This is a genomic window from Thalassoglobus sp. JC818 (assembly GCF_040717535.1).
GTDB lineage: Bacteria > Planctomycetota > Planctomycetia > Planctomycetales > Planctomycetaceae > Thalassoglobus.
This window is the reverse complement of sequence record NZ_JBFEFI010000004.1, coordinates 173,014-288,356: the sequence shown is the minus strand read 5'-3', so window position 1 is coordinate 288,356 and position 115,343 is coordinate 173,014. Positions and strand designations below refer to the sequence as shown.

The 115,343-nt window shown below is 52.4% G+C and carries 85 protein-coding genes and 2 tRNA genes (2 of these 87 only partly in view); 60 read left to right on the top strand and 27 right to left on the bottom strand.

What is annotated here, in order from left to right:
* Both AB1L42_RS12200 and AB1L42_RS12195 read left to right on the top strand, forming a co-directional pair.
* A protein-coding gene (locus tag AB1L42_RS12200) for a glycosyltransferase family 39 protein (protein ID WP_367055475.1) crosses the window boundary here: on the top strand, window positions 1-229 show its final stretch. Its footprint begins 1,043 nt before the window's first position; the window shows 229 of its 1,272 coding nt (coding positions 1,044-1,272); its start codon lies beyond the left edge, outside the window; the stop codon is at window positions 227-229.
* Window positions 230-233: 4 nt separating this feature from the next.
* Window positions 234-3,551, top strand: coding sequence for a hypothetical protein (locus AB1L42_RS12195; protein ID WP_367055473.1), 3,318 nt, complete (start codon window positions 234-236; stop codon window positions 3,549-3,551).
* Window positions 3,552-3,589: 38 nt separating this feature from the next.
* Here AB1L42_RS12195 and AB1L42_RS12190 read toward each other — a convergent pair whose 3' ends face one another.
* From AB1L42_RS12190 to AB1L42_RS12175, 4 genes are all read right to left on the bottom strand, one after another.
* Window positions 3,590-4,636, bottom strand: coding sequence for a dihydrodipicolinate synthase family protein (locus AB1L42_RS12190; RefSeq protein ID WP_367055470.1), 1,047 nt, complete (start codon window positions 4,634-4,636; stop codon window positions 3,590-3,592).
* Window positions 4,637-4,692: 56 nt separating this feature from the next.
* Window positions 4,693-5,733, bottom strand: coding sequence for an NAD(P)-dependent oxidoreductase (locus AB1L42_RS12185; protein ID WP_367055468.1), 1,041 nt, complete (start codon window positions 5,731-5,733; stop codon window positions 4,693-4,695).
* An 86-nt stretch (window positions 5,734-5,819) separates the two neighbouring features.
* The gene (locus AB1L42_RS12180) at window positions 5,820-7,142 is read right to left on the bottom strand and encodes an Nramp family divalent metal transporter (protein WP_367055466.1); all 1,323 of its coding nucleotides are present in this window, start codon (window positions 7,140-7,142) and stop codon (window positions 5,820-5,822) included.
* Window positions 7,143-7,432: 290 nt separating this feature from the next.
* The gene (locus AB1L42_RS12175; protein WP_367055464.1) at window positions 7,433-8,812 is read right to left on the bottom strand and encodes a hypothetical protein; all 1,380 of its coding nucleotides are present in this window, start codon (window positions 8,810-8,812) and stop codon (window positions 7,433-7,435) included.
* Between the two features lie 397 nt (window positions 8,813-9,209).
* Between AB1L42_RS12175 and AB1L42_RS12170 the strand changes: the two genes are divergently transcribed.
* The 5 genes from AB1L42_RS12170 to AB1L42_RS12150 all read left to right on the top strand — a co-directional run bounded on the left by AB1L42_RS12170 (window position 9,210) and on the right by AB1L42_RS12150 (window position 12,663).
* Window positions 9,210-9,713 carry a hypothetical protein gene (locus AB1L42_RS12170; protein WP_367055461.1) on the top strand — a complete coding sequence of 168 codons (504 nt, stop codon included), beginning with the start codon at window positions 9,210-9,212 and terminating at the stop codon, window positions 9,711-9,713.
* 162 nt (window positions 9,714-9,875) lie between these two features.
* Window positions 9,876-10,100 carry a hypothetical protein gene (locus AB1L42_RS12165; protein ID WP_367055458.1) on the top strand — a complete coding sequence of 75 codons (225 nt, stop codon included), beginning with the start codon at window positions 9,876-9,878 and terminating at the stop codon, window positions 10,098-10,100.
* Between the two features lie 6 nt (window positions 10,101-10,106).
* A complete protein-coding gene (gene rnpA, locus AB1L42_RS12160) occupies window positions 10,107-10,523 on the top strand; it encodes a ribonuclease P protein component (RefSeq protein WP_367055455.1) in 417 nt (138 codons plus the stop codon).
* Between the two features lie 404 nt (window positions 10,524-10,927).
* Complete coding sequence (locus AB1L42_RS12155) at window positions 10,928-11,182, top strand: hypothetical protein (protein ID WP_367055452.1); 255 nt, start codon at window positions 10,928-10,930, stop codon at window positions 11,180-11,182.
* A 230-nt stretch (window positions 11,183-11,412) separates the two neighbouring features.
* Window positions 11,413-12,663, top strand: a complete 1,251-nt coding sequence (locus tag AB1L42_RS12150) for a PQQ-binding-like beta-propeller repeat protein (RefSeq protein ID WP_367055449.1) — start codon at window positions 11,413-11,415, stop codon at window positions 12,661-12,663.
* A gap of 504 nt (window positions 12,664-13,167) precedes the next feature.
* Here AB1L42_RS12150 and AB1L42_RS12145 read toward each other — a convergent pair.
* Complete coding sequence (locus AB1L42_RS12145) at window positions 13,168-13,599, bottom strand: hypothetical protein (protein WP_367055446.1); 432 nt, start codon at window positions 13,597-13,599, stop codon at window positions 13,168-13,170.
* Between the two features lie 53 nt (window positions 13,600-13,652).
* Between AB1L42_RS12145 and AB1L42_RS12140 the strand changes: the two genes are divergently transcribed.
* From AB1L42_RS12140 to AB1L42_RS12130, 3 genes are all read left to right on the top strand, one after another.
* A complete protein-coding gene (locus tag AB1L42_RS12140) occupies window positions 13,653-15,371 on the top strand; it encodes a sigma-70 family RNA polymerase sigma factor (protein WP_367055443.1) in 1,719 nt (572 codons plus the stop codon).
* A 782-nt stretch (window positions 15,372-16,153) separates the two neighbouring features.
* The gene (gene tsf, locus AB1L42_RS12135; RefSeq protein WP_367055440.1) at window positions 16,154-16,987 is read left to right on the top strand and encodes a translation elongation factor Ts; all 834 of its coding nucleotides are present in this window, start codon (window positions 16,154-16,156) and stop codon (window positions 16,985-16,987) included.
* Between the two features lie 227 nt (window positions 16,988-17,214).
* On the top strand, window positions 17,215-17,568 hold the full coding sequence (locus AB1L42_RS12130) for a Rieske 2Fe-2S domain-containing protein (RefSeq protein WP_367055436.1): 354 nt from the start codon (window positions 17,215-17,217) through the stop codon (window positions 17,566-17,568).
* A 26-nt stretch (window positions 17,569-17,594) separates the two neighbouring features.
* On the opposite strand, the gene AB1L42_RS12125 is transcribed toward AB1L42_RS12130, so the two are convergent.
* Complete coding sequence (locus AB1L42_RS12125) at window positions 17,595-17,966, bottom strand: STAS domain-containing protein (RefSeq protein WP_367055433.1); 372 nt, start codon at window positions 17,964-17,966, stop codon at window positions 17,595-17,597.
* A gap of 356 nt (window positions 17,967-18,322) precedes the next feature.
* Window positions 18,323-18,396: transfer RNA gene (locus AB1L42_RS12120), tRNA-His, on the bottom strand.
* A 71-nt stretch (window positions 18,397-18,467) separates the two neighbouring features.
* Here AB1L42_RS12120 and AB1L42_RS12115 point away from each other — a divergent pair.
* The 4 genes from AB1L42_RS12115 to ftsH all read left to right on the top strand — a co-directional run bounded on the left by AB1L42_RS12115 (window position 18,468) and on the right by ftsH (window position 25,211).
* Complete coding sequence (locus AB1L42_RS12115; protein ID WP_367055430.1) at window positions 18,468-19,160, top strand: RNA methyltransferase; 693 nt, start codon at window positions 18,468-18,470, stop codon at window positions 19,158-19,160.
* A 161-nt stretch (window positions 19,161-19,321) separates the two neighbouring features.
* The gene (locus AB1L42_RS12110) at window positions 19,322-19,786 is read left to right on the top strand and encodes an Rrf2 family transcriptional regulator (RefSeq protein ID WP_367055427.1); all 465 of its coding nucleotides are present in this window, start codon (window positions 19,322-19,324) and stop codon (window positions 19,784-19,786) included.
* A 127-nt stretch (window positions 19,787-19,913) separates the two neighbouring features.
* Window positions 19,914-22,775: a c-type cytochrome domain-containing protein gene (locus AB1L42_RS12105; RefSeq protein WP_367055424.1), complete on the top strand. Its 2,862-nt coding sequence runs from the start codon at window positions 19,914-19,916 to the stop codon at window positions 22,773-22,775.
* A 315-nt stretch (window positions 22,776-23,090) separates the two neighbouring features.
* Window positions 23,091-25,211: an ATP-dependent zinc metalloprotease FtsH gene (ftsH, locus tag AB1L42_RS12100; protein ID WP_367055420.1), complete on the top strand. Its 2,121-nt coding sequence runs from the start codon at window positions 23,091-23,093 to the stop codon at window positions 25,209-25,211.
* Between the two features lie 38 nt (window positions 25,212-25,249).
* Here the strand turns inward: ftsH and truA are convergent, their stop codons facing one another.
* A complete protein-coding gene (truA, locus tag AB1L42_RS12095) occupies window positions 25,250-26,116 on the bottom strand; it encodes a tRNA pseudouridine(38-40) synthase TruA (RefSeq protein ID WP_367055417.1) in 867 nt (288 codons plus the stop codon).
* 231 nt (window positions 26,117-26,347) lie between these two features.
* Here truA and AB1L42_RS12090 point away from each other — a divergent pair, with 231 nt between their 5' ends.
* From AB1L42_RS12090 to AB1L42_RS12075, 4 genes are all read left to right on the top strand, one after another.
* Window positions 26,348-26,827 (top strand): MarR family transcriptional regulator, encoded by a 480-nt coding sequence (locus tag AB1L42_RS12090; RefSeq protein WP_367056644.1) that lies wholly within the window; start codon window positions 26,348-26,350, stop codon window positions 26,825-26,827.
* Between the two features lie 165 nt (window positions 26,828-26,992).
* On the top strand, window positions 26,993-27,748 hold the full coding sequence (locus AB1L42_RS12085) for a glucose 1-dehydrogenase (protein ID WP_367055414.1): 756 nt from the start codon (window positions 26,993-26,995) through the stop codon (window positions 27,746-27,748).
* Between the two features lie 123 nt (window positions 27,749-27,871).
* Window positions 27,872-28,570, top strand: coding sequence for a pirin family protein (locus AB1L42_RS12080; RefSeq protein ID WP_367055411.1), 699 nt, complete (start codon window positions 27,872-27,874; stop codon window positions 28,568-28,570).
* A 37-nt stretch (window positions 28,571-28,607) separates the two neighbouring features.
* Window positions 28,608-29,708: an alkene reductase gene (locus AB1L42_RS12075; protein WP_367055408.1), complete on the top strand. Its 1,101-nt coding sequence runs from the start codon at window positions 28,608-28,610 to the stop codon at window positions 29,706-29,708.
* An 87-nt stretch (window positions 29,709-29,795) separates the two neighbouring features.
* Here AB1L42_RS12075 and AB1L42_RS12070 read toward each other — a convergent pair whose 3' ends face one another.
* Together AB1L42_RS12070 and AB1L42_RS12065 are read right to left on the bottom strand one after the other, a co-directional pair.
* Entirely contained in the window at window positions 29,796-31,148 is a 1,353-nt protein-coding gene (locus tag AB1L42_RS12070; RefSeq protein ID WP_367055405.1) for a sulfatase-like hydrolase/transferase, read from the bottom strand.
* Between the two features lie 57 nt (window positions 31,149-31,205).
* Window positions 31,206-31,895 (bottom strand): phospholipase D-like domain-containing protein, encoded by a 690-nt coding sequence (locus AB1L42_RS12065; RefSeq protein ID WP_367055402.1) that lies wholly within the window; start codon window positions 31,893-31,895, stop codon window positions 31,206-31,208.
* Between the two features lie 182 nt (window positions 31,896-32,077).
* Here AB1L42_RS12065 and AB1L42_RS12060 point away from each other — a divergent pair, with 182 nt between their 5' ends.
* Window positions 32,078-33,601, top strand: a complete 1,524-nt coding sequence (locus AB1L42_RS12060) for an arylsulfatase (RefSeq protein ID WP_367055399.1) — start codon at window positions 32,078-32,080, stop codon at window positions 33,599-33,601.
* A gap of 82 nt (window positions 33,602-33,683) precedes the next feature.
* On the opposite strand, the gene AB1L42_RS12055 is transcribed toward AB1L42_RS12060, so the two are convergent.
* Complete coding sequence (locus tag AB1L42_RS12055; protein ID WP_367055396.1) at window positions 33,684-34,511, bottom strand: sulfotransferase; 828 nt, start codon at window positions 34,509-34,511, stop codon at window positions 33,684-33,686.
* A gap of 468 nt (window positions 34,512-34,979) precedes the next feature.
* Here AB1L42_RS12055 and AB1L42_RS12050 point away from each other — a divergent pair, with 468 nt between their 5' ends.
* Window positions 34,980-35,582: a sulfotransferase family protein gene (locus AB1L42_RS12050; protein ID WP_367055393.1), complete on the top strand. Its 603-nt coding sequence runs from the start codon at window positions 34,980-34,982 to the stop codon at window positions 35,580-35,582.
* A gap of 132 nt (window positions 35,583-35,714) precedes the next feature.
* Here AB1L42_RS12050 and AB1L42_RS12045 read toward each other — a convergent pair whose 3' ends face one another.
* Window positions 35,715-36,968 (bottom strand): serine/threonine-protein kinase, encoded by a 1,254-nt coding sequence (locus tag AB1L42_RS12045; protein ID WP_367055390.1) that lies wholly within the window; start codon window positions 36,966-36,968, stop codon window positions 35,715-35,717.
* Window positions 36,969-37,055: 87 nt separating this feature from the next.
* Entirely contained in the window at window positions 37,056-37,706 is a 651-nt protein-coding gene (locus tag AB1L42_RS12040) for a sigma-70 family RNA polymerase sigma factor (RefSeq protein ID WP_367055387.1), read from the bottom strand.
* Between the two features lie 184 nt (window positions 37,707-37,890).
* On the opposite strand from AB1L42_RS12040, the gene AB1L42_RS12035 reads away from it, so the two are divergent.
* Window positions 37,891-39,408 carry an arylsulfatase gene (locus AB1L42_RS12035; RefSeq protein WP_367055384.1) on the top strand — a complete coding sequence of 506 codons (1,518 nt, stop codon included), beginning with the start codon at window positions 37,891-37,893 and terminating at the stop codon, window positions 39,406-39,408.
* 117 nt (window positions 39,409-39,525) lie between these two features.
* On the opposite strand, the gene AB1L42_RS12030 is transcribed toward AB1L42_RS12035, so the two are convergent.
* The 4 genes from AB1L42_RS12030 to AB1L42_RS12015 all read right to left on the bottom strand — a co-directional run bounded on the left by AB1L42_RS12030 (window position 39,526) and on the right by AB1L42_RS12015 (window position 42,393).
* On the bottom strand, window positions 39,526-39,999 hold the full coding sequence (locus tag AB1L42_RS12030) for a 3-hydroxyacyl-ACP dehydratase FabZ family protein (protein WP_367055381.1): 474 nt from the start codon (window positions 39,997-39,999) through the stop codon (window positions 39,526-39,528).
* A gap of 237 nt (window positions 40,000-40,236) precedes the next feature.
* A complete protein-coding gene (locus tag AB1L42_RS12025; RefSeq protein WP_367055378.1) occupies window positions 40,237-40,626 on the bottom strand; it encodes an acyl carrier protein in 390 nt (129 codons plus the stop codon).
* Between the two features lie 288 nt (window positions 40,627-40,914).
* Window positions 40,915-41,670 (bottom strand): 3-oxoacyl-[acyl-carrier-protein] reductase, encoded by a 756-nt coding sequence (gene fabG / locus AB1L42_RS12020; protein WP_367055375.1) that lies wholly within the window; start codon window positions 41,668-41,670, stop codon window positions 40,915-40,917.
* 222 nt (window positions 41,671-41,892) lie between these two features.
* Entirely contained in the window at window positions 41,893-42,393 is a 501-nt protein-coding gene (locus tag AB1L42_RS12015; protein ID WP_367055372.1) for a 3-hydroxyacyl-ACP dehydratase FabZ family protein, read from the bottom strand.
* A 450-nt stretch (window positions 42,394-42,843) separates the two neighbouring features.
* On the opposite strand from AB1L42_RS12015, the gene AB1L42_RS12010 reads away from it, so the two are divergent.
* The 7 genes from AB1L42_RS12010 to AB1L42_RS11980 all read left to right on the top strand — a co-directional run bounded on the left by AB1L42_RS12010 (window position 42,844) and on the right by AB1L42_RS11980 (window position 52,295).
* A tRNA-Arg gene (locus AB1L42_RS12010) sits at window positions 42,844-42,917 on the top strand.
* Between the two features lie 431 nt (window positions 42,918-43,348).
* On the top strand, window positions 43,349-44,377 hold the full coding sequence (locus tag AB1L42_RS12005; RefSeq protein ID WP_367055369.1) for an aldo/keto reductase: 1,029 nt from the start codon (window positions 43,349-43,351) through the stop codon (window positions 44,375-44,377).
* 57 nt (window positions 44,378-44,434) lie between these two features.
* A complete protein-coding gene (locus AB1L42_RS12000; RefSeq protein WP_367055366.1) occupies window positions 44,435-45,847 on the top strand; it encodes a sulfatase-like hydrolase/transferase in 1,413 nt (470 codons plus the stop codon).
* A 127-nt stretch (window positions 45,848-45,974) separates the two neighbouring features.
* A complete protein-coding gene (locus tag AB1L42_RS11995; protein ID WP_367055363.1) occupies window positions 45,975-48,095 on the top strand; it encodes an arylsulfatase in 2,121 nt (706 codons plus the stop codon).
* A 187-nt stretch (window positions 48,096-48,282) separates the two neighbouring features.
* The gene (locus AB1L42_RS11990) at window positions 48,283-49,734 is read left to right on the top strand and encodes a sulfatase (RefSeq protein WP_367056641.1); all 1,452 of its coding nucleotides are present in this window, start codon (window positions 48,283-48,285) and stop codon (window positions 49,732-49,734) included.
* A gap of 105 nt (window positions 49,735-49,839) precedes the next feature.
* On the top strand, window positions 49,840-51,201 hold the full coding sequence (locus AB1L42_RS11985; protein WP_367055360.1) for a sulfatase: 1,362 nt from the start codon (window positions 49,840-49,842) through the stop codon (window positions 51,199-51,201).
* 158 nt (window positions 51,202-51,359) lie between these two features.
* Complete coding sequence (locus tag AB1L42_RS11980) at window positions 51,360-52,295, top strand: hypothetical protein (protein WP_367055357.1); 936 nt, start codon at window positions 51,360-51,362, stop codon at window positions 52,293-52,295.
* Window positions 52,296-52,349: 54 nt separating this feature from the next.
* Here the strand turns inward: AB1L42_RS11980 and AB1L42_RS11975 are convergent, their stop codons facing one another.
* Window positions 52,350-53,597: a threonine synthase gene (locus AB1L42_RS11975; RefSeq protein ID WP_367055354.1), complete on the bottom strand. Its 1,248-nt coding sequence runs from the start codon at window positions 53,595-53,597 to the stop codon at window positions 52,350-52,352.
* Between the two features lie 259 nt (window positions 53,598-53,856).
* Here AB1L42_RS11975 and AB1L42_RS11970 point away from each other — a divergent pair, with 259 nt between their 5' ends.
* From AB1L42_RS11970 to AB1L42_RS11915, 12 genes are all read left to right on the top strand, one after another.
* Window positions 53,857-56,640 carry a PSD1 and planctomycete cytochrome C domain-containing protein gene (locus AB1L42_RS11970; protein WP_367055351.1) on the top strand — a complete coding sequence of 928 codons (2,784 nt, stop codon included), beginning with the start codon at window positions 53,857-53,859 and terminating at the stop codon, window positions 56,638-56,640.
* A gap of 280 nt (window positions 56,641-56,920) precedes the next feature.
* Window positions 56,921-58,345 carry a sigma 54-interacting transcriptional regulator gene (locus AB1L42_RS11965; RefSeq protein ID WP_367055348.1) on the top strand — a complete coding sequence of 475 codons (1,425 nt, stop codon included), beginning with the start codon at window positions 56,921-56,923 and terminating at the stop codon, window positions 58,343-58,345.
* Window positions 58,346-58,720: 375 nt separating this feature from the next.
* A complete protein-coding gene (locus tag AB1L42_RS11960) occupies window positions 58,721-59,917 on the top strand; it encodes a BtaA family protein (RefSeq protein WP_367056638.1) in 1,197 nt (398 codons plus the stop codon).
* 46 nt (window positions 59,918-59,963) lie between these two features.
* Window positions 59,964-60,734 (top strand): class I SAM-dependent methyltransferase, encoded by a 771-nt coding sequence (locus AB1L42_RS11955; protein ID WP_367055345.1) that lies wholly within the window; start codon window positions 59,964-59,966, stop codon window positions 60,732-60,734.
* A gap of 192 nt (window positions 60,735-60,926) precedes the next feature.
* Window positions 60,927-61,931: a PstS family phosphate ABC transporter substrate-binding protein gene (locus AB1L42_RS11950; protein WP_367055342.1), complete on the top strand. Its 1,005-nt coding sequence runs from the start codon at window positions 60,927-60,929 to the stop codon at window positions 61,929-61,931.
* A gap of 236 nt (window positions 61,932-62,167) precedes the next feature.
* Window positions 62,168-63,523, top strand: a complete 1,356-nt coding sequence (locus tag AB1L42_RS11945; RefSeq protein WP_367055339.1) for a YbaY family lipoprotein — start codon at window positions 62,168-62,170, stop codon at window positions 63,521-63,523.
* Window positions 63,524-63,907: 384 nt separating this feature from the next.
* Window positions 63,908-65,425 (top strand): transcription termination factor NusA, encoded by a 1,518-nt coding sequence (gene nusA / locus AB1L42_RS11940; RefSeq protein WP_367055336.1) that lies wholly within the window; start codon window positions 63,908-63,910, stop codon window positions 65,423-65,425.
* A gap of 127 nt (window positions 65,426-65,552) precedes the next feature.
* Window positions 65,553-68,519 carry a translation initiation factor IF-2 gene (gene infB / locus AB1L42_RS11935; protein WP_367055332.1) on the top strand — a complete coding sequence of 989 codons (2,967 nt, stop codon included), beginning with the start codon at window positions 65,553-65,555 and terminating at the stop codon, window positions 68,517-68,519.
* A 51-nt stretch (window positions 68,520-68,570) separates the two neighbouring features.
* Window positions 68,571-69,026: a 30S ribosome-binding factor RbfA gene (gene rbfA, locus AB1L42_RS11930; RefSeq protein WP_367055329.1), complete on the top strand. Its 456-nt coding sequence runs from the start codon at window positions 68,571-68,573 to the stop codon at window positions 69,024-69,026.
* Between the two features lie 126 nt (window positions 69,027-69,152).
* Entirely contained in the window at window positions 69,153-70,040 is an 888-nt protein-coding gene (locus AB1L42_RS11925; protein WP_367055326.1) for a hypothetical protein, read from the top strand.
* Window positions 70,041-70,762: 722 nt separating this feature from the next.
* Window positions 70,763-76,060 carry a hypothetical protein gene (locus AB1L42_RS11920; RefSeq protein WP_367055323.1) on the top strand — a complete coding sequence of 1,766 codons (5,298 nt, stop codon included), beginning with the start codon at window positions 70,763-70,765 and terminating at the stop codon, window positions 76,058-76,060.
* Between the two features lie 91 nt (window positions 76,061-76,151).
* Entirely contained in the window at window positions 76,152-81,485 is a 5,334-nt protein-coding gene (locus tag AB1L42_RS11915; protein ID WP_367055320.1) for a protein kinase, read from the top strand.
* Between the two features lie 37 nt (window positions 81,486-81,522).
* Here AB1L42_RS11915 and AB1L42_RS11910 read toward each other — a convergent pair whose 3' ends face one another.
* The gene (locus tag AB1L42_RS11910; protein ID WP_367055317.1) at window positions 81,523-83,709 is read right to left on the bottom strand and encodes an alpha-amylase/4-alpha-glucanotransferase domain-containing protein; all 2,187 of its coding nucleotides are present in this window, start codon (window positions 83,707-83,709) and stop codon (window positions 81,523-81,525) included.
* A 367-nt stretch (window positions 83,710-84,076) separates the two neighbouring features.
* Between AB1L42_RS11910 and AB1L42_RS11905 the strand changes: the two genes are divergently transcribed.
* A complete protein-coding gene (locus AB1L42_RS11905) occupies window positions 84,077-84,832 on the top strand; it encodes a DUF2071 domain-containing protein (protein WP_367055314.1) in 756 nt (251 codons plus the stop codon).
* 42 nt (window positions 84,833-84,874) lie between these two features.
* Here the strand turns inward: AB1L42_RS11905 and AB1L42_RS11900 are convergent, their stop codons facing one another.
* The 4 genes from AB1L42_RS11900 to AB1L42_RS11885 all read right to left on the bottom strand — a co-directional run bounded on the left by AB1L42_RS11900 (window position 84,875) and on the right by AB1L42_RS11885 (window position 89,633).
* Entirely contained in the window at window positions 84,875-85,942 is a 1,068-nt protein-coding gene (locus tag AB1L42_RS11900) for a DUF1559 domain-containing protein (RefSeq protein ID WP_367055311.1), read from the bottom strand.
* Between the two features lie 320 nt (window positions 85,943-86,262).
* The gene (locus AB1L42_RS11895) at window positions 86,263-87,327 is read right to left on the bottom strand and encodes a DUF1559 domain-containing protein (protein WP_367055308.1); all 1,065 of its coding nucleotides are present in this window, start codon (window positions 87,325-87,327) and stop codon (window positions 86,263-86,265) included.
* A gap of 454 nt (window positions 87,328-87,781) precedes the next feature.
* Window positions 87,782-88,222: a carboxypeptidase-like regulatory domain-containing protein gene (locus tag AB1L42_RS11890; RefSeq protein ID WP_367055305.1), complete on the bottom strand. Its 441-nt coding sequence runs from the start codon at window positions 88,220-88,222 to the stop codon at window positions 87,782-87,784.
* Window positions 88,223-88,562: 340 nt separating this feature from the next.
* Entirely contained in the window at window positions 88,563-89,633 is a 1,071-nt protein-coding gene (locus tag AB1L42_RS11885; RefSeq protein WP_367055302.1) for a DUF1559 domain-containing protein, read from the bottom strand.
* 286 nt (window positions 89,634-89,919) lie between these two features.
* On the opposite strand from AB1L42_RS11885, the gene AB1L42_RS11880 reads away from it, so the two are divergent.
* On the top strand, window positions 89,920-90,411 hold the full coding sequence (locus AB1L42_RS11880) for a hypothetical protein (protein WP_367055299.1): 492 nt from the start codon (window positions 89,920-89,922) through the stop codon (window positions 90,409-90,411).
* Window positions 90,412-90,484: 73 nt separating this feature from the next.
* On the opposite strand, the gene AB1L42_RS11875 is transcribed toward AB1L42_RS11880, so the two are convergent.
* Entirely contained in the window at window positions 90,485-91,573 is a 1,089-nt protein-coding gene (locus tag AB1L42_RS11875; RefSeq protein WP_367055296.1) for a Gfo/Idh/MocA family oxidoreductase, read from the bottom strand.
* A 54-nt stretch (window positions 91,574-91,627) separates the two neighbouring features.
* Complete coding sequence (locus AB1L42_RS11870; protein WP_367055292.1) at window positions 91,628-92,530, bottom strand: sugar phosphate isomerase/epimerase family protein; 903 nt, start codon at window positions 92,528-92,530, stop codon at window positions 91,628-91,630.
* 233 nt (window positions 92,531-92,763) lie between these two features.
* Here AB1L42_RS11870 and AB1L42_RS11865 point away from each other — a divergent pair, with 233 nt between their 5' ends.
* From AB1L42_RS11865 to AB1L42_RS11825, 9 genes are all read left to right on the top strand, one after another.
* Window positions 92,764-95,064 carry a sulfatase-like hydrolase/transferase gene (locus AB1L42_RS11865; RefSeq protein WP_367056635.1) on the top strand — a complete coding sequence of 767 codons (2,301 nt, stop codon included), beginning with the start codon at window positions 92,764-92,766 and terminating at the stop codon, window positions 95,062-95,064.
* A 150-nt stretch (window positions 95,065-95,214) separates the two neighbouring features.
* Complete coding sequence (locus AB1L42_RS11860; RefSeq protein ID WP_367055289.1) at window positions 95,215-96,213, top strand: sodium:calcium antiporter; 999 nt, start codon at window positions 95,215-95,217, stop codon at window positions 96,211-96,213.
* Between the two features lie 397 nt (window positions 96,214-96,610).
* On the top strand, window positions 96,611-97,912 hold the full coding sequence (locus tag AB1L42_RS11855; protein ID WP_367055286.1) for an O-acetylhomoserine aminocarboxypropyltransferase/cysteine synthase family protein: 1,302 nt from the start codon (window positions 96,611-96,613) through the stop codon (window positions 97,910-97,912).
* Window positions 97,913-98,033: 121 nt separating this feature from the next.
* The gene (locus tag AB1L42_RS11850; protein ID WP_367055283.1) at window positions 98,034-98,984 is read left to right on the top strand and encodes a PstS family phosphate ABC transporter substrate-binding protein; all 951 of its coding nucleotides are present in this window, start codon (window positions 98,034-98,036) and stop codon (window positions 98,982-98,984) included.
* 257 nt (window positions 98,985-99,241) lie between these two features.
* Window positions 99,242-100,177 carry a phosphate ABC transporter permease subunit PstC gene (pstC, locus tag AB1L42_RS11845; protein WP_367055280.1) on the top strand — a complete coding sequence of 312 codons (936 nt, stop codon included), beginning with the start codon at window positions 99,242-99,244 and terminating at the stop codon, window positions 100,175-100,177.
* Window positions 100,174-101,208, top strand: coding sequence for a phosphate ABC transporter permease PstA (gene pstA, locus AB1L42_RS11840; protein WP_367055277.1), 1,035 nt, complete (start codon window positions 100,174-100,176; stop codon window positions 101,206-101,208). Before pstC ends, pstA begins: the two co-directional genes overlap by 4 nt.
* A gap of 105 nt (window positions 101,209-101,313) precedes the next feature.
* Window positions 101,314-102,060 carry a phosphate ABC transporter ATP-binding protein PstB gene (pstB, locus tag AB1L42_RS11835; protein ID WP_367056632.1) on the top strand — a complete coding sequence of 249 codons (747 nt, stop codon included), beginning with the start codon at window positions 101,314-101,316 and terminating at the stop codon, window positions 102,058-102,060.
* Window positions 102,061-102,173: 113 nt separating this feature from the next.
* Window positions 102,174-102,857 (top strand): phosphate signaling complex protein PhoU, encoded by a 684-nt coding sequence (gene phoU / locus AB1L42_RS11830; protein WP_367055274.1) that lies wholly within the window; start codon window positions 102,174-102,176, stop codon window positions 102,855-102,857.
* Window positions 102,854-103,546, top strand: coding sequence for a response regulator transcription factor (locus AB1L42_RS11825; RefSeq protein WP_367055271.1), 693 nt, complete (start codon window positions 102,854-102,856; stop codon window positions 103,544-103,546). The genes phoU and AB1L42_RS11825 overlap by 4 nt, the downstream gene beginning before the upstream one ends.
* A gap of 216 nt (window positions 103,547-103,762) precedes the next feature.
* On the opposite strand, the gene AB1L42_RS11820 is transcribed toward AB1L42_RS11825, so the two are convergent.
* Window positions 103,763-104,224: a RidA family protein gene (locus AB1L42_RS11820; RefSeq protein ID WP_367055266.1), complete on the bottom strand. Its 462-nt coding sequence runs from the start codon at window positions 104,222-104,224 to the stop codon at window positions 103,763-103,765.
* Window positions 104,225-104,637: 413 nt separating this feature from the next.
* Between AB1L42_RS11820 and AB1L42_RS11815 the strand changes: the two genes are divergently transcribed.
* The gene (locus AB1L42_RS11815) at window positions 104,638-105,783 is read left to right on the top strand and encodes an ATP-grasp domain-containing protein (protein WP_367055261.1); all 1,146 of its coding nucleotides are present in this window, start codon (window positions 104,638-104,640) and stop codon (window positions 105,781-105,783) included.
* 218 nt (window positions 105,784-106,001) lie between these two features.
* Window positions 106,002-107,276 carry a Gfo/Idh/MocA family oxidoreductase gene (locus tag AB1L42_RS11810; protein WP_367055257.1) on the top strand — a complete coding sequence of 425 codons (1,275 nt, stop codon included), beginning with the start codon at window positions 106,002-106,004 and terminating at the stop codon, window positions 107,274-107,276.
* 13 nt (window positions 107,277-107,289) lie between these two features.
* Here the strand turns inward: AB1L42_RS11810 and AB1L42_RS11805 are convergent, their stop codons facing one another.
* Window positions 107,290-108,009 carry a Swt1 family HEPN domain-containing protein gene (locus tag AB1L42_RS11805; protein WP_367055254.1) on the bottom strand — a complete coding sequence of 240 codons (720 nt, stop codon included), beginning with the start codon at window positions 108,007-108,009 and terminating at the stop codon, window positions 107,290-107,292.
* Between the two features lie 247 nt (window positions 108,010-108,256).
* Here AB1L42_RS11805 and AB1L42_RS11800 point away from each other — a divergent pair, with 247 nt between their 5' ends.
* The 7 genes from AB1L42_RS11800 to AB1L42_RS11770 all read left to right on the top strand — a co-directional run.
* Window positions 108,257-110,629 (top strand): BatA domain-containing protein, encoded by a 2,373-nt coding sequence (locus AB1L42_RS11800; protein ID WP_367055249.1) that lies wholly within the window; start codon window positions 108,257-108,259, stop codon window positions 110,627-110,629.
* Between the two features lie 228 nt (window positions 110,630-110,857).
* Entirely contained in the window at window positions 110,858-112,252 is a 1,395-nt protein-coding gene (locus AB1L42_RS11795; RefSeq protein ID WP_367055244.1) for a hypothetical protein, read from the top strand.
* 282 nt (window positions 112,253-112,534) lie between these two features.
* Window positions 112,535-112,990, top strand: coding sequence for a response regulator (locus AB1L42_RS11790; protein ID WP_367055240.1), 456 nt, complete (start codon window positions 112,535-112,537; stop codon window positions 112,988-112,990).
* Window positions 112,991-113,348: 358 nt separating this feature from the next.
* Window positions 113,349-113,465, top strand: coding sequence for a 50S ribosomal protein L36 (gene rpmJ, locus AB1L42_RS11785; protein WP_146509053.1), 117 nt, complete (start codon window positions 113,349-113,351; stop codon window positions 113,463-113,465).
* A gap of 396 nt (window positions 113,466-113,861) precedes the next feature.
* Entirely contained in the window at window positions 113,862-114,248 is a 387-nt protein-coding gene (gene rpsM / locus AB1L42_RS11780; RefSeq protein ID WP_367055235.1) for a 30S ribosomal protein S13, read from the top strand.
* A gap of 215 nt (window positions 114,249-114,463) precedes the next feature.
* Window positions 114,464-114,847: a 30S ribosomal protein S11 gene (rpsK, locus tag AB1L42_RS11775; RefSeq protein ID WP_146509050.1), complete on the top strand. Its 384-nt coding sequence runs from the start codon at window positions 114,464-114,466 to the stop codon at window positions 114,845-114,847.
* A gap of 109 nt (window positions 114,848-114,956) precedes the next feature.
* Window positions 114,957-115,343, top strand: partial view of a DNA-directed RNA polymerase subunit alpha gene (locus tag AB1L42_RS11770; protein ID WP_367055228.1) — the 5' end (the start) only. It continues 624 nt past the right edge of the window; 387 of the gene's 1,011 nt are visible here — the first part of the coding sequence; its start codon is at window positions 114,957-114,959; its stop codon lies beyond the right edge, outside the window.

Sequence of the window (115,343 nt, the reverse complement as noted above, 5' to 3'; positions counted from 1 at the left end):
TACATTGTCGCTCTACGGTGCGTGGGTTCATCGGGGCCAATACTGGTCTATGGTCATTTGCCTCGGCCCGGTACTCTACTTCATGTTGATTCACCTGGTCTTTGTCAGTTCTCTGCGATATCGCCTGCCTGGGGAATACCCGATGCTTGTCATGACAGCTTTGGGGATCGAGGCGGTTTTATTCAGGTCCGGACAATCTCGACCGAAATTGGAGAATAACTCGGACTAGAATTGTGAGCTGGAACGGAATCCGCGAAACGCTGCAATGGATGCTGTTTCTGCTGTTGATCGGTGTGGTCGCAGCGGGGTACGGAGCGGCCCACTTTTGGTCGATGAAAGACGACCTGATCCGCACCACTGTGGACGGCGTCCTTTCTCGGATGTTCCCGACCTGCAATGTTTCTTTCAAAGCTGCGGAACTCGCTTCCGATTCTGGCGTCGTCATTTCCGAGTTGACGCTGCAGTCCAAAGTGACCGGCGCTCGTCTTGTTTCAATTCCGCGAGTCAATATTCAAATCGACTCGACCGCGCTTCAGGATTCTCATTCGATCGTCGTCCGGGCTGTCGAACTCGAATCGCCTGTGCTCGAAGTAATGAGAAGTGCTGAGGGGATGTGGTCCTGGACGGGATTCACAACCTCGAGCCCGGAGCAAACGTACTCACCTGAGATTCGCATTCGAAACGGCCAGATTCGATTGGGAATCGAACAGATCTCCGGCGGGATCATTCATCAAATTGATGGACGTGTGGTCGAGGCCAATCTTGTTCCGACTGCCTGGAAAGCCTTCGACATCACCGGGGCGCTGGCTGTTGAATCGCTGGGGACGCTGCAACTGGCGGGGAATCTTGACCTGAGAACACTGAAGTGGAACCTTCAGGGTGACTTGGGGGATGTTCGCGTTGATGGTCCGTTGATCGAAAAGGCCGCACAGTTAATCCCGGATGTCGGACGGCGTCTGGCTGAACTGCAAAGTCAGTCACCCGTGATGAAAGACCGGATGAATCCGCAAGGACGGGATTCCCAGTTTGCGCTCGTTGGCGAAACGGTCGAGCAGGCGAGTCGGCGTGCACTCTTCAGAGCAGACTTGAACCTCCACTTCGAGATTGGCCAACTCTCGGCGGATCATCCGCTGGACTACGAGTTGACCTCCGATTTCCGCAACGGGCAAATTTCTGAATTGCTGTTGCCTGTTCCGTTGTACGATGTCAGTGGGCACTTCGAACTGACTCCCGACAAGATTGTCGTCCGTCGTTTCGAAGGCAGAAATAATAGTGCCGCGCTCTCAGTTGACGGATTCGCATCGCGTCTCGGCGATGACTGGAGCAAAGACTTTTCGATCAAAGCTCAGAATCTGCAGATCGACGAGCGGCTCGAAACGGTCTTACCGGAGTCGATGGCCGGTTTGTATCACTTGATTCATCCGCGAGGAGTTTTCGATCTCGACTTCGACGCCAGGTTACAAGCTGGGGAAAACTGGGCGTTCAAGCTGCGCAAATTCACAGCACGCGATTGCCAGGTCAAACACGAATACTTCCAGTATCCCATCGATCAGATTCAGGGTGAAGTGACTCATGATCAGGGACTGTTCCATTTCAACCTTCGGGGAATGGCGGGAGATCGGCCGGTCACTCTGAACGGGACCAAAAGCGATGCAACAGGTCCCGGAGGAAGCGAATTCGTCATTCGCGCGGAACGTGTTCCCATCGACGACCGGTTGTTGAATTCGTTGCAGATGAAGAATCAGCAGGCCGCCCGAGAAGCAATTGAGTCGATGCAACTCGAAGGGGTGCTCGACGTCACCGCCAAGTTCGTCCAGGCTGCGACTCCCGGCGCGAAGTTCATGATGCAGCTGAATGCAGAGGTCAAACAGGCGTCTGCCAACTACAAAGGGTTTCCGTATCAGCTGGAAGACTTTTCGGGGACGATCGAATACGACGCCGTCGAAACCCCGGTCTGGCGATTCGACAACCTGAAAGCCAGACACGGACATGCTCATCTCAGCGGGCGAGGGTTACTCGACCTCACACTCTCACCACCGGTGTTTGCTCTCGAATTCAATTGTGTTCGCGTTCCGATCGATGCTGATCTCGAGAAAGCATCCCGTGTCAGTGCTCCTCATCTGGAGCAGCTCTGGAAAGACATTGACCTGAAAGGCACGGTCGATGTGGATCGCGTGCGAGTCGGATGGCGTCTCGGCGACTCTCCAGAAATCACCTTGCAGGGCATCCAATGGCGAGACGGAGCTTTCAAGCCGGCCGATCTTCCGTATCGCTGGGAGAATGTCGTCGGAGCACTTGAGTACGATGGCAATCGCTTGCGGATTCACTCACTGAATGGTTGGCACGGAGAGACCTATCTGCACGTTGATGGATCAAAACCGGAATCCCCTGCGTTCGTCGATGTCCCGGAGAACTCTGCAGTCGCCTGGCATATTCATATGGGTGATCTGCACTTGATGAAGTTGAAGGTCGACACGGAATTACTCAAAGCTCTCCCGTCTGAACTCGCGATTTCGCTCGCGAGTCTCGATCTGCGCGGGCCGGTCGATTTGCACATTCAAGCTGATCTCAAGGGGTGGACATCACTGCCGGATGTGGTCACGGCGGACTGGGAACTCTTTGCATCGCTCGACAACAACGACATTTACGCGGGTATTCCGATGACCGGGGTCACCGGACGTGCGAAAGTACAGCGTGGTGTCTGGGACGGTCGTCATCTCTACATGGAAGGCTATCTTGAACTTGATTCCGTCACCGCGCTCGGAATGACATTCAAAGATGTGACGAGTCCAATGATTATCACCGACGAACGAGCAATTGTCGGTCGGGCTGTCTCGAATCAGAAACAGCACGTCCACGCTGAATCAAATCCCTATCGAGATTCTTCGCTCAAGGGGAGCATTTATCGAGGGCAGGTCGGACTCGATTCCGAAGTGATCTTTGCTGCCCGGCCGGAACTGATTCAGTACCGCGGTGAAGTGAGCATCAAAGATGTTGAGCTTGCCGACTGGGCTGCCGATCAGTTTCAAACAGCCCAAAGACTTAAAGGAATGGTCAACGGGTGGATGGAATTTCGAGGGATTGGCCCGTCAATGACCGCCACGAAAGGCAAGGGTTGGGTGAACATTTCCCCCGCTGCGATTTATGAACTTCCGGCCTTCGCACAGGTCTTCGCACTCCTGAACTTTCGACCAGTCGGGAACACTGCCTTCGACTACGCCTACGCGGAATTCGACATCAACAACGGAAAGTATGACTTCTCCTATATCGAATTAAACGGAGATGCATTAGGGCTGACCGGACGTGGATCTGTTGGCTACGCAGCCGGTTCTGCTTCACTCGTTAACTTGCAGTTTGCTTCGAAGCTGAATAATCAAGTTCCGATTCTCAGAAACATCATTCAGCCGCTCGGAAACAAATGGATTCGTGTGCAGGTCAACGGAACTGTTGCGAAACCTGTGGCCACAACTCAACCCGGCATCGGACCACTCGATGACCTGATCCGCCAATTCGGAAACGCGATCGACCCAGGAAGAATGCGACGGCCGTAATCTAAACTTTTCAGTGATTCACGCTCGCTTGTGCTGATTTAATCTAACCATTCATCGCGATGTGCTTGAACAAATTCGTCGTCGATGAGATGCGGATAGGCGGCGCAGATTCGGTCGATTTCTGCAGCTTGTCCCTTGCTCATCGTTTCTGCTTCATCCAGACACCAGCAGCCGGGAACGAGTCCCTGCCGACGGAGAACTTCCAGGATACCGGGTATGCACCCGTGAAAACCGTTGGCAGCATCGAAGATGACTGCGTTCATGTCCGTGACCTGATTCGCGATTTTCAGGTAGCGAGACGGAATCGTTTCCTCCCTCTTGATGGATTTAATTTCGCTTAACAGGTCGACAGCGGACTTGGTCCAGACAGCCCAGTGCCCGAGCAGTCCTCCGGAGAACTGAAGAGGTTTGGCTTCGGAAGCGTTTGAGAATTCGTACGAGGTCATTAAGTCGGTGACGATGGTGTCATCGTTGCCGGTATAAAGTGCGATGTCTTCACGGCCAGATTCTGCAAGTGCACGCACGACATCGATCGTTTGATAACGATTGAATGCTGCAATTTTAATCGCGACGACGTTTTCGATCTCGACGAATTTTTTCCAGAAAGAGTAGGAGAGAGAAATTCCGCCGATGCCTTCCTGAAGATAAAAGCCGAACACGGGAAGTACATCTGCGACAGCGCGGCAATGTGAGAGTATTTCTGCCTCGCTGCTGCCCTGAAGTGCAGAGAGGCTGAGGAGTCCGCAGTGATAGCCGAGTTCGCGTGCGATGGACGCTTCTTTCGTGGCTTGTTGTGTTTTGCCGACAATCCCCGCAACTCGCACGGTCTCAGTCATTCCACTTCGGCTGATCTCTTCGGCAGCGAGTTCGAGAACAGGTTTGTAGAGCCCGACTTTTTCGTCGTGAATCGCAAACTGCGTCGTGTGTACGCCGACCGCTAAACCACCGGCTCCGGCTGCGAGGTAATAGCGGCTGAGAGCTCGTTGATATCTTTCGTCCAGTTGACGTTTCGAATTCAGGGCGAGCGGATGAGCAGGGATTACAAGCCCGCTGAGGAGTTGTTGGCGAAGGGAGGAGATTTGCATGACAAGAGCTTAATTAGTGGCTGCGTGGAACGGATCTGGAATCGAGAACGAATCGCTCAGAATTTTCCGTCTCGAACTTCAAAATGCGTCGGCTTGGAATGAGTTGGAAGATCTCGTTTTAGCCAATTTGCGGTCCATTGAATCAACGTATCGAGGGAGACTTCCGGTTCCCCGTACTTCTGATGAGCCAGCGACCCATTGTTTAAGAGTGCGGTCGGTTGTGCTTCTCCGGCAGGTGTCCAGCTTTGACCGAATGCTTCCGCAAATCTCTGACAGACCTGATGAGTTGAGAAGATTGATGAACCGGCAATATTAAGAATGGTCGCTGGTGATTCTGCCTCGGCCATTGCTTGCAAGAACAGGGCGTTGGCATCGCCTTGCCAGATGACGTTTGCGTATCCCATCGTCAGTTCGGAGGGATGTTGTTCCAGAACTTGTTTGGCGAGATCAACGAGGACGCCATACCTCATTTCAACGGCGTAGTTGAGTCGTGCAATGAGAGTTGGAGATTGATTGCGGCGAGAAAAGTATTCGAACATCCGTTCACGACCAAGTGCCGACATCCCGTATTCGCCGACCGGATTCACGTCATCGGTTTCGACCGAACCACCTGAGTTCACGGGGACAAGCGGATAGACGTTGCCGGTCGAGAACGCTCCGATTCTGCTGTTGGGGAATCGCTGGCAAACAACTGACGGCAGCCAGACGTTCATCGCCCATGTGCGAGACGCATCGCCGGATGTCCCGAATTTTGCTCCTGTCATGAAGATGACGTTGGGAGTCTCCGGAAGGCCGGCGATAAAGTTCTCGTCCAACAAGTCTCCGGAGATTGTTTCGATTCCCCAGCTGTGAAGCTGTTCTGGAAGAGATTGATCGGAAAACCTGCTGACGGCGATGATGCGACGTGGCGATCCGACGTCCTGGGTTGCTCGTCGCAACATTCGAGTCAGCGAGGGGCCCATCTTTCCCCCGGCTCCAAGCACCAGAACATCCCCGGGAGTCGATTCCCATCGATTGATGACGCCTTGTGTTGGTCTGCTTAAGAGTACTTCAAGTTGTTCAAGATCTGCAATCTCATCGGGCAGAGATTCATTCATGTGGATACCTGTCTTCGAGGACCTATGAGCAGTCTGTCGCTGATGATTGCGCTTCATCAATCACTGTGGGCGTGTGCGCAAGCTGCTCATTCGTCGTCTTCATCGATGGCTTCAGCTTCGGCATTCGCTGCGGATGCTTCTTCAGCGGCTTCTGAAGTGGAGGCAACGTAGTTTCGGTATTTGTCGGGAATCTTGACGAACGCGGTGTATCCGGCGATGCCTAGCAGGAGGATCAGTCCCAGTGCCGCTCCCAAATTGGTGGCAGGAGAGTTGACGTGTTTCCCCATGATGTCTTTGCGAGACGTCAACCAGAATAAGATGGCTGCAATGAGTGGGGCTCCAATCACTGTGACTGCCTGGGCCATAATGAGCGAAGGAGTCAGATCGAAACCGAACAAAATGGCGGCGATTCCGAAAGTCATGCCCGTCAGCAATCCGGCTGCTGTGAAGAGTCGGGGCCATTTCTGATCGGGACTTGCTCCAAGTCCGAGGCCATCTGAGAGGATGAAGCCACCGATCATTGAATTGACGAGAAACGATGAATAGGCAGCTGAGAAGACGCCGAAGCAAAAGATCACTTTGCCGTTGGTTCCAAACGTTGCTTCAAGAGCTCGCGCAATGTCAACGGGAGATTTTAGTACGACCGGTTCTCCGGTATATAACCCCGCCGCTGCGGTCGACATCAGCATGATCGTCAGGACTCCCATGATGACCGATCCGATTCGGGCATCCATCAGGCCGTTTTGAAGTTCCGACTCACCCCAGCCTTTTTGTCGAACAAGATAAACTTGATAGAAGGCAGCTGTCGTGACGAACGTCGTTCCGAGAAGCCCCAGCAAGTCGAGTTCGATCATCCCAACGGATGGAACAAAGCCTGCTGCCATCTCTCCCAGATCGGGCTCCAGTCGGACGAGATTGATCGCGAAGCAAATCAGCATCAGTCCGACGAACGCCATCATCAGGCGTTCGAGCATTTTATAGAGATCTTTAAATGCGAACAGAAACATCAACGCGATGGCATTAAATGCCACAATCAGACCGACGATGACTTCCTGCGAGTCCGAGAATGCTTCGAATGCGGAAGCGACACCGAAGTTGTTTCCTGACTGGTAAGCTGCCGAGATGAAGAAGACGCAACAGCCGACCAGGATCGCCAGCCATGACCCAGCATGCTGACGAATTAAATCGCCAGCGGAACGATCAGCGACCACACCGAGTTTCGCCCCGAGAGTCATGTAAAGCATCATGAATGCAACGGAAACGACAACAATCCAAAGCATTGAATAGCCGTTGTTGGCACCGACCGAGGAACTGGTCGTGATACTGCCAGGACCGATAACAACGCATGCTGTGATCAGTCCCGGGCCAATGCGGTAGTACCAAGGATTCGACGAAGGAGTGGAATTCATAGGGCTCAGTTCAATGGAAGTGTGCGTGGATGCGAGGCGAAGCAGGAGAGTGGATGAGTCGCTTGTGCTGTGCGTCGGGGGGGAATGATTTGAGGTGTTTCAAAGGTCAGGAGAATCGATCGATGGACTGAGTCATCAATCGATTCTCCCGTTGAACTCATTGAACTCATTGAACTAGAGCAAGTTGCTCTTTCTTGTGCACTCGCTTGCTCGGTTTCATGAGTTATAAGGCTGTATTTGCTCGTGCGAGATCGTGCACACAAAATCAGAAAATGCTCTACGAGGGAAATCTATTTCAGGTCTGAGGCATCAATCTGTTCTGCGAAGCGGAATCCTTCCCGCCACTTGGGTTGATCCAATTCTGCGGTTCCGACCAGGTCTGTTTCTCCGAGGAGAAGAGTTGGTGCGTTTTGAATCTTCCCATGTTGGTCTCGGTAAACCTTCACGATGAATTTTCCAGGCGTGAACGGATCGGGCGATGTTGTTCCTGTTGCCGATTCTCGCGGGGCGATAACTAGTAGAGTTCCGTTGACCATGTGGCGGGGTGTGACAGTTCCCTGGGTGAATGCGACCGGTTCATCACTTGCGGCTTGATTCTCTTCGTCCCAGGTGTGAACGAAAATCTGAACGGTCTCCCCAACTGGCCAGGACTCTGGGATACTTGTCAGTCGAACGACTTGTTGAGTCCCGATCCACAGGTCTTCCGGAAGGTCAGAAACTGTTTTGTAGTTTCCATGAACCGCTTGAGAATAGTCATCGATCCACTTGATGATGGCTTTGTAGGTTTGGTCGTTCGGATGGAGTTTTAAGCCGCCGTAGTGGCTGACTGGATCTGACGATGACGGCGGACCGAGTTCATTCTCGCCGACTTTTGCGGGGAGCTTCGACATCGGTTTGAGGACGAGAAGACTCTTCGTCGGATCTTCAAGGTTGAGCATCGGGTAGTCGCCCGGCTCGGTCTCCCGGCTCCGGCGAACCAGTTCGTCGATCGTCTCTTCGGGCGTTCGTTGAAAGAGATCAAGGCGATCAACGAGTTCCGGATGTTTCTCAGCGAACTCCTGCTGTTTCTTGATCGCGGCTTGATGGCGCGGGTCGGAATCGTCCATCTCGTGCGGGGTATGACAGGGGAAGCATCGCATGCGGTGCGTCCAGACGGTCTTCGCGAATGACTCGGCGAGGCTACTGCGTCGAGTATGGCGAATGACTTCGTCAGGCTTCGCGGGTTTGGCAAGTTGGCTCGGAGAGAGTGGAGATCGATTGACCAGTTCCGCGTCCGCACAAGCAGCTTCAATCCATTTGGAGAATGCATCGAACTCTTGCTGACGCATCTTCTCGTGAATGAGTTTGGCACCCTCGTCGAGATCTTTCTGACCCATTTGAATGAGTTTCAGGATCTTCGAGTTCGTTGGATTCTCGACGTCAATCAATCCCTGATCGCGAAGAGAAAGAAACGTGTTTTCGTGAGAGGGGAGAATGTATTCCTTCAAGTCGACCGAAGAGAGATGGCACTGGATGCAGCTTGATGGTTCAGCGGATCGGAAGATGGGCATGATCCGTCTGTTGAAGAGATCCTCCGCGTTCTCGGAGTCGACCTCGTTTGCGAGAATGGACGTCTCGCAGAAAATCACGACGACACAAGCAAATCGTACAGCGGTCAGAAACGCTCTCATCGTCCGTCTCCTCGAATCATGAAATGACTTTGATCAGCGATGGAACACATTGAAGGTAAGATTAGCGGTTTCGAGGTGTGATTCCAAAGGTGAGTTGAAAGCAATTTTCTGAAATGGTCTTCGTGAACTCGCACGAACACGCAGGGTGAGTGCTCGACGATTCAACGTGACTTCAATTGAATCGTGTGGAAGAGTGAGAGGTCTCTGCGTTTCAAAAGTATTCACTTGCTTGAAGATCACGGCGGTCGCCGGTCGACGTTTTCTTGCTGAGTGACGAATCGCGGAGAACTCGTCATGATGGAAGGCACAGCTTGTTTCTGATGCAAGTACGGATTGAGACTCGAAAGTAGTAGGACCGTACTGAATCAGTCACCATCGATTAGAAGTTGGGAAGTCTATGTCTGCAAATCTCATAAGTATCGAAGCACTGAGGACGTTTCGGGCGTCGTTGATTCAATTCATCGAAGACGCTTCGTCAGCACTTCAATCCATGGGAATGGAATTGCAGAAGTCGAACGAGTGGATCGAACATGACCGACCACAATATTGGACGATTCAAACCCGGCGTGCATTCGATTTAGTCAGCCAGACGAGAACAGCTTACGAAACGTGTCGGATGAGAACGGTCGCTGGCCATCGGCCCTCGTGTCTGGAGGAGAAGCAAGCCTACAACGCTGCTCAGCGAAGAGTTCGCACTTGCCAGGAGCAAATGGAGCATGTGAAACGCTGGGCGAACAAGCTTCAACATGAGACCGATGAATTCAGAGGTCGATTCGCGCGGCTGCAAATGATGCTTGAAACCGAACTCCCGAAGGCAGTGACTCGTCTCGACAGACTCGCCACGATTCTGGAGTCGTACGCCGAGATGGATGGGCCGCCACCGAAGTCCGATAAATCGTGATTCGAGATCATTTGGTCACGGAATTTAAGAAACTTTCTGCAATGAAATTTGCTCAGTGAGAATCGGCTTCGGTAGCTGGTGATTCTGATTGCAATTCAGTTGGCGATCAGTCGAAGTCGTCGAAACCAGAAGACAGTGGACAAAAAGAATTGGAGAAACACGATGAGACCCGGAAACATTCAATCGGGGGCAGGGCAATTGAAAGATGCAACCGAGAAGCTCTCGCTCGCTTGGCAATCTGTTCGTGAAGTCTGGAAAGACAAACAGGCAGTCGAGTTTGAGGAAGAAGTGGTTGTTCCCGTGCTGGAGGAAGTCGCCAATCTACTTCCAGCGATTAATGAAATCTCATCCGTCATGGGAGCGGCGGTGCGATCGTGCGAGGAATAGACAGCAATGTCGAATGAGACTTCCAGTGAGACAGAACCTGCGATCCCCCCATCAGAGGATGGAGTCGGGCAGAGTCGAACGTTTTCCCGAGAGCAGCGACTGAGAAGCGGCCGCGACTTCGAGCGGGTTTACGCGCGGAAACTTCGTGCGGGCAATGAACATCTTCTGATTTTTGCGGACAGAAGCCCGACTGGGGTAACGCGTATCGGGCTGAGCGTGTCGCGGAAGAACGGAAACTCAGTCGTTCGACATCGCATTCGACGGCTTCTCAAGGAAGCGTTTCGACTCTCTCAAAGCGACCTTCCCGATGGAATCGATTTGATCCTCATTCCGCGTCCCGGTTCAAATTCAACCGTACAGGATTATCAGCGGGCATTGGTTAGTCTCTCATCCAAGCTGGCTCGAAGGATCACTGCGAGCTAAACAAGTTAGCACGATTCTCTCTTGCAAGCTCTTTTGCGTCTTCGCTTGGTTCAACCTGATTCATCAGAACCAAGGTTTTGACTCCGACGTCGTGCAAGTTGAGCAGTAGTGTGTCGACGGTCGGATGTTCCGCAATTGACGATTAGAGTCTGCCAACGGGGTCTGCAGCCTAAGTAGAGTCGATCGACCAGGGAAACTACTCACTTCCGTGCGGAGTCTTTCTAGGGAGAGTCCCTTATCGGGTGAGAAACATCTTGCAGAAGGCTCAACGACGCGCAAAATCGAGTGTTTTCGGTAAGAGTGAAATTGTCTTGCTGTGATCTCATCTGGCGAAGGCACTCGACTTTCAGCTGGATAAACTCGTGCAAAACCGACTTGAAGATGCTTTGGGTGTGTAATTGGCAATGATTCGATCTGCATTTCTCACTGTTGGTCTCTACATGCTGCTCTGTGGCGTGGTGCTCTGCGTAGTTGAAGAAGTCGTATTCAACGCCAAAATCTCCGAAACACCCGCTCCAGTTGTCGAGTTGCTGACCCGCGTCGCTGACAATGGACTCCGCACTTTTCACCCTCCGGAGTGGATGGCATTCACGTTCGTCGGAGTTGGGGCAGTGACCATGATGTACGCGATCGCGTTGCCCCGAAAAGCTTCGCACTGACGCGCACTCGTTCTCCTTCAGATGTCCAAATCGCTCCAAAGTTGGCGTGATGAAATCTCCGTCACCACTGTCGATCCGCTGCTGCGTGCTATCGCATTCGGCTTGGAGATGTGAATTCCGCCTGTGTACCATCCACATCTAATCAGGTGAGTCCCGCAGGAATTGTTTCGGATTGATCAAATCCGGAAGTTGTTGACAGCGGATGAAGCGAACAGATCAGGAGGAATGGAATGGTACGTTTGGGGACGTTGTGTTGGGGAGTCATCTTCACTCTGCTGGGGCTCGGTAGTTCCGCATTGGCTGGTGACTGGCCGCAGATTCTGGGACCGAACCGTAACGGCATCGCTTCAGCCGACGAAAAACTGGCTGATGAATGGCCATCTGGTGGACCACCAGTGATTTGGGAGAAAAACGTCGGGAGTGGTTATGCTGGCGTTGCTGTTGAGGGTGACGATGTCATCCTGTTTCATCGAGTGAAGCGAAACGAAGTTGTCGAATTGCTTTCCGCAGAAACGGGCGAATCGAAGTGGAAAGTCGAGTGGCCGACCGACTTTTACCCGCAAGTGGGTGGCGGAGATGGTCCGCTTTGCGTGCCTGTCATTGCGGGGAATCGAATTGTTGCCTTTGGGGCTGAGGGCGTCCTGACATGTATTGATCGGATTTCGGGCAAACAGCTTTGGCAGGTCGATACTCAGTCGGAATTCGGAGCCCGGGAAGGTTACTTCGGGTTTGGCAGCACACCTCTTGTTATTGGCGAACGGGTGATCGTCAATGTAGGAGGTTCAAAAGAGAATGCGGGTGTCGTTGGTTTTGATCTGGAATCGGGAGAGGTTCTGTGGAGCAGAACCGAGGAACCGGCCAGCTACTCCGCTCCAGTTGAGTGTTCCATCTCCGGCATGCCGCATGTCATGATTATCACTCGCTACAAGTGCATGCTGATGGATCCGGAAAACGGATATCTTCGATTTCAGTTCCCATTCGGTCAACGGGGACCGACCGTCAACGGAGCAAGTCCCGTTGTTCTCGGCGATCACGTTCTCGTGACTTCCAGCTACGGAATTGGTTCAAAATACGTGAAGTTTGACTTCTTCGGTTCTAAGGAAGTCTGGGAAACGGAACGGACGATGGCGTCTCAGTACTGCACGCCGATCGTGATCGACGAAAAAATTTACGTGATTGACGGACGAGACGACGTTCCGCCTGCCGACTTGAAGTGCCTCGAGCTGAAAACGGGAAAACTTGTCTGGTCAGAGCCAAATTTCGGATACGGAACCCTCATTCACGCTGATGGGAAGTTTCTGGCGTGCCTTGTTTCCGGTGAAGTTCTGCTGGGCAGGATGGAGGACACACGCATGAAAGTGCTGTCTCGGGCGAGGCTCTTTCGCTCGACGATGAGGGCTCTTCCAGCTCTCTCAAATGGGAGACTGTACCTCAGAGATCAATCAACTCTGAAGTGTTACAGCGTTGCACCCGGTTTATAAGTCGCAATCGCGACGGTCTGTCGCTGAGACCTGACGAATTTACTGAAATTGTTACATGTCGGTGAGCGAATTCACGATAGTTGCATTTTGATGGCAGACGCTCCGGATTGATTGCCAGATCGACTCCGATTTCCGAGATAATGACTGCCGAAGTTTTGACGGAAATCAAGTTGACCAAACGAGATTTGACGCATAAGAATAGGTGGGGAAACCAACTTTAATGAATTTTGAAGAAATCGTTTGTTCCCCAAAATTTTGCGTGGACGAGGGGGAAGGGTGTGTTACGATGGCGCCTCAGTTGAGGACAAAATTGACAACTGAGAGTGGCTGGTCGAATCGAACACACTTATTTGTTGACAAGATGTTACGGAAATTTGTGGTCCTCAGGATTCGACGACGGCCCCCCAAATGGGAGCGAGTAAGGATGCTGAAGACCCCCTATCGATTGGACTGTCGATTGCAACGGTTCTGCCCTCCTCTTTTTTTACTCAGACCTCCTATGTGCTACGGGTCTCCACCACGTTCAGGTTGATTGTCAATCATTGGCAGATTCGCCGAATCGTGTGAGTTAAAACGTGGTAAGCTTGGAATCAACCCGGTTGGATAGGGTTGTCCACTAAAACGGTTTGTGGGGTGACGGCACACCTGATGACCAATAGCAGGTTGTTCTGGAAATGCAGACCCTTCCCCGTGAAAACCGAGTCGGTTTTCTGTTGCTGGAAACCGTAATTTTGGTGAGTCCAGGGGGATTTCAATCAGGTACTCAAAGCCGATTGCTTCCAGAATCATCCGGAAAGTCTGATTTTCTGACTTGTGTTCTGTCTGATTCGCTGGATGGTGGGTCAGTAAGCAACGTTCGGTCATTTTCTTCTTAGATGAAATTCTGTTGCTGCGTCCTTGCGTTCCTGGAGTGATGTGAAGATTTCGCGAACTCATCAGAGCGGCAGCTGTTGTTTATTTTGAAATTGCATGTTGGATTGGAGTGAACTGTGCATCGGCTAGATTCTGGATTGAAATCGTTGATGGACCGCGCACAAGCGCGAGGATTCTTGACATACCAGGCGGTTGATGAATTCCTCCCGGATGAGGGTGGCGATCCTGTGATGATGGATCGAATCATCCAGGCGCTTGAGGAATTGGACCTCCCACTGATCAACGACCCCGATGCTCCTCGGACGGTCGCTGAAAAGACGCGCATGGAGCAGCAGCAAACCACGGAACCGGAAGTGACCGAAATGGCGGTCGCTCGCGGACTCATCGAGCCTGAAACGCCGATGTCGTCCCGTGACCCGATCCGTATGTATCTCAGCCAGATGGGAAACATCCCGCTGCTGACACGCGAAGATGAGATCTTCCTCGCCAAGCAAATTGAAATCACACGAAAGCGATACCGTCGGACGTTGATGGAATCGGATTTCGCACTCAACACAGCTGTTGAGATTCTTGATCAGGTGCATTCGGGAGAACTCCCGTTCGAGCGTACGCTTCGAACATCTGACACTGAGAACACCAAGAAAGAACAGATTCTGGGGCGTATGCCGATCAATCTGCCAACGCTGAAGCAGCTGCTGGCAGAGAACGAAGCTGACTTCGAGCTGATGCGAGCAGAGGGAACTTCCGCTGAGGAAATCGCCGAAGCACGCGAGCGAATGGTGATTCGCCGCCGAAAAATGTGTTCACTGGCCGAAGAGCTTTCTGTGCGAACCCATCGACTGCAACCGGTCTACAAGCGGATGCAGCAGATCGGTGATCGCATGAACGAACTGGTCCGCGACATCAAGATGCTTCGTCGTCGTCCATCGGCGGCCAGCGAAGTCGAGATGATGCAGCGTGAACTTGCTGAGTTCGTCGAAATGACTCGCGAAACGCCAGCTGAATTCAAAGCTCGGCTTGGAAAGATCAAGCATCGCTTCGATGCCTGGACACACGCCAAGCAGCAGCTCTCCGGTGGAAACCTGCGACTGGTTGTCTCCATCGCCAAGAAATATCGTAACCGTGGTTTGAGCTTCCTGGATTTGATCCAGGAAGGTAACGCCGGTTTGATGCGTGGTGTTGAAAAGTACGAATACCGCCGCGGTTATAAGTTCTCGACTTACGCGACATGGTGGATTCGACAGGCGATCACACGAGCTGTCGCCGATCACGCTCGTACAATTCGAATTCCTGTCCACATGTTCCAGAGTATTTCGACTCTGAAGGCGAAGAGCGAACAGATCCGTCAGGAAACTGGTCGTGAGCCGACGACCGAAGAGCTTGCAGAAGCTGTTGGTCTTTCCGTTGAGGAAACGGAACGGATCATGAAGACCTGGAAGCACCCGATCAGTCTCGATACTCCAGTCGGGGAAAGCGAAGACTCCAGCTACGGTGATTTCCTTCAGGATGGTAGTGAAAACACTCCTGCCGATTCAGCAATGCACCAGATGCTGCGGGACAAAATCAACCATGTGTTGAAAAGTCTGACCTATCGTGAGCGGGAAATCATTAAGCTCCGCTACGGTCTCGGCGATGGTTACAGCTACACACTCGAAGAAACCGGTCGAATCTTCAAAGTGACCCGCGAGAGAATTCGACAGATCGAATCGAAAGCATTGCGGAAGCTGCAGCATCAAACTCGTGCCGAGCACCTGCGTGGGTTCGTCGAGTCGCTCTACAACGGCGAAAGCGATGAATTGCCAGCGGTTGAGTCGGAAGAGTCGGTTCCAGTGTAAGTGGCTGATTCGCGACTTCGGCTGAGGTGATCAGAACCGAGTTTCACATTGTCCGGCGATCCGCTGGAGTGGCACTCATTCACTTGTGATCGTTGTCGAAGTGTGAGCGAAATCTGAAACGGGGCAATGAATTCGTCCCGGAATCAGGTTTCCTCTCCGGCCGAAAATCGCGTTCGTGAACACCCTAAACCCGCCGAATAGCCTCGGCGGGTTTTTTATGGGAAATTCATTCAAAGCACATTTGCCGGAGCTGCGGACGAATCGAGTCACAAACTGTTGTGGTTCAATGCCGGTTTCGCAACAATACCGGCTTCTCTGGGAGTGCCTCATTTGATTCCCGGGGGAATTCCGCGTCTTCTCTCTGGTTTCTCTGTGTCTTCGGGGTGAAGCTTCTTTCGAACGAATCGTGCAACGTTGGTTGTAGTTCGCGAGGCGGAAGGATGGAGTTGATTGCTGATGCCTGGGAGTCTCGCACACTCGTTCGCTACGTAGTTTGTTTTCTCTGCGTAGAGAGTTGAATCAAAGGCGTCGATCGATTGAGGGAGACGGAGTTCGAAGTCATCGGTCGATTGTTTTGGCGAAATGGGTGCGATTTTCCGAAAGCAATCGAGAACGTTTCCCTGAGAAACTGACTCGGAAATCAATCAAATTGCGGGAGAGCTACGGGCTCCTGAAGGAACCAATTGACGATGGCGTGTGGCCATCGATTGAATTCGTAGAAAACCCGAACGGGTTGCATACACAAACTATTGAATGTCCACGGATCGAGGAGGATTTCGGAGATGGCCGAAGTCACAGCTGCTGCAGTCAAAGCACTGCGGGAAAAAACTGACCTGCCAATGATGGATTGCAAAAAGGCTCTCGTGGAGGCCGGAGGCGATGAAGATAAGGCAATCGCGATCCTCCGAGAGCAATTCGAGAAGGTCATGGTCAAGCGGGCGGACAACGAAACCGCCGAAGGTCGTATCTTTACTCTCGTCAGCGAAGATGGCTCACAGGCTGTCGCTGTTGCCATGCTTTGCGAATCAGCACCAGTTGCTGGCAGCGAAGGACTGGCTGAAATCGGAAACGCAGCTGCAGCTCAGTTGATGAACGGGCCAGGTGCGGACTCGGGAGAAGCACTGCTCGAGCAGGACAACCCTGCCGGCGGAACTCTTAAAGAACTGTACGAAACAACGATCAACAAGATCCGCGAAAAAATCGTCGTCGGTCAGGTCGCCCGCGTTCCTGGACCAGTTGGTGTTTACGTTCACCACGACGGAAAGACCGCCGTTCTGTTTCAGGCAGAAGGCGAAGCAAAAGATCCTGCCGTTCTGCGTGACATCGCTATGCACATCGCAGCGATGCGGCCCGTCGTCACACTGGTCGAAGAACTCGATCCAGCCGTGGTCGAAGTGGAACGTGCTCGCCTGACAGAAGAAGCCAAGGCTTCCGGAAAACCTGAAAACATCATCGAGAAAATCGTTGATGGTCGAATGAAGGTCTTCTACCGCGACGAAGCAGGTGTTCTGACCGAACAGCCTTTCGCGAAAGACGACAGCAAGTCTGTCGGTCAAATCCTGGCGGAAAACGGTTTGAAAGCCAAGGGTTTCACTCTGATTGCAATCGGTTCCTAGTGAGCTGAAGTCCGGCTGGCACAATCGCTCAGCAGGTATTGAAAAGCCGAAAAGAACGTCTGGTTTTTGTCAGCATAAACCAGACGTTCTTTCATTTGATCGTTGGCTTTTCAATCAAGCGAACTCTGAAAAGAAAATCTGAGTGAGCGCATCGGAACGCTGAAAATGGGCTGAAGTTGTTGATGAGTTCGATTGCGTTCGAACAATGTTCGAAAAGGAGAGGTTGGATGGACGAGTTTGTTGCAGTCGCGAAGACTGGTGAGATTCCTGATGGGGAAGGGCGGACCTATCCGGTGAATGGAAAGCTGATCGCGATCTTCAATGTGAGCGGAGAATACCTCGCGATCAACGATCTTTGTCCTCACATGGGTGCATCGCTTTCAGCGGGCTACGTCGAAGATGGTCAGGTGAGTTGCCCGTGGCATGCCTGGCGATTTCGCCTTGAAGATGGGAAATGGATGGACAATCCAAAGTCCGACATCAAGACAGACTGCTACGAAGTGAAGGTCGAAGAGGCCGACATTCTCGTTCGTGTTCCGATCAAGGAAGCACCTTCAGAAGAGAGTGACCCAGTCCGCTGAAGTGGCGAACGAGTTCGCAAGAGAGTTTATGACTCGGCCCGGCTGTCGTTGAAAGAGGCGACTGCTGTATCAACGTCGGGGTAAATGGGCCAAACGGAGGTCAGGTTGGTGACCTGCAGAACCTCGAGGCAATAGGGGCGAAGCCCACTCAGTGCAAATCGTCCACCGTCGACTGCTTTGATTCGATTCCACATGCGAAACAGCGTTTCGATGAAGGACGACCCGAAGAAGTCGATATGCTGCATATCGACGACCACTTGCGGGGGAATGCTGACTGTGTAATCGAGGAGCTTCTGGCTGATTTCTTCGAGTGCATCCTCGGAGATGCTGACATCGTCAATTCCAATGACGAGCACCTGAACTCCGTCAATGTCACGATGGGTCACCGGGATGGACATGGTAATTGATCCGACAGAGCTGAAGAGGTTGGCACCGCAGAACTCACAAGGGAGTTCTCAATTGCATGTTAATGCGCGGGAGCAGGTTGTCAAAGTCTCGGCATTCCAATAGCTTCCGAGAATTGCAGGGCGGATTGGGATTTCGCAAGGAGATTGTGCCGGTCCCTTCCATCAGTTTCGTGAATCCAATGTGGCGATGAGTCGCCGCTGAGAAGCACTGCGCCCGACATTGAAGTGCCTCGTCGACAAGTGAGCGAGTTGATGTTGTCAGTCAGACTGCTCGCAATGCCGCTGCCTGGGTGCGAAACAACTGAAGAAAACGTGCAAGTTCAGAATACTTGCATAAGAAAAGAGAGGGTGAGCAACGGGATTTGAACCCGCGACCTCCTGAACCACAATCAGGCGCTCTAACCAACTGAGCTATGCCCACCACATGGTCAACCAGTAACTGGTTGGGAGACACGCAGGTTATCCAAGAGTTCGTTTCGAAACAAGAGTCCGATGCCAGAATACGAAGCAGCCTTTCAGGAGTTTTTAAATGAGTTTCTAACTCCTCATCGCAGACAGCGGATTGCAGAGGTTCTCGATCAACGGATCGCATCGATTGCATTGATGTTGTTTGATGTCTATCAGAGTCACAATGCGAGTGCCGTGTTGCGAAGCTGCGATGCGTTCGGGATTCAGGATGTCTTTGTCGTGGAGCAGGAAAAGGAGTTCTCTCCAAATCGAGATATCGCACGGGGATCCGATCGTTGGTTGACGATCCAACGCGATTCGGGACCAGGAGCATTGGATCGATCGCTGGAATGTCTCGATCAAAAGGGCTTTCAGGTGGTCGCGATGGTTCCGGAATCGGCCGGAAGTCAAACTGTCGCTTCACTTCCAGTGGAAGAGAATCTCGTGCTCGCATTCGGAACCGAGAAGACCGGGCTCCCGGATGAGGTGATCGAAGGGGCGGCGTATCGGGCTCATCTGCCGATGTATGGCTTTGTTGAAAGCTACAACGTGTCGGTGGCAGCAGCACTGGCAATGCAGGAACTGACTGCGAAAGTTCGCAGCTCTAGCCCAGGTTGGGGAATTTCTCCGGAACGACGACGTCAACTTATGCTGAGCTGGACTAAGAAATCGATTCCGAATGTGACTGCGATCGAAAGACGATTTCGAGCGTCTTGGAAGCAAAGTGTCATCGATTGAGCGGCATTTCCGTTCCGAATGCATCAACGCCTGTCAATTCTCCGGGTCTCGGTTTCGAGAGATTGTCGATTGTGCTTGCCGATGCGTGTTGTCGAAGGGGATCATTGGGTCTATCGTCAAGTAGCCTGATTCCCTGCTGATGTTGCTGCGGAGATGAGTTGATGCTGTCGCAGACTGTTGAGTATGCCTTGCGAGCGGTCGTCTATCTGGCGTCTGTCGCTCCGCAGGGAAAAACCACTTCGCAGATCGCTGAAGCAACGAAAGTCCCGCAGGCGTATCTCTCGAAAGTCATGCAGGGGCTTCGCGGCGAGGGGATTCTCAATTCTCAACGTGGAGTCGGTGGCGGAATTTCACTCGCGATTCCCCCCGAGACGCTGACAATTCTTGATGTCGTCAATGCTGTCGAACCGATCGGACGGATCAAGACATGTCCGCTGGGACTCCCTTCACACGGGGAACACCTGTGTCCGCTGCATTCTCGGATGGATCAGGCATTTGAGGTCATGGAAGAAGCTTTCCGAAAGACCACACTGGCTGAGATCCTTGCCGATCCCAACCCCAGCATTCCGCTTGTGAATTCAGTGCTCCCGGGCACTGGTACTTTCTCTCCTGATGAGGGTGAGTAACCAAGCATCGAGGACGGGGCACTCAACGAGTTCATATTATTTCTTGTTGATTGGTGCGAAACTCGGAGTTGGATTCTAAAATGAGCCCATGTGAATTTCTCCCACATGCTCAGAGGAAAACTCCGTGATGCGTGATCGTTGTATTGATTTAGCCATCTTCTTCGCTTTCGTGGCTGCTGCCGTTTTGCCACAACAGGCGATAGCTGAAGTGGACTATTCCACGGAGATCGCGCCGATCTTTCAAAAGTATTGTGCAGGATGCCATAACGATGCAGACCGCGAGGGCGAGTTCTCTGCGGAGTCGTTTCGCTCCATGAGTGAAGGTGTCGAGGATCGGCCAGCATTTCTGGCAGGCGATCCTCAATCCAGCCTCGTTTTCCGGCTGATTTCCGGAGCTGATGAGCCGAAGATGCCGCCTGAAGATGAACCTGCACCCACTGCTGAGGAAGTTGAAAAGATTCGGCTTTGGCTCGAAGAGGGAGCACGCGGTCCGGAAGGAGAAGAACCGGATCGTATGACGCTCAAGACACCTGACGTTCCTTCACGAACTGAATTGAAGCCGATCACCGCGGTTGATTGGTCGATGACCGGGGATGCTCTGGCGATTGCCCGATTCGGAAATGTCGAGATGCAGCGACAGCTTCGAACGCGAGATGTTGAAACCGGAAAGAAGAAACAACACTGGCATTCCGTGTCTCAGTTGTCAGATCTGAACGGGAAAGTCAGTTCGGTTCATTTCTGTCTGGGTGGCGGAAAACTGGTCACTGCTTCGGGTGTCGCTGGCTTGGGTGGTGTCGCGACGCTGTGGGAATGGCCTCTCGGGAGGAAAGTGCTCGAGGTCCAAGGGCATCGCGACTTGATCTACGACGCCGAAGTCTCGCCCGATGGAACGCTGCTCGCCACTTGCAGCTACGACAAAGACATCATTCTCTGGGATATCAAAACCGGAAAGCCAGTTCGGACATTGTCGGGACATAATGGGGCTGTCTATGACATCGCATTCAGCCCGGACGGAACGACTCTCGCGAGTGCCAGTGCGGATGCAACTTGCAAAGTCTGGCGAGTTCGAGACGGTGCTCGATTGGATACTCTCGGTCAGCCATTACGAGAACAGTATTGCGTTGCGTTTTCTCCCGATGGAAATCACATCGCAGCTGCCGGGGCGGACAATCGAATTCGCGTCTGGAAGTTCGTTTCTCGATCAGAAGCCAGGATCAATCCGATCGTCTATGCACGATTTGCTCACGAGGGTCCGATCGTTCAACTGCAATATACTGCAGATGGCCAGTCACTCGTCTCAGTTTCTGATGATCGGTCAATCAAAGTTTGGGAAACCGCTGGGCTGACGGAAACACAAGTCCTCGAAAACCAACCCGAAGTGGCGATGGCTCTGTCGATCTCCCCGAACGGAGATGAATTTGTCGTTGGCCGCATGGATGGAACGCTCGACTTCTATCCGATCAAGAAAAACTCGAAGCGAGGATCACGCGTCAAAGAGCAGGTTGCGATTGAAATTCGTCCAAAGGTCAACGAAGACAAGCCATCTTCGACTGTCGCTGAAGTTGAGCCGAATCAATCGGTTGAGTCAGCACAGGATGTTTCACTCCCTGTCACGATTACAGGATTGATCCATGCAGAGGGAGCAGCCGACGAAGACTGCTTCCGATTCTCTGCAGAAGAAGGTGAAGAGTGGGTCTTTGAGGTCGATGCTGCCCGGTCGAAATCGATGCTCGATTCGATCATCGACATTCGCGATGAGTCCGGGAAACCGGTTGAGCGAGTCCTGCTGCAAGCGGTCCGCGACAGCTACTTTACATTCCGAGGGAAAACGGCGGACCAGTCGAATGACTTCCGTGTCTTCAATTGGGATGAGATGACGCTCAATGAATACCTGTATGCCAACGGCGAGGTCGTCAAGCTGTGGCTTTACCCGCGAGGTCCGGACTCAGGCTACGATGTTTATCCGGGGAGCGGAAATCGTTGGGGATACTTCGACACGACTCCGCTTGCGCACGCCCTCGGCGAGCCATGTTACATCGTCCGACCGTATCCGCCCGGAAGTGAAATCATTCCCAACGGGCTTCCGATTTTTACCGTCAATTATGAGAACGACGACGAAGCAAGACGTCAGCTCGGCAAAGACTCTCGACTCTTTTTCGTCGCTCCGAAAACCGGTCAGTACGTGTTGAGAATTCGTGATGTCCGGGGAATGTCGGGCGAGAATTATCATTATAAGTTGATCGCGCGGTCTCGAACTCCTGATTTCAAAACGCAGCTCGTCGATCGCAAGCTGAATGTGCCTTCCGGAGGTGCAGCGGAGTTCCGAATCAAAGTCGACCGGCTCGACAATTTTGATGGAGAAATCACTGTCGACGTCGCTGGCCTTCCTGAAAGATTCCGCAGTTCGCTTCCAGTAACGATCGAAGAAGAGCAGATCGAAGCTCAAGCTGTTTTGATCGCAGATCCCGGAGCGGAGAAATTGACTGAGGAAGAACTGTCTCGGATTGAGTTCACCGCGACCGCGAACATCCGTGGCGAAATCGTTCGTCATTCGGTTGATGGATTCGACGAAGTTTCCGTGGAAGCAGCTCCGAAACTCCATCTCGCGATCGGACCTGCCGATGGAGGTGCTCAACCTGTAGCGACCAGCGATTCCGGAATTCTTGAGTTCGAAATTCGTCCGGGCGAAACCATCATGCTTGAGGTGCAAGCTGAACGGAATGAATACGACGGACTCATTTCCTTCGGAAACGAAGACTCCGGTCGGAATCTCTCGCACGGCCTCTACGTGGACAACATTGGCCTGAACGGACTTTTGCTGCTGGAGAATCAGAGTCAGAGAGAGTTCTTCATCACCGCCGATGATTGGGTGCAGCCGCAGACTCGATTATTCCACTTGCGAACAGGCAACGCTGGCGGACACGCGACGCTGCCGGTCCGTCTCAAAATTCTGCCAGATTCTCCCGGAGCTGAGACGGGAGCGGAATAGAATACACCGATTAGACGCATCACTCACCAGGCAATGGAGTTCGGGTGAGGCAAAATGTCTGCCGCAATCACTCAGGTGTTGACCGATCTGTTGGTGCGGTCTAGAGTTGCGAAAATGCACTTCCAAAATGCAAATTACATCGAAAATGTGAACGGATTTTGCTCCGAATCATGCTCGATGTGCAGCGATGCACCTCACTTCAAGAGGTAATTGCTGGCCGGAATATTTTCGTACAGACAAATTCCGGCTGAATTTCGCTGCGATCTAATTGAGTAAGAGAAGAGCAACGAACCACTTCCCAAGGATGTTGAGCTGATGACCTCGCTCCCACCAGAAAAAGAATCGTCGGAACAAAACAAAAAGACCAAGGGTGAAAAGCCTTCCGGTCCAACTTTCTGGTATCTGCTGATCGGCCTGATCGTAGCGATTCTGCTTTGGTCGTGGGTCAACGAGAATGGTCACGCCAACGAATTGACCTTCGGCAAGTTCGTACGTGGACTGAAATCCGGCGAGTTCAATTCCCAGAACGTCCATGAACTGCGACTTGGATTGGAATACATCACTTTCCAGGATCAGCCCAAATCAAAGTCAACGGACGAAGAGACAGCTTCAGCTGAGTCGCAGGATTCACCGACCGAGGAGTCCAGCTCTGCAGCGGAAGAGTCATCTTCTCATGCCGAAACCGTAGCGAGTGCGGCAGACTCTGAAGAAACTGCCGAAGCGATGAAACGCTACCGGATTCCAGTCGGAGGGATCTCGCCTCAGGATCTGGATAAGCTGACTGATTTGCTCGAAGAGTCTGGTATCGATTTCACAGGAACTTCTCCACAGACTGAGTGGGGGACGATCTTCTCCATCATGCTGATGGCTGCGGTTGTGCTCATCTTTATCGTCTTTCTGCGACGTATGGGTGGCCCCGGACAAGCCATGTCATTCGGTCGAAGTCGCGGTCGCTTGATGGCTGAAGATGACGTGAAAGTTACTTTCGACGATGTGGCTGGGATCGACGAAGCGGTCGAAGAGCTCAGAGAAGTGGTTGAGTTTCTGCGAACGCCCGGCAAATATCAGGCACTCGGCGGTCGAATTCCGCGCGGAGTTCTACTCGTCGGTCCGCCGGGTACGGGAAAGACGCTGCTCGCGAAAGCTGTCGCTGGTGAAGCTGGTGTTCCGTTCTTCAGTCTCTCCGGTTCAGACTTTGTGGAGATGTTTGTCGGTGTCGGAGCAGCTCGAGTTCGAGACATGTTCGCACAAGCAGTTCAGAAGTCTCCAAGCATTATTTTCATCGATGAATTAGATGCTCTCGGAAAAACCCGCGGAAGCGGGATGCCCGGCGGGCACGACGAACGAGAACAAACTCTCAACGCATTGCTCGTTGAGATGGATGGCTTCTCCTCCGATCAGAGTGTGATCGTGATGGGAGCGACAAATCGTCCAGAAACACTCGACCCAGCCCTCATGCGACCGGGCCGATTCGACAGGCATGTTCTCGTCGATCGGGCTGACTATAAAGGTCGTGAGAAGATCCTGCAGGTGCATGCTCAGAAAATTAAGATGGACGATGATGTCGATCTGAAACGCATCGCGAAACTGACTCCGGGATTCGTCGGAGCTGATTTAGCCAATCTGGTCAACGAAGCTGCCTTGCTCGCAGCCCGAGCGAATAAATCTGCCGTTTCAATGGTCGAGTTTGAAGAAGGCATTGAACGCGTCGTGGCAGGTCTCGAAAAGTCGTCGAGACTGATTCAAGAAGACGAAAAACTACGGGTCGCGTATCACGAATGTGGACACGCTCTGGTTGCTTCATCGCTGCCGCAGACCGATCCAGTTCACAAGATTTCGATCATTCCTCGTGGATTTGGAGCGTTGGGGTACATGCTCCAGCGACCGGAAGACGATCGTCATCTCGTCACTCAAACGGAGCTTGAAAACCGAATTTGCGTCGCGCTGGGAGGGATCGCGGCTGAGGAGCTGTTCTTCGATGAAACATCATCTGGCCCGCAGAACGATCTCGAACAAAGTACATCCATGGCCCGCAGAATGGTCATGGAGTTTGGGATGAGTCCCAAGCTGGGACGCGTCAATTACCGAGAGTCCAAACGCTCGCCGTTCCTGCAAGGCGTGTCGCAATCGAGTGCGGAGTTCGCTCACAGCGAGCAAACTTTGCGAGAGATTGATCTGGAAGTACGCCGGATCATCGACGAAGCAATGGAGACGGCGAGGGAGATTGTCCGGAGCCAGAAGAACGTCCTCGAAGAAATGACGCAAGAGCTTCTCAAGAAGGAAGTCATGAATTCGGACGAGCTGAAAGAAATTCTCGATCGCTACAAGACCGGCCCGCAACTCAAGCCTGGCACATCAGTCGCCAAGAGATCAGGGGACGCTCCAGCTTCTGGGGAGGAATCTTCTGAAACCAGAAAACAGGGAACGGACGAGTAACTCACGTCCGCCGGCTGCAGTGTTTTAGGTCAGTTTGCTTACTGACTCGATTCGTTCTCAGGTGGTGTCAGTAACTCCTGCGGGTAATGGACTTGGGCCAAATAGAGCCCGCAGGCCGGTGCAGTTGCTCCGGCGATTTTTCTGTCCTGTGCATTGAGGATGTCGAGGAGATTTTCCTTGGTCCACGTCCCTCGACCGATGTTGACGAGGGTCCCGGTAATTGTGCGGACCATGTTGTAAAGAAAACCATCCGCTTCAATTTCAAGGCTGATGAAATCTCCAGTGGCTTCATTCGTGGTCCGATTCGATGCAGAGATTTCGTTCGATTCTGTCTCGTTCGAATTCAATGCAGACCAGAGATTCCAGTCGGAGTGCCGTCGGAGGGAGATGGCACGGACGGTTCGTACGCTGGTCGCCTTGTTCGGCCAGTGAGATTCAAAGCTTCGAAAATCGTGTGTCCCCACGAGAACCTGAGCCGCTTCGTGCATCGCGGTTTCATCGAGAGACTGAGCGATTCTCCACACAAATTTCCGCCAGAACGGGTGTTCGACAACGCTGTTGTGAATGACGTAACGATAGCGTTTTGACACAGCGGAAAATGTGGCATGAAATTCATCAGCAACCTGGTCCGACTCCAGAATGACGACATCCTCGGGAAGGTGAGACTGCAAAGCGGGCCGCCAACGGTGGGGAGGGATGTTGAAGTTGCTTCGGAAACTCGCTATCTGCCCCAGGGCATGCACTCCTGAATCAGTCCGACCTGCACAGAGCACGCTAATCGCTTCGCCGGTCAGCTTGTGAATCGCTGCTTCGATCACACCCTGCACGGTGGTTTCGTTGGGCTGAACTTGCCATCCGCTGTAGTTGGTTCCATCGTAGGCAATGCGAAGTCGAATCGTCGGCATAAAAGCGTTCGTCGTGCGAGACGGTCATGAGCTGAGTTTCTGAAGTCGCTGCAAGATACTCTTTCAGGAGCACTCGATTGAACCCTCGGGTTCAGGATTCCGCTCGGTTTGTTCTTTCCTGTGGTTTGTCAGGTGGTGTGAACCATGAGACAAAATTACCGTATCACCTCTTGACGAATAATACTCGACATGTAAACTATCGTCGTGCGAAGTGATTTTAGAAGTCTTGGTGTGATGTCTGGAAAACTGCAAAGCGAATTGAAGAAACGCAACCCATTCGACCTGCCCGAGCAGGAAGCGATGCTGAATCTGTTACGTACGAACGACCAGTTCGAGAATCGGTTCGGCCGTCTCTTTCGGAAGTTTGGGCTGACAGCTTCTCAGTACAATGTGTTGCGCATCCTTCGCGGTGAAGGGGATCCGATGCCATGCCTGGAAGTCGCCAATCGCATGATTCAAGTTGTCCCAGCGATCACGGGACTGATTGATCGGTTAGAGAAAGCGGAATTGGTCACTCGAGACCGGTGCGAAAAAGATCGGCGGGTGATTTACATCGCCTTGACTGAGAAAGCCGAGAAACTTCTTGAAGAGATGGATGAGCCAGTCATGGAATTGCATCGAACATTGCTCGGGCACATGACGAAGAAAGAGCTGACTGAATTGACTCGCCTTCTCGAGAAGTGTCGGTCGAGCCTCGAAGAGGATGTGTGACGCAAATGGAAACTTAAGTTGCCCACGAAGAGCGATCTTCTGAAGTGGGGTGACTCGCCTTTGTGAAGTGGTAAGGCGAGGCGTGATGTGGTTCAAAGGTCTTCTGTTTTTTTACTCAAGTAGTTGACATGTAAATTGTTGACTAGTGATTAAGGGAGAGTGAAGATGAGGTTCGAAGGAAAAGTCGTCGTGGTCACCGGAGGCACATCCGGGATTGGCCGGGAATCTGTGATTCAATTTGCCAGCGAAGGGGCCAAAGTCGTCTTCGGTGGAAGACGTCAAAGCGAAGGCGATGAGATCGTCGGCGAAGTGACAAAGGCGGGTGGAACTGCTGTCTTCGTGAAGACAGACGTAACCAATGAAGCCGAAGTCAAAGCTCTCATTGACACGGCTGTCGAGAAGTTTGGAAAGCTGGACGTCGCGTTCAACAACGCGGGCGTCGAACACACCGGTGCTGTGAACGAATTCCTCGAAGAAGAGTACCGGAAAACATTTGATGTGAATGTGCTCGGCGTTTTTCTCAGCCAGAAGTATGAGATCCCTGCGATGCTGAAATCCGGCGGCGGAGTGATCATCAATACGTCCAGTGTTCTGGGACATGTGGGAATCCCCGGAACTGCAATCTACACGGCAAGCAAGCACGCAGTTGAGGGGATCACCAGAGCGACTGCTCTCGAGTATGCCCAGCAGGGAATTCGAGTGAATTCCGTCGCGCCGGGACCGATTGAAACCGCTATGGTCGATCGCTTCGCTGGAGAACCTGGCTCGGAAGGTCGAAAAGGGATGGAGTCGTTTGTCCCAGTTGGACGACTCGGATTGGTTCGCGAAGTCGCCAAGGCTGTGCTCTATCTCGCTTCGGACGATGCATCGTTCACGACGGGAGCATCGCTTCCAGTCGACGGGGCAATCCTCGCTGGCTGATTGTGAACTTGTTTCGCACACAAACTTGAATGGTGCCTTGCCGAGTGCAAACCACTCGGCAAAGACTCTGAGTGTCGCGTGGGTGAACTTTCAACAACAGATTAATGGTGTGGAGGGAGTGCTATGTTAACTGTCCGCAAAGCCAATGATCGTGGAAGTGCTGATCACGGGTGGCTGAAGACTTCACATACGTTTTCGTTTTCAACCTATCACGATCCGAAGCACATTCACTTCCGAACGCTGCGTGTTATGAATGAAGACTGGGTGGCTCCTGGTGAAGGGTTTGGTACGCATCCTCATAAGGATATGGAGATCGTGACCTACGTGCTCGAGGGAGCACTCGAACACCGTGACTCGATGGGGAACGGCGAAATTCTGCGGCCTGGTGAGTTTCAGAGAATGACCGCCGGAACCGGGATTACGCACAGCGAATTCAATCCCTCAAGTGACGAACCGGTCCATCTTTATCAAATCTGGATCTTTCCTGAAGAGAAAGGTCTCGAGCCGAGCTACGAACAAAAGTCGTTCGACGATGAGTTGATGAGAAACCAACTGCTTCGGGTTGCGTCTCGTTCACAGCAGGGAGGCTCTTTGAAGATTCATCAGGATGCCGAAATCTTTCTCTCGCGACTCGATCCCGGACAGAGCGTGGAACATCCAATCGCCCCGGGACGCCATGCGTGGCTTCAAGTCTTGAGAGGAAGCGTTTCGCTCACCGGTGAAGAGCTGGAAGCTGGAGATGGCGTCGCTGTCAGTGATGAAGCGTCTCTGGCCATTCACTCGTCTGATTCGTCAGAAATTCTGCTCTTCGATCTCGCTTAACTTTTTTACTACTTCCAATCTGAAAGTGATTCTAGTCATGTCATTTCCAAACCTTTTCTCTTCGTTTCAACTTCGTGATCTCACAGTCAAAAACCGAATCGCGATGGCTCCGATGACCAGAGGACGCTCCGGTGTAGAACGAATTCCGAATGAGTTAATGGCTGAATATTATCGACAGCGAAGCGACGCGGGATTAATTATCACCGAAGCGACCGTTGTCTCTGAGCAGGGAATTGGATGGAATGAAACGCCAGGGATCTATACCGATGAGATGAGAGATGGTTGGAAGTTGATTACAGATGCCATCCACGAAGTCGACGGGAAAGTGTTTCTTCAACTTTGGCACTGCGGACGAGCGTCTCACAGCACGTTCCACAACGGCGAACGAGCGGTCTCTGCCTCCGCGAATGCGATTGATGAAGAATACATCCACACACCTGAAGGAAAGCTGCCGCACGAAGTTCCGAGAGCATTGGAAACCGATGAGATTCCAATGATCGTCGACGACTATGCTGATGCGACACGCCGTGCTGCCGAAGCGGGATTCGACGGTGTCGAGATTCATGCTGCGAACGGCTACCTGATCAATCAGTTTCTGGAGTCAAAAACGAACCAGAGAGATGATCGATACGGTGGAAGTATTGAAAACCGTTACCGTTTCCTCGGTGAAATCGTCGATGCAACAACTTCGGTCTGGTCGCCGGAACGGGTAGCAGTCCGACTTTCGCCGAATGGAGTGTTTAACGGAATGGGTTCACCCGAATATCGTGAACTCTACACATATGCTGCCCAACAACTCGATCGATATGGGCTTGCCTACCTCCATGTGATGGATGGCTTGGCCTTTGGATTTCATGAGCTTGGTAGCCCGATGACCCTCGAGGAGTTCCGCAACATCTTCCGTGGACCACTGATGGGGAACTGTGGCTACGATGCTGAGACCGCCGAAGCCCAAATTGAAAGTGGGAACGCCGACCTCATTGCGATCGGTCGACCGTTCCTCAGCAATCCAGATTATGTCGAGAGGATTAAAAACGGCTGGCCGCTGGCGGAACCTGCTGACCAGACCGTTTGGAGTTCACCTACGGGAGCAGAGGGATATACTGACTTCCCTGCCTACCAGCCAGTTGGTGTATAGACCGACATGGCGATGACTTCTAAGTTTTATGAAGTCGATCCCATACTTGGTTGCCACGGTCTTCGAGCATTTGTTCTCGTTAGAATGTTATTGCCACGGGACTGTTCCATATCGTTGAATTTCCTGTCTGAGAGCGGCACTGAGTTCGTTAAAGATTCTCGGTGCCTTCTCAGCCAGGTTGTTTTGTTCTTGGGAGTCGTTTTCAAGGTTGTAGAGTTCGAGAGGTTCGAACGGGCTGTTTTGAAGCAGTTTCCAGTTTCCTCGTCGGACAGCTTCGATCGTCTTACCACCGTAGCGGTTGCCCCCTTCCCGGCGTCGGAAGAACCAGAGATCTCGCAACTCTGATTGATCATTCCCGAGACACGTTGGCAGAAAACTAGCTGCATCGAGGTTCCAGCTTTTCTCCACTTCAATCCCGGCCGCTTCGCAAGCTGTCGGGAAAATGTCCATCGTGAGAACGCGAAAGTCGGAAACTGTTCCGGGTGGAATTTGGCCGACCCAACGAACTCCGGCGGGAATCTTGATTCCCCCTTCGTACACACTTTGCTTTCCATCTCGAAGCGGTCCGTTATTCGCACCGACGTTGAGTTGCCCCCCATTGTCGGATGTAAAGAAAATAAGAGTGTTTTCGGCTTCTCCAGCTTCGTCCAGACGGCTGAGAACTTGACCAATTCCGTCGTCGAGATGTTCAATCAACGCCACGAGTTTTGCACGACTCTCATCAATGTTCGGTTCACGTGCCTGCACACGCTTCAACCAATCTTCTCTCGGTTGAATCGGAGTATGTGGAGCATTGTAAGCCAGGTAGAGGAAGAATGGGCTGTCTTGTTTTGATTGCTCGTCGATGTAATTGCAGGCCCATGTTGTAAACAGGTCGGTCGCGTGTCCGTCGGGATCGATTGTCTCGTCGTTGAGTCGCATGTAATTTTGTTCGTGACGGCGATGGTGGTAATAGTCGTCCATCATGTCTCCCAGAAAGCCGTGGAACAGATCGAATCCACGATCATTAGGGCGGTCAGGGGCTTCAAGTCCGAGGTGCCACTTCCCAATACAAGCTGTGTTGTAACCTGCTTGTTTTAGAACTGTGGGTAGGAGGACAGCATGATCGACGAGATTTCCCCAACTGTTGTCAGCATGAGTTCGAATCACTCCGGGGACGCCGACGAGATCCTGGTACTTTCCGGTTAGGATGGCTGCGCGTGTCGGCGAACAGACCGGGCAGTTGGCATAGAACTCAGTGAATCGCATTCCCTCACTGAAGAATTTGTCCAGATGAGGAGATTGAAGATCTGTCGCTCCGTAAGAGCTGAGGTCTCCATAGCCGAGGTCATCGACGACAACAATGATGATGTTCGGTGCTGTGGCCAAGGCGGCATCAAAGGACGTGAGGCAAAGAATCATCAGGCTGAGTCGAGGCAACAAAGCTGAAAAGCGATTCATTTCTGTCTCCGATGGACGAGTTTGATTTCAAAGGAGGGAGGAGTTGGGGTTGAGTGCTTAACGGTAACGAATCCACATGTCCTGGAACAGTTTGTGAAACGAGTCGACAAGATGGTCGTCGTTCGTGATCACGATGTTTTCCTCGTTGTGATCGGCTGCGGAACGCGTCCAGTTGTAGCTCCCGCAGAGCAAGATCGACTCGTCGAACAATGCAAATTTGTGATGCATGTGATACGGGCTGTTGTCGATCGCGACCTCGATTCCGATTGATGCCAGACGTTCAATGTCCGATCCCGTGTCCGATGACTTTTCGTCGTCGGTGATGATCCTGACAGCGATTCCGCGATTGTGAGTCTCAGCGATGACTTCAGAAATTTCGTCGTCGGTAATCGTAAAAACACAGATGTCGACTGCGTTTCGCGATTGTCTCAGAAGAGATCGAATCCGACTGCGACACCGATTTCCCGGACTGAAGTAAGCCTCTGTCTCGACAACGTGTCCTTTCTCTTCGGCTGGTCTAAGGGTTCGGATGACGTCTTCCAGCCAGTCAATGACCGCACCCTTATCGAGGGCTGTCGGAAGAGTTTCTCGAACCAGATCGAAGGCTTCATGTCGATAGACATCAAGTTCAGTTTGAGCTGGCCGCATGTCTTTAAGCACGCTCTTCAGCGCTTTCCGTTCCCCTCGTGACAGTCGTTGATCATCGAGTGTCTGGGAGAGAATTTCGCGAAATTCTTGTGCAGTCATGTCATTTCTCATCGAGCTGTTTTTTGCGGACACGGCAGCGACGCCATGCTCATACTACATTCGTTTTGCCGAACCGCAGCGTAGCGGAACAGGCTGAAGATCTCTTCTCTGCTTGCAAGTTTGCGTTCACTATGAAAGATTGATGTTCGTTGATGTCAGTCGTTCACGAGGGAACCATGAAGATGAGAAAACCGCTGTTGAATCTGTGTGTGGCGATCGTTCTGAGCACTCTTGTGTCCAGTTCAGTAGAAGCGGAGGATCGTCCCAACATCGTCTTGATTATGTGTGACGACATGGGGTTTTCTGACATCGGATGCTATGGAGGCGAGATTCGGACTCCAAACATCGACCGCCTGGCACGGGAAGGAATGCGATTCACGCAGTTCTACAACAACGCGAAGTGTACGACGACCCGTGCATCACTTGTGACCGGATTGTACCCGCGAAGAACTGGATCGCTCTTAAATTCGGAGATGGTCACGATTCCCGAAGTTCTCGGGAAGTCAGGGTATCACAATGTGCTGAGTGGGAAGTGGCATCTTGGAAGTCGGGCTCCGCATCGGCCATCTGATCGCGGATTTGATAGTTACTATGGTCTCTTAGATGGCTGTTGTAATTTTCACGATCCCTCAATTCCGGACCCTGATTTTAAGGGAGGCAGAGTTCGCTGGTTCGGCGAAGATGACGAGCGGATCACATCGTTTCCTGAAGGATTTTACACGACCGATGCCTTCTCGAACTATGCGTGTGAGGCGATTCAGGAATCTGTTGAAGCAGAGAAGCCCTTCTTTCTGCACGTTTGCTACACAGCCCCTCATTATCCTCTGCATGCCAAGCCTGAAGACATCGCTTACTATCGTGGAAAGTATCTGAATGGCTGGAGCAGCTTGCGACAGCAACGCTACGAGCGGCAGTTGGAGATGGGGCTTCTTGATCCAGCGTGGGAACTGCCTCCGCCAGACCCTGAAGTCGAGGATTGGGACTCTCTAGCCAATCGAGAGTATATGGATCACCTGATGGCGACTTACGCTGCCATGATTGAATGTATGGATCGCGGCATCGGACAGATTCTGGAGACGCTTGAAGATCAGGGTGTCTCGCAGAATACAGTGGTCATGTTTCTCTCTGATAACGGAGGGTGTGCGGAGCTGCCTGGCGGGCTCGATGAAAGCCGCGTCCCCGGAGTTAAGGATTATTATACCTGCGTTGGACCGGGTTGGGCGTATGCACAGAACACTCCGTTTCGTCGATACAAGCAGTGGGTTCACGAAGGGGGAATCTCGACGCCATTCATCGTGCGGTGGCCAGAACGAGTTGCTGAGAATTCATGGTGCCGAGAAGTTGGGCATATCATCGATGTCCTGCCAACCTGCGTCGAACTCGCTGGAGCGGAATATCCTTCGGAATACAACGGCGAGAATATTCATCCTGCGGATGGAATCTCGTTACTTCCGCTTTTTGATGGACAAACACGGACCGGACACGAGCAATTGTGCTGGGAGTGGAACGGAAACCGAGCCATTCGCCGAGGTGACTTGAAGCTCTGCTGGGATAAGAAGGTCCAGGAATGGGAGCTCTACAACATCGTCGATGATCGGACCGAGATGAACGATCTCGCGAGTGCACATCCCGAGCTAGTCGAACAAATGTCTCAGCAATGGTTCGACTGGGCGGACGAGACCGGTGTGCGTCATAAGAAAGACTAAATCCGTCTTGCTCTTGTAGCACTCGTCGGAATTCGTACTGTTCGGTAAGTGCAATGACTGTTGGACCAGCTCGTCGACGTGGTCAAGCGGCGTTGGTGCGTAGTGATTCTCGATATTCAGTTGCCCATGCATCATCTGATTCATATCCCAGATCGATTAGTCGGTCCGTCAGTTCGGGAAACGAATCAAGAAGTTCGGCAATACGATCTCGGTGCTGAGCACCTCGCCAGCGTTCAATCGACTTGGTCTCAAGCGGTCTGACACCGTTGAGCGCTGCCTTATCAAATCCGGCAGGCACGTTTTGATGAAATGAGGTGAACGGCTGAGTGAATTCCAGTCCCGTGTGTGCTGCAATTTGTTGCTGAACGCTGTCAGCATTGGTGACGAGATCTTCGTATTTGATCGTCAGGACGTCTTGTTGATGCGTCTGGCGTGTCCACTCCGTCCAGATGCTTTTCCACCGGTCGACGCTAACGTAATACTCGCCGGGAACATTTTCGTGCATCGATGTCAGCACCGCGCGGGGATCACGTGTGAAGAGCACAAAGCGAGGAGTTGCGGGAAAGCGGTTGTAGCTGGCACGAATCTGATCGAGATCGAAAATGTCGTTCGGGCGTTTTGAGACGACTGTCGGTTCTCGCTTGATCACGTATTTCGTGACACGCAATGCACGTTCTTCTTTTGGAAAAGCCTGAACGTTTTCCGAACACGTCTGAATCATCAACTGACAGAGAGTTGTTCCACTTCTCGGAAAGCCACACATCACGACATGAGTCTTGAATCTCTCGAAGAAAACGCCTCGGTTGGACAGATTCGCAAGCGGAATATTCGCAAGGTTTGTGAACTTCTTGACCAGTCGATGCAAAGGGTTTTGCGACGGTGTGGCAGGGCCTTCGTAGAAAATCGACATGTGTCATTCTCGAATGTATGGACGATGCTTCTCTTCGTCACGTTTGTCGCGAAACGGTTACCTTCGTGCGGTGAGCTGTGAGGTCGCTCTTGGGGGCGATCCGTACTTGTCGGAGTTCGTTTCTTCAGATGAAAGGAGCCATTGCTGATCCGAATCGCTGCCAACTGATGACGGAGTGGCGATAGTAAGTTTTCAGGGGAATTGCTATCAAGAGGAATGTTTTCGGCACGGCAAGCTGTACTCGATGGCAAATCGGGCGGCCTGCACCACGTCATCAGATGGGGAAGAGAATCGCCTGACGCAGAAGTCATGTTGCCCGTTTTCCGTGATTCGCCTACATTCGGATCCGTCGTCTTCTGAGAACTCGTTGCTCTCGATTTGTGGTCAACTTTCAGGTATCGATTGATGTGATCTGAGGACGACACTCAGGATCAAAGTTAGAATTTTGTTGCAGTGAACAGGTGATCTATGGACGGATCGAAAGTGTTTTGCATTGGCTTTCACAAGACCGGGACGACAAGTCTTGCAAATGCTTTGACGTTGCTCGGGTATCGGGTAACCGGCCCTAACGGCGTGAGAGATCCGGAGATCGCACAAAATGTCCATTCGATGGCGTTCGATCTCGCTGAGAAATTCGACGCGTTTCAGGACAATCCGTGGCCGATTCTTTATCGCGAAATGGATCTGCGGTTTCCGGGAAGCAAATTCATTCTGACGCTGAGAGATTCCCAATCGTGGATCAAAAGCCAGGTCAAGCATTTTGGTGAGAAAGAAACACCAATGCGTCGCTGGATTTATGGAGTTGGCTGCCCTGTTGGGAACGAAGAGACCTACATTCAACGCTACGAAAAACACAATCGAGAAGTTCTCGCCCACTTCAAAGATCGTTCGAAAGATTTCATGACCCTCGACCTCAGTCATGGAGACGGCTGGGAGCAGCTTTGCCGCTTCCTCGGAAAAGATGTCCCGGATGTCGAATTCCCTCACGCCAACAAAGCGGCCGATCGCGAAAGAAAGCAGTCGAGTTGGTTTAGAATGTTCCGTCGTTTGAGACTTCGAAAAGCAAGTTAGAAAGCCGGTCAAAAAGAACGCGACGCGCAGCCTCGAGCAAGTTGCTCTTTCCTATGCACTCGCTTGCACTGTTTCACATGTTAAGAGCCTGTGCTTGCTCGTGCGTGATCGTGCACACTGAACAAAAATGCTCTAAAACCAATCGCGAATTTGTCGCCACAGCCCTTTGGGCTCGTGGGATAGCTCGGAGACAAGCTTCAAAAGCTCTCCATAAAGTTCGTTGGCGGTCAGGTATCTGCGGTTCGGGCTCCGATCGAGGCACTTGCGGATCACTGCTTCCAGTCGAGTTGGAATGCTCGGATTAATCGACCGGGGAGTTGGCGGATTCGATGTCGTGATCTGGCGGATCATCTCTGATTTTGAAGTCGAATCAAAAGCTGGTTGAAGCGTACAAAGTTCGTAGAGTGTCGCTCCGAAAGAGTAGATGTCCGTCAGTTCATTCGTGATCCCGTCGAACTGTTCAGGAGCCATGTATCTGAGCGTTCCTGCCACGGGAAAAAACTGGTCGTCGAGAAAGCGTTCTCGTCCCAAAGCGAGTCCAAAATCTGCAACCCAGACGGTTCCAGAACGGTCGAGCAGCAGGTTTCCAGGTTTGATATCGCGATGCAATGTTCCCTGCCGGTGGGCGTAGCGGATGGCATTGACGATTTGCACAGCTAGCTTGACGATTTGCGGCCAGTTGTCTCGTTTCAAGAGTTTTCTCGAACTCCCTGAATGTGACTTAGCCGCCCTGTTCTCTTGGCCAAACTCTTTGCCATGAACGGTCGTGATTAAGTCTTCGACATCAACGGTCGAGTCCACACCTTTCCAGTAAGCGATCAGTTTGTCGAGGCCAACTCCTTCAATGAGCGGCATGACGTAATAAAGCCGTCCGTCCTCTTCGCCAAAGCTGAAGACTGGAACGATATTTGGATGTTGCAGCTGCGCTGCTGTTCGGGCTTCGCGGTGAAACTGCTGAGACCAATTCGTTTCCTGCTTAAACTTCCATGGAAGGAGCTTCACTGCGACTCGCCGGTTGATTGGGGCTTGCTCTGCTTCGAAAACAACACCCATGCCCCCACGGCCAATCTCGCGAATGATCTTGCAGTTCCCGAGATGAGAAATATCAAATTCGTCGGGAAGCGGATGTCGGACGACCTGATTTTCCTTCTCGGCCTTCCACCCCTCCATTGCCATGATCAGCGGAAGGAACTCACGGAGTTCGTCTTCCATCTCAGGGTGCTTCTTGATGAACGATTCCAGATCGACCGGCTGGCCGCTGCGGACTTGATCCAGAAAGTTTGAAGCAACTGTCTCCAGCGGCACGCGGGCGTGTGACTCAACTCGACGAGGCAGCCCAACAAGCTGAGAGTGGTCGAGATTGTCTGACGATTCAGATTCGCTCATGTGTCGCTCAATACGACGTAAAGATGTCGATTTTTCGGAGAGTGATTCAGATCGTTCTCCACGCTCACGGGATCAATAGAAAGCTTGTTATTCAAGATCATACTCTTGAAAACCGGGGATGGCGATCAGGATCTTTTTAAGTCGACCGAGTGCGCGAACGTATCTCAGACTCGCTGCCTGTTCTGACAGATTGAGCACTGTTGCGGTCTCACTGTTTGTCAATTCTTCGAAGTGGCGCAGAGCGAGGACTTCGCGATCGAGGTCACCCATCGATTCCAAAGCGACACTCAATTGCTGCGACAGTTCCGCGCGAACCGCAGCATTGCTGGGTGAGGTGAGATGTCCGAGGAGGTGATGCGAGAGCGAGAACGATGTCGACTTGGAACTCCATCCACCGCTGACAGAACGGTCCCGGCTGGCGTCTCTTGCTTTAGCTCCGAGATGACGTCGGTGGACATCGACCATCGTTTGATTCACGATGAGCCGCAGCCAGATGAAGAATCCTTCCGGCGAGTCATGCAGAAAGTGTTCGATTCTCTTCTCAGCATTGATGTATGACTCTTGCAGAATGTCGTCCGCATCGACCCGGCCCACCAGTCGGGTGTCGAGTCTGAAATTGACGATTCGCCACAGACGATTTCTATGAAAATCAAAAAGCTTGCCCAACGCTGCCCGATCACCGTGGATCACTTGCGCGACTAACTCTTCAACCTCGGATTCTGACAATGGGTCATTCATTGATTCGTTGTACCGCACACTGACTGCAAAGTGCCTCTTTCGTGATGACGGAATTCTGTAATGTTAGGGCCTTGCGATGTTGTGAAGAATGTCTTTATGCAAGAATAGTACGAATTGTCTTGCACAAGATGAAACCTGATTTGTTTTCGACTCTTATTTTCCGCTGACCAGAAAGAGAGATTAGATGATAAAACAGATGCGCCCGCTGCGAGAAATCTCTTCAGCCATCGTTACTGCAGTCGTCATGATTGCCTGTTACGAAGCTACCGCCGCTGAAACCATTCCGACGAAGCCGAACATCGTCTTCATTCTTGCTGACGATATGGGCTCAGGGGATGTTCAGGCTCTGAATCCTTCGTCGAAAATCCCGACTCCGAACCTCAATCGCCTTGCTGAGCAGGGAATGACGTTCACCGATGCGCATACGCCTTCGGCGGTCTGCACTCCGACACGCTATGGAACGTTGACCGGTCGCTACTGCTGGCGGACAAAGTTGACGAGTGGCGTTCTCAACGGTTACGGAACACCTCTCATTTCCCCGGAACGGACAACTGTCGCCGAGTTCCTGCAGAGTCAGGGATACACCACCGGAGCAGTTGGCAAGTGGCATCTCGGGTTGGGATTCGCCAAAGAAGGGAAGGACTTTGATTTCTCAAAGCCTGTTTCTGACGGTCCTCATACGCATGGCTTTCAAGAGTCGCACATCATCCCAGCATCTCTCGATTTCCCGCCGTACGTGTTTATCGAGGACGGAGGAATCACTCAATTTCCTGGTATCACTCAACCTGCTCAAAAGTTTCCGAAATTTCTTCGCAAGGGAGAGCGATCGGACGACTTCGTCATGGAGGAAGTCCTGGATCACTTGCTCGATCGAGCGACAGCATTTGTGTCTGATCATGCTGATGATGAGTCACCGTTCTTTCTCTACTTCCCTCTGACAGCTCCGCACAAACCTGTCTGGCCGCATCCGAAATACGTCGGAAAGACAGAGTTGGGGCCATACGGCGATTTCGTACATCAGGTGGACGACATTGTCGGACAGTTTCTGAAGAGCCTGGATGATTCAGGAGTAGCTGACGAGACACTCGTCATTTACACGAGCGACAATGGATCATTCATGTACCGCTATGAAGATGGTCGTCCGGATCATCTGGATGATGAATCCGTTCAGGGATATCGACCGGAACATCACACGGCCAATGCCAAGCTGCGCGGAACGAAAGCGGACATCTGGGAAGCTGGCCATCGCGTGCCGTTTTTCGTTCGCTGGCCGCAAGTCGTCCGAGCTGGATCGATGTGCGATACGCCAATCTGTCTCACCGACTTCTTCGCGACTGTTGCAGACATCAACAACGCTCCGCTTGAAGGTGATACTGCTCCAGACAGCTTCAGTTTCCTGGAGTGCTTGCAGGAGAAAGAACTCTCCACACCGCGTCCTCCCGTCATCAATCACTCAGTGAATGGGACGTTTGCCATTCGTGATGGGGATTGGAAACTCGTTTTGAGTGATGGCTCCGGCGGTAGAGAAGCACCGAAAGGCAAGCCGTTTCAAAAGCCATATCAGCTTTACAATCTCAAGTCCGATCTTGGCGAGAAAGAGAACGTGATCGATCAGCATCCTGAGATCGCTGAAAAGCTCGAACGCCAATGCCAAGAAATTCGCGAAGCTGGCCACAGTCGCATCGCTGGCGCTGGTCAATAACTGAGTCCGGTTCGAGTGGCCATTTCCCAACGAGAAGTGGCCACTCAGCGACTCGGGCGAGATCGATCTAAATCGATCAATCGGATGTCGAATAGAATCGATGACGGTGGCTTCATCTCAATCGTTGATACCGGATTCTGCGAGAACGCCTGCGAGTCCGACTTCGACGACGTTTTTCTGATTGACACCTTTCGGAATCCCAGCATCTTCTTCGGTGACGTGTGCAAAAACGATCTCTGCTTCTGCGACGAGTTCGTCTCCACAATGGGCGACAACAGAGGTCATGCCGCCTTCTTCCCGAGCATCGGTCAGAGTCGCTGTGTAGATCAACTGATCACCCGGACGCACTGGCCGATGTGACTTGAACTTCGGCACCTTCGCCAGAAACACCAAGTACTTGAACTTGTGCGATTCACCGAGAAGGATTCCACCCGTTTGGGCCATACCTTCCATGATCAGAGAGCACGGCATCACCGGAAACCCGGGATAGTGATCGTGCAGATGCTCTTCTGAGAGTGAGACGTTCTTGATCGATCGAGCCTGTTTTCCGCTCTCGAACTCGATGAACTTATCAATCCAAAACCATCTCATCTCTTCTGCCTTCTTCCGACAACGTCAGTGTCTTTGAGTCTCGATCACAATGTCAGCATGTTCGCGTTGAATCATACTGAATGAAATCGTGATTCAACACCGGAACGAGTTCTGAACGAAAAACGACCGCATGCCAGAACATGCGGTCGTCATGAAATCAGCTTCAATTCACTTCATTCGGCTCGCACATGAAGCTGAAAAGTGTTCATGCGAGTCCAGAGAAGCGAGTCAATTGCTTTAGCTGTCCAGCTTGCTGCCGATGAACTTGCAGATCATGTCGACAGTGAAAAGATTCTGGACGTTTGAGACTGCTGGATCTTTCGCGAAGCTGTCGATGTCTGCGTGAGGCATCTTTTCTCGCATTTCGGCGATCCCTGTGTCGGTGACTTTGCCATCAACGACGAAACCTGAGTCTGCTGACGCAAGATTTTCGGGGAAGAGTTCTCCACGAGGAATCTTGATGTCGAATGCTTTTTCCAATCGAAAAACGATGTCGAGGAAGTCGATCGACTCTGCACCCAAATCGCCAATCAGAGTTGCTTCGGGAGTGACTTCGTCTTCGTCGACTCCGAGAGCGTCTTCGAGTACTTCTCGAATCTTCTCAAACACTTCTTCTTGATCTGCCATATCCACGAACTCCAAAGTCAATGTTCGAGTCAATACGACTCACTTCCCACCGTCAATTCCCAACCAAGGATGAGTTCACAGACAACGGTGAGAATGCCTCGAACTCGAATTGATTTGAATTCACTCTTATTCGGAATCGGTCGCGAAACCCACTTTCTCGACACATTCCTGGCGTGAATCCCTACATCAACCAGACATTTCTGGCACGGCAAGCCACAGTCGTCGCTTGCCTCTATCATCAAATAGTTTGAACGAATCAACAAGGTCAATTCGTTCTCAGAGAGCTACTTAAAATCCACCGAGGGTCAATCCGCCGTCAACGGTCAGGACATGCCCGGTGATGTATCCCGCTTCTTCGCTCGCCAGAAAAACAACCGCATTGGCGATATCTTCAGGTTTTCCAAGACGTCGAACGGAGATGCGCTTTTTGATTTCGTCTTCAGCTGCGTTTCGGACAGCGACTGTCATGTCTGTTTCGATGAAACCTGGAGCGACGGCATTCACGGTGATATTGCGTCGACCGACTTCTGTGGCGAGACATCGGGTCAATCCCTGAATGCCCCCTTTGCTCGCGGCGTAGTTGACTTGTCCCTGATTTCCGAACTCGGCAGCTACGCTGGAGACGCTAATAATGCGGCCATATCGCTGGGACATCATTTGTCGCATGACCGACTGTGCAAAGTTGTAAACGCCGGTCAGATTGGTGTCGATGACAGCTTGCCAGTCTTCTTTCTCCATCGTCGCTAGCAGGCCATCTTTGATGATTCCCGCGTTATTAACGAGGATATCGATTCGTTCCCACTTCTCGACGACTTCCGAGACGATCCGTTCAGCGTCGTCCTTGCTGGAAACATCGCCCTGAATCGCGAGGGTTTCGAGGTTTTGTTCGGCCAGTTCAGAAACCATCGCGTCAGCGGCTTCTTTGCTCGAGCGATAGACGAATGCGACTTTCGCACCCGCTTTTGCGAGTCCTTCCACGACAGCTTTGCCAATTCCCCGGCTTCCGCCTGTCACCAACGCGACACGTCCTTCGAGCTTGAACATTTCTTCCTCTCAGCCTGTTCGTTCTGGTATCCCAGAACATGTTTTAAGATTGAGTTCCCAATGAAACACGAGGTCTCGCGCTCTTCAGGTGTATCGACGACAGTAACCTGTTGAGCAAAATGTTGGGATCGAATTCATCCGTTTCGGATGAGTTCGTGTTTCAGTCGATTCGCATATTTTTCGATGAATCACGAAGAGCAGGGCCATTTCCGAAAAGGTCAACTAAACAGATGACGCCTTCGTGAGTTCTTCTCCGCCCAGCGTCGCGAAGAGTTCTTTCGCGTGCTGAGTCTGTAATTCATCGCCGGATGCAATCTTCGGATACTGGTCCGCAAGATTGAATTGTGTGAGCGTCAGCTTGGCACTCACGATATTGGTATCATCGACAGAACCAGCTGCTTTGAATGTCCAGCGGGTTCCGTCGTCGTCTTTTTTCTGAACTCGGCAATCGATGGTCATCGAATTCCCGGGTGCGAGAAACTTGTTGAACTTCACTGCTTTCGCTTCTTCGAGAAGCACAGTGCTGTAAGCGAAGTCGCAAGAATAACGCATCAACCAACCGCAACTCTGGACAAGTGACTCCACCAGGAGAACACCGGGCATCACAGGAAATCCAGGAAAGTGGTCTTGAAGGTATTCCTCAGCAAGTGTCAGGTTCTTGATCGCGGTGATTGACTCATCACGCTCAAGTCCGGTGATTCGATCAATCAACGAAAATCGCATGAATAACCCGAAAAATGAGTTCTTTGAATAGGTTCTGCAGGTCGAATCTGACAGGTTCGAGTGGAGGACAAGTTCTCACCAGCAGTGGCAAGATTGTACCGCGAGCCTGTTGAAGCACATCTCACCCAGCACAAAGTCGGCTGGCAGTTTGCGCACCGCAACCACTGGGTCAATTGACCAAAGGCGAAATATAGGCCAATCGATGCTTCAGTACAACTGGATGCACCTCTTCCAGCTTCCGATGAACCCTTGCCAACTCAGGACGAACAAGCTGAAGAACAGACTTCTCCGGGAATTTGCACGGATCGATCGTTGCCCCCCGCTGGTATCCCAAGAGTCTTCTGTCTAATATTCCCTCGACTCAATCCGTCCCGATTCACGTTCTGGGTTTTTACTCAAGTTGTAAGTCTCCAGCGTGAGAAGGTTTCGGGAGATCATATTGAGTCCTTCGCGCCCGTAGCTCAGCTGGATAGAGCAGCGGACTTCTAATCCGCAGGTCGGGGGTTCGAATCCCTCCGGGCGTACTTCTATTGGGCTTTGAGTCAGGATCTGCTTCGATTCTTGGCGGTGGATGCAATTCCGGGCTTTAGGGTTCTTCTTTCATCGGGCTGGCAACGCTCAGAGAGCCGGTCGACTTTGATGTGTCGCAAATCGTTAGTCTGATGTCGCATTCTATTCTCGACATGTTTTGATTTGATGGGAGAATCTTCTCCTCGTTGCAACCCCACGAGTTTCGCGAAATAGCAACTATGTTCGACAGCCAACTTGCTGTGCGGTCGCAGAATCGGCTGTTTTGAAGTTGCTACAGAATGGAATTCGGTGATATTGGCATGACGCAAATCGTGCCAGCATGTCGTTCGTTCTGATCGTGGACAGCGAAATAGGCTGGCGGAATGGCCATGAGTTGGTGAGCGATTCAAGCTGTGAGTGAGTCCAATCTCCGAGAGAATTTTTCATGGAAACAAGACAGCTCGGTCGAACCGGGATCGAAGTGAGCCTGCTCTCGATTGGCGGACTCTACACCTCTTCGCTGGCTGGAGGTGTGTCTGAGACCGAACGCATCATGCACCGGGCGATTGAGCTGGGTGTGAATGCAATCGACACTGCCCCCGCTTACGCAGACAGCGAAAGAACTGTCGGGCAAGCCATTGCAGGCACCGATGCTCCACTGGTCATTACGACGAAACTCGGCGGACGTCCTCAGCCATTCGATCCGCAAGATCTGAGCGGGTTGCGTGAGTCTGTCGAGGAAAGCTTGCGACTTCTCGGACGTGATCAGATTGATGTTCTGATGATTCATGAACCGGATCGTCCACAACAATATCCCTGGTGGACAAGCTATGACCCGTTGGACGGACCTGTTCTTGAGCTCATCGATGACCTGAAGGCAGAGGGGAAGATTCGGTTCAGCGGGCTCGCGGGTACGACCGTGACGGAAATGACATCGTTGATTCAGAGTGACTGTTTCGATGTCGTCCTGACCGCTTTCAACTACAACGTTCTGTTCCGAGAAGCTGCTGAGACCGTAATTCCCGCAGCTGCGGAACACGACATGGGAATCGTGTTGGGGTCGGTGTTTGGCCAAGGCTTCCTGACTCGACGTGCCGAAGTCGAAGTTCGCGAGAAACCGTTCTGGCTGGCAGAAACGAGAAGGCAACAGTTATTGGCGTATTACGATCTGCTCGATCAGTTGGAGATGCCAGCCTACGAGTTGTGCCTCCGATTCGCGGTGTCGAATCCTGCGATTTCGACGATTCCGATCGGTTGCAAGACTGTCGAGCATTTGGAGGCGAGCGTTGAGGCTGTCGAAAAAGGTCCTCTCTCTGAAGAAGTTCTCATTCGAATCGATGATATCGCCGCCATGGTTCCTCGTCGTCCATGGGAAGAACCCATGATTCTTCCATTCGGAAAAGATTACTATGGTCCGGGGATCGCCAATATGGGAGCGGCAGTCCAAGTCGGGAAATTAAAACTCGAAGTGTGAGCGACCCTGTGAATTGACTGGTCTTGTTCAGACTTTTTAGAGAGTGGAATTCGATTGATGAAGTGCTCTGTGGCTTTGCTTTTTGTTCTGAGCGTTGGATTCGAAGCGGCTCAGTATCCCGTCGAGATACAAGCTGACGATCGACCGAACATCATTATGCTTTTGGCGGACGATCTCGGTTATCGAGACCTCTCCTGCTTTGGAAGTCCAGCAGTTAAAACTCCGCATCTTGATCGACTTGCAACCGAGGGGATGAAGTTCACGAGATTCTATGCGGGCTCCGCGGTCTGCTCTCCGACGCGTGCTTCTGTTTTGACGGGACGATATCCGCTTCGGTTTAACATCACTCGACACTTCAACGATGTAAACCGGTGGTTGCCGGAATCAGCAACGACGATTGCAGAGCTCCTTCAAGATGCTGGCTACAACACTGCTCATGTTGGAAAGTGGCATCTAGGAGGCTTGCACGTGAATGAGCACGGCGAGCGATTGACCGATCAGCCCGGGCCTCGCCAGCATGGATTCGACGTCTATCAGACGCAAATTGAACAGCAACCGTTGCGAACGGAAATGGGGCGCGATCGGACTCTCTTCCGAAATGGGGGAACGGTTTTGCTCCGCAATGATCGTCAGGTTGGAGCCGATGATCCTTACTACTCAAAGCACTTGACAGACGCCAATTGTGACTTCGCAGTCGAGCAGATCGAAGAGTTCGCCAAGCAAGATAAACCCTTCTTCCTCAACGTCTGGTGGCTTGTTCCGCATAAACCATACGAACCAGCTCCCGAACCGTATTGGTCAGAAACCGCAACGGACGGAATTAGTGATGATCAGCATCGCTTCCGTTCCATGATGCAGCACATGGATGGAAAAGTCGGTCAGATCTTGGACAAACTGGACAGCCTCGGGATTGCGGAGAACACGCTCGTTGTGTTCGCGAGCGACAACGGAGCTGCCTTCGAGGGTTACATCGGCGATTTAAAAGGCGGAAAGACAGATCTGCACGATGGCGGGCTGCGCGTCCCAATGATCGCCCGCTGGCCTGCTCAGATTTCGAGCCGGAAGGTCTCTGAATTCTTTGGTCACACGAACGATTTACTGCCTACGTTTTGCGAAGCAGCAGGTGTCACAATTCCTCAAGACATCTCGATTGATGGTCTCAGTCTGTTGCCGCATATGAAAGGTGAATCCATACCGGACTCCAGTAAACGTGGAACGGTCTTCTGGCAACTTGATCTCTATAAGAGCATGCAAAGGCATGAACCAAAACCGAAGCCATTCGCAACTGAAGTTGCCATGAACGGAAAATGGAAGCTGCTGGCTAAGAATGGAGAACCAGTTGAGCTGTTCGACATCTCCGTTGATCCCAACGAGAGGCGGAATCTGATCAGCGAACAACCTGAAGTTGTGCAATCCATGGTTGCAGAACTCAATGCTTGGTTAAACGCTCCTCGTGTTATACAAGAGTAAGCTTTCGCACCCGAGAGGTGGCTGGAGTGGATCGGTCGAATAGCAGCGATCACCGAAAGTGTTGTCTGTGACGGATTATGCTGATTCAAAGCGAATTACATCTGAAGAAATCTCGAGGAGGCGATCGATGACATCTCGATTCTCTTGGACTCTCTCACTCCTATCAGTTCTCTTTCTGGCCTTGGCTGGGGCGAGTGAAACGTGTGGGGCTGAGAAGACGCCGAATGTTGTTCTGATCTTTGTAGATGATCTCGGTTACGGAGATCTGGGTTGCTATGGAGCAACAAAAGTTCAGACTCCAAACATCGATAAACTCGCCGCCGAGGGGAGACGCTTCACCGATGCACATTCAGTCTCCGCAGTTTGCACGCCTTCGCGATTTGCATTGCTGACAGGTGAGTACCCCGTCCGGGCCAAAGATGGAATGGGGATTTGGGGGCCTGCTCCGGTGACATCTCCTTTGCTTGTCGATCCTGACAAAACGACAATTGCAGATCTCTTTAAGAAAAGAGGCTACGACACGGCAGCTTTCGGGAAATGGCATCTGGGGTTTAAGACTGGTTCAAATGACTGGCAGGCACCTTTAAGTCCCGGTCCACGCGATCTCGGTTTCGACAGCTATTTCGGTGTGCCGGTGGTCAATAGCGCCCCTCCGTATGTTTTCGTTGAGAATGAGCACATCGTCGGTAGTGATCCATCCGATCCGATTGTCCATGTCGGCCGAAAAGCTGACGAGGTCACTCCGATCACAGAGATTCCTCCAGAAGCTGCTCAGCGATCCGCGAATCAGTTTGGCGGTGCGATTGAGGCTCACAAGCGGTACAACGACTATGAGGTTGGCACAACTCTCGCAAATAAATCGGTCGAGTGGATTCGTGCACATCAGGACAATCCCTTCTTCCTATATCTCGCGACGACAAACATTCATCACCCATTTACACCTGCAGAGCGATTTCAGGGGACCAGTCAGTGCGGCCTCTATGGGGATTACATTCACGAGCTTGATTGGATGGTCGGTGAGATTCTCAATTGCCTCGATGAGAATGGGTTGGCTGACAACACGCTTGTGATCTTTACCAGCGACAACGGCGGCATGTTCAACCTTGGAGGGCAAAACGCATTCGATGCTGGTCACAGACAAAACGGCGAACTGCTGGGATTTAAGTTCGGTGTCTGGGAAGGGGGGCATCGTGTCCCGTTCATTGTGCGGTGGCCCGGCAAAGTTAAAGCTGGAACTGTTTCCGATCAGTTGATCGGTAACGTGGATATGCTCGCCACATTCGCAGCTTTGACTGACCAGGAACTCGAAAAAGCGCAGCAGGCCGATAGCGTCAACGTGCTTCCAGCTCTGCTCGGCGAAACCGAAGGGGCGTTGCGAGACCATCTCGTTCTGGCTCCGCATCAGGGGACACATCTCTCCATTCGAAAAGGGAAGTGGATGTATATACCCAAGCAAGGAAGCGGAGGATTCAAGGGAAAGAAGCCGGGCGATCACGCATTTGGCGGCCCACCTGCGATTCAGTTCGTGGGTTCAGTCAACAGCGACATTGAAGATGGAAAGATTCGAAAAGATGCTCCCCCAGCGCAGCTCTACGATCTCGAGACTGATCGAAGTCAGACTCGAAACGTTGTCAACGAACATCCAGCGCTCGTCAAAGAACTGGACGAACTCTTGAGTCGATACGCTCCGCCTGAAGTTGAGAAGTCGTCCAAAGCAGCTCCGAAGACGGCCGCCAGCCAAAGCATCCGGAGCACGACCTTCGACTTTGAATCGGGAGAACTCGCTCCATGGAAAGTGATCGAAGGAGAGTTCGGAAATGTCGTTGGGCAACGTGAGAAGTTCTTTCACAATGGGCAGGAATACAACAAACAGGGGCAATACTATCTGACGACTCTTGAGGCTTCGCCCGAAGCTGTGAAGGGATCGGATCCGCAAACAGGCGTGATTGTGTCCCCAATCTTCATCCCTTCAGAAAAGGCGATGACTTTTCGTGTCGGAGGAGGACAAGGGGGCCAGACATACGTCGCACTGTGTACTGCCGACGGGAAAGAGGTGTTACTCGCCCGAGGGATCAATAGCCAGGTCATGCAAATCGTGGAATGGGACCTGACACCATACCTTGGGCAACATGTGTATCTGAAAATTGTTGATCGATCGACGACCGGATGGGGGCATGTGACTGTGGACGACTTTCAATTCGATGCGAAAGTCTTGCCAGAGTATCCTGAACTCTCGGCAAATCCCTAGTCGGTTTCGTTGGTGAAATTCGAGTGGCTCATCTGAGCGTGATTATCCAAACCATCACCAGATGACTCTTAGGTCAAAACTACGTTGGTGGGGCGGACTTCAACAACTTACAAAACATGGTGCACAGTAAGACTTCAGTGAGAGACAGCTAGAACCTGCACTTGAACGGAACGAGGTGGTCATGAATATGAGAAGTGCGTTAATCGTCCTGTTCCTATGCACCTCATGGGCTGATGGGGCTGACAGGCCAAACTTTGTCGTCATCTTTACAGACGATCAGGGTTATGAAGATGTCGGCTGCTTCGGCGCATCCGATTTCGAGACACCTCGGCTTGATGAAATGGCTGAGCAGGGCATGAAGTTTACGAACTTCTATGCGCAGCCGATTTGCGGACCGTCGCGGGCAGCATTGATGACCGGGTGCTACCCAATGAGAGTCGCCGAACGGGGAAACACCAAACAGGTCCACCCGATCTTGCATGAAGATGAAATCACCATCGCCGAGGTGCTCAAAGCTCAGGGTTACGCGACGGCTTGTTTCGGAAAATGGGACTTGGCAAAACATGCACAGTCGGGATTCTATGTCGACCTGCTCCCTACGCATCAGGGCTTCGATTTCTTTTTCGGAACACCCACCAGCAACGATCGTATCGCGAATCTCTACCGCAACGAAAAATTAATTGAGCCGAAAACCGATATGGCGACGCTAACCAAGCGTTACACCGACGAAGCGATCTCTTTTATTGAGACGAATCAGAGTCGTCCGTTTTTTGTTTATATCCCACATACGATGCCGCACACACGTCTTGATGCATCCGCCGATTTTCGTGGAAAAAGCGAACGCGGGCTGTATGGAGACGTCCTCGAAGAAATTGACTTCAACGTGGGAAGAATTCTCGACACGATCGAAGAACTCGACTTGGCTGACAATACATATGTCTTATTCACCAGCGACAACGGTCCGTGGCTGATTAAAAACAAAGACTTCGCCAACGGTCGACTTCCCGATGACCATGGTGGTTCAGCCGGCAAGCTGCGAAGTGGAAAAGTCTCCACATTTGAAGGAGGAGTCCGCGTTCCCGCAATTCTCTGGGGGCCTGGTCGCGTTCCACCGAATACGACATGCGAGTCGATCGCGACGACAATGGATATCTTCCCAACGTTTGCAGCTTTGGCTCATGCGGAGGTTCCTGATGATCGCGTGATTGACGGCGATGACATTCGCCATCTCTTCCATGGAGAGTTCGACAAGGCCGATCCAGACAAAGCGTATTTCTACTATCTGCGGGTTCATCTTCAGGCTGTTCGTCAGGGAAAGTGGAAGCTTCATCTTCCTCGCGACAAAGAACCGATCGGGGCTGCACCCTTCAGTCGAAATAATCACATTGGCCCTGAAGATCGAGTCGGTTTCGATAGTCCGTTTCTCGTCGACTTAGAGAACGATTTGGGCGAAACGACAGATGTCTCCGATGAGAATCCACAAATCGTGGAGCGTCTGTTGTCACTCGTTGAAAAGATGCGAGAAGACCTTGGTGACTTCGACCGCGTCGGAAAGAACATGCGATTCTTTGACTTGGCTGGGGAGCGACCAGACGTTCCTCCGGTTCCGCAACCAAAAACTCCAGCAAAGCAGAAATAAGACGAGGTGTTGTCTTGATGTTCGAAGACGTTGAGAACTCGTGTTGCTGGATTCTAATTTCATTCATTTAGTGCCAAGACCGCGATGATGATTCGAGCTGTTGTGATGTTGCTGTTACTGGGGATGGTCTCGGTGACCGTCGCTGACGATCAACCCAACATCATCGTCATCTTTGCTGACGATCTGGGGTACGGTGATCTCAGTTGTTACAACCGCAGTGGTGTAAAGACACCGCGAATCGACGCGCTCGCTGAGGGTGGTTTTCGGAGCACTGATTTTTTTGTTCCCGCAAATGTGTGCAGCCCGTCGCGTGCAGCTTTGCTCACCGGTCGATATCCGATGCGCTGCGGAATTCCCGTCGCTCGCATTGAGACACCGGGATCGAAATACAAAGACTATGGGCTTCTCCCCGAGGAAATCACGATTCCCGAATTGCTCAAACCGGCCGGGTATCGATCACTCATGGTGGGAAAGTGGCACCTCGGATTGGAAGTCGAAGGCTCTCACCCAATCGATGCGGGCTTTGACGAGCATCTGGGAATTCCAAGCAATTACGGAAAGTCCCGCGGTCCCAACTACGATACTTTGTACCGAGGGAAACAAATCGAACGGAAGAAGGTTCCCTGCGAAGAGTTGACGGAGATTTATACAGATGAAGTCGTCGAGTTTATTGATCGACGCAAAGGCGAACCGTTCTTCATTTATGTCTCGCACCACATCGTTCACACTCCACTTGTGCCCAGTCAGGATTTCGTGGGGACTTCCGGGAAAGGCAAATACGGCGACTTTATCCGAGAGTTGGATCACAGCACCGGTCGGATTGTCGATGCTGTTGAAAGTGCCGGCCTGTCCGAGAAAACGCTGATTGTGTTTACCTCTGACAATGGACCAACGCGAACCGGATCGACTGGTGGATTGAGTGGTGGCAAGTACTGCACAATGGAAGGAGGGCACCGCGTTCCCGGAATTTTCTATTGGCCGGGAACGATTCCAGCACAGCAAGTCTCCGAGATCACTCTGACGAGCATGGATCTGCTGCAGCTGTTTTGCAAACTCGCTGGTGTATCACCTCCTACAGATCGGAAGATTGATGGCAAGGAGATTCTATCAGTTCTTACAGGTGAGCGGACGAAGTCGCCACATGACTTTCTCTACTATTACAATGGGACCAACTTACAGGCTGTGCGGCATGGAAACTGGAAACTTCACCTGCCTCGCACTGTTCATGACCAGCCCTTCTGGTCGAAGTCCGGCGGCCAGTCTAAAGGGTTCGTAACTCTGGATGAGCCGCAGTTATTCGATCTCGGGCGTGATCGTGGTGAGAAGAAAAACGTTGCTGACGAGTACCCTGAAATTGTCGCTCGGCTTCAGAAGCAAGCTGAGGCAATCCGGGACGAACTGGGTGACGTGCATACGACCGGCAGCGATCAAAGAAGGTTCAAACTCATCGATCCACAGGAGAGATAGGCAGATGTGTTTCCCTGAGTCAATGACGTCATTGCAGGTTAGCTTGTTTCCGACGATGCCTTTTCACTTCGACAGAACTTAACTCCTGACAAACGGTCTTTGCGAGCACACACTCAATGATTGCTTGTATGAGAACCATCACAACAGATTGAGTATTCATGAAACTGCAACTGCTTCTCTCGACGTTCGTTCTCTCTTTATATGCCAACTCTTTAAGCGCTGAGGAGATCACGCACAGCTTTCTCGCATGTGGTCAGAAGACATACATCATGGATGAGCAAGGTCAGGTCAGTTGGACTTACCCGACAGCGACGCGAGATGGATATGTGCTCGAAGATGGCACTATCATTTTGACGTTGAATAAGTCGAAGGCGCACTCCGGTGGGGCAGTGGTGCGAATCTCCAGAGAAGGGGATGAAACACTGATCTGGAAGGGAACACAAAGCGAGGTAAATAGCGCACAGCCAACTGAGGATGGGACATTCGTGATTACAGAAGCTGGGGCGAATCCTCGGTTACTTGAGGTCGATGCTGCCGGTGAGGTGTTGCTGGAGTTCCCATTGGCTTGTCAGAAAGAAAATCATCACATGCAGACCCGCATGGCTCGCAAGCTTGCCGATGGAACCTATCTCGCACCACATTTGCACGACTTTGCTGTCTTTCAGTACGACACTGAAGGAAACATTTTGTCCAAGCTTGATACAACCGTTCCGGGAGATGTGGAGCATGAAATACACACCTGGCCGTTTACTGCCATTCGGCATGGCCATGGGCACACACTCGTTTGTTGCACACACGGAAACCGGGTCGTCGATTTTGATTCCACCGGGAATGTTGTCTGGAAGTTGACCAACGAAGATCTGCCTGGTGAGTGGCTTCAGGATCCGTGCGGCTCGCAAATCCTTCCGAATGGGAACATTGTCATCACCAGCTATGCGGGCGGACGTGTCGATCCGCAAGCTCCAAAGATGTTCGAAGTGACTCCTGAGAAGGAGGTCGTGTGGACGTACTTAGACGGAGAGAAAGTCGGGATTCATCACTTTCAAATTCTGACTACGAACGGGCAGCGATTAACGCAACCTGCTCAGAAGTAGAGCAGGCTGCGGTCCACAAAGCTTTGTGGCAACGTGAGGGATCATCGACGTCGGCTACGATTCCTGTTCGAGAATCTTCATCCAGTTTTCGTCTTCATGGTCGATTCTGGGAATGTCATCGCTCTGGAAGAGATGGTTGTACTTCAGGCCGGTCCCGGTATTGAACAGGACGATCGTTTCTTCTGGTGAGAGCCAGCCATCGGACATCAATTGTTCCGCAGCTTTCCAGACCGCTCCGCCTTCTGGGCAGGCCGAGATCCCTTGCCAGCGGCAAATCTCTTCAGTTCCCTGCATCAGTTTCTGATCCGAAACGGAAATGGCTGTGCCTGAAGACTTGCGGATGGCATCCAGCATCAGAAAATCGCCGACTGCGATGGGAACTCGAAGCCCGGATGCACACGTCGCTGCGTTTGGAAACAGCGGGGCAGAGTCTTCGCCATCGAGGTACGCTTTCACAATTGGAGAGCATCCTTCAGCTTGAACGGCGACCATTTTGGGACGTGAACTTCCGATCCAGCCCAGCGCTTCCATTTCGTCGAAGGCTTTCCACATTCCGATCAGCCCAGTCCCTCCTCCTGTTGGATAGAAGATAACATCGGGAAGCTGAAGATCATCAGTGCCAAAATGATCAGCAAGATCGAAGGCAAGCTCGTAGCCCATGGTCTTCTTGCCTTCGACGCGAAATGGTTCCTTGAGTGTCGAAAGATCGAACCATCCGAATTGATTGCAAGCTTCGCGGCACAGACGACCACAATCGCTGATCAAACCGTTTACGAGATAGATGTTGGCTCCGCCTAACTTCGATTCGACGATGTTGGCCGGCGGGGTGTCTTCTGGAACGAAAAGATGACATTCAAGCCCAGCTTGGGCGGCGTAATAAGTTGCAGCACCTGCCGCGTTGCCAGCAGATGGAAGGGCGATGGCTTTCACTCCCAGTGCTTTCGCTCGAGTGACGGCCGCCGACATTCCCCTGGCTTTGAAGCTGCCGGTCGGATTGAATGATTCATCTTTGACAAACAGATTTTCGAACGGTTCAAACGGACCGACTCGATTCGCTTTGAGTAATGGCGTACATCCCTCACCGAGAGAGACAGCTTCCTCGGGAGAATCGACGGGCATGACTTCCCAGAATTTCCACATCGAACGAATGTTCCGAGCACGCACCGTTTTTGGAGTCATCGTTTCTTTGATGGCGTCCAGGTCATACTCAGCGAGTAGTGGCTTGCCAGCTGCGCTCAAGTTCTGAAGTTGATCGATGGCGTAACTTTCGCCGGTCAAAGAGCACTTGAGGTCTTGATGCATGGATGCGATTCGCTTTGGTATGGAGTGGTCAGGCTCGTTCGGTCTGTCGATCTAGGCGACCCTGGAGATGATTTCAAAAACACTGAATGATTCAGTGTCTCGATTGAATGCCGGGGAAACAACTCACTCCTCACATCGAGTCATTTTGTCGATCGGTTTGGGTGTCTCTTCGATTTCAATCAGTCAACCTTGAACTTTGTTTGGGGGAACGTGCTATAATTTCAGCTCCTACCCCACTGTCCCTACCTCATGTGTCTCCATGGTGCTCACAGCTCGACATTTTCTGTTTCTGATCCTCTTTGCTTTCATTGGTTTTTCGCCAGTGTTTGCGTCGGAGGAACAGGAAGTCTTCTTCGAATCGAAGGTGCGTCCACTTCTGGCGGAGCATTGTTTCGGATGTCATAACGCCGAGAAACAGCAAGGCGGACTGAGGTTGGATCGGCGACAATTCGTCTTCGAAGATGGTCCGGCCGGGAAGATCGTTGTTCCTCAAAACGCGAGCGAAAGTCGGTTGTGGCAGGTTCTGCAATACGATGAATTCGATATTCAGATGCCGCCGAAAGCACGTCTGAAAGGTGAACAGCTCGCGATTTTGAAGCAATGGATCGAAGCGGGGGCTTATTGGCCAGAAGATGCTCCGGCGGAGCACTCAGAGGCGAAGGGGAAGCTGTTCTTCACCGAGAGTGGAGAGATCGATTACCATCGGATTCGCGAATCACACTGGGCTTATCAGACGATCGAAATGCCCGACGTCCTGAAGAACGTTCATGCTGGGGAGAAGACGCCCGTTGATCAGATTCTTCTCGAGGAGATGTCGGACAAAGGTCTCGCGTTCAGTCCACAAGCGGGTCGATCGAAACTCATTCGCCGGTTGTCCTTCGATCTGCGCGGCCTGCCTCCGACGATGGAAGAGGTTCAAGAATTTGAGAACGATCAATCTCCGGACGCCTTCGATAAGCTGATCACTCGTTTTCTCGAAGACTCTGCATACGGAGAACGCTGGGGGCGGCACTGGCTTGATCTCGCCCGATACGCGGATACGAAAGGTTACGTCTTTACGCAGAATCGATTCTATCCGTACTCGTACACGTATCGTGATTACGTGATCAACGCGATTCAGCAAGACGTTCCGTACGATGACTTCATTCGAGAACAGCTCGCTGCCGACCAGCTCGGATATGGAGAGAATGATCCCCGGTTGGCTGCGTTGGGCTTTTTGACCATCGGTCCACGTTTCTTGAATCGTGAGCCGGATATCATTGACGATCGAATTGACGTTGTGACGCGTGGCTTGATGGGAATGACACTCGGATGCGCCCGGTGTCACGATCACAAATTCGATCCACTCCCGGCTGCGGATTACTATTCGTTGTACGGTGTGTTCGCAAGTTGCTATGAGCCAGAAATGCCTCCTTTACGCGGGGAACTTGATACGTCTGCGCCGGGATATCAGGAGTTTGCGGAGGAATTGCAGAAACGTGAACAGGCGGTTGTTGATTACGTTCACGAAACACATGCGGCTCTGCTGTCTCAGCTGTGCGATCAGCTGGAAGACTACTTCCCAGAAGCTTTGAAGAGGGCAGGGCACATTCCGGAGCAGCAAGAGTTGACTCCAAAACATGGGCCTCCGCGCAGCAAACTCGTCGAGCGGTGGCAATTGCTCGTTGATCGAAAGCTGAAAGAAAACGATCCGGTCTTCATTCCTGGCGCCCGGATGTTGGAGCTCGTCAAGCAGAGTGCGAGTCCGGAAGAGTTTCAGAAAGCTGCGGAGGAACTCTCGCAGAATTCTGAGATTCCTCAGGTCGTTATTCAGGAATTGAGTGACGCATCCGCGCATTCGCTGATGGGAATTGTCGACGCATACGTTCGAGCCTTTTCTTCAGTCCGAGATGAGTGGAAACAGCTACAGGCGGAGAATTCGGAAGCAAATCGATTGCCCGACGATGGTCGAGAAAAGGTCAGGCAGATTCTTTACGGGCCGAACTCTCTGACGGATCTTCAACCGGCCGAGAATTCACCGCTGTTTGAACGGGATCAGCGGGATCGTTTGACTGCGCTACACAAAGCGGTCGATGACTGGCACGTCACCTCACCGAATGCTCCCGCTCGCTCGATGGTTCTCCTGGATAAAGAGAACCTGTTCGAGCCCGTCGTATTTGTGCGGGGAAATCCGGGACGGCGAGGCGAGAAAGTTCCCCGTCGTGCACCGCATCTGCTCGATTCCGATCCTCAGAGCGTCTTTCAGAAATCGAGTGGCCGTCGTGAACTCGCGGAGCTGATCGTGTCTCCGGACAACCCGTTGACAGCGCGCGTTCTGGTGAATCGTGTCTGGATGGCGCACTTTGGAACGCCGCTTGTCTCGTCGACTTCAGACTTCGGACTGCAAACGGAAGAGCCGCTGCAAAGAGAGCTGCTCGACTACCTCGCTTGGAGCTTGATCCATCAACACGATTGGTCGCTCAAAGGGCTGCATCGTGAAATTCTCAAAAGTGAAGCTTGGCAACAGCAGAGCATCGATCGACCGGGAGCGCGTCAAATCGATCCGGAGAACACACTCTACTGGAAGCAGAATCGACAGCGTCTCGACTTCGAAGCGATGCGCGATTCCATGCTTGCAGTCGCCGGTCGCCTTGATCAAACCGTTGGGGGAAGACCGATTGATATCGAACAGGAACCGTTCACGAACCGTCGAACTGTGTATGGACTCATCGATCGCAACAATCCCTCCGGGTTGCTGAGAACCTTTGACTTCCCAACGCCAAATTCTTCGAGTCCTGGTCGGACAGAAACGACGGTCCCACAGCAGTCGTTGTTCAGCATGAATTCCAACTTCGTTCGGGAAATATCATCGTCACTGGCGAATCGTGCGAGGGAAGCGTCTGAGAATGAGAGCGAACAGATTCGAAAACTTGTCGAATTCACCCTTTCGCGACCGGCCAGCGAAGAGGAGGTCCAGCGCATGGAGCAGTTTGTGCAGGGGAACTCTCTGGAAGTTCTTTCACAAGCTCTGCTCATGTCGAACGAGTTCTTTTTCGTTGACTGAAAACGGCAACGAATGACGCACGAGACAGAAGTTGGCTCAATATTCTGTGTCAACGTGCTGAATGCGAGCGAAGAGCCGTCACATCGCTGATCGACCTGGAACGAACGCAGTCGATTGGCTGAGCTTCGATGTATCAAGATTTCGTCAATTCTGACGAATCACAATCTGAACTGATTGGCATCTTGAGGCGCCTGCGTAGAATCAGATTCCTGGCAAGTTCCGGTGGATGCAGTGCCATCGCGCAGGAACATCCTGCATACCTTACGCAATGGATTATTTTATGTCGCATCGTCCCAGTACCCTCGGAGAGCTCAAGGAATCGGGTTATCAGCCAGTTTCTGTGAAGACTGAGATGAGGCGAAATCTGGTTCGTCGATTGCAAGAAGGTCAGGAACTTTTTCCGGGCATCCTCGGATACGATGAAACCGTGATCCCCCAAGTCGTGAATGGGATTTTGGCCAAGCACGACATGCTGTTCCTCGGATTGAGAGGGCAGGGGAAAACTCGCATGTTGAGAATGCTGAATCAGTTTCTCGACGAGGCGATTCCGGTCGTGGAAGGCTCCGAAATTCATGACGACCCAATTGATCCGTTGTCAAAATACTCTCGAGATCTGATTCAGGAGCGGGGCGACGATACACCAGTTGTCTGGGTTGGTCGTGAAGACCGCTACCTTGAGAAGTTGGCCACACCCGACGTGACCATTGCCGATTTGATTGGCGAGGTCGATCTCATTAAACATGCGGAAGGTCGACATCTTTCAAGTGAAGATGTGATGCACTTCGGTCTGATTCCGCGTGCACATCGCGGGATCTTCTGCATGAACGAACTGCCGGATCTTTCGCCGAAAATTCAGGTCGGGCTGTTCAATGTTCTTGAGGAGCGTGACATTCAGATTCGCGGCTTCACCGTTCGATTGCCGTTGGACATCTGCATGGTCTTCTCCGCCAATCCCGAGGACTATACGAATCGGGGCCGAATTGTGACGCCGCTGAAGGATCGCATCGGCACTGTCGTTCGAACACATTATCCGCTCGAACGGGAACTCGGGATTCAGATTCTGGAAGAAGAAGCCTGGACGCAGCGTGACGGTCAGCCTGTCTTCGTTCCTCATTTCATCAAGGAAATTGTGGAAGAGACGAGCCGGCTCGCGCGGACGAGTCCGCATGTCAATCAGGCGTCGGGCGTGAGTGTTCGAATGTCGATTTCGAATTTCGAGACCGTGGTCTCTCATGCTGAACAGCGAGCCCTTAGAAATGGAGACTCTTCCGCTGTGGCTCGCGTGAGTGATCTCTATTGGATGGCAGCCAGTTCACGAGGCAAGATCGAGCTGGGACTTTCCGAAGATACCGGCGATGAAGACATTCTCATTCTCAGGTTGATCGAAGAAGCAGTCAAAAACGTCTTCGATCAGAGTCTGACTCCCAAACGCTTTTCGAATGTCGTCGAGTTCTTCAATTCGGGAAATCAGGTCAAATTCGATCCCGATCACAGCGCTGAAGAGTTTCTGAACGAGCTCGGTCAGGTTCGGGGATTCCTCGATCAGATTCGCCAAATCACCAGCGAACTCGTTCCTGAAATCCCTTCGCAAGAGATGAACTCCCGAGCCGAAGCTGCGGTCGCAGAACTGATTCTCGACGGGCTTTATGCTCACAATCGACTGAATCGACGTCTCAAGTTCGGGCAGTTCGTTTACGGAGACTGAAGCCATCGCCCACTCGATTTGCCTGACGCAATCCAATCTCAAGCATTCAGCACAGTCGATTCTGGGAAGATTTGTGCCTTGCAACGAGCTTGCAAGCCTGATTTCTCAAGGATGATCATCCTTCACGGATGTGTATGACGGTCGCTGTTGATCTGTGCTCGATTTGTGTACGATCTTGCGCCCCATTGGACGGACACCGCTTTCCGTCTCGTCGGGGCTGGTCGCAATCCTTCTTAAGCTCTTGTGAGAGTTGAGGTTGTGGCCTTGATGTTTCCTGTCAACAATGATCGCAAAGCCAGTGGTCACCGCATTCAGAAGTCGGTGACGGAATCGGTTTTGCAACTGCATGAATCAGCAGATCTGAGAGTACGCCGCATGCCGTTGGAACGAATTAGCCGGACTGCCTTTAATCTGATTCATGGCAGAAATCTGGTCTACAACCAGTGCTGGGAAGATCCTCGACTGGATCGCGAAGCATTGCAGTTTAATGCAGACGATGAAGTGGTCGTCATCACCTCCGCGGGATGCAATGCGCTTGATTACGCGCTCGCCGGTGTCAATCATGTCCATGCTGTCGACATGAACTTCCGACAAAATGCGTTGCTGCAGCTCAAGCAGGCAGCGATCAAGAACCTCGAATTCGATCAGTTCTTTGATCTGTTTGGCCACGGACGAATTGCGAACTGGGACGAAATCTACACCAAGCAACTGCGAAGCGAACTCCCTGAGCAATCGCAAAAATTCTGGGATCGCCACGGGAATTTCTTCACCGGATCGCGGCGACGTCCGAGTTTCTATTTTCGTGGAACGTCTGGTTTGTTCGCGTGGATTGTCAAAGGCTATGTCGGTCGAAACGCAAAATTGCGTGACGCTGTTAATAAGTTGATGGCTGCGAAGACACTCGAAGAGCAACAGGAAATTTTCTACGAAGACAATCTGAAAGAGACACTGTTCCGCCCGATGATTCGCTGGCTGTTGGGGCGAGATACAACGATGGCCATGCTTGGTGTTCCGAGGAGCCAGCGACAACAGCTCGATCAGGAATATCCCGGCGGGATCGCGCAGTTCATCGTCGATCGAATCGAGACCGTGTTCGCCAAACTTCCGCTGCAGGATAATTACTTCTGGCGAGTTTATTTGACGGGCGAATACACTCGGGACTGCTGCCCGGAGTATCTGAAGAAAGAGAACTTCGAGTCATTGAAGCAGGGCATCGTCGAGAAAGTTTCGACGCATACGAATTCATTGCTGGGATTCCTGGAAGGGCATTCCAAGCCTGTCACAAAGTTCATTCTCCTGGACCACATGGACTGGCTGTATCACAACCGTAAGGACATTCTTGCGGAGGAGTGGCAAGCGATTGTCAGTCGTGCTGGAGAAGGAGCCAAGGTGATTTGGCGAAGTGCCAGCTTGAATGTGGATTTCGTCGATCCGATCGAAGTAGAAGTCGATGGAACCACCCGCAAGCTCGGCGACCTTCTGAAATACGATCGTCCGCTTGCTGAGCGACTGCACCCCTTGGATCGTGTGAACACTTACGGAAGTTTTTACATCGCTGATCTGGTGAAGTAATCGCGATTCTCTTCACCTCTTGCCATTGAACCTGTCATCGAGATCCATGAGCAACCCGTTCAAAACTGTAACAAGCGACGCGAAGACCTTGTGGCACCTGGCCGTACGGCGTGCTAAAGGGAAGACGCATGCTGAGCGACTGGAAAACTTCTATTCCGGTCAGGCTGGGGATTACGATGACTTCCGTCGACGAATGCTTCACAGTCGACAGGAAATGATTCAATCCATTCCGGTTCCTGAAGGAGGGGTATGGGTTGATCTCGGAGCGGGAACCGGTGAGAACGCTGAACATATCGGCGAGCCGATTTCCAAGCTTTCAAAGATGTATCTCATCGATCTCTCCGACTCGCTGCTCGAACAGGCTCAACGGCGAATCGATGCCAACGGATGGTCGAACGTCACCCCAGTATGTTACGACGCGACTCAATTTGTTCCGGAGGAGGGCGCCGCTGATGTCGTGACGTTTTCCTATTCTCTCACGATGATTCCTGACTGGTTTCGCGCGATCGATCATGCGTGGAAGCTGCTGCGTCCCGGTGGAACGATCGGAGTTGTCGACTTCTATGTGAGCCGTAAGCATCCCGACGAAAATTTCTCGAAGCATGGATGGGGGACGCGAACATTCTGGCAACCCTGGTTCGCCAGCGACAATGTCTTTTTGAGCCCGGACCATCTGCCGTATCTGCAGAATAAATTTGAAACGGTGAGTCTGTCAGAACGTCGCGGAAAAATTCCGTATCTTCCATTCGTTCGAGCCCCGCACTATCTCTTCATCGGGAAGAAGCCAGCCAGCGACGCATCGACTGACGAGGCGTGATTTTTCTCTCGATTTCTCTCCTGGAAGCCGGTCTTGACGCCTTCTGAAGTAGCGTTTCAGAACTTCGTCTTGAGGTGATTCGATTCACCGCGCTATACTCCGGCAGATTCGGCCACTTTGCCAAGAATCCCGAGTGTGAATGTTGTCACTCTCTTGACGTGATGATCGTCTGTGGAACTCGGCCGAAGCATTATGGATTTTTTGACCCAGGAGGGAATCGGTATGAAGCTGTTAGGAGTCAGGCGCTTTCTCGAAGTCGCTGCCATGGTGTTGTGTGTTGTTTCCATCAGCGGTGCGGAAACCGTTGATCCCACACTTCCGGTTTACACCCGGTCTGAAGATGTTAAGGGAACGCTGACGCTGATCGGGTCGAACACAATGTCGCAGATCGGTGCGACCTGGGGTGCCCACTTCCAGCGACTCTACCCTGACGTCACCATCGACATCAAAGTTCAGGGCGCGACAAATGCCGTCACTTCTGTCATCGACGGGGAAGCAAATTTCGGCCTGTTGAGCCGTTCAATCAACGAAGAAGAAGTGAAAGCGTTCTACGAGAAATTCGGATACGTTCCGACAATTCTCACGCCGGCGCTCGAGCCTCTCGCAATCTATGTTCACAAAGACAATCCGATTGAGAGTCTCAGCCTGGCTCAGCTCGACGCCATTTACTCCACCTCTTTGAAGCGAGGTGAATCCAAAGTTGCGATGACTTGGGGCGATGTTGGAGTGACAGGGCAGTGGGCCAGTCAGCCAATTGAACTTCATGGACGTCTGGAGCTCACCGGCTCGCAGGTCTTTTTTCAGTCAGCGATCATGGGGGGCGGCGAGTTTCGCAAAGAGATGATCCCTCACGAGACCAATCTGGCACTGGTCAGTGCGCTCGAAAAGAGCCCGACCGGAATCGGATTCGCCGGGTCAACTTTTGGAACTCCAGAGTTGAAAATTGTCCCGCTCTCATGGAAGAGTGGAGAAGAAGCAGTCGGAATTGATCAGTCCAACTATCCTCTCGTGCGTCGATTGCAATTGGTTGTCAACAGCCACCCTGAGCGCCCACTCAGCCCTCTTGAGCGCGAGTTCATCAAGTACGTCTTCAGCCAGCGTGGCCAACAGGATGTCGTGATCAGCGGCTTTCTGCCTGTCCCAGCTGGAGCAGCCAACATCGCCCTGCAGGCGGTTGGCGAGAAAACGTTGAACTAGGTTTTGTTCACTAGCCTCGGCGAATGAGCACAACAATGACCTGTGTTTAATCGTCAAGCGAGTGCAATAGGGAAGAGAAACTTGCTTGAGGCACGGTTCCGAAACCGAATGCCGCAGCGGGCTCTCAAACTTCTTCAAGCGGCAAGACGGTTTGAATTGTGATTGCCGTGACATCATTGCGATGACAATTACACGGGACAGATATCAGCTCATCAGGCATTGGAAGGATGCTTTCCATGAAACGGATTTCTTTCGCAGCAATTGTTTGCTGTCTCATCAGTCTTTATGCGGTCGATTCGCAAGCGATCGATCGATCCAGAACAGGCGGATCACCCACTCAGCCTGCTCCGACGAATATCTTTGACCCAATGAAACTTCCGGGTCAGGATGGGTTGGGAAACCTTGGAGTTTCACCGGACCCATTTCTTCCTTCGGGGATTTACAACCCGTTTCCAACACTGCCGGGCGTGAACCCTTCGACGACACCGCAAGGCGGCCAGAATCTGGCAGTTCCCAATCCGCAGTCGTATCCGGGAACGACAACTCCTGAAAATCGAATGCGAATTCAGGGGCCAACTCAGCAGTATGTTCCACCGGGTGGCTCGACTGATCCAGCCAGCAGTCGCTGGAGACTCGGAATTTTGTCTCGCGACACCGAGCATGGAGTCAAGATTTACGAAGTGGTCGAAGGTTCGGCAGCCAAGCGTGCTGGTCTGGAAGTCGAAGACCTGATTGTTGCTGTTCAGGGATACCAGGTCGGGATCGTCAACGGCGTCGTCTACGAACTTTCCAAAGAGTTCGAACGACACGCAGACCAGAATGGCATGGTTTCCATGCTGGTTCAGGATCATCGGACACGTTCTCTGATGAACCTCTCGGTCAAACTCGATTCTCGCTTCTCAACGATTCGCGGTTCACTGACTTTAAATGGCACCAATGCCGGAGAGCTTGATCGAAACGCAATCGTCACTGTGGAATTGCAGGAAATCGTCCGACAGGGGGCTGCTCCGCTGACGATTGCCCGTAAGGAAATCAGCAATCCTCGTCAGTACCCAATCAATTTCGAATTGCAGTACGACCCAGCACAGGTGTCGACACTGGGCGAATACGTGCTTGTTGCGAATCTGATCCGCAACGGTCGGGCATCTCACAAGACGATTCAGTCTTACACGGTCAATTCACAAGGAACCGGCAGCGGTCGTCCATTAGCGATGCGATTGGACCCGGTTCGTCCAACGTACGGCGACACACCGGTGCATATCGATGAGTCAGCACGCGTTGCGACGATTGTCCGCTGGTTCAATGAATATCTCGGGCGTCCACCTTCAGACCGAGAATTGAGTGTTTGGCTGACAGCACTCGACAGTGGTTACACACTGAAACAGGTTCAGCTTGAATTGCTCGGCCACAATCAGTTCTTCAATCGCTGTGATCGTGACAAAGAAGTTTATGTTCGCCGCGTCCACGAACTTCTCGTTGGACAGAAGCCGAACCCCGATCAGTTGGAGTATTGGATCGGTCGATATGATGCTCTCGGCGGAATTCGCAGAGATATCGCGAGCGAATTTCAAGATGCCGTTGGCATTCGCTAACACTCAATTTGAGCAACGCAGCTTCGAACGCGGAAAAGTGACCAGTCGCTTTTCCGCGTTTTGCGTGAAAAGGCGGATTGTAACGATCTTTGAATCGCCGGTTATTGACAGACTGTTCGTCGAAACGTATTGTTCAGTCTTCACTTTAGCGAGATTTTCGTTGGAATGACCAATCCCTTTCAGGACGACAGGCGACTGAACTGTGGTTCTGGAGTATTAGAGAGGCTGCCCATGTAGGCATTGGCGTGTTAGCGACCGGTGCTCGGCGTCCGCGAGTGACAACAGTGTGTTGTTGCAAGTGTGAGGGCACGATATCTCTGGTGATTTGCAACGAGTGGGATTTGGTCCCGCTCTTTTTTTTCATCCTGATGGCAGTTACCGAGCATGAATGGTAGTGAGGTTTTACGCATCGTCGACGCCATCCACCGTGATAAGGGGATCGAGAAAGAGATCGTCTTCAGCGGAATTGAGGCGGCGATTCTTTCGGCGGCGCGCAAGCACTACGGAGAAGATAGCGAGATTGTCGTTGAAATCGACAGAATGTCTGGAGATGTGTCAGCCAGTCTCGATGAGACTCCTCTGGATTCTGAAGAACTCGGTGATCTTCTCGGACGAATCGCTGCTCAAACTGCCAAGCAGGTGATGATTCAGAAGATTCGTGAGGCAGAACGCGACTCTGTGTACGATGAGTACATGGAGTTGAAGTCTCACCTGGTGAGTGGTGTTGTCACGCGAACCGATCATGGTGTGGTATCGATCAACCTCGGAAAAGTTGAAGCGATCCTCCCCAAGAGCGAGCAGATTCCTGGCGAATCACATCGTGTCAGCGACCGCGTTCGAGCAGTCGTTCTCGACGTTCGAAAAGCCGGAAGTCGTGTGAAAGTCGTTCTTTCGCGAATTCATCCGGAATTCGTTCGACGACTCTTCGAGGTGGAAATTCCCGAGGTTTCCGATCGCATTATCGAAGTGCGTTCACTCTCTCGAGAAGCAGGTTATCGCTCGAAAGTGGCTGTTTCCTGTTACGATAATAATATTGACAGTGTCGGGGCGTGTGTTGGAGTTCGCGGTTCGCGAATTAAAACAATCGTCGATGAGCTCGACGGCGAACGCATTGATATCGTTCGCTGGAACGACTCATTGCAGGTTCTGATTCCAAATGCGATGCAGCCAGCAGAGGTAGAGGACGTGATTCTCTGCCCAATGCTCGGTCGAGTCATCGTGCTCGTGAGGGATGATCAACTTTCTCTCGCGATCGGCAAGAAGGGACAGAACGTCCGGCTGGCTTCGAAGCTGGTCGGTTGGGACATCGAAGTGATGACCCAGGAGGAACTCGATGAGCAGCTCGAGCGATCAGTCGCTGCGTTCTGTCAGATTCCCGGAATTACCGAAGATCTGGCAGAGTCGCTAGTTTCACAAGGCTTCTTCAGCTTCGACGATCTCTCGGTTATCGAGCCGGATCACCTTCAGGAACTGAGCGGGTTCAGTGCTGAAGAATGTGAAAAAATCGTCGAACATGCAGAAAATGAAGCGGAACGTGAAGAGCAGGAGGCGGATCGTCGAAAAGCATTAGAGCGGGAAGCACGTCGCGTTGAGAAAGAGGCAGCTCAACTTGATGCGATGACAGGAAAATCGCTGCCAGATGAGAAGGCGTCAGATCAGGCCCCGGCTCAGGCAACCTCAGCGCCTCAGGCTGATGAGGGTGCAGGTACCTCAAGCGGCTCCGATAATTCATCAGAGAACCAGACGACGGAAGCTGTTGAGGGCGACACTCCACAGGGTGTTGCAGAGGATGGTGGTTCTGAAAAGAGCATTGTTCAAGGCAACGGGCAAGATGGCCCGGACGCCGCGAGCGAAGAAAGCTCCGCCACGAAAGCTGAGGAGCAGACAGAAGCTGGTTCGTAGTCTGTCAGCGAGAATCGGGAAATTAGATTGTCAGATTGAGAATTCTGACTCGTTGAATCTGAAGAACCGAATGAGTGGGCTGAGATTGGCCAACAAGAAATAGACGAGATATTTTAGGGGGTGACGTTTGAAGATCCGAATCTTCGCACTGGCGAAGGAATTGGGACTCGATAGCAAGGACCTGATTCAACACTGCAATGACGCAGGGTTGAATGTCAAGAGCTCTGCGCTGGCAAGTATTTCGCCCGATGAGCGTGATCTCGTATTGAATTATCTCAAGTCACTCGAATCTGGATCAGCTCCTGTTGCTACAGAAGCAGTCGCGGCGGCTCCAGTCCGCGAAGCAGGTTCAACTCGCGAAATGCGGGAAATCAAAGGCGGAGCGGCCGCGAAGCAGGTCCAGCGCCGCGCTCCACGTAAGGAAAAAGCCAAAGAGGGTGAGGCAGATCTCACCACTGTCGATGAAGTCACTGAAGACTCATTCGTCGACACGCAGCCAGCAGATGCCGGTGAGGTTGGCGTCCAGTCGGACGATGCGACCCTGGTCGAAAACGCCGAAGTTCGCTCAGTTGAGAGTGACGCCGCTGCAACATCTGCTCAAGACGCTAGCGCAACTGCGTCTTCCACATCTGAAGAGCAAGAAGTTACTGCTGAAGATGCAACCCCGTCCGAGAATTTGTCAAAGGACTCTGAACAGTCTGTGCCAAGCCAACAAGTTTTAGAACCTCCTGTTGAAGCCAAAGGGGAATCGACAGAGACCCCAGCCTCTCAAGAGGGTGAGCCGACATCAAAAGAGGCTGCGTCAGCAGAGACCGCCGAAGGCGACTCCGGAGTCGACGCTCCAGCCGCTCAGGGCAGCCCCATCAGTCGCGATGATTACATCGACCCGACCGGAGGACGCAGCAGTGGTGGTGCCATTCGCGAAATGCGTCCACAGGGCTCAATGCGACATCGGCAACCGCGAAAAGACAAGAAACGCGGTCCAAGTTTGCCAGCCCTTGCGTCGACTCCCAACTACAAGCCACCTGTCGCCAAGAAGTCCGATGAAGGACCGGTTCAGAAACCGGACCTCGCACTGACTGGCGATGTTCTGAAGAAGAACAAGCTGGCCGACATCCTCAAAAAGAATCGTGACGACTCGCGTCGCAAGTCGGAGGATGAGGATGACGCCAAGAAGGGTCGCTCCGGCTCACGGACGCTGAACCTCGAAGAGGCCAGAAAGTCTCGCCGCAGCAAGCGTCAACGTCGTACCGGTGAAGACGAAGAAAACGTCATCGTCAAAACGGTCAAGCGACACCGCAAATCGGGACCGATTGAACGAAAGTCCGAAGCGACTGTCTCATCGCCGATGACCGTTCGCAGCCTGGCTGAAGCCATGGGACGCCCAGCTCGAGATTTGATCACCATCATGTTCAAGCATGGTGAAATGGTCACGATCAACGACGCTCTCGACGACGAAATGGCGCTCGAAATCGCCATGGAACTCGGTGTCGACCTCACAATCGAACCGGAAGAAGATTTCGAAGACGCGATCACGGAGATCCTCGAACGACCAGATACCGATTTCGGAATGGATCTTGTTGCACGGCCTCCAATCGTGACCGTGCTGGGACACGTCGATCACGGAAAAACAACTCTTGTCGACCGAATTCGTTCTTCGAATGTCGTCGATGGAGAAGCTGGCGGGATTACGCAGCACATCGCAGCCTATCAGGTGGATCACAACGGTCAGAAAGTGACGTTTGTCGATACGCCGGGTCACGCCGCGTTCGGTGAAATGCGAGCCCGTGGAGCCAATGTGACAGACATGGTCGTTCTGGTTGTGGCCGCCGACGACGGTGTGATGCCACAAACGGTCGAATGTATCAGTCACGCGAAGGCAGCCGGAGTTCCGATTGTCGTCGCTATGAACAAGTGCGACCTGCCGGACATCAATGAGCAACGAATTCTGACTGAGCTGTCTCAACATGGAATTCTTCCATCGGAGTGGGGCGGTGATGTCGAAGTGGTTCGAGTTTCAGCCCTTCAAGGAACTGGAATTGATGACCTTTTGGAGACATTGTTGCTGACTGCGGAACTTCAAGAGTTCCGAACAGTCGATTCCATTCCGGCCGACGGTGTCTGCCTCGAAGGTTTCATGGACGAAGGTCGCGGGCCATTGGCTTGGGCGCTCGTCCGCCGCGGAACGTTGCGAATCGGCGATAACATTTGCTGCGGAACGTCGTTTGGACGTGTTCGAGCGATGTACGACGACGCAGGCAGAGAAATTCAGGAAGCAGGTCCATCTACGCCGGTCAAGATCGCCGGATTGGACCACGTTCCAAGTGCTGGAAGCCGCTTCCTCGTGATGGACGACATCGAGCAGGCTCGCGAAGTCGCAGAACTGCGTGAAGCACGCGGTCGAAGTGCCGTGCTCGCTCAACGAGGCGGACCGGTTTCACTGGAAGACTTCTTCAAGCAACGCGACGGAATGATCCAGGATCTTCCGTTGATCATCAAAGCAGATACTCCCGGCTCGATCGAAGCGATTCGCAGCGAACTGGGCAAGTTTACGCATGATGAAGTGAAGCTGAAAATCCTCCACGAAGGTGTCGGAGGGGTGAACGAGAGTGATGTTTACCTCGCAGCATCTTCCGGTGCGATCGTCATTGCATTCCACGTCATCGCTGAAGATCGAGCGGAGGCACTGGCTTCTCAGGAAGGCATCCAGATTCGTCGCTACAAGATCATCTATAACGTGACGGATGACATTCGTCAGGCGATGGAAGGTCTGCTGAAGCCTGAACGAGTTGAAGTGCCGACAGGCAGGGCTCTTGTCCTTCGAACATTTTCGATCAGCAAGGTCGGAACTGTTGCAGGTTGCCGCGTGTTGAACGGCACCATCGATCGTTCGAACCGGGTCCATGTGATTCGTGATCAAACCATTCTCAACAACTACTCCATCGCTTCTCTGAAACGTGAGAAGGACGACGCGAAAGAGGTTCGAGAAGGATTCGAGTGCGGAATTCGTCTGGACGGGTTCAACGATGTCAAGGAAGGCGACTTGCTGGAAGCTTATCGCATCGAAGAACGGAAGCGATCGCTGGATGAATAACTCTGGTGAACTGCCGGAGTGGATCGAGTTCTAATGTGAGAAGTGAGTGGAATGAAAAGTCGCCGGACCGCCAAGGTAGCTGAAGCGATTCGTCAGGTGGTCAGTTCTGCAATTCTGATCGAATTGCGCGATCCTCGAGTCAAAAATGTGACGGTTCTCAGCGTGGATGTCGCAGGGGATCTACGTACAGCGAAAGTTTACGTCAGCATTCTGGGTGACGAGAAGACGGAATTGCTGTCTCTGAAAGGGCTGAATGCAGCGCGAGGCTGGTTACAATCCCGGATCGCGGACCAGCTTCAACTTCGATTGACTCCGGTTCTCACGTTTGTGGTGGACCGTGGTGTGAAGAAAAGCATCGAAGTTTCTCGCCGCCTGCATGAATTGGGGATCTCCGAGGAGGACGACGAGGACCTTTCCTCGTTTGATTTCCCTGACAGCCCAGATGAATTTGATGACGAAGCACAATCGCCCGAAACTGATGAGAACGACCAAACTCCGGAAACATAGTAAGTCGCAGGTTTGAGCCAAGCATCAAGGGAATTGGCTTAAACAAGGAAGACATGGTCCAGTTCGCGGCAGGTCCACGGACTGGAAAAACATCACGATCAATTACTCCTTATTCGGGAGGCGTCGATGCCTGCCAGCAAATCGCTGAAAGCTGCAGACAAACAGAAGATTCTCAAAAAACTCGTCACCGAGATGAAGAAGCACGTGAAGGGATCGATTCCCAAGCACAATCATTCCGTGCTGGAAACGGTTCTCTACTCAGCGTGTGTTGAGAATGTCAGCTACGAAGCTGCAGATCAGGCATATTCGAATCTGCTTGACACCTTCTTCGACCTCAATGAGGTTCGAGTCAGCTCTGTCACCGAAATTATTGAGGCCCTCGGGGACGTTTACGAAGCCGATTGGAAAGCTCTTCGCGTCCGCGAAGCTCTGCAGGATGTTTTCGAGAAGAACTTTGCTTTCGATCTCGAAATTCTGAAGCGGAAGACTCAGGAAGTCGCGAACAAAGAGCTGTCGGAAATTCCGCACATTTCGCCGTTCATGCGTGACTACACGGTTCAACATGCGCTCGGAGCGCACGTGTTGCCCGTCGATGAAAAAATGGCTCAACTTCTGAAGTGGTTGGCACTTGTCGACGCAGATGCGACCAACGAAGAAGCTTCCGATGCGATCAAAGCGGGGATCAAAAAATCCGACGGTCCGCAGTTCTGTTTTCTGTTGAAGGCAGTTTCTGTCGACCCTGTGTTGCAGCCTGGGCTGGAGCAGTATCAGGAACTCGATCCCGAAACCGACCCGTTCGCTTGTGCCTCCCGGTTGGCAGATCTCTACAAGAGTCCGGTAAAGCCGAAACGGGCAAAACCGACGAGTAAAAAAGTCAGTCGAAAGAAACCGGAGACGAAGACCGCGACTCGTAAGTCGACTAAAAAGGCGGCGACGAAGTCCAAGACCACCACGAAGAAGGTCAAGAAGCCCACGAAGACTGCCAAGAAATCAAAGCGGTCCACAGGGAAATAATCGCATCGGTTGAGCTTGAGGACATTTGTCTGTCCTCAGCTCTGCCCGCAATTTGATCGTTCTCGTTTCTGCTCCGGTGCGACCAATTCAATTTCGACGAGATTTTTCCGCACTGAGTTCTGCGCAGTTCCGTCCTGTTGAATGGACTGCACTGACGCTGGCAACGCTTATCGGGATTCGTTGACTTCGTCGCATCGTTCCGATTGTCGAAGACGTTTGGATTCCAACTCTCAAATTCGGCGACTCATTCTCTGACCACTTGATCGCCGCAAACGACGTCGAGAAACCGACCACTGCTGACGATGAAGTCTGTGTGCCGCATCGACTGATGTCATTTCTCTCCGCCAAAAGCGACTTCGAACTTGGTTTGCCGAGTTTCGCTCGAGCTGTCGCAGATTCTCGAAGAAGTCATGAACTCAGACGAGTGCGGAATCAGCATTCATCGGACGAGGCAATGAGCGAGAGAGGATGAGCAACTTGCGCTGGTGAGGCGTCTCCAATCGCCAATTAGTCCGTGATTTCTGCCAAGCGGCGACCTAGAATAGAGTGCCAGTTGTGAACTGGTGTCGCTTGACGAGATTGCCGAAGCGTCGACGCAAGTTTCGACCAATCAGGCCACCATTTCCGAATTCCGTCGCATGTTGTGGTTGCGGAGTTCGGGGCGACTGTGTGAACCCCAAAGACGCCACGTTCGTCGAACGTGAGGAATCGCAGAGAATGGAATGAGCAGATCTTCTCTAAGTGATCGAGTCCGTTCAGTTCTGGGGGACTTTTGGGGAAGGAGTCGGCCCTCTTCAGCGTGTGAGAACGAATACGCGCCGCTTTTCATCGATCGATTGGAAGATCGCCGTGTCTTGAGTGTGACGGCATCGCTTTCAGGGGGAGTTCTCTCGATCATCGGTGATGATGGTGTCAGCGATGTCGTTCAGGTGTCGCTGACAAATGCCGGTGAAGACGGAGGCGGTTCCGAAGAAGCTCTTCAAATCTTCGATCAGAACGGGAACGTTATCCCGATTTCGACCGGTTCAGGTCTGACCTTCGACCCGCTGCCAACATCCTCTCTTTACGATCCAATGACGATGTCGCCGGGAAGAATTCACGTCGACTTGGGAGTTGGAGAAGATCAGCTTGAGCTTCAAATTCCGACGGGAGCGTCTTTTGAAGCAAGCAGTACAGAGGCGCTGACCGTCGAAGTTTCCGGAGGGGATGATCTGGTCACGCTCGTCGACAACGGGATCGCTCCGCCTGCGCGGAATGTCGATGTCTCGATCGATGCGAACGAAGTCGAATTTGCGGATGTCAGTTTTCAGGCAGACACAGTCAATCTGGCCATTGAAGCGGATTTGATTCTCCGGCACGACCAGTCAATTGCGACAGATGGAATCGTAAGCGTGACTGGAAACGTGCTCTCTGTCGGAGGCAAACATTTCGACCTTTCGATCGACGTTGGTCAAAATGAAGTCGTGATCGACGGTGACTTGGGGACAGCAATTGGTCCGCTGGGAGATCTGACCATCTCTGCATCGGACATTCGACTGAGTGGAGATGCATTTACGCACGGCGATCAGCTTTACGATGGAGACTTGTCATTGACTGATGACACGACTCTGAAAAGCACTGCGGGCGGCGATATTGAGATCGGCAATCTCTCCGCGAATGGATCGAATTTGATCATCAATACGTCTGGATTGACCCACTTTTCAAGTGACGTTGATGGACTGAATTCACTGGTTACTGACAGCCTGGGGCAAACTCACATCTCCGGGAATTCGTTCGATGTTCTGGATTCGGTCGTCTTCGGTGATCAGGTCACTTTGAAATCCGACGTCACAATTGCGGCTGTCGACTTGATTCGTTTTGAGTCGAACATTCTAAGCGACTCATCCTCGTACTCGACGTTGGAACTGATGAGCGCAGGCGACGGCTCGTCAGGATCGGGACGCGTTGAGATTCTCGGAAACGTTGGTCAGGTGGGTGGTGCTGAGTTGGGCGGGCTGGACATTGCTGCTGGCAGCATGATTGCGCTTCACGACGTCCGAACTTTCGCTGCTGGCGGACAGTCAGGGAATCAGAGTTACGCAACGAGTTCATTGATTACTCAAGGACAGTTTTCGACGCGAGGCGGAGACTGGACGGTCACTGGTGACTGGAATGTTCGATCTTCGGTGATTGTTCAGACTTTCGGAGGTGCGATCGACATCAGTGGAGCGACGGTTTCGACATCAGTGAATGGCTCACCGGTCGACGTTCGTTTTAATCCCCAGTCAGTCGCAGGAGGAGTTGTTTCTCTCGGGGAATTCAACGATCACTACGGAAATGCCATTCGCAATTTAGAAATCTTCAATGCCAGCAACGTTACGGTGAACTCGCTTGCGATCGATGGGGCATTCACACAGCAGAACGGGTCGGGACGAACCGAGTTTGTGGCTGGGGCCATGATTTCGACGAAAGGTCCGCTTTCCATTGGAACGGATTCGATTTTGATCGGGCAGAATGCGGTTATCGAATCCAGTGGTGCCTCAATTGTCACGACGGACGAACTGCTGATGCACGATGGATCAATTCTTGATGCTGGTTCCGGGTCGGTTTCAATTTTAGTGAATCGGGATGGGATCGGGCCTGAGAGCTTTGAACAATCCGGGAGTGCGATGATCACGACTGGAAATGAGTCCTCAACCGCCATTGAGATCGAAGTTCAGGGAAATGGGGCTGCGAAGATCTCTGGCCTTCGTGCTGGCATGACCAGCGGAGTGATCGATGTCGTCGCCGGGGCTGAGATCATCGACGTCAACACCGGCGATTCGCAGCCTGCGGTTTCCGCATTCGGAGCAGTCTTAACGGCCGGAGCCAGTGCGAATGTCGTGTCGGCGGGAGTCGGGGAAAATGACCCGTTCGAAACGAATGTTCGCCAGTTTGCACTCCATGTTCCCAAGGGGGGGGCCAACATCGCCAATCAGGGAGCGCTGACATTGAGCACTCTCAATGGAGTGTCCCAATCGATCGTTTCGGAGGGTGGACGAATCTCTTCCGAGGGAGCGGTGACGATCGATTCCAACTTGGAGGTCGGAGGAAACTTTGAACTAGTGGCTGACAGCACTTCAGCAATGGGCGACACACTGACTATCAATGCGGATGTTCGGCATCTCACCGGAGATGGATTCATTCTGTTTCAGGCAGGCGATGACATCATTCAAAACGACGGGCAGATCGTGAATCGGGGTGGGACGGTTAACGAGCTGCGGTTTGTCGCCGATGTTGATGGAGCCGCCGATCTTCAAATCGGGCAACTGACTCAGAACGGAGGAACCATCGATGCTGAGCGGGTTTCCTTCTCATCCGGAGGGCCTATCTCTGTTCTTCAGAATCAAAACGACTTCGGAACAGTCGCTGCGGTCACGACACGTACAAACAGTGGGATTTACCTGTTCGAACAGGGTGGCATGACCTTTGGAACGGTCAATGGAATATCCGGTCTGACGACGAACAATGGCGATGTGTCTTTCGCTTCGAGTGGTCAAGTTGTCATCGGCAGCGGAGCAGGAGAAGACATTCAGGCTGTCGGCGGGATCGTTCGAGGATATTCGACTGGTGGAGTTGTCGAAGCGGCAGGTTCCGTCATTGTTGCAGAAGCGTTGAAGCTTCAAGGAGAAGGTCCGGTCCAGCTTCAGAATGACAATGATCTTTCCGTGATCATGATTAACGTCGATGGGCCAATTGTGTTTAACGACGTGAATGGATTTACGATCGGTAATCTGGAAACAATCGAAGGAGTTTCCACAGTCGATGACGATATCGAACTTCGATCAGGTGGCTTGATCACGATCGGCACGGGGGACGGTGAAACAGTATCCGCTAATGGAGCCACTGTCCGCATTTACTCTGACGGCGGAGTGGTTGAAGCGGCGGGTTCTTCGATCGTTGCGAGCAACTTGCGGCTTGAGGGGACCGGGACTTTCGATTTAGGTGAATCGAATTCTGTCGAAACTCTCGCTGTTGAAATTTCAGATGACCTTCGATTTCGAAATTTGGGTGACCTTGAGATCGGGACTGTCGACGGTGTCACAGGCATTCGTTCTACGGGTGGGGATATTTTCGTTGAGGCCTCCGGTGATTTGACGATGCCCGGGATGAGCTTCGTCGAGACCGCGGGCGGTCATGTTCTGCTCGCAGGCGGGAACGCAACGCAAACTCCCGGAGGATCGACGGGCGGATTGATCATGGAAGATGGTGCGGAAGTTCGGGCACTCAATGCGAGAGTCGATCTGGCTGCATCGGGAGATGTGCAAATCGGTCGAGTTCTGACCAATGAGGATGTGCGAGTCACGTCGCTGTTTGGAGAAATTCGTGATGCCGGCGACTTGGGTGGAGTTGATATTGAAGCAGCACGCCTCGGCCTCGACGCAGCTACGGGAATCGGAAATCAACAATCTCTTCAAGTTTCTGTGACTGAAATCGCTGCACGCAACTCCACTTCCGGAAACCTGCGAATTGAGAACGTTGGGCAGGATCAACTGACGATTGGGACGTTCGGCGATCAGATATTCGATGCCGATTGGGGGCTGCTGACCGGTATCACTCTCGGTGGGAATTCGAGCGGCGAGATCGTGGTGACCAATGATGGTGCAATGCAAGTCGAAGCCATCGTCATGAATACTTCAGGCGGCGACATCACACTCAAAGCTCTCGGTGATCCCGATGCAAATTTGCGCGTCGCTGCCCCAATTATCGCGATCGGGAGTTCGTCTGCGGATGTATTCCTAGAAACGGATGGCTCTCTGTCGATCGAAGACACTGGAGAAGAGTTCGACATTCTCGGAAGCTCCATCACCGGGGAAGCTGTTGGTGAAGTGATTTTCGCGGACAATGTGATCGTCAAGAGCGGAACCGGTTCGATCACGAATCCGGTGCCTCTGCTGGAAAACGTCACCACTCCGCAGGTTCTGACTTCGGGCATCTCGAAGATTCTGGGTAATTTTGGTCGAGTGAACGACAACACCTTCGTCTTCGAAATTCTCTGGGACCCGGAAGGCCCGGTTCAGGATACTTACACGAGTGGAGATCCTGTTTATAGCGCGCAGCGTCAGGAATTCGTCGGTCCAGCTCCTGGCATCGGTCCGGGGGAATTCCTGTTCGATCATCAGTACCTCGCGAATCCGAACGAAGAGAGCCCCTCATCGCCGATCCCAATTCAGATCACTCTCTACGATGACCCGAACATCCTGTTCACATCGGGCGGAGAAGAACTCGGCAAGGTCAGTGTGACTTCGTTGGCGCCGGTCCCGGGAGAAGGATTATTCGGAAGCATTCCGTTTGACTTGTCGATTGAGGTTCCACAACCGGAGCCTCCGCGAACAGAGATCACGGAAACTCGCGATTCCGATATCGAAGTCGCTGCCACATCAGAAGAGGATCTGGAGTTCGAGACGGTCACGGATATCGACACCGTGCAGAACGAGCGGATTGTTGTGATTCAGAAAATCAACTCGCAAGGAGAGGTCGAAGTCGACCGCTTCGGTCGTCCGATTCAGCGGTCTCTGTATGGCAAAGATGCTGAGGCGGTCCTCAGCAATCTTCCCGGCTTGTTTGAGAAGCTTCGCGACGGCCACTGGAAGATTTTCATGAAAGAGGGGCAGGATGCTCAGCTTCAGCTCGTCGAAGATGTTGAACTGCGCGATGGACGACCTGCTTCAAGTGATGACTCAGGAACGATGGATCGGCCGCCAACCGGTGAAGAGAATCTCAACAGCGAAGATGACACTCTCGACAAATCCAGCACGTTGATCGATTCTTCTGACAACAGCGAACTTCTTCAGACTCTTCAAACCGAATCAAAATCTGGTGAACGATCGCAGTCAAACGAACGGCTCTCAGATCGCAGTGTCGATGACGTATCGGCATCTGGATTCGCTGCTGGTTCGACCGCTGCCGTTTTGATTGCGACACAGTCGGACGCAACCAGTCGTTGGTCAGGCCTGCGAAAGTTTGTTCGAAGAATGGTGAGCACTTTTCGTTCAGCTTGATCAACCGTCATGAATCCAAAGCATCATAAACCCGATCCGAATCAGACTCCCAGCGAGTACTTACGTACACCAAATTCCGGAAGGTTCATCAATGACAACTTGTCCTGAATGTGGTGCGAAACTCTCGTCCGACGATCTGGTTGTGTGTCCTAAGTGTAAGCATTCGCTGAAGCAGGATGACGCTGAAAGCCATTCCAGTGAAACGTTTATGGAGGACGAACTCCCGGAACAGTTTGATCAGGATGGGGCACTTGAAGGCACGCTGGACCTCAACGCAGTCGAAGAACCTGAATCGATTTCGGAGTTCATTGTCGAGTCATTTGGAGACGAAGACGACGGCAATACTTTAGCGGATCAAACGTTCGTGCTGCCGGAGGAACAGGACGACGAGGATAGCATTGCCGAAACGGCGGACGGCACCTTCTTCCAGGATTCAGGAGATGCGGACAGGACGATCGACGGTGGACTATCTGAAGTCCTCAGTCAGGAGTCCGAGGCAGATCAAACGTTTGTCATGGATTCGGTGGACGGGGACGCCAATCAAGGTGATCAAGTTCCGACGATTGGCGATGCCACGATCGACGTTCAGCAACGGGAAGATGAACAGGCGCAGCGAACGCTTCCCGATGTCTATCCGTCTGCTCCAAGCAATGAAGAGCTGAAGACACTTAACCTGAACTGGGATGCTGAAGAAGAGGCTTCTCCCGGGGCAACGATCAAAGCGACTCGGTTCGGCGGAGGCGACAGTCTTCCGCAGCAGGTGACTGAGTCTCGTCGTTCAAGCATGCGGTCCATTCCCAATCGGTCGGTCTCAACCGCGACCGATAAGATGACTCTCGTCACCGCACCGGAGTATGAACTCCGGAAAGTTCTTGGCGAAGGTGGGATGGGGATTGTCTGGTCAGCACGGCAGACTTCGGTCGACCGTGATGTCGCGATTAAGATGATCAAAGGGACCAAAGATCAGAAGCAAAACCAGCGTGACAAGTTTCTCGCCGAAGCGATTGTCACCAGTGACCTGGATCATCCCAACATCGTTCCGATCTACGATCTCGGGAACGACTCTCAAGGCGCACTCTTCTATGCGATGAAGCAAGTGCAGGGTACGCCCTGGTCAAAGGTCATCAACGAAAAGTCGTTGCACGAAAACCTGGAGATTCTGCTGCGTACTGCCGATGCAATTGCTTTCGCGCATGCACGGGGAGTCATTCACCGCGACCTCAAGCCCGAGAACATCATGCTCGGGGACTTCGGTGAAGTACTCGTGATGGACTGGGGTCTCGCTCTCCCGACAAAGCATTTTGAGAAGTCGGAAAGCGTCAACATCCCTCCGGCGATGGGAGGGACACCCGCTTACATGGCACCAGAAATGGCGACCGGACCGATCAATCGGATTTCGGAAACCAGCGATGTTTACCTTCTGGGGGCTATGTTATGGGAGATCGTCACGGGGTCTCCTCCGCATCCAGGTAAGAGTGTGAAAGACGCACTTCTCGCTGCGATGCGAAACACCATCCGGGAGACGGATCAACAGGGGGAACTGATTGAGATCGCACGGAAAGCGATGTCGACAGCGCCTCAACAGCGTCATCAGTCAGTTTCAGAACTGCAGAAGGAGCTGCGATCTTATCTCGATCATTCAGAGAGTCTGGCTCTCGCGAAACGGGCTCGTCAGGATCTCAAAGTCGCCGAGTCTTCAGGCGACTATCGGGACTATTCCAAAGCGGTCTTCGGATTTGAACAAGCTCACGAATTGTGGGAAGGCAATCAAGAAGCCCGTTCGGGAATCGATCAGGCCAACTTCGCTTACGCCACGCACGCGCGAACGAAAGGGGATTACGATCTCGCATTGTCGCTTCTTTCTCAGAAGCTTCCGGAACATCAGGAACTGCGTGGAGAAATTGAGTTTGACCGGACCGAACGCGATGCTCGTCGACGTCGGCTGGAAGTCGCCAAGCGAACGATGGCTGCCATGGTGGCCGGAATTCTGATCGTCGTGACCGGTGCGTTCTTCTGGATTCGATCCGAACGAAACTTCGCAGTCGAGCAACAGGAGATTGCAGTCAAGGAGCGGGATCGTGCCACTGTTCAGCAGGAAATTGCCGAAGAGCAGCGGGACCTCGCGACTGAACAAAAACAGATCGCTGAAGAGGCTCGCTCGAACCTGCAAGTTGCTTTGACTGAAGTCGACAATCAGCGTGAGATCGCAGAGACTGAACGAGATGAAGCCCAGCGTCAGCGAAAGATCGCAGACGATCAGCGGATTCTCGCTGAGGACAATCAACGCAAAGCGGAAGCAGCGAAAGAAGCTGAGGAATACAAAGCGTACATTGCCCGAATCGGCTTGGCTTCGGCGAAAATTGAAGAGAACGCGTTTGATGTCGCTGTCTCGCTTTTGAATCAATGTCCTCCCCATCTGCGTGACTGGGAGTGGGGGCGATTGATGCACCTTTGCGAGCAAATTTCGACCGAATTTAATACAGCCGGACCGGTCGATGACGTCGCGGTTTCTCCTGACAATAAGCTTCTGCTCACAGCGAGTTGGGACCATGCAGCGAGAATCTGGGATCTCCAGACGAAGGAAGTCGTCCGAGAATTTCCGCAAGCTGGTCTCTATGTTCATTCCGCCTGCTGGTCTCCGGATCAGAAATACGTTGCACTCGGGGGGAGTGATCCCGAAGGTCTGATTCGGATTTTCAATTCGACAACCGGAGAACAACTCGCGAGCTTCAACGGTCACAGCGATGCTGTTTTGCATGTCGAGTTTTCACCTGATGGCCAACAACTCATCAGCTGTTCGTATGATGAGACAGCACGTCTTTGGGATGTGTCCGACATTCAGAAACCTCGCGAACTCGTCGTTCTCGATGGCCATTCGTGGTGGGTTTGGGATGCAGCGTTCGCACCTGACTTCAACCTGAATTCAGCATCGTCGCCGCAGCAACTTGTCACCGTCAGCCAGGACGGAAAAGCAATCGTCTGGTCCATCGATGCAACCGCTCCTGAAACCGATTCAATGGCTGTACGATTTGTCGCGCAGGAAACGCTTGATCGTGAACCTCAGGTTCGAGCGAGACAAGATGCCATTTTCATGATGCACGACGGACCGATTTACTCCGTCGCGTATTCTCCGAATGGGCAGTACGTCGCGACAGGCGGCTACGACTCTCGGATTCTCTTGTGGAATCCGTCCGAGCTCCCGGCATTTGATCTCGGTCAGATTCTGAACGACGAAGTTCCCGAACCGGAATTCAATGCTCTTGATGGTCATTCTTCGTCGATCCACGCACTCTGTTTTTCCAACGACGGCGAGTTGCTCATTTCTGGAGGGCGCGACAATTCGATCAAGGTCTGGGATACAAAAAGTGTGTCGACCATTAAAACGTTTCGCGGTCACTTCGGGGAAGTTCGTGCAGTCGACGTTTCCTCCGACGGTCGGACAATTTTTTCGGGAGCAAAGGACAGTCGAGCGGTCGCCTGGAACATTGATCAGTACGAGGAAATTCGTGTCCTCAATGGAAGAAGCCTTTCCGGGCACAGCGACGCAATTTTGAACGTTGCTTACGATCCAGAAGGTTCACGAATTGTCACTGCCAGTCGAGATCGGACCGGGAGGATTTGGAACGCTCACACGGGGGAGTTGGAATTGACACTCGCAGAAGGGCATCAGTTTCTGACGTCAAATGCGGTCTTTCTCCCCGACGGTCGCATTCTTGCGACAGCAGCAGCGGATGACACGGTTCGCCTTTGGGATGTTGCGACAGGTGCTCAGATTCTGGAGATTCCCAAAACCGGGCAATCAGCTGTGATAGGAATCTCTTTCGACGGGAAGTGGCTGCTCACCGGAAGCAATGATCAGTCGACTCAGTTGTGGCGACTGGATGAAGTGTTGAAGCTGGCGTCGATTGAATCGATCGATTCAGTTGAAGATCTTCCCATCAAACCTGTCAGCCTCGAAGGACATCACGGTCGCGTCACGTCCGTCAGTTTCGCCCCCGACAGGAATCAACTGGTGACATGTGATTCGAACGGGAGAATGATTCTCTGGGATGCAGAAACGGCCGAAGTCATCTGGGAAGTCCGGCATCACAACCGACTGATTTCGCAAGTCGCTTTCACTCCGGACGGTCAGCAAATTCTGACAGCTTGCCATGATCATACGGTTGGAACAGTCGACGCGAGCACGGGTGCAGAGATTGTTGATCAAGTACTCGGTCATTCAACAGCCGTCACCGGCCTGACAGTTTCTCCGGATGGTCGTTCCGTAGTTTCAGTCAGTCTGCTTGAGAATGACCTACTGAATCCGGGCTCGAGAGTCGTTGTGTGGGATCGGGCTTCCGGGCAGAAGCGTTTAGCTGTCGACGTTGAATCGTTCAGCGTGAACGACGTTTCATTCTTTCCCGATGGCGAACGGGTGTTGTGTGTTTGCAATGACAATACTGTTCGAGTTCTCGATCTGAAATCGATGTTGGCAGACAATTCATTGAGTCAACCCGTCTTGGACTTCGAAGTCGTTGGAGGACTGGTGTGGTCTGCGAAATTCGATCCAGATGGCAAATCGATCCTCACAGTCGGCGGAACTGATGCTCGTTTATGGGATGCGACAACTCGTCGAGAAGTGATGGCGTTTCGACCGCATGGAGCTGTCGCTTCAGCGAGTTTTTCACCCGACGGAACGCTCGTCGCCACGGGAAGCTGGGACAACTCGGTCAAGATCTGGAATACGTCCACCGGTCACGTTGTCGAGAAGCTTCAGGGCGGACACGATTCCTACGTCAACAGTGTTCGGTTCTCTCCGGATGGTCTCCAGGTTCTCACCTCTTCGGATGATCAAACGGCCAAACTCTGGAACGTGGAAACGAAGTCTGTCGAAGTCTCCTTCACCGGCCACACCGGTCGTGTACGTCTCGCGATTTTTTCACCCGATGCAAGCCAGGTTCTCACAGTTTCCAACGACCGGACAGCTCGACTGTGGGATCGAAAAAACGGAAAGCAGCTGCGAGTCTTCAGCGGTCATGAGTGGGCTGTGTTGGCGGGAGCGTTTTCTCCTGACGGAAAGCTGATCGCCACTGCTGGCGAAGATAACACTGCGAAGATCTGGGATGCTGCCACGGGAGATTTGATCACGACGTGTGAAGGACATACTTCGGCTGTCACCAGCGTCGCCTTTTCTCAAGACAGTGCCCGTTTGTTCACCGCGAGTGCGGATGCCTCAGCCAAGGTCTGGGACGCGACTCCGGGGCGCGGTGGCACTGAAATCTTCACGCTCGCTCAACAGCGAGGTGAATTAACATCGCTCGCTGTCTCGCCTGATGGACGAAACGTCGTTACCTCTGGTCGCAATGGAGTCGCCACGATTTGGTTGACGAGCGATTGGAAGAACGAAGGCGATCACACCGAGGCTTCGCTACCGCAGAATCAGTGATCGTCGCCGATCTGATGATCGGTACTTCCCGACGGGGTCAGCTTTCCGATGAAAATGCGGCGAGCTGGCGAGCGTGAGCAGCTGAGGTGTCGACGCACTGCTGAATCTGGACATGAAAGCTTCGCGATTCGTCGACGACGAAGTTCCAGACCAGAGTCACAACGCTGCTTTGATGCACAAGTTCGTATCCACCTTCGCTCTGGCTGACTGTCTGAATTGGAAATGTCCAGACACTGCACGGAACCGAAGCTTCAAGTGTTGTGTCGACGCCGAGCCACTCATCAACCAGACCGATGCGTTGCTGGTCGGAAAGGTTCAAGGTTGTCTCCAACTGGCCGACGCGTCGTCCGGATTCGTCGTAGAAGTATCGATCAGGCTGTGACGCTGGCATACTTGAGAAGTTGAACTCGACAGCGAACTGGATTTCTTCGCCGACAGGCAGTTGATTGAGGCGGTAGTCAAATTCAAGTTGACCGGTTCGCGCTGAGTCGAGAGAGATCTGCTTGGTCATTTGAATCCAGTGTTCGCCGAGCCGCCCCTCGCGTGAGAGGATGGCTTCGACGCGACCGGATGATTGACGCGTTTTGGACTCGTGGACTCCCAGCAGAAAATCACCGATCTCGCCGTTGCCGGCAGCGAAGTCTTCAGCGGTTGTACCGGGACGCAGGAAGTGGTCGACCAGACTCTTCCGAGGCCAGCGATCGTAGGCGATTTGCTGATCGAGGTTTTCCTGCTTGAAGCGAGCACCTTCGTGTTTATTGAAGTCAATATCGTCGACGCTCTCGCTCTTTCCTCCAACGTCGAGGATCATCTGATGATACGGTTCCGGACGGCGATTGAGCGTTGAAAGCAGATTCGTCTCGATACTTCTCACATCGAGTTCGTAAAGATGCCCGCCGCGTGCTGGGCTCAGGTACGCAATCAAACGGTCGGAAGCCAGTCGGATTTCCTGTCGAGCATCGAGGTTGAAGTCCTCCGCGCTGATATCGACCCAGCGACCGGAACGTCCACTGGCCTTTTCAAGGAGTGTGTCGGCAGCGATGAGATGTCGATAGATGGCGTTTCGCAAATGTGGAAGATAAAGACCACCAAAGGCGCCGTGCCAGTACGGGCAGTTACATTGACCACGATAAAGTTCGAGACGAATCGAATTGCGAACAGCTTCGCTGAGAGGATGGTGCGGGTCATCTTCCATCGCAGCTAGACGACGGCTGATTTCCAGCGACCGACAATACATGTCGTTGCTTTCGGGATACTTCACGAGGAAGTTGCGCCACATGCCAGCCCGAAAGAACGGTTGGACAGTCTTCCAATCGTCGAGTTTCTCCAGGTGCTGCCGGGTCTGTTGGTAGACGATCTGTTGATCGGTCGGCAATGCCCATTCGGTCATTTCCCGGTAGCTGGCGTTCGGCAGATAGACTTTTCCACTCGGAGCGACTGAATCGACCGCTTGAGCCATGGTCACGACGCGCAACCACTCCGATTGTTCGCGAATTGCCTGAAAGAAGCGCCGCAGCCACTGCTTGTCGCCGTAGACATGATTGAACGTGCCGGGCCATGACCCAAACTTTTCACCGTCATCCCCGAAGGAAACAACCGTTCCCGGAAACTTCTCTGCGAGTTGTCTGAGATAGGCAATCGTTTCATCCGGTTCTGACCAGGGAATCGTGTAGCGCAGCGTTTCATCATCCGGGAAGACGGACAGCAGTCGTCCCTCGTTTTCGGTCAGATAGTGTCCGTGCAGTTTGTCATCCGAAAAGCCAGCCCACCGGAAGTGGGAGTCGTCGAGGATTGTGTATTCGATGCCCGCATCAACGAGGTCACTTGTGAAGGCCGGTTCCCAAACACGCTCGGGGACCCACATTCCACGGACGCGTGTTTCGAAGAGTTCTTCAAGATGCTTGACGTACAGTTGGATTTGGCCGATCCGGTCTCGACCTGGAATCGATGCCAGAATCGATTCAAAATACGGTCCGCCGAGGATTTCCATGTGACCGGCCGCGACGGAGGCTTTTATTCGGTCGAGGTAATCTGTTCGATGTTGTTCGAGCCATTCCAGCAGGCTTCCCGAAATGTGCATCGTCACGGGAAGATCCGGGAAGTCGTCAACGACATCCATGAACGGAAGATAAGCCTCTTCGCAGGCCTGTTCGAACACCCCGTCGAAATTGCCGACCGGCTGGTGGTTATGGACAGCGAAAACGAGTCGAAGCGAGGGGGTCATGGCCGCAGATCCAGTTCGGGAAACGTACTCCTTGCCCGATTGTGATAACAGTTTTTGAACCCACATTGAATAGTGGACTCAATCAGTGGCCCGATTTCAGCCAAGCCCGCTTCGTTTCGCCGGAAAAGTCTTCCATCCATGGGAGGATTCTGATTCGAAAAACGACGACCTATGCGTATCAATGTCGGAGACGAACACCGGAATCACAGCTCACGTGATGGCATCACAAAGAGCGGGACGAACTCGATTTATCGAGGCAATTTTCCGATCGGTCTGAGGGGTTTGCGAGGGACTTGCGGTTCGTCAAAATGCGTGGGTTGGAAGAAACCCGTTTGATCGGTGACAGACTCTTGGGAAGAGCAAAACGATGAGCACAATTCAGCCATCTCTGGAGCAACGTCACGCATTGCAAATTCGTCCTGATGATTGCCCGGTGATGTTTCAGTCGTGGAGAAAACTGCTCTTTCTGCACTGGAAGATCGATCCCGAGCTAATCCAGCAACGGCTTCCGCGAGGATTGACGGTGGACACTTTTGATGGGGCAGCTTGGATCGGTGTGGTCCCGTTTTTGATGCGAAGAATCCGGCCGTCGTGGTCGCCGCAGGTGCCGTATATCTCGAATTTTCTGGAACTCAATGTGCGGACTTATGCATACAACGAACAGGGAATCCCCGGAGTCTGGTTCTTCTCACTCACAGCGAATCGCTGGCTGGCGGTAATGCTCGCTCGAAAGCTGTTCGGGCTGCCGTACGTCTGGGGCCAGATGTCTGCATCCGTCGATGCTGCAGGCGCTGTTCGTTATCGAACGAGACAGTTTCGAGACGATCAACGGAGGACGATGGAGTTCGAGTATCAACCGCAGGCAACCGCGAGTCCCAGCAAGCCGGGCACACTCGACTTTTTTCTGGTCGAGCGGTACATCTTGTTCAGCGAGACACGCTCAAACGGGATTGCGACCGGGCAGGTGCATCATCCGCCTTACGAAGTTCAGCCGGTCAAAGTGAATGCGTTCAGCAGTCTTCCAGTAGAGTTGGATGGGTTCCCTCAAATGAAAACACCCCCGGAGCACTTGGTGTTCTCCGAGGGTGTGGATGTCGAGGTTTTCGGATTGAAGTATTCTTAGAGCACTCTCTGATTCTGTGTGCACGGGAAAGAGCAACTTAATCTAGAACTCTCCGATCACAGCTCCATCGTTACGTGCGAAGAGTTTCTGGTATGTTCCGAAGAATGGAGCGTTGGGATTACTGGCGATGTCTTCAGTGCGATACGCGCTGTTGAGATTGATCCATGGTGTGGCAGTATGTTCAATGTTCTCACTGAGGAAACGGACGGTTCCGTCACAGAACAGGAACTGAGCTCCACCGACATGCATACTTCCGGCCGTTCGGTTTGGTTGAGTGTTTCCTTCGATCTGGAGCCAGTTCATGGCCCACTCGCCAGAAACGAGCACGCAGTTCGTCGCCCCCTCAGCACCAGTCAATGGGTTTTGACCTCCTTGGCCACCATAGATTCGGGAAGTGTTTAACCCGTTGGTCTGCATTCCCCAGCGAGTTTCCGCAACAGCAATCGTGTTGCTTGTCCCGTCGGTGATGTCACGGATACGGCTCGGTGGTCCACCGTTGTTCCGACGGAAGATCCCGTTTCGTCGACGGGGAATGTTATTGGCCGTCACGTTATTTCCATGATACCCGTTGTAGGCACTGGCATTGCCTTGATAGCTACTCGTCGCAGATGAAGGGATCTGGCCATGATTCTGGTTGGTGGGTTTGGTGTCCGAGGGACAACTAAACATGGGTAGGACTGTTTGACACAACGTGACGTTCTCTTGACCGGCTTGTTGATTCGGTCCGGGCTGGTCCCAGGCAATCTGTTGTTCTGCCCAGAAGAGGTTGAACAATGGACCCTGATCCATGAAAGGGAGCAACGCCCAACCCCAACCGTATGCCGATCCCCCTCGTTTCGGGTTGACGTCTGGGTCACCATTGAACGATCCCCAGTACTGATGTCCGATGGGAAACATTTTGTAGACGTCGTGATAGTTATGCATCGCCAGCCCGAACTGCTTCAGATTGTTTTTGCACTGGGTTCTACGGGCTGCTTCGCGTGCTTGCTGAACTGCCGGGAGCAGCAGAGCGATCAAGATTGCGATGATTGCAATCACGACCAGCAATTCGATCAGAGTGAATCCGCTCTTTGTCTTGCGCGAGAATTCGTAACGGGGTAATGCGGGCATGAGCCATCCTCCGGTGAAAATGAGGAAACAAAAAGAATTCGAAATGAACTCGTCAGACATGTAAGCGAGAATTGATCACTTCACGCTATCCGCCGATACCCAAAATCGCAATAAAAAACTTGTGATCTCGCATCATTGCTTGCTGATTGAGAGAACGATTTGCGGCACTTTCGCATGAAATATCGCTCGACAAACGAGCTCGACTTCCGTGGACTCTTGCCTGGGACTTGCAATCGAACCTGAACGCGCAGCAAAACACCCCCGGAGCACATGGTGTACTTCGAGGGTGTTGATGTTGAGGTTTTCGGATTGAAGAAGTCTTAGAACTCTCCGATCACAGCTCCGTCGTTACGTGCGAAGAGTTTTTGGTATGTTCCGAAGAATGGAGCGTTTGGATTGCTCGCGACGTCTTCGGTTCGGAACGCACTGTTGAGATTGATCCACGCTGTGGCAGTGTGCTCAATGTTCTCGCTGAGGAATCGGACGGTTCCGTCGCAGAACAGGAACTGAGCTCCACCGACATGCAAGCTACCTGCAGTTCGGTGTGGTTGTGGATTTCCTTCGATCTGGAGCCAGTTCATGGCCCACTCACCCTGCACGAGTAGGGCGTTGGACGCGCCTTGAGCACCTTGCAATCCGTTGTTGTCCTGAGCTCCGTAGAACCGTGATCGGTTCAGACCGTTAGTTTGCATTCCCCAGCGTGTTTCGGCGACAGCAATGGTGTTACTGGTTCCATCAGTGATGTCACGGATCTTCGCTGGTGGTCCACCATTGGTTCGTCGGAAGATTCCGTTACGAATTCGCGGGATGTTGTTGGCTGTTACGTTGTTGCCATGATACCCGTTGTAGGCACTCGAAGCACCCTGGTAGCTGCTCGTTGCAGAGTTCGGAATGGCAGCATCATTCTGATTGGTTGGCTTCGTATCAGATGGACAACTGAAAAGCGGCAAGACTGTTTGACACAAATTGACGTTCTCTTGACCGACTTGCTGATTCGGACCTGGTTGGTCCCAGGCTGCTTGTTGTTCAGCCCAGAACAGGTTGAACAATGGACCTTGATCCATGTACGGCAACAGAGCCCAACCCCATCCATAAGCGGAACCGCCCTGCTTTGGATTAGTTTCCGGATCACCACCAAATGATCCCCGATACTGGTGTCCGATTGGGAAAGACTTGTACACGTCGTGGTAGTTATGCATCGCCAGCCCGAATTGCTTCAGATTGTTTTTGCACTGCGTCCTGCGAGCTGCTTCACGTGCTTGCTGAACTGCCGGGAGCAGCAGGGCGATCAGAATTGCGATGATCGCGATCACCACCAGCAGTTCGATCAGCGTAAATCCGCGCTGATGCTTCGAGAAAACTTTACGTCGGGTCGTTGCGGGCATTTGCCATCCTCCAATGAAGAGAGAGGAACTAAAAAAAAGAATTCATGATGAATTCGGGTGACGTGTAAGTCGGATTTGATGGGTTCATCGTACAGAAAGATTTCTCAATCGCAAGGTAAAACTTGCGATTCTCGCCACTTCTCCGAGAAACATATCAGAAACTACGATTTTGTGATGAGGTGGTAAAGAGGGGCGACTATCATGGGACGAGACGAAAGTGTCTGCGATTCAGCAGCGTGCAGATTTCCGGCTCATCTCCAGTTCGAAAAATATTGCAATTCAAATGTGATGAGGAGTCCCCACAATTTGCGCATGAAAAAGCCCTCTGGCACATTGTGTGTTCAGAGGGCTGAAAGTCGTTTTCGATTGATGCGGTCGGCAGGAATCAATCAGCTCATTGAAAAATGATTCCCCAAAATCTTGATGAATTTACCACACGATCGAACCGGGTCTGTTAATAGCCGTCTTCAGCTTGAGCAACTGGCCCTTCTGAAGTGATATCGAAGTTGAATTCGTTGTCTTGTCCTTCGACAACGGTCGCTGTGAGGGTAGTTTGTGCTCCGTATTTCAGGGGAACGGTTTCTTTCGTTCCTGGCGTTGTGCTTCCATCTTCCTGAGCCATTGGATCACTGGCAGTGCTGATGCGAACTTTATAGTCGCCAGCCTGGGCACCTTGACGTCCGCCTGAGAAGTTGAGGACGTACATGCCTTCTTCGTCAGTTCGGGCTCCGGCCGGACGACCACTTTCGACGGGCATGAAGACGATCGACGCGTTCTTCAGCGGCTGTCCGTCCATCGTCACTTTTCCGTGAACCCCTTCAATATCGGGACCACTGGGACCACATCCCATCGCGCTGATCGCGACAATTCCGCAAAGTGAAATCAGACTTCTCATAACTCGAATTCCTTCCACCGATTGATGACCCTGCATTCAGGCGGGGCGATTTGAACTTGAACTGGCGATTCTTGTTCAGGCGGTGCCAAGCACGCACGAGACGAATCTCGCCAGTCACTCTTGAGATCGATACATGTTGAGTAGATTCACACAAACATGTCCTTAAGTGAACATATCTGGATTTCTTCTCGTCTGCACGTCTCCGAATGAAGACTTCTGCGTTTCAGAAAAGAAAAAAGCACGGGCAGTTTCATCTGCCCGTGCCAGATTCTCGATCAGTCGCTCACTCTACCAAGGTTAAATTGGCAGAACGAGCACTCCGCGACACACAGGCAAGCGATTAGAAATCGCCGATGACTGCACCGTCGTTACGTGCAAACAGTTTCTGGTACGTTCCAAAGAATGGAGCGTTTGGATTACTCGCAATGTCTTCAGTGCGGAATGCGCTGTTGAGATTGATCCAAGGTGTAGAAGTGTGGTCAATGTTCTCGGACAGGAAGCGGACGGTTCCGTCACAGAAGAGGAACTGAGCTCCCCCGACGTGTTGGCTTCCGGCTGTTCGGTCTGGCTGGCCATTTCCTTCGATCTGCAACCAGTTCATGGCCGCCTGACCTTGGACGAGCAGGGCGTTGGTTGCTCCTTGAGCCCCGTTCATTCCGTTACCGTCTTGGGCTCCGTAGAAGCGAGAGCGAGTCAAACCGTTGGTACCCATGCCCCAGCGAGTTTCTGCAACTGCGATGGTATTACTTGTTCCATCGGTGATGTCGCGAATACGGGTTGGTGGACCACTGTTCGTGCGGCGGAAGACGCCGTTGAATCGTCGGGTGTTGAGGTTCGCAGTAACGTTATTCGCTTGGTACCCGTCGTAAGCACTGGAGGCACCCTGGTAGCTGGAAGTTGCTGAGTTCGGGATCGCTCCGTCGTTCTGGTTAGTCGGTTTAGCATCCGACGGGCAGCTGAACAACGGGAGAACTGTTTGGCAAAGCAGCGCGTTCGTCTGGTCCGCTGTCTGGTTTGGTCCGGCAGTCGCCCAGGCAGCTTGTTGTTCTGCCCAGAAGAGATTGAACAGAGGAGCCTGATCCATATAAGGTAACAGTGCCCACCCCCAACCGTATGCGGAGCCACCCTGTTTTGGGTTGACTTCTGGATCGCCGTTGAACCATCCGCGGTACTGATGGCCAATCGGGAACATGCTGTAGACGTCGTGGTAGTTGTGCATCGCCAGCCCGAATTGCTTCAGGTTGTTTTTGCACTGGGTTCGCCGTGCGGCTTCGCGAGCTTGCTGCACAGCTGGGAGGAGGAGTGCGATCAGAATCGCAATAATTGCGATCACGACCAGCAACTCGATCAGCGTGAATCCACGCTTTGTGCCAGCTCGGTTTGTAGAGATTGGTGAACCGTGTGTGGGCATTTGGGGGGCCTTTCCTTCAGTATGAATGAGTATTCAGAGAAAAATTGTTAAAACGGACCCGCGCGACATGACATGAATAGATGTGTTGATTCGTCTATGATACTCACCATAAGCGCAAACTTCAAGAATGCGTCAATAAGTTTTGATTCAAGAAATTGCAATATAGCTGCCGCAAACGCATTGGAGCCTAGCTATGCGTGCTGTGATTGTGCAATTCGATTGAGCTATTTTGTCATTGGTTTGGTTCGTAAAAATTTAATAGCGACTTGAAGCGGGGAGATTCGGGATGGGAACTTCGGAAAGTGGTCAGGTTGTGGCTGAGAATTCTCAAGCAGCCGACGAGAATAAGACCGTTGATGAGAAGCAGGGAATGAACCCTGTTCTCCGAATTCTAATGCTATTAGTCGTCTGCGTGGTGGCTGCCGGAGTCGTGTGGGAGGGCATCACTTACGGCAGCTATCTGCTTACGTACTCCGGTCTGAAGAAGGAAATTGAAAAGCTTCCTCCGGACAACAGGCAGCGATTCAACATCTACAATCTTCACGAGAGCAAACTCATCTATGGTGCTCCCGAGATCAGCTACAACGCACTTGAATTGGGGAAGTCTCAGGTCGTCACGTATCGCTGGGATGGACTTCTGGCGACCTACGGATCGATCCATATGGTCTACGATCAGGAAGATGAATTTCACCGAGTCCAGGAGATCAAGACCGGACACTTGGACATTCCCAAGCCAAAGAATGTCGCGATCGAAACCGGCGCTCAAGAAGCCGAATAACCTGTCACGGCAGGCTATCGGTGGTTGCCTGACCTCACTCTTCGAGTGCTTTCAATGGCGGTCGGTTGCTTGGTCAATCGGCTGCGATTGGGAATTCAACTGGGCGTCTGGTTTCATTTGATCGATAGATCGCGGTGAAGATTTCGACAACGGTCCGACCTTCGCGACCTGTCACCATGGGAGCGCGATCTTGAATGATCGCGTCGAGGAAGTCGGCAATCTGCAGCGTGTGGTAATGTTGTGTCGCATCGAGGCTGCCGAATCGTTCACGATCTTCCGCGATGAACTGTTCGAGAAGATGTTCTTCGCCGGGGATCGTCCAGACATCATTCAGCGGTGGGTCTGCAATCTTTGAGACACCAGCTACAAAAGATGCTCCGGTGTCCGTTTGAACTCCGACGGAAGCACCGTTGGACCCGTGCACATGAACTTTCGTGTAAATGCCCGGGTTTTGTGAGAGGCTCGTCACAATGTTTCCGAGTCCGCCGGATCGGAATCGAATGACAGCCACGGCGGTGTCTTCGACTTCGATGTAAGGGTGATTGAGATTGCCCCAGTATCCGGAAACTTCGGCGATGTCTCCCATCATCCATTGCAGCAAATCAAGTTGATGCGGCGACTGATTGACAAGGACACCTCCGCCTTCTGTCTTCCATTGTCCGCGCCATGGATCGGACTTGTAATAAGCTTCGTCTCTCCAGCTGAACATCGAAAATGTTCCCAACACCGGGTTGCCGATTTTTCCGGCGTCGATGGCTGCTTTCATGCGTTGGACGGGTTCAAACAATCGTCGCTGACTGACGACGCCGAGCTGGGCGTTTCCTTCTTCGGCCGCATGGATCATGCGATCACAGGCATCCAGCGTTGAAGCGAGTGGCTTTTCAACGAGAACATGAACTCCGTGCTTCAATGCTGTGACGGTTGGTTCTTCATGTAGCGGATGAGGAGTGCAGATCATCAATGCGTCGGGCTGCGCCTTGTTGATCATTTCGTCAACGGAAGCGAACGCTTGCGCTCCAAATTCTGACCCGAAGGACGCTGCCCGTGAGTGTTGATTGTCGCAGACTGCAACCAGTTCAGATTGAGGTAACGAAGCCAACGCGTTGGCATGCAACTGCCCGACCTTTCCGCATCCGACAATCGCTGTGCGAAGTTGTGTCATGAGTCTCAACCGATCTGAAGAGTGCCGTCTCTGAGGATGAGGCGGAGGAAAGCGTTATGCCTGCGGAAAGTATTTCTCGACCATCGAATGTAGAAATTCGAGTGACTCGCGCATCTCATCCATTCCGTTCATGCCATCTTCAATGCTGATCCAGCCAGTGTAATTGTGGCTGGCGAGAATTGAGAAGATGGCGTCGTAGTCGTTGAGACCTTTGCCGGTGACTCCATGCCGCAGTGCCGACGAATATCCAAGCGTTCCGTCGGACTGTTTGAGGCTTTCGAGTGTGGCTCCCGGTTCCAGATATCGGTCACTGGCGTGCATGCTGACGACTCGCGGCGCGACAGCTCGAAGCAGTTCGATTGGATCATCCCCCGCGACAATTGCGTTGGAGGGATCGTATTGAACTCCGAAGAAATCGGTTTCTGGGATCGCGTTCAACAACTCAAGAAAGACATCCTGCTTCTGGGCAAACTCCGGGTATTTCCAGAAACCGTCTTTGTAGTGGTTTTCGAGACCGAGGATGATTCCAAGTTCTCGGGCGGTCGGAAGAAGTTGGTCGATGCATTCACGCACCCATTGAATTCCCTGCTCGCGCTCGACTTCCGGATAACGTTGTCCGCTTAAGACGCGGCAAACAGTGCCTTCTCCGCCCAGGCGATGTGCGACCCGAATCATGTCGAGTTGACGTTGGACGGCGGCCTCACGTTGCGAAGCTTCCGGATTGGTGAAGTCCGGAGAACAGCAGAGCATTGGAACGACGAAACCTGCTTTATGAACAGCGGCGGCGACTTCGTCGATGTAGTCATCTTCTGTCGAGGTGAAGAACCCGTCATACATTTCGAGACCTTCAGCTGGAAGGTCTTCGGCGAGTTCGATCCATTCGAAGACCGTCATCGATCTCTCACCTGCGATGGCATCGAGATAGCATTTTGGGAAGGCTGAGATCCGAGGTCTCATGGTTGATGTTCCAAAGGAGGGAGGGCAGGAGAGACCATGCAGTTGAACGACACGGTGCGTTGTCGTCAATCGTCGGGCAAAGTCAGAAAGCATCCGGAGCGAGATCGGGATCGTCATCGCAAGTGGCTTCGCTGTGGATGGCGACTCGACGAAACTCGACGATCCCGTCACAATGCCCGACAGACCTGATCTTCGAAATAGACTGCTGAATGATGCTCCGATTTTCCATCTTCATGATCTGTTGTTGGCACGCCAGTTGGCTGGCAGCGGTAGATGAGCGACCGAATTTTCTATTCATTTGTGTGGACGATCTCAACGACTGGATCGGCTGTCTGGAAGGGCATCCGCAAGCTGTGACTCCCAATTTCGATCGACTGGCTGCTTCCGGAGTTTTGTTTACAAACGCATATTGTCCCGCAGCTTCGTGCAACCCGTCCCGCACCGCGGTGATGACGGGGATTTCTCCGCACGTTTCCGGCTTGTATGCAAATCGTCAAAGCATGCGACAGATTCTCCCGGATGCTCAGATCATCCCAAAGTACTTCTCCGAGCATGGATACTGGTCGGGCGGATCAGGGAAGATCTTGCATTATTTCATCGATGCGGATTCGTGGACCGAGTACTTTCCAGAAGCGGAGTCAGAGAATCCGTTTCCTCGAACTTTGTATCCGGACAAGCGACCGGTCAGTCTGCCACGAGCGGGCGACTGGCAATATGTGGAAACGGATTGGGGGCCGCTGGATGCAACCGACGAAGAGTTCGGCGGCGACTATCTTGTTTCCGAATGGGTCAGCGAACAGCTCACGAAAAAACGTGACCAGCCGTTCTGGCTGGCGTGTGGTTTCTACCGTCCGCACGAACCGTGGTTCGTCCCCAAGCGATACTTCGACCGGGTGCCTCCAGTCTCATCGATTCGGATTCCGCCGGGCTGGAAGCCCGGAGACTTGCTTGATGTTCCGGAGCGAGGCAGGGCACTGGCGAGAAATCGGTACTTCCCTCACATCCAGTCGCATGGAGAATGGAGGAATGCGATCCAGGCTTATCTGGCTTCCATTGCTTTTGCCGATGAGATGCTTGGACGGGTTCTCGATGCGTTAGAAGAAGGTCCGAATGCTGATTCGACGATCGTCATTTTGTGGAGTGATCACGGTTGGCATTTGGGAGAAAAAGAGCATTGGCAGAAGTACACCGGCTGGCGAGTCTGCGCCCGTGTTCCGCTCATGATTCGCGTGCCTCCCGGGTTCCCGGCACTCCCGGACGGAACTCCGGCAGGGGGAGTCTGTTCAAGGCCAGTCAGTCTGCTCGACCTCTTCCCGACCATGACCGAACTGGCTGGTATTCCAGAGAAAAATGACAACGACGGAAAAAGCATTGTCCCGCTGCTGAAAGATCCGGAAGCGGAATGGGACGAGGTTCCGATGACTCACCTCGACCGTCCGGGAGTTTTCTCGTTAAGCGGTGAGAAACACCGATACATCCGTTACATCGACGGAAGCGAAGAGCTGTACAACATCGAAGATGATCCGCACGAGTGGACGAATCTTGCGTCCAACAAGTACTTCGCCGATGTACTCGCCCGCTTTCGTGAATTGATTCCGGAAGACTTCGCACCCAAGGTCCTGCCCCCAGCCAAGCGTCCTTCTCTCACAATTACGAATCAGACCGGAGAGTTCCTCGAACTGTTCTGGCTTCCCGAAGACGGGGAGAGTGTCCCACTCAAAGGAATTGAAGTCGGAGAGTCGCGGCGGATCCAGACCACGATCGGGCATCGATTCCGAGTTCAATCCCCGAACGGTCGAGTTCGGGAGGAGTTTGAATGTTCTGAGGAAGAACAGACCATCGTGATCCCGATCTCGAACGCGATCGATTCGGGGGAGGTCGCGTTATTTGCTGATCCAGCGAAGATTCTCAATCATCAATCGAGAGACATTGAAGGCTGGACCGTTTACGTCGACGAGCAACTTTTAACAGGAGATCAGAAGCTACTCGGAGAAACAGCTTTGAGGTTGCTCGGAGACAAACTGTTCGAGCTAAAGCTGCGATTGCCGGATCAACGCATCGAACAGCTACAGGAAGTCCCGATCTATTTGGATGGGGAGCATGAGTTGACTTCCATGCAGTATCACCCCAATGCCCAGTGGCTTCGAGATCATGGATACGATCCTAGCATGGAGAAGTCCGTTCACATCGCACGTGCTCAGCGGTTTGTCGATCACATTTCCAACCATGCTCAACCGTGGAGTCTGCTGCACGAGTTGGCCCATGCTTACCATGACCAGTTTCTGGGGTGGAATGAGAAGACGATTCGAGACGCTCATCAGCAATTCAAAGAGTCTGGCAAGTATGAGTCTGTGCTGCACATCGATGGAAAAATGCGGCCGCATTACGCTCTGACGAATCACAAGGAGTTCTTTGCGGAAATGAGTGAGTCGTTCCTCGGGACCAATGACTTTTTCCCCTTCGTTCGCGGGGAATTGAAAGCCGAATTACCGGAGGTTCACGCGTTGATGACCGCCATCTGGATGGAGAACTAGCGGATTGGCATGTAGCGGTGCACTCGCTCGTAGGCGTCGCTGTCATCTCAAATTTGTGATTTCCGTGATCCCCTTTACCTTTCAGGCGTTTGCCGATTAGGTTCGTCTGGCTCGTGATCTTTGTCGTTGCCAAAATCTGAAAGAACTTCCGTGGTTGAACTCCTGCTGATCTTTTGTGGCCTTTCCGCTCTCGTCGTTATTGCTGCGGTTTTCTTAGCCAACTCAGCTGACCAAATCGCATCGGCAACCAGTCTGGGGCACTCCATGGCTGGCCTGGTGTTGCTGGCCGGAGCGACGAGCCTTCCGGAGCTGTTGGTTGGTTACACTGGAGTTTCAATTGGAGCGATCGATCTGACAGTGGGGGAGCTGCTCGGCAGCTGCCTTTTGAATCTTTTGATTCTGGCGATCATGGATTTGGTCACACGAACGCGCGGTCGAATGCTTTCCCGATTGGCGGCGGCTCACGCTCTCTCGGCAGCGGTTTGCATACTGCTGGCGGCTGTCGTCATGCTCGGCCTGTTGATCACGAGCGACTTTCGCTTCTTAAGACTCGGATTCGGAACGTGGGTCATTTTCTTTGTCTATCTCGCGTGTATGCGGCTCATCTACAACGATCAGCAGGTTCCAGCTGATGAACCGGCAATTGAGATGGCGCCTCATACGAAATCGCTGGTATCAGCGATACTGATCTACCTGGCGAGTGGAGCAGTGATTCTCTTCGCAGCCCCGGAACTTGCTCACGTCGCGAATGAACTGTCTGAGAAGACAGGTCTCGGACAGACGTTCTTCGGAACGGTATTCGTCGCGCTGATTACTTCACTCCCTGAAGTTGTTGCGACTTACACAGCAATCCGGCTTGGTGCGTTTGATATGGCGGTCGGGAATATCTTCGGAAGCAATTGCATCAACATTTTTATTCTCGCGCTCGTCGACTTCGCGAGTCCGGACCCGATTCTGGCTTCCGCGTCGCTGACGCACATTGTCACGGCGGTCTCAATTGTCATCATCACTGCGGTCGCTGTGATCGGTTTGCTCTACCGGGCTGAAAAGCGAATTATGTTTCTGGAACCGGATGCGATTGTGATCATTCTTCTGGTTTTCGGTGCACTATATCTGGTTTACGACCCACCCGTGATTGCTGTTCGCTAGAGACTCAGAGTCGCAGCACTCTCCAAACAGCCTGAATTTCGCGAGATGGAAGCTGATTTCTGGCGACAGGGACGCGTCGAGCGGTGGTATTGACCGCGCATTTGAGATTGTTGAAGGGTGAGACTAGCATACGCGTGCAGCAGGTCGGCGGCTCATCGGGGCCGGCTTATCTCATTGGTGTGCATGTTCAACGAAGAGGGACGGCAGCAGCCCGTCGTTTGTCGAGCAGTGTCATCTTTGGTTTGCACCAACTTGGACGAGCAAACGCGGCATTCTTCAAGAGAAACGAGTTCATGCGAGTACACAGCGACTGTGGGAGAGGTCGAGTGCTGCGAGGGAATTCGTCGGGAATAGATTTGTTTTTCAGGTTGTGAGATTCCAACGGGGAGCGAGTGAGATGGAAGAGATTTCAATGAAACTGGACACAGCATGTCTTCACGGCGGGCAGGTTCCGGACCCAGCGACCAACGCACGTGCCGTTCCGATCTACATGTCGACATCATTCGTCTTCAATGATACGGACCACGCTGGCCGACTCTTCGCTCTTCAGGAATTCGGCAACATCTACACCCGGATCATGAATCCGACGAACGATGTTCTCGAAAAGCGATTGGCAATGCTCGAAGGAGGAAGCGGAGCACTGGCGGTTGCGAGTGGGCAAGCTGCCGAATCGCTCGCGATTATGAACATCGCACAAGCTGGCCAGAATATCGTCTCATCAGCCAGTTTGTACGGCGGGACGTACAACCTGTTCCACTACACATTTCCAAAGTTTGGAATCACCACGAAGTTCGTCGATGCTGCCGAGCCAGAAAACTTCCGCTCAGCCATTGATGAAAACACACGCTGCATCTATCTGGAGTCGATCGGAAACCCACGCTGCGACATTCCTGACTTCGACGCGATCAGCGAAATCGCTCACGAAGCGGGAATTCCTGTGATTGTCGACAACACGATGGCCTCTCCGGCGCTGTTCCGTCCGTTTGAGCATGGTGCCGACATCGTCGTTGCTTCATGTACCAAGTTCATTGGCGGTCACGGAACGTCGATTGGTGGAGTCATCGTTGAGAAGGGTGGCTTCCCCTGGGACAACGGCAAGTTCCGGGAAATGACCGAACCGGATCCGTCGTACCACGGACTGAAGTTCTTCGAAACATTCGGTCCGATGAACCAGGCGTACATCCTCAAGATTCGGACTCAGCTTCTGCGGGATCTGGGACCAGCCTTGAGCCCATTCAATGCCTTCCAATTCCTCCAGGGACTCGAAACACTTCACCTGCGTATGAAGCGGCATTGCGAGAATGCTCAGGCAGTCGCTGAGTTCCTCGAGTCACATCCAAAAGTCTCGTGGGTGAATTACGCCGGGCTGGAATCGCACTCGTCACATTCCCGCATGAAGAAGTACATGCCGAACGGTTGCGGAGCAGTCTTCGGATTCGGCATTACTGGCGGGAACGCCGAAGAGCAGACCGCGAATGGCGTCAAATTGATCAATCAATTGAAGCTCTTCTCACATCTGGCAAACATCGGTGACAGTAAGTCACTGATCATCCATCCAGCAAGTACGACACACCAGCAGTTGACGACGGAAGAGCAGGCAGCAGCGGGGGTTACACCAAATTTGGTGCGTCTGTCAATCGGGACTGAAGACGTTGATGACCTGATCAATGACTTGAAGCAGGCACTGGAGTCAATTTGATTGTGAAGATTTGCACTTTCTTAACAATCGGGTTTTGCCGTCTTAACAATTGAGCTTTAGAGTCAGCTCAGTTCAATCATCACTTTCATTCTTCAACTTTCCCGGACAGGAAGAATCCCCAATGGTCCGTACGTTTACTGCTTTATTATGTGCTTGGACGCTCGTCGCAATGGGATGCAACGGCGGAGGCGGAGGCGGAGAAAGCTCACCTGGCACCGAGATTATCATTGATGGATCAAGCACCGTCGCTCCGATTTCAGTGGCTGTCTCTGAAGAGTTTTCGATCGCTCACCGTGGTGTCCGTGTTCCAGTGGGAACTTCAGGGACTGGTGGCGGTTTCAAGAAGTTCGTGCAGGGTGAAACGGACATCAACGATGCGTCCCGCCCGATCAAAGACTCTGAAGTCGAACTCTGCAAAGAAAACGGAATCGACTTCCTAGAACTGACGGTTGCGATCGATGGATTGACTGTCGTCGTCAACGCAGAAAACGACTTCTGCAAAGACCTGACCGTCGAAGAACTCAAGAAGATCTGGGAACCAGAGAGCAAAGTCACGAAGTGGAACGAAGTCCGCAGCGACTTCCCGGAAGAGATCATCAAACTGTTCGCTCCAGACACAGATTCTGGAACGTTTGCTTACTTCACTGAAGTTGTTTGTGGCGAAGAAGGAGCAAGTCGCAGCGACTATCAGCAGAGTGCTGATGACAACTTCCTCGTGACCGGAGTTTCGGGTGATAAGTACGCTCTCGGTTACTTCGGGTACGCTTACTATATCGAAAACGCAGGAGCACTCGGAGCTGTTGCAATCGCCGATAACGGTGGCGAACCGATCCTACCGACTCCTGAAACAATCGAAGACGGAACTTACACCCCGCTTTCACGACCACTCTTCCTTTACGTCAACAAAGAGAAGCTGAAAGATGCGACGATGGTCGAATTCCTTCAGTTCTACTTGTCGGAAGAAGGACGAGAACTGGTCAAAGAATCGGGATACATTCCGCTTTCGGACAAACAGTACGAAGAGCAAAACGCAAAGCTGGAAGCTGCGATTGCAGAAGTCAGCGGAGAGTAGTGACGACAAGGGACATCCGACCGGCCGAGTAGGCAAGTCTTCTGCGCGGCCGGTTGCGATCCCCCAAAGCGATTCGCTCTCGAGCGATTCATTTGACGGTTTCGGCAGGCAAGCTTGCCCGCGATTGAGTTCATTTCGGCTGAGGTTTCAAAGCCTCGTTTGAACTCCGTCGCCAATCGATTGACAATTCGTTGTTCGGACTTTCATTCTGAACAAGAGCCTTTATTTCCATTCGTCGGCGGCAAGTGCCCGTGTCTTTGAGAACGAAACAAAATCAAATTCGCTTCCAGGAACGATGTATCGAAACCGTTCTGTTCCTGTGTGCAGCTCTTTCGATTGCGACCACTCTCAGCATCATTTTCGTGTTGATTACCGAGGCGGTGTACACAATCGGGCCAGCGAAAGCGTTTTTTGAGGAAGTGAATCCGCGAGATTTCTTCTTCGGAACACGCTGGGCTCCCAACTTCAAACCGCAGTCGTTTGGGGTTCTGCCGCTGTTCACGGGGACATTTCTCGTCGCTGGCATTGCAGCTTTGGTGGGCTTGCCGATTGGGATTCTGACAGCTGTCTATCTAAGTGAGTACGCCAGCCCGCGACTTCGCGGAGTGATCAAACCGTTCCTTGAGATTCTCGCCGGAATCCCGACCGTTATTTACGGATACTTCGCACTCGAGTTCATCACACCCCTGCTGTTAAAGCCGATTTTCGCTGAGTTGATGGGTTTCGATGTCGATGGATACAACGCTCTCTCTGCGGGAATTGTCGTGGGAATCATGATCATTCCGATGGTCAGTTCCTTAAGCGAAGATGCCTTGAGAGCTGTCCCGAGAAGTCTGCGGGAAGCAGGATATGCACTCGGTTCGACGAAATTCGAAGTCTGCGTGAAAATCGTTCTGCCGGCCGCGTTTTCAGGAATTGTGGCGGCCGTTCTGCTCGCAATTTCTCGAGCCATCGGAGAAACGATGGCGGTGACGATTGCCGCAGGTCAAAGCCCCAATCTTACGCTCAGCCCGTTTCATTCCGTCCAAACAATGACGGCTTACATCGTGAACGTCAGTCTGGGTGATACACCAGCGGGCTCGATTGAATACAAGAGCCTCTATGCTGTGGGGCTGACTCTGTTCTGTATTACTTTGATCATGAACATTCTGTCTCAGGCTGTGATGCGTCGATTTCGTGAGGTTTACCATTGAGCGGTCCAGAACCCACATCCAAACCGAAGCTTCGCGCATCTGGAAAGAAAGACAGCTGGCTCTTTGCTTTCGTGTGCTGGCTGGCGACATGGTCCAGCGTGGTCGTGCTCATTGTCCTGCTGGGGGCGGTGACATATCAGGCTGTCGGCTGGTTGGACTGGCAGTTCTTGACGAGTTTTGATTCTCGTCGTCCGGAGAAAGCCGGAATTCTCTCAGGGATTCTCGGAACGGTCTGGCTGATCGGTTTGACAGGTTTGTTCTCGGTTCCTATCGGGATCGGAGCTGCGATCTATCTGGAGGAATACGCTCCCGACACGTTCCTGACACGGATGATCCGAACGAACCTGGCGAATCTGGCTGGGGTGCCTTCGATCGTTTACGGAATTCTTGGACTGACTGCGTTTGTTCGAATGTTCGGTCTGTTTGGTCCGGAAGGATATCTGAGTCGTGCGTTGGGAATTTCGATCGAAGGCTTCTTCTGGTCGGAACACTACAACGGTTACTTAATTCCACTTCCGTTCGGACGAGTTGTGATGGCTGGAGCCATGACTCTGACGCTGTTGATTCTTCCCGTGATCATCATTGCCTCTCAGGAAGCACTGCGAGGAGTTCCTCCCTCGATTCGGCATGCTTCGCTGGCCCTGGGTGCCACAAGATGGCAGACGATCTGGTATCAGGTTTTGCCGGCCTCGATCCCAGGGATCATGACGGGAGTGATTCTGTCGATTTCTCGAGCGATCGGGGAGACAGCTCCGCTGGTCATGCTGGGAGCGATGACATTCGTCTACTTCGCTCCGGGGGACGTGGACAGTCTCAGCTATGTGGCAGAACACCCGGAAGGGCTGGTCAAAGCTCCATTCGACACATTTACAGCGATCCCGATTCAGATTTTCAACTGGGTTCGTCAGGCAAAAGCAGAATTCAAAAACGTGGCAGCGGCAGGGATTGTGGTGTTGCTGTTTATTCTCTTGTTACTGAATGCAGTCGCTGTGTACCTTCGATATCGCTCAAGTCGGCATCTGCATTGGTAATTCGAAATGACTGAGGTAAAAATGACAGACATTTCCGCTTCAATCCAAAACCGCGATGCCGCAGGGGCAAAGCCTGGGGAAGCGGGGCCGGTCAATCAGACGACAATGATCGAAGCCAGGAATCTCGACTTTTACTATGGCGAGAATCAGGCTCTGTTTGACATTTCGATGGTCGTCCCGCAGCAAGCAGTGACGGCTTTGATTGGTCCTTCTGGCTGTGGAAAAAGTACCTTTCTGCGAACTCTGAATCGTATGAACGATATCGTCGAGGGGACACGCCACACAGGTGAGGTCCTGCTCGAGAATGAAGATATCTACGATGCGAGCGTGGACGTCGTTGAACTCCGCAAACGCGTCGGAATGGTGTTCCAGAAGTCGACTCCTTTTCCGAAATCAATCTTCGACAATGTTGCTTACGGTCCCCGGATTCATGGAATGCGTGACCGGGCGAAGCTCGCGGAAATCGTCGAGAAATCACTGATTCGTTCAGCACTCTGGAAAGAAGTCAAAGATCGCTTGAAAGACTCAGCGATGGCTCTTTCCGGGGGACAGCAACAGCGCCTCTGCATTGCCCGAGCACTGGCGACAGATCCTGAAGTGCTGCTGATGGACGAACCCGCATCGGCCCTCGATCCTGCGTCGACTTCGCGAATCGAAGATCTGATTTTCGAACTCAAAGAGAACTACACCATCGTCATTGTGACTCACAATATGCAGCAAGCTGCTCGAGTGAGTGACTTCACAGCCTTCTTCTACGAAGGACGTTTGATCGAACGCGGTGATACCGAAAAACTCTTCACCAATCCTGACGAAAAACAGACGCAGGATTATATCACCGGCCGGTTTGGTTAGTCCGTCGAAAGATGAACGGCGATCCAAGCTGCTGAAACAAAGATTCTTACCACGCTCCAACGCGACGAGTTCCGTCGCTGTGGATCGAGGTTTATGTTCTTGAAAGTGATGCCATGACAGTTCATATGCAACTCGACCTTTCAGAATTGCACAGAGAGTTGCTGGCGATGTGTACGCGTGTCGAAGACATGATTCACCGATCTGTCGGCCAACTGTCAAATCCCGACTTTCAAGTTACACGTGAACTGATTCAGGAAGACAACGAAATTGACCGCTGGGATGTTCGGATTGAGGACCACTGCCTGAAAATCCTCGCGCTGTATCAACCGGTTGCGGTCGATTTGCGACGAATTACAACCGTTATGAAAGTCGCTGCGGAACTGGAACGCGTGGCTGATCTGGCCGTCAGCATCAGTGAGCGAGCCTGTGGCCTGCTCAACACTCCCCAGTTTTCGGTCCCAGAACAATTGACGGAAATGGCGACCAGAGCGGTGTCGATGCTGCATCGAAGCATTGACTGCTATGTCGATATGAACAGCCAGCTGGCACGTCAGATTTGTCTGGAAGATGACGAAATCGATCGGATGAATGAAGAGCTGATCAATGATCTGATTCGGCGGATGCATGAGTCGCCGGATCAAATTGACGCTCTGCTGCATCTCTTCTCAGCTGTGCGAACGATTGAACGCGTTGCGGACCATGCGACCAACATCGCCGAAGACATTGTTTATCTCGTAGAAGGCAAAATCATCCGGCATGCCGGGAAATTTGAACGAGAAGATCAGGCAACACCATGAGCAAACCTCGCGTACTGATTGTTGAAGATGAAATCCCGATTCTCGATGCTCTGCTGTACAACCTGCAGAAAGAGAATTTCGACGTCGCCACTGCCACCGACGGACGCGAAGCCCTTCGCAAGTGTCAGAGCCAGGTGCCAGACATTGTCATCCTCGACTTGATGATTCCGCCACCCGATGGTCTTCAGGTTTGTCGAGAATTGCGGAGTGATCCTCGGACGAAGAACGTTCGAATCCTCATGCTGACCGCGAAGGATCACGAGACTGACGAAATCGTCGGTTTCAACATGGGAGCTGATGATTACGTCGCCAAACCGTTCCGGATGCGTCCGCTGATCGAACGGGTGAAAGCACTGCTTCGGCGAGCCGGTTCTGAGGAGCCATCAGGTGATATCACAGTCATCGACGGGATCACGATCGATCGCAAGAACCACATGGTGACCGTCGACGAAAATGAGTTGATTCTCACACCGACCGAATTTCGACTTTTGTGGACTCTCGCACGGCAGCCCGGACGAACATTCAGCCGGAATGAACTTCTCGATTGCAGCCGCGGAGAAGATGCAAACTCGATGGAACGGACTATCGATGTGCATGTTCGAGCACTGCGGAAAAAGCTCAGTGCTCGTGCAGAGTTGATCGAAACGATTCGCGGAATTGGATATCGCTTCAAACCCGATCGAATCTGAACCGCTCCGCTACTCTCTGCACTTGCATGAACTCGTCTTCTTCAACGAAGGTTGCACTTGCCTGCATATTGCTGTCAATCAGAAACTCACACGCTCCGAGATGTGAGTTTCGCTGAGAGTATCTTCAGGTTTGGCTTGTACTTTCTCGCACGAGCAAACACAGCTTTGTACTTGATGAAGTAGTACAAACGAGAGCACAGTTAAGAGCAACTTGCACTAGTCGCGGACTTCAAAGATCGCTTCGATCTCGACGGGAATTCGACCCGGGAGTGATCCCATTCCGACGGCGGAACGTGCGCCGACTCCATCGTCTCCGAAGACTTCGCGAAACAGGTCGCTGCATCCATTAATCACAGCGGGATGATTTTCGAAATCGGGAGTGCAGTTCACCATTCCCAGAACTTTGATGGTGCGAACGATCTTGTCCAGCGACCCGAGCGACTCTCGAAGCGTGGCGAGAATCGCCAAACCGGTGACTTTGGCTGCTTCTTTCGCAGCAGCTTCGTCCAGGTCCACTCCAACCTTGCCGGTGATCAACGTCTTGTCACACTGTAAAGGGCCGTGTCCAGAGACGTAAACAAGATTGTCAATCCGGACAATCGGCTTGTAAGTGCCTGCAGGTTTTGGAGCAGGTGGGAGTTCGAGACCAAGTGACTTAAAGGCTGCTTCAGCTGACATAAAAAAGTTCACTTTCGATGTGAGCAAGTCGCTCGATTGTGATTTCTCGCCGCAACGGATTGACTCAGGTTTTCTTGTCGACGGCGTGTGGTCAATCGACAACGGTGCGTCAACACAGATTCGCGGCGGTTGAGATCCGATCATTTAGACCCGATGGTAACGAATGAAGACAGTCGGAGGCGAGTGATTCAACGACGAACAAACGGTTTGCCGACGAGTTCTGGCCCGGCAAGCGATTTCACCGGCAACAGTTCGGGAGATCTCCAAGTTTCGGCACAACCCGAAGGCACTCAGAGCGGTTTTCCCCTGATTTCCACAAACGACTCGCGTTTCGACTGGGAAACGCCCGTGAGCCTCATTAGCTTTGATCATTGATCGTTGATTCTTTCTTTAGTTTGCATTGGAACCTCTCGTTGATTGAGCCGACTGCTGACTTTATTCTGATTGGTGCCAGTACACGTGCTGCTGCTTTTTCGGCATTGAGGTCCGGTTTGAGGCCGGATTGTCTCGATCTCTTCGCGGACAGTGACTTAGCCAAATACGCCCATGTCGAACGAGTCGATCACTACCCGCACGACCTCATTAAGCGATTGAAAGATCGTCCTCAACTCCCAGTCGTCTATGTCGGAGGACTCGAAAACTATCCGGAGATGCTGGACGAGATTTCGGAGAGCCACACGCTGTGGGGAAATGATTCGTCTGTGGTTCGACGGGCTCGCGATCCGAAGGAGCTGGCCGAAGCTGTGCGACTGGCTCAGGTAAAGCTGCCGGAATGGCGACCTTCCTCTGATCCCCCGGAGCGGAACGGGGAATGGATTCTGAAACCGACACGAAGGAGTGGCGGAAGCGGCATCATTTCTTGGACAGACGATGCTCAGAACTCAGAGACACTCAACGAAGAACATCGCTTCGAGCGGTTTATTTCCGGGAAGAGTTACTCTGGCATCTACATCGCAGGCGCCAGCACTGGTGACGTGCGATTTGTGGGACTCACACATCAATTGCATGGGGAACCTGCAGCGAACGCCCACGATTTTCAGTGGTGTGGAAACATCGGTCCGGTCACGCTTTCCGTGGAACTGGAACACAAGATGCGCCGCGTCGGCAACTTGCTGAAGTGGAAGCTCGGAATCGTCGGCATCTTCGGGATCGACTTCATCGTCACCGATGACGAAGACGTGTATGTGTTGGAAGTGAATCCCCGCTATCCAGCCTCTCTGGACCTTCTGGAGTTCGCCACTTGTCAGGGGCTGTTCGGGTTGCACGTGAAGTGTTTTGATAACTCGGTCGAAACGGCTGACTGGACGTTTCAATCGGAGAATGAATACTTCGGCAAAATGGTCGTTTACGCTCCGCGCGAGATGAGTTCCAACGGCGAACTCGACGGACAGGTTTGCGATTTCAACGACTATCCTGAGTTTGGAGACATCCCTCGGGCTGGGGTGAAGTTTCTAGCGGGAGAACCATTCTGCACCGTCTATGCGAAAGGCGGTTCGCTCGAGAGCTGTCGCGATGAACTCAACGCACGCGTTGCGGAATTGAATCGTCGACTTGCATAGCTGATCGCTCGAAGTCTGAATTCGGAGAATGAGACGAGGCTGCTTCAGGGTTGAGGGTTTGTATCAATCTTGGAGTGAGAAACTCTGAATTCGTCGTTTGATTTTCTCTCCCAGCCACTTGATTCATCTGTCGAATGTTCACATGGTAGGACGCGAGTCTTACGTCTTGATCGACGCCTGGCGCGGTGTGGATTTCAGCAACATATGGGAATGCCTTGATGAGCGAGCAGCAGCAGTTGCGTGGTGGAATGGTCGGAGTCGGAATGATCTTCGACGAGACGTATCGTCCCTTCTTTGAGACTGCCGCGCGCGAGGGGCTTTACGATCGTCGATTCGGCCTGATCGACGTGCAGCTGGCTGCGATCGGTTCCAGAACCGGATCGCGGGCCGAAGCTTATCGCTCTTCTGCTCCAGAAGAGATGCGAAATTTCGTCAGCGTAGTCGGGACATCAGCTGTCGACGAAATGTTGTCGAACGAGAACCTGGACTTTGTCTGCGTCGCGACGCCTGACGATCGGCATTTCGAGATCTCGAAGAAAGTTCTTGAAGCTGGCAAACACCTTCTCATCGAAAAGCCATCCGTGTTGAGGCTTGATCAGCTTGATGAGTTGATCAAGCTTTCGCGCGAAAAAAATGTGCTTGCGAAAGTTGTCTATCACAAGCTTCTCGATCCTGATCACAAGAAGCTGAGAACGCTCGTTGTTGATGACGTCTTGCAACATGTGAACAACGGATACTGCACGCTTCTGGAACCGAAACTGATTTCCGGAAGCCAGTTCTCTGAATGGATCACTGGACGTAATCCGGGAACTTATGTCGCGGTGCACTACATCAAATTGATTGACTATACGTTCGGCGGGAAATTGAAAACGGTTCAAGCGACTGGACAAAGAGGCTTGGTGCGATCGGCGGATTCCGACACCTGGGACAGCGTTCAAATGCGGCTGATCTACGAGTACGCAGACGGACGCGAAGCGGCCTTCGATCTGCATACGTCGTGGGTCACTCCCGACAATTTTCCCGGCTACGTGGAGCAAGAGGTGCAGTTTCGCTTCGACAACGGAGTGTGGAACGGTCATTCACGAAAGCGGGGCGTGGAACTGACGGTCGAGGGACGGACACCGATCGAGATGAAGCAGTCGATCAATAATCATTACAACGGATCATTCATGGAGCCTTGGGGAGAGCGTTCTCAGCGAGGCTACGGAATCGAAGTCATTGAGCGGTTTGTACGCGAAGTTGCCAATGTTGAACTTGGTGGACCGGAAGAGAACCGTAACGAACGGCTGAAGGCAATGCAGTCGCTTGCGTACAACGATGTCGATGCCGATCGTCAGGTTGTTTGTGCGGTTCAAGCTCTGGAAGCAATTTTGCATTCAGCAGCGAACGGTGAGCCCGATGGTGTTGCTCGCGTTAACGATGAGCGGGGTGGGCTGGTTCTTTACTTGCCCGGGAAAGCAGAGCCAGAAATTCTTTACAAGCCGCGAGTGTGACTCGCGAACGAACTTATTCGTTGGCACCCAATTGGCAGTAGGGGCACGGCTTGCGATACACGATCCGGTGGCATCGCGAGCATTCCCTCGGTCCGTAGAGCAAGGGAGCTTCCATCTTGAATTGCTGGTAAATCAAGTAGATGAAGATGAGAAGCACGAACGAAATCAACGTGATCGAGCCTTCGTTGCTGAACATGATCGCATGGATAATGATCAGGCAGCAGCAGAGGGCATAGATTCCAATGACCCACCATTTGTTTCGCTGAAACGCTGTTTTCTGAACTTGTGAGTTCACCTTCTCCGCGACATGAGATTCGAGGAGATCGGTTTTCTCACGTTCGATCACAACAACATTTTTCGCATCGACGGACTTGAGAAGTCTCTGGCAACTGTCCAGAACGCGAAAGACGTCATCGAAAGTGAAAGCTTGTTGATGAGCCCAGCGGTTTCGGAATTCTCTCAGCTCGCTGACGAGGCTTCTTTCGTAATGTCCGAGATCGTGTCGAAAGACGGAATTCCATTGGTCCCACATGACTGTCAACAGTGAGTGGGCATCCCAGTCGATCGATTTGCCGTCCTGCGTGAGTCGACTGCGGTCGTCTCGAAAACTGCTTTCGACAGATCGCACCCAGTTATCGCGATGGATTTTCCTCAGTTTCTCTTCGACATACGGGGCCAGTCCTTCGGTCAGAAGGTCGAGTCCGGTAGAAATACGTTCGCGATTGGTGGCCACAGTAATACTCTTGAGGGGCTAGAAAGGCTCTGGACTATTGTTGTCGATGAAGACCCGTTCGGCGATGATGAATTTCGGAGAGCGCCATGCGATCGTCGAGTCCGATCGCTGATGAATCGAAAAGGACGAAGATTCCGATGACATTGGATAGAGTGACCAATCCGATCAATCGCTGCAATCGTTATCGCCGTTGCGATCCGAAAGCACCACTCACATTCCCCAATTTCCCTCCGTTGGGACTCTAAGCGTGTTTCCGGAAATTGTATTTGGACAACCCGGACTTCTATGGGGAATCGCAAGTGCCGTTCTTCCCGTGGCGATCTACTTGCTGATGAAGCGGCAGGTGCGAATCGAGAACTGGGGAGCGACGCGGTTCTTGCAGGTCGTTGTCGAGAAACGGCGTCATCAGATTCGGCTTCATTCCATTCTGCCGCTCTTGTTAAGAATCCTCGTTATTGTCTTACTGGTGCTCGGAGCATCTGATCCGCATCAGGCAAGCGATTGGAATGCATCTGAAGTCGATGTTCCGGTGCATCGACTTCTCATTGTTGATGTCTCGATGAGTATGGCGGCCGAAGACGAGGAGATCTCCCGGTTCGATCGAGCTCTCGCTCAGCTCGAAAATCTCTTTCGCACAAGTGGACCAAATGATTCATGGCAACTGCTTTTGCATGGCAACAACTCTCGGCCCGAGCGAATTCGGCTCCCAAGCTATCAACTGGAAGCGGTTGCTTCGGAAGTTCGTGAACTCAAGCCGACATTCCAGTCAGGAAACGTCGCTGCGACACTCACACGTGCCATTCGTATGGCCGAAGAGTTTCCCTCCGATAGCGTGGAAGTCATTTTTTTTACAGATCTTCAGCAGTCCGAGTGGGCAACAACAGCGGATTCTCCCTCAAGGCTTCGCGAACTGCTTGATCAACTCAGTCGGTTAGCAACAGTCATGATTGTCTCCCCCGATGATGGAGACCGATTGTCGAATGCGACCGTCAGTGCAGACGCCGTGCAAGGCGATCTGTCAGAGCGAATTGATTTGGAAGTTCCGTTCAAGGTGACCAGCTTCGCGAGCGAGAATGATTCTATCGAGGTTGGCTTTCAGGTTGATGGCGAATCGATTGGAACTCGAAGAGTCAGCGTTGGTGATCAGAATCAAATCGCTGGAACGATGTCTTTTCAGATTCGTCAGCCCGGCGTGCACGCACTCCGATCGGAAACTCGACAAGATGCTCTGGACGCTGACAATGTTTTCTGGTCGCCAGTGATTGTGCATGGTCCCGTCGACATACTCATCGTGCGAGGGGCAAGCGATGAAGTGAAAGAAGTGTCGGCGAGCGATTTTTTGAACGCAGCCTTGGCGGTTCCTGAAGGGGCAATCAGCGGAAGTAGCGTCAACCAAGAATCGACGCAGGCAACTTCCAATCGAATTCGGACTATCCCGCGCAGCGAGTACTCCGGCGAGCAGTTGAGTGAGTGTGATGTTGTTCTGTTTTGCGGGATTCCCGTACTGACTCTTGTCGAAGCAGAGCAACTCCGACAGTTCGTCGAGACCGGCGGAGGCGTGATGTTTTCGGTCGACGAAACAACAAGTGCGGCGGCTGTCAATCAGGTTTATGGGAGTGAGGGAATCGATCTTCTGCCTGCGTTGCTGGGAGAACACCAGTCAGCTGATCCGAGATTCGAAGAGTCTTTCCGGTTTGAAGCGGAGCCGTCAACACACGCGATTGTGCGTGAATTTCGAAATTCCCCCGAATCAGGTTTCGCGACCACGCGGATCTATCAATACCTGAAGTCGAGTATCCCGGAGATCACCGAAGCTGACGTTCAGCGTGTTGTCGATCTCGTCAACGGAGATCCGCTGATTGTGGAGAGGCAAGTTGGGCTGGGAGCGGTTGTTCTCATCAATACAAGCTTTGAACCACAATGGGGAAGTTGGGTTCTCTGGCCCAGCTTTCTTCCGATGATGCAGGAGATGGTTCGATCTTTAAGTTCACTGGAACGAAGAGTCGTGGTATCGACAATCGGAAGCGGAGCCGACCCGGTTCTGTCTGCCAGTGAGCCGCTCAATCGAATTGAGGACGAACGAGGTAATCTTGTGTGGGAGATGTTGGGACGTCCGACGTCGACCGATCAGTTGCTTGGAACGGTCCTGGCACGACCCGGAGTTTTCCGTTTGAGCTTCGGCGACAATGGTCAGGCTCAGCAAATTCTGTTTCGAAATTGCGACCAGACTGAGAGTGATTTGAAGACTCTTCGGCCTGGCGATCGAATTCGGAAGGAGATCTTTCAGAGCCTGAATGTGACCGTGACTGAATCGCTGGATGACCCGTCCGGATATGCCCCGTTTTCTGATCCAGTTTCGGTACATGCTTACTCCCGTTGGTTGTTCTTTTTCGCGTTCCTGTTTCTTCTCATCGATATGATTCTCGGCGTCTCTTATCGGTTTGGAGCGGGGATGCTGGTGGGCCTTCTGTCTGGCATTTTGATCATCTGGTCTCTGCCGATGTCGGCCAGTGCTGTTTTCATCATGGTCACTGGAACGATGTTGTTGGGGGGAATTCTTCTGTCTCGCGTACTTGAGAATCAGATGCCGTTTCCGAGAGGGACACGAATTTCGGGATGATCAAACCTTTTCGGGTGGTCACCGGGGACCAAAGAATGTGCCGGACGGAAGTTCGAAGGCATAAGAGATCACGGTTATTACGCCCATGAAAATGCAGAAGGGAAGATGCTCTGGAGGCATTTGGCCGGGCTTCCTAAAATCAGTCATTCCCCTAAGATTGGAGTGAAAGCCAGCAACTTGAATCGTTTCCCGTGCCCTCATTGTTCTGCCCCTTTACGTGTCCGCGACTTGAGTCGACGTGGACAGACGATTGAGTGTCCGGACTGCTCTCAACCGGTTCTGCTGGAAGAGCAGAACGGTCGATTGGTGGGCGTCGAACCGATTCAGCTTCCGGACTCGTTACAATCGCGAGTCGGTTCCTCGTTTCCCGCCCGCGTTGTTCTCGTTGGGATCGTTGCTGTCGCTGGCATTTTGTGGTTCTTTCTCAAACCAGAAGCGACATCAACGGCCATTTCACCTTCGCCAGACGCTGATGTTCCTCCGAAGTTGGTGGAGACTTCGGAGGAGCCTGATGCTGATCCGGTTTCCGTCGATAACGATGGGAAGACGAACGAGACAGATGCAGACAAGATTGATCCGCTGCAGCAACGACTCATGAAGATTTTCGGTTCGATTGATCGTCATCTCGCTACCACTGGATCGTACGCGAATGGAATGGATCTGAACCGCGATGAGACCGTGCCGAGATGGAGTTGGATTGCTCAACTCGAGCGGGAAGAGGACGCCGGGAACATCTCGCTCGATTGGGAGGCAACCTGGAATGACCGACAAAATGACTCCTTTGTCCGTCGTCGACTCGAGCAATATCAAAACCCGGACGTGAAACGACTAACCGGAGATGATCGTTACCCAGCGACACATTTCGCAGGCGTTTCCGGTGTAGGCCCGGATGCTGATCGATTGCCGGTCAATCATCCCCGGGCCGGGATCTTCTCGCCATTTCGAACCGTTCGGAAGTCGGACATCGTCGACGGGACTTCCAACACGATGCTGATCGTCGGAGTCCAGTCGATGCTGGGAGCATGGGCGCGTCCGGGAGAGGCGACGATTCGCAGCTTCAATCAGGAACCGTACGTCAACGGACCGGATGGGATTGGAACGGGCGATCCGGATTCGATGTTCGTGTTGATGGCAGATGGATCCGTCAAACAAATCGCCGCTGCGACTGATCCACGCATCGTTCGACGAATGGCAGCGATGGCTGATGGGTTGAGTCTGGAAACCGATCAAAACGGGATACCGCTGGAACTCGAAGATCAAGTTGATGAGACGCCCGAAGATTCGCCAGCTCAGGAGCCGATCCTTCCGCAACTCGCGTCTGACGGTCTCCCTTTCTCAATTGATGATCGTCTGGAGCAACGACTCGTCGAGTATCGATTGACGTACCCCACCCCGGTGGCAACTCTCTTACGGGAGTTCTCGGAGATCGCCGGAGTATCCGTTGATCACAGCCAGGTTGCTCCCGAGCAATTGGAGCAAACGGTGACCTTGAGTCTGCAGGATGTTGATCTTCTGGAGTTGTTGAAAGAGATCACCGGAGCGACGGGCCTCGACTTTGAAGTGCAGGCCAGGCGTATTCAGATCTTTCCAAAAAACGAGGAAACAGAGTCTCCTGAAGAGTGATGACCCGGTGTGTTTCTAAGCCAGCACGAGGAATTCTCCGTTGGCTCATCGCAATCAGTGGACATGCCGAGAGCATGAAAATCGATCGCCCGTCAGGGGAGAGGAGGGCTCAGAACAGCGATCAGGCTTGGATCAACCAATCGTCTGTGTGTAGAATTGCGATGGTTCGCTCACTCTAAGTTGAACCGCCCTCGCGATTGCCGCTTGGCCAAATGGTCATCCCAATGTGTGTCCACCGGCATCCTTTGCCTTTTTCGCCCTAACTGCTGATAGACTGCTGTCATGACGAACACGGAAACCATCACCGGACGGATCCTTATTGCTGACGACAACGAGCAGAACAGGGAGCTGCTGGAAGCGTATTTGAGCGATGAAGGGCACGAAATCCTCATGTCGGAGGACGGGCAAAAGACACTGGACAAGGCACGCGCTGAGCTTCCGGACCTGATTCTCCTCGACATCATGATGCCCAAGATGAGCGGATACGAAGTCTGCCAACAGCTTCGCTCGGCTGAGGAAACGAAACGAATTCCGATTCTGATGGTGACCGCTCTCAAGGAATCCGGCGACATTGAGAAAGCAGTCGCTGCCGGAGCCGATGATTTCCTCAGCAAACCTGTCAATCGTCTGGAATTGAAGACGAGGGTTCGGTCGCTGCTAAGAGTTCGACATCTGACGAGCGAGCGTGATCGTCTGCTCGCTTACCTTCAGGAAGTCGATGCTCCTCTGCCGAAGTAGATGAAGCTGAATTCGGCAGTCTGACTGCACAGAGTTGCGTAAGTGTCACTGACTGTTGCAGTTACTGTTTTTGATGGGCGATGGGAATTATTTTTCCAAATTTCAAAAAAAAACGGACGCGAATCAGTCTGCACGCTGTAACTCTTTCTGTTTCCGTGAGTTACGGGCTTAGCCTGTGCGGGGCAAGAGTCAGTCCCGGAAACTTGTGAAAACTGGTGCTGCTCGCTTATACTGCCACGCTTTCGTTCTCAGCAGCGCCCCCAGTCTCCACATTGATGTCGGAGCTGGTGATTCCATCGAGCAGATCGTGTGATTGCGCCTGCGTAACATCGGTGGTTAAGATACGGAGTCAATTGAAATGAAGGTTCGCTCAAGCGTTAAACGCATCTGTGAGCATTGCAAAGTTGTCCGCCGAAAAGGTCGCAACTTCGTCATTTGCTCCGCCAACCCACGCCACAAGCAGCGGCAGGGGTAGTCGCACGCAGCCGTTGAAGATGGCTCTCGTGTGACGGGCGGCAATTTTCGGAACGCTTCAGCGTTGGGCAGATGGTTCGATCAAGAGATTGAACAAAACGTCAGGAGTGACATCCTGAATGATTCAAATTTGTCTCCGCACGGTTGCCGTTAGAAAATACAGAGTTGGGGAAGTGAGTACAGGCAGAATGGTCGACATCAGAATGTGAAGTTCGCACTTCCCGCTGGATGACGTCACACAAGTGTGAATGACCAGGTTGTTGTATTCCGCATCGAGGAGTGAATTCCTCGTCGTGTTTTTCAGTCGAGTTCCGCAGTCAGTCACGTCAACATGACTCCGGTCGAGTGAAGAAATTTAGAAGTCACGAGTTTAGCGAAGTAGAAACAGGAAACTCTCATGCCTCGTATTTTGGGTGTGGACATTCCAAACAACAAGCCGACCTACATCTCCTTGCAGTATCTGCATGGGATTGGTGAGGTGAAAGCAATCGAGATCTGCCGAACGCTCGGTCTCGAAACTCATCGTCGAGCTCGTGAGTTGAGCGACGACGACATTCAGCGAATCAACAACATCCTCGACAATCAATATGTTGTGGAAGGTCAGTTGCGTCGCCAGACCGGGGACAACATCTCCCGTCTTCGCTCGATTCAGTGCTACCGCGGAATCCGCCATCGTCGTGGATTGCCGGTTCGAGGTCAAAATACACAGACAAACGCCCGTACTCGCAAAGGTGCCAAGAAAACGGTTGCCGGTAAGAAGGGTGTTAAGGATATGCGTCACTAAATTGGCTGTGGTTGGATTCGTCTCGTGGGACTCGTTCGGTTTCCGAACTCACGGTATGGCGAGATCACGGGCAACTGTTCTCTTGGTTTGACCCGATTTTCGATGGGGTCAATGAATGCGGATCGCAGTTGTCCGCGGTGTTTGATCAGGTTTTGTGCCTGATGAGATTTCCAGAATCGTATTCGAACAAATTACTTTTTTGAGGGGTTCGCTCTGTGGCCAAGGCCAACAAGAAAAAACGAACACGGCGTAACGTCAATCGCGGTGTTGCACACATCAAAGCGACGTTTAACAACACACTCGTTTCGATCTCTGATACGAACGGCGATATCCTGTGTTGGGCGTCCGCCGGGACTGTCGGTTTCAAGGGATCTCGAAAGAGTACTCCGTTTGCTGCTCAACGTGCTGCAGAAACATGTGCCGACCGGGCTCGCAAGTTCGGTGTCCGTGAACTGGAAGTCCGAGTCAAAGGACCAGGTTCAGGTCGTGAAAGCGCCATCACCGGATTGCAGGTCGGAGGAATCTCGATCAAAGCGATTGAAGATGTGACACCTCTGCCGCACAACGGATGTCGGCCTCGTAAGCGTCGTCGCGTCTAATCACCGTTTGGTGTCAAAGAACTAATCGCCAGTTTGCCTGATGCGGTGCAGCGATGTCCGTGATTTGGCTTTTGATCGACACTGATCGTCGTAATAAGGAGACTGCCCGGTGAGAATCCGATGGAGAAATCTTGAGCTCCCAAGTCGTGTCGTGCCTGTCAACGAGACAGCGACTGACACTTACAGTGCGTTCGTCGCTGAACCTTTCGAACGCGGATTTGGACACACCATTGCTAACAGCCTGCGTCGCATTCTCCTCTCCAGCCTCGAGGGAAGTGCTGTCACACGCGTGAAAATCGGTGGGATTCAGCACGAGTTCACAACGATTCCGGGTGTCGTTGAGGATGTCACGGATATCTGCCTGAACCTGAAATCACTCGTCGTTAAAAATCACAGCAGCACCAACAAGACTCTGCGTATCGAAAAGCATGAGCGTGGCGTTGTGACTGGGGCAGATGTGATCACCGACGATCAGGTTGAAGTGATTAACAAAGAC

Bases quoted from the DNA above. Each gene is read 5' to 3' on its own strand.
- AB1L42_RS12110 (WP_367055427.1), top strand. From the start codon at position 19,322: ATGCTGTCGCAGACTGTTGAGTATGCCTTGCGAGCGGTCGTCTATCTG.
- AB1L42_RS11950 (WP_367055342.1), top strand. From the start codon at position 60,927: ATGGATTTTTTGACCCAGGAGGGAATCGGTATGAAGCTGTTAGGAGTC.
- tsf (WP_367055440.1), top strand. From the start codon at position 16,154: ATGGCCGAAGTCACAGCTGCTGCAGTCAAAGCACTGCGGGAAAAAACT.
- rbfA (WP_367055329.1), top strand. From the start codon at position 68,571: ATGAAAAGTCGCCGGACCGCCAAGGTAGCTGAAGCGATTCGTCAGGTG.
- AB1L42_RS11920 (WP_367055323.1), top strand. From the start codon at position 70,763: ATGAGCAGATCTTCTCTAAGTGATCGAGTCCGTTCAGTTCTGGGGGAC.
- AB1L42_RS12190 (WP_367055470.1), bottom strand. From the start codon at position 4,636: ATGCAAATCTCCTCCCTTCGCCAACAACTCCTCAGCGGGCTTGTAATC.
- AB1L42_RS12060 (WP_367055399.1), top strand. From the start codon at position 32,078: ATGAGAAAACCGCTGTTGAATCTGTGTGTGGCGATCGTTCTGAGCACT.
- AB1L42_RS12045 (WP_367055390.1), bottom strand. From the start codon at position 36,968: ATGAGCGAATCTGAATCGTCAGACAATCTCGACCACTCTCAGCTTGTT.
- AB1L42_RS12085 (WP_367055414.1), top strand. From the start codon at position 26,993: ATGAGGTTCGAAGGAAAAGTCGTCGTGGTCACCGGAGGCACATCCGGG.
- AB1L42_RS12125 (WP_367055433.1), bottom strand. From the start codon at position 17,966: ATGTCCATCCCGGTGACCCATCGTGACATTGACGGAGTTCAGGTGCTC.
- AB1L42_RS11945 (WP_367055339.1), top strand. From the start codon at position 62,168: ATGAAACGGATTTCTTTCGCAGCAATTGTTTGCTGTCTCATCAGTCTT.
- AB1L42_RS12065 (WP_367055402.1), bottom strand. From the start codon at position 31,895: ATGACTGCACAAGAATTTCGCGAAATTCTCTCCCAGACACTCGATGAT.
- AB1L42_RS12035 (WP_367055384.1), top strand. From the start codon at position 37,891: ATGATAAAACAGATGCGCCCGCTGCGAGAAATCTCTTCAGCCATCGTT.
- AB1L42_RS12000 (WP_367055366.1), top strand. From the start codon at position 44,435: ATGAAGTGCTCTGTGGCTTTGCTTTTTGTTCTGAGCGTTGGATTCGAA.
- AB1L42_RS12165 (WP_367055458.1), top strand. From the start codon at position 9,876: ATGAGACCCGGAAACATTCAATCGGGGGCAGGGCAATTGAAAGATGCA.
- AB1L42_RS12075 (WP_367055408.1), top strand. From the start codon at position 28,608: ATGTCATTTCCAAACCTTTTCTCTTCGTTTCAACTTCGTGATCTCACA.
- AB1L42_RS11895 (WP_367055308.1), bottom strand. From the start codon at position 87,327: ATGCCCGCAACGACCCGACGTAAAGTTTTCTCGAAGCATCAGCGCGGA.
- rpsM (WP_367055235.1), top strand. From the start codon at position 113,862: ATGCCTCGTATTTTGGGTGTGGACATTCCAAACAACAAGCCGACCTAC.
- AB1L42_RS12185 (WP_367055468.1), bottom strand. From the start codon at position 5,733: ATGAATGAATCTCTGCCCGATGAGATTGCAGATCTTGAACAACTTGAA.
- AB1L42_RS11885 (WP_367055302.1), bottom strand. From the start codon at position 89,633: ATGCCCACACACGGTTCACCAATCTCTACAAACCGAGCTGGCACAAAG.
- AB1L42_RS11890 (WP_367055305.1), bottom strand. From the start codon at position 88,222: ATGAGAAGTCTGATTTCACTTTGCGGAATTGTCGCGATCAGCGCGATG.
- AB1L42_RS11910 (WP_367055317.1), bottom strand. From the start codon at position 83,709: ATGACCCCCTCGCTTCGACTCGTTTTCGCTGTCCATAACCACCAGCCG.
- AB1L42_RS12005 (WP_367055369.1), top strand. From the start codon at position 43,349: ATGGAAACAAGACAGCTCGGTCGAACCGGGATCGAAGTGAGCCTGCTC.
- AB1L42_RS11900 (WP_367055311.1), bottom strand. From the start codon at position 85,942: ATGCCCGCATTACCCCGTTACGAATTCTCGCGCAAGACAAAGAGCGGA.
- AB1L42_RS11880 (WP_367055299.1), top strand. From the start codon at position 89,920: ATGGGAACTTCGGAAAGTGGTCAGGTTGTGGCTGAGAATTCTCAAGCA.
- AB1L42_RS12180 (WP_367055466.1), bottom strand. From the start codon at position 7,142: ATGAATTCCACTCCTTCGTCGAATCCTTGGTACTACCGCATTGGCCCG.
- AB1L42_RS11825 (WP_367055271.1), top strand. From the start codon at position 102,854: ATGAGCAAACCTCGCGTACTGATTGTTGAAGATGAAATCCCGATTCTC.
- AB1L42_RS11995 (WP_367055363.1), top strand. From the start codon at position 45,975: ATGACATCTCGATTCTCTTGGACTCTCTCACTCCTATCAGTTCTCTTT.
- rpmJ (WP_146509053.1), top strand. From the start codon at position 113,349: ATGAAGGTTCGCTCAAGCGTTAAACGCATCTGTGAGCATTGCAAAGTT.
- AB1L42_RS12130 (WP_367055436.1), top strand. From the start codon at position 17,215: ATGGACGAGTTTGTTGCAGTCGCGAAGACTGGTGAGATTCCTGATGGG.
- AB1L42_RS11875 (WP_367055296.1), bottom strand. From the start codon at position 91,573: ATGACACAACTTCGCACAGCGATTGTCGGATGCGGAAAGGTCGGGCAG.
- pstB (WP_367056632.1), top strand. From the start codon at position 101,314: ATGATCGAAGCCAGGAATCTCGACTTTTACTATGGCGAGAATCAGGCT.
- nusA (WP_367055336.1), top strand. From the start codon at position 63,908: ATGAATGGTAGTGAGGTTTTACGCATCGTCGACGCCATCCACCGTGAT.
- AB1L42_RS12030 (WP_367055381.1), bottom strand. From the start codon at position 39,999: ATGAGATGGTTTTGGATTGATAAGTTCATCGAGTTCGAGAGCGGAAAA.
- AB1L42_RS12040 (WP_367055387.1), bottom strand. From the start codon at position 37,706: ATGAATGACCCATTGTCAGAATCCGAGGTTGAAGAGTTAGTCGCGCAA.
- AB1L42_RS11990 (WP_367056641.1), top strand. From the start codon at position 48,283: ATGAGAAGTGCGTTAATCGTCCTGTTCCTATGCACCTCATGGGCTGAT.
- AB1L42_RS11955 (WP_367055345.1), top strand. From the start codon at position 59,964: ATGAGCAACCCGTTCAAAACTGTAACAAGCGACGCGAAGACCTTGTGG.
- AB1L42_RS12115 (WP_367055430.1), top strand. From the start codon at position 18,468: ATGCCAGAATACGAAGCAGCCTTTCAGGAGTTTTTAAATGAGTTTCTA.
- AB1L42_RS11970 (WP_367055351.1), top strand. From the start codon at position 53,857: ATGGTGCTCACAGCTCGACATTTTCTGTTTCTGATCCTCTTTGCTTTC.
- truA (WP_367055417.1), bottom strand. From the start codon at position 26,116: ATGCCGACGATTCGACTTCGCATTGCCTACGATGGAACCAACTACAGC.
- AB1L42_RS11975 (WP_367055354.1), bottom strand. From the start codon at position 53,597: ATGCATCAAGACCTCAAGTGCTCTTTGACCGGCGAAAGTTACGCCATC.
- AB1L42_RS11790 (WP_367055240.1), top strand. From the start codon at position 112,535: ATGACGAACACGGAAACCATCACCGGACGGATCCTTATTGCTGACGAC.
- AB1L42_RS12150 (WP_367055449.1), top strand. From the start codon at position 11,413: ATGGTACGTTTGGGGACGTTGTGTTGGGGAGTCATCTTCACTCTGCTG.
- AB1L42_RS11905 (WP_367055314.1), top strand. From the start codon at position 84,077: ATGAGCACAATTCAGCCATCTCTGGAGCAACGTCACGCATTGCAAATT.
- AB1L42_RS11850 (WP_367055283.1), top strand. From the start codon at position 98,034: ATGGTCCGTACGTTTACTGCTTTATTATGTGCTTGGACGCTCGTCGCA.
- AB1L42_RS11810 (WP_367055257.1), top strand. From the start codon at position 106,002: ATGAGCGAGCAGCAGCAGTTGCGTGGTGGAATGGTCGGAGTCGGAATG.
- AB1L42_RS12025 (WP_367055378.1), bottom strand. From the start codon at position 40,626: ATGGCAGATCAAGAAGAAGTGTTTGAGAAGATTCGAGAAGTACTCGAA.
- AB1L42_RS12015 (WP_367055372.1), bottom strand. From the start codon at position 42,393: ATGCGATTTTCGTTGATTGATCGAATCACCGGACTTGAGCGTGATGAG.
- AB1L42_RS11980 (WP_367055357.1), top strand. From the start codon at position 51,360: ATGAAACTGCAACTGCTTCTCTCGACGTTCGTTCTCTCTTTATATGCC.
- AB1L42_RS11985 (WP_367055360.1), top strand. From the start codon at position 49,840: ATGTTGCTGTTACTGGGGATGGTCTCGGTGACCGTCGCTGACGATCAA.
- AB1L42_RS12105 (WP_367055424.1), top strand. From the start codon at position 19,914: ATGCGTGATCGTTGTATTGATTTAGCCATCTTCTTCGCTTTCGTGGCT.
- ftsH (WP_367055420.1), top strand. From the start codon at position 23,091: ATGACCTCGCTCCCACCAGAAAAAGAATCGTCGGAACAAAACAAAAAG.
- AB1L42_RS11965 (WP_367055348.1), top strand. From the start codon at position 56,921: ATGTCGCATCGTCCCAGTACCCTCGGAGAGCTCAAGGAATCGGGTTAT.
- AB1L42_RS11915 (WP_367055320.1), top strand. From the start codon at position 76,152: ATGACAACTTGTCCTGAATGTGGTGCGAAACTCTCGTCCGACGATCTG.
- fabG (WP_367055375.1), bottom strand. From the start codon at position 41,670: ATGTTCAAGCTCGAAGGACGTGTCGCGTTGGTGACAGGCGGAAGCCGG.
- AB1L42_RS12155 (WP_367055452.1), top strand. From the start codon at position 10,928: ATGATTCGATCTGCATTTCTCACTGTTGGTCTCTACATGCTGCTCTGT.
- AB1L42_RS11870 (WP_367055292.1), bottom strand. From the start codon at position 92,530: ATGAGACCTCGGATCTCAGCCTTCCCAAAATGCTATCTCGATGCCATC.
- phoU (WP_367055274.1), top strand. From the start codon at position 102,174: ATGACAGTTCATATGCAACTCGACCTTTCAGAATTGCACAGAGAGTTG.
- rnpA (WP_367055455.1), top strand. From the start codon at position 10,107: ATGTCGAATGAGACTTCCAGTGAGACAGAACCTGCGATCCCCCCATCA.
- AB1L42_RS12070 (WP_367055405.1), bottom strand. From the start codon at position 31,148: ATGAATCGCTTTTCAGCTTTGTTGCCTCGACTCAGCCTGATGATTCTT.
- AB1L42_RS12145 (WP_367055446.1), bottom strand. From the start codon at position 13,599: ATGAGTTCGCGAAATCTTCACATCACTCCAGGAACGCAAGGACGCAGC.
- AB1L42_RS11855 (WP_367055286.1), top strand. From the start codon at position 96,611: ATGGAAGAGATTTCAATGAAACTGGACACAGCATGTCTTCACGGCGGG.
- AB1L42_RS11960 (WP_367056638.1), top strand. From the start codon at position 58,721: ATGCCGTTGGAACGAATTAGCCGGACTGCCTTTAATCTGATTCATGGC.
- AB1L42_RS12080 (WP_367055411.1), top strand. From the start codon at position 27,872: ATGTTAACTGTCCGCAAAGCCAATGATCGTGGAAGTGCTGATCACGGG.
- AB1L42_RS11820 (WP_367055266.1), bottom strand. From the start codon at position 104,224: ATGTCAGCTGAAGCAGCCTTTAAGTCACTTGGTCTCGAACTCCCACCT.
- AB1L42_RS11925 (WP_367055326.1), top strand. From the start codon at position 69,153: ATGCCTGCCAGCAAATCGCTGAAAGCTGCAGACAAACAGAAGATTCTC.
- AB1L42_RS12175 (WP_367055464.1), bottom strand. From the start codon at position 8,812: ATGAGAGCGTTTCTGACCGCTGTACGATTTGCTTGTGTCGTCGTGATT.
- AB1L42_RS12050 (WP_367055393.1), top strand. From the start codon at position 34,980: ATGGACGGATCGAAAGTGTTTTGCATTGGCTTTCACAAGACCGGGACG.
- AB1L42_RS12055 (WP_367055396.1), bottom strand. From the start codon at position 34,511: ATGTCGATTTTCTACGAAGGCCCTGCCACACCGTCGCAAAACCCTTTG.
- AB1L42_RS12170 (WP_367055461.1), top strand. From the start codon at position 9,210: ATGTCTGCAAATCTCATAAGTATCGAAGCACTGAGGACGTTTCGGGCG.
- AB1L42_RS11865 (WP_367056635.1), top strand. From the start codon at position 92,764: ATGATCTGTTGTTGGCACGCCAGTTGGCTGGCAGCGGTAGATGAGCGA.